This is a genomic window from Diaphorobacter ruginosibacter, from assembly GCF_040396215.1.
GTDB lineage: Bacteria > Pseudomonadota > Gammaproteobacteria > Burkholderiales > Burkholderiaceae_C > Diaphorobacter_A > Diaphorobacter_A ruginosibacter_A.
The window spans coordinates 1-96,311 of sequence record NZ_JBEBOW010000001.1 but is presented as its reverse complement, the minus strand read 5'-3'; the positions used below and the strand labels follow the sequence as shown (position 1 = coordinate 96,311).

General features: G+C 61.9%; 93 protein-coding genes, 1 tRNA gene, 1 other RNA gene and 1 riboswitch. Of the genes, 34 read left to right on the top strand and 61 right to left on the bottom strand.

All coding sequences use genetic code 11. From position 1 onward, the window contains the following. Positions 1–237 precede the first annotated feature (237 nt). On the top strand, positions 238–432 hold the full coding sequence (locus ABWP92_RS00465) for a hypothetical protein (RefSeq protein WP_353233368.1): 195 nt from the start codon (positions 238–240) through the stop codon (positions 430–432). A 183-nt stretch (positions 433–615) separates the two neighbouring features. Here the strand turns inward: ABWP92_RS00465 and ABWP92_RS17150 are convergent, their stop codons facing one another. Then, positions 616–765, bottom strand: a complete 150-nt coding sequence (locus tag ABWP92_RS17150; protein WP_502907422.1) for a hypothetical protein — start codon at positions 763–765, stop codon at positions 616–618. Positions 766–1,644: 879 nt separating this feature from the next. Here ABWP92_RS17150 and ABWP92_RS00460 point away from each other — a divergent pair. Next, positions 1,645–6,444, top strand: a complete 4,800-nt coding sequence (locus ABWP92_RS00460; protein WP_353233367.1) for an RHS repeat-associated core domain-containing protein — start codon at positions 1,645–1,647, stop codon at positions 6,442–6,444. Continuing rightward, positions 6,441–6,713 carry a hypothetical protein gene (locus tag ABWP92_RS00455; RefSeq protein ID WP_353233366.1) on the top strand — a complete coding sequence of 91 codons (273 nt, stop codon included), beginning with the start codon at positions 6,441–6,443 and terminating at the stop codon, positions 6,711–6,713. Before ABWP92_RS00460 ends, ABWP92_RS00455 begins: the two co-directional genes overlap by 4 nt. 125 nt (positions 6,714–6,838) lie before the next feature. Here the strand turns inward: ABWP92_RS00455 and ABWP92_RS00450 are convergent, their stop codons facing one another. From ABWP92_RS00450 to ABWP92_RS00405, 10 genes are all read right to left on the bottom strand, one after another. After that, positions 6,839–13,540 (bottom strand): PLxRFG domain-containing protein, encoded by a 6,702-nt coding sequence (locus tag ABWP92_RS00450; RefSeq protein WP_353233365.1) that lies wholly within the window; start codon positions 13,538–13,540, stop codon positions 6,839–6,841. A 2-nt stretch (positions 13,541–13,542) separates the two neighbouring features. Then, positions 13,543–15,591, bottom strand: coding sequence for a hypothetical protein (locus ABWP92_RS00445; RefSeq protein WP_353233364.1), 2,049 nt, complete (start codon positions 15,589–15,591; stop codon positions 13,543–13,545). A gap of 72 nt (positions 15,592–15,663) precedes the next feature. Next, positions 15,664–16,335 (bottom strand): phage adaptor protein, encoded by a 672-nt coding sequence (locus ABWP92_RS00440; RefSeq protein ID WP_353233363.1) that lies wholly within the window; start codon positions 16,333–16,335, stop codon positions 15,664–15,666. Beyond that, a complete protein-coding gene (locus tag ABWP92_RS00435) occupies positions 16,332–16,691 on the bottom strand; it encodes a hypothetical protein (protein ID WP_353233362.1) in 360 nt (119 codons plus the stop codon). Before ABWP92_RS00435 ends, ABWP92_RS00440 begins: the two co-directional genes overlap by 4 nt. Before the next feature lie 83 nt (positions 16,692–16,774). After that, positions 16,775–17,176: a hypothetical protein gene (locus ABWP92_RS00430; RefSeq protein WP_353233361.1), complete on the bottom strand. Its 402-nt coding sequence runs from the start codon at positions 17,174–17,176 to the stop codon at positions 16,775–16,777. A gap of 65 nt (positions 17,177–17,241) precedes the next feature. Further along, positions 17,242–18,342 (bottom strand): phage capsid family protein, encoded by a 1,101-nt coding sequence (locus ABWP92_RS00425; RefSeq protein WP_353233360.1) that lies wholly within the window; start codon positions 18,340–18,342, stop codon positions 17,242–17,244. A 161-nt stretch (positions 18,343–18,503) separates the two neighbouring features. Continuing rightward, a complete protein-coding gene (locus tag ABWP92_RS00420; protein WP_353233359.1) occupies positions 18,504–19,523 on the bottom strand; it encodes a hypothetical protein in 1,020 nt (339 codons plus the stop codon). Between the two features lie 18 nt (positions 19,524–19,541). Beyond that, positions 19,542–21,641: a portal protein gene (locus tag ABWP92_RS00415; RefSeq protein WP_353233358.1), complete on the bottom strand. Its 2,100-nt coding sequence runs from the start codon at positions 21,639–21,641 to the stop codon at positions 19,542–19,544. A gap of 2 nt (positions 21,642–21,643) precedes the next feature. Continuing rightward, a complete protein-coding gene (locus tag ABWP92_RS00410; protein ID WP_353233357.1) occupies positions 21,644–23,212 on the bottom strand; it encodes a terminase in 1,569 nt (522 codons plus the stop codon). After that, on the bottom strand, positions 23,212–24,180 hold the full coding sequence (locus tag ABWP92_RS00405) for a terminase small subunit (RefSeq protein ID WP_353233356.1): 969 nt from the start codon (positions 24,178–24,180) through the stop codon (positions 23,212–23,214). The genes ABWP92_RS00410 and ABWP92_RS00405 overlap by 1 nt, the downstream gene beginning before the upstream one ends. An 83-nt stretch (positions 24,181–24,263) precedes the next feature. Between ABWP92_RS00405 and ABWP92_RS00400 the strand changes: the two genes are divergently transcribed. Next, a complete protein-coding gene (locus ABWP92_RS00400) occupies positions 24,264–25,055 on the top strand; it encodes a hypothetical protein (protein WP_353233355.1) in 792 nt (263 codons plus the stop codon). On the opposite strand, the gene ABWP92_RS00395 is transcribed toward ABWP92_RS00400, so the two are convergent. From ABWP92_RS00395 to ABWP92_RS00370, 6 genes are all read right to left on the bottom strand, one after another. Beyond that, complete coding sequence (locus ABWP92_RS00395; RefSeq protein ID WP_353233354.1) at positions 25,045–25,632, bottom strand: hypothetical protein; 588 nt, start codon at positions 25,630–25,632, stop codon at positions 25,045–25,047. The two genes, ABWP92_RS00400 and ABWP92_RS00395, sit on opposite strands and share 11 nt — an antisense overlap. Before the next feature lies 1 nt (position 25,633). Beyond that, positions 25,634–26,140: a hypothetical protein gene (locus ABWP92_RS00390; protein ID WP_353233353.1), complete on the bottom strand. Its 507-nt coding sequence runs from the start codon at positions 26,138–26,140 to the stop codon at positions 25,634–25,636. A 31-nt stretch (positions 26,141–26,171) separates the two neighbouring features. Then, on the bottom strand, positions 26,172–27,023 hold the full coding sequence (locus tag ABWP92_RS00385) for an ATP-binding protein (RefSeq protein ID WP_353233352.1): 852 nt from the start codon (positions 27,021–27,023) through the stop codon (positions 26,172–26,174). Continuing rightward, a complete protein-coding gene (locus ABWP92_RS00380; RefSeq protein ID WP_353233351.1) occupies positions 27,007–27,942 on the bottom strand; it encodes a YdaU family protein in 936 nt (311 codons plus the stop codon). The genes ABWP92_RS00385 and ABWP92_RS00380 overlap by 17 nt, the downstream gene beginning before the upstream one ends. A gap of 148 nt (positions 27,943–28,090) precedes the next feature. Then, positions 28,091–28,321 carry a hypothetical protein gene (locus tag ABWP92_RS00375; protein WP_353233350.1) on the bottom strand — a complete coding sequence of 77 codons (231 nt, stop codon included), beginning with the start codon at positions 28,319–28,321 and terminating at the stop codon, positions 28,091–28,093. Positions 28,322–28,442: 121 nt separating this feature from the next. Next, the gene (locus ABWP92_RS00370; protein ID WP_353233349.1) at positions 28,443–28,889 is read right to left on the bottom strand and encodes a hypothetical protein; all 447 of its coding nucleotides are present in this window, start codon (positions 28,887–28,889) and stop codon (positions 28,443–28,445) included. A gap of 47 nt (positions 28,890–28,936) precedes the next feature. Here ABWP92_RS00370 and ABWP92_RS00365 point away from each other — a divergent pair, with 47 nt between their 5' ends. Further along, entirely contained in the window at positions 28,937–29,191 is a 255-nt protein-coding gene (locus ABWP92_RS00365) for a hypothetical protein (protein WP_353233348.1), read from the top strand. Between the two features lie 141 nt (positions 29,192–29,332). On the opposite strand, the gene ABWP92_RS00360 is transcribed toward ABWP92_RS00365, so the two are convergent. Further along, a complete protein-coding gene (locus tag ABWP92_RS00360; RefSeq protein WP_353233347.1) occupies positions 29,333–29,950 on the bottom strand; it encodes a hypothetical protein in 618 nt (205 codons plus the stop codon). Positions 29,951–30,198: 248 nt separating this feature from the next. Then, positions 30,199–30,504, bottom strand: coding sequence for a YdaS family helix-turn-helix protein (locus ABWP92_RS00355; protein ID WP_353233346.1), 306 nt, complete (start codon positions 30,502–30,504; stop codon positions 30,199–30,201). A gap of 71 nt (positions 30,505–30,575) precedes the next feature. Between ABWP92_RS00355 and ABWP92_RS00350 the strand changes: the two genes are divergently transcribed. The 6 genes from ABWP92_RS00350 to ABWP92_RS00325 all read left to right on the top strand — a co-directional run bounded on the left by ABWP92_RS00350 (position 30,576) and on the right by ABWP92_RS00325 (position 33,303). Next, entirely contained in the window at positions 30,576–30,998 is a 423-nt protein-coding gene (locus ABWP92_RS00350; RefSeq protein WP_353233345.1) for a helix-turn-helix domain-containing protein, read from the top strand. Positions 30,999–31,091: 93 nt separating this feature from the next. Then, positions 31,092–31,370: a hypothetical protein gene (locus ABWP92_RS00345; protein ID WP_353233344.1), complete on the top strand. Its 279-nt coding sequence runs from the start codon at positions 31,092–31,094 to the stop codon at positions 31,368–31,370. Then, positions 31,367–31,498, top strand: a complete 132-nt coding sequence (locus tag ABWP92_RS00340; RefSeq protein WP_353233343.1) for a hypothetical protein — start codon at positions 31,367–31,369, stop codon at positions 31,496–31,498. The genes ABWP92_RS00345 and ABWP92_RS00340 overlap by 4 nt, the downstream gene beginning before the upstream one ends. Before the next feature lie 41 nt (positions 31,499–31,539). Continuing rightward, a complete protein-coding gene (locus ABWP92_RS00335) occupies positions 31,540–32,001 on the top strand; it encodes a hypothetical protein (protein ID WP_353233342.1) in 462 nt (153 codons plus the stop codon). Next, positions 31,998–32,504 (top strand): hypothetical protein, encoded by a 507-nt coding sequence (locus ABWP92_RS00330; RefSeq protein ID WP_353233341.1) that lies wholly within the window; start codon positions 31,998–32,000, stop codon positions 32,502–32,504. The genes ABWP92_RS00335 and ABWP92_RS00330 overlap by 4 nt, the downstream gene beginning before the upstream one ends. A gap of 7 nt (positions 32,505–32,511) precedes the next feature. Then, positions 32,512–33,303, top strand: a complete 792-nt coding sequence (locus tag ABWP92_RS00325) for a hypothetical protein (protein WP_353233340.1) — start codon at positions 32,512–32,514, stop codon at positions 33,301–33,303. Positions 33,304–33,365: 62 nt separating this feature from the next. Here the strand turns inward: ABWP92_RS00325 and ABWP92_RS00320 are convergent, their stop codons facing one another. Together ABWP92_RS00320 and ABWP92_RS00315 are read right to left on the bottom strand one after the other, a co-directional pair. Continuing rightward, positions 33,366–33,674: an addiction module antidote protein gene (locus tag ABWP92_RS00320; protein WP_353233339.1), complete on the bottom strand. Its 309-nt coding sequence runs from the start codon at positions 33,672–33,674 to the stop codon at positions 33,366–33,368. 3 nt (positions 33,675–33,677) lie between these two features. Next, on the bottom strand, positions 33,678–33,995 hold the full coding sequence (locus ABWP92_RS00315; RefSeq protein WP_353233338.1) for a type II toxin-antitoxin system RelE/ParE family toxin: 318 nt from the start codon (positions 33,993–33,995) through the stop codon (positions 33,678–33,680). Positions 33,996–34,128: 133 nt separating this feature from the next. On the opposite strand from ABWP92_RS00315, the gene ABWP92_RS00310 reads away from it, so the two are divergent. The 5 genes from ABWP92_RS00310 to ABWP92_RS00290 are packed head-to-tail and all read left to right on the top strand — an operon-like array spanning position 34,129 to position 37,827. After that, positions 34,129–34,998, top strand: coding sequence for a hypothetical protein (locus ABWP92_RS00310; RefSeq protein WP_353233337.1), 870 nt, complete (start codon positions 34,129–34,131; stop codon positions 34,996–34,998). Continuing rightward, on the top strand, positions 34,995–35,861 hold the full coding sequence (locus ABWP92_RS00305; RefSeq protein WP_353233336.1) for a hypothetical protein: 867 nt from the start codon (positions 34,995–34,997) through the stop codon (positions 35,859–35,861). Before ABWP92_RS00310 ends, ABWP92_RS00305 begins: the two co-directional genes overlap by 4 nt. Then, positions 35,854–36,492, top strand: coding sequence for a hypothetical protein (locus tag ABWP92_RS00300; RefSeq protein ID WP_353233335.1), 639 nt, complete (start codon positions 35,854–35,856; stop codon positions 36,490–36,492). Before ABWP92_RS00305 ends, ABWP92_RS00300 begins: the two co-directional genes overlap by 8 nt. Then, the gene (gene xisR, locus ABWP92_RS00295) at positions 36,485–36,691 is read left to right on the top strand and encodes an excisionase family protein (protein WP_353233334.1); all 207 of its coding nucleotides are present in this window, start codon (positions 36,485–36,487) and stop codon (positions 36,689–36,691) included. Before ABWP92_RS00300 ends, xisR begins: the two co-directional genes overlap by 8 nt. A 23-nt stretch (positions 36,692–36,714) precedes the next feature. Beyond that, positions 36,715–37,827 carry a tyrosine-type recombinase/integrase gene (locus tag ABWP92_RS00290; protein ID WP_353233333.1) on the top strand — a complete coding sequence of 371 codons (1,113 nt, stop codon included), beginning with the start codon at positions 36,715–36,717 and terminating at the stop codon, positions 37,825–37,827. A 76-nt stretch (positions 37,828–37,903) separates the two neighbouring features. On the opposite strand, the gene ABWP92_RS00285 is transcribed toward ABWP92_RS00290, so the two are convergent. From ABWP92_RS00285 to ABWP92_RS00275, 3 genes are all read right to left on the bottom strand, one after another. Next, positions 37,904–37,980, bottom strand: a tRNA-Val gene (locus ABWP92_RS00285). Positions 37,981–38,128: 148 nt separating this feature from the next. Further along, positions 38,129–40,390, bottom strand: a complete 2,262-nt coding sequence (locus ABWP92_RS00280; protein ID WP_353233332.1) for a RelA/SpoT family protein — start codon at positions 40,388–40,390, stop codon at positions 38,129–38,131. Positions 40,391–40,430: 40 nt separating this feature from the next. Continuing rightward, positions 40,431–41,354 (bottom strand): alpha/beta fold hydrolase, encoded by a 924-nt coding sequence (locus tag ABWP92_RS00275; protein WP_353233331.1) that lies wholly within the window; start codon positions 41,352–41,354, stop codon positions 40,431–40,433. Between the two features lie 64 nt (positions 41,355–41,418). Between ABWP92_RS00275 and ABWP92_RS00270 the strand changes: the two genes are divergently transcribed. After that, complete coding sequence (locus tag ABWP92_RS00270; RefSeq protein WP_353233330.1) at positions 41,419–42,201, top strand: 3-hydroxybutyrate dehydrogenase; 783 nt, start codon at positions 41,419–41,421, stop codon at positions 42,199–42,201. Positions 42,202–42,541: 340 nt separating this feature from the next. Here the strand turns inward: ABWP92_RS00270 and ABWP92_RS00265 are convergent, their stop codons facing one another. Beyond that, on the bottom strand, positions 42,542–43,255 hold the full coding sequence (locus ABWP92_RS00265) for an SIMPL domain-containing protein (protein WP_353233329.1): 714 nt from the start codon (positions 43,253–43,255) through the stop codon (positions 42,542–42,544). A 216-nt stretch (positions 43,256–43,471) separates the two neighbouring features. Between ABWP92_RS00265 and ompR the strand changes: the two genes are divergently transcribed. After that, the gene (gene ompR / locus ABWP92_RS00260) at positions 43,472–44,203 is read left to right on the top strand and encodes an osmolarity response regulator transcription factor OmpR (protein ID WP_353233328.1); all 732 of its coding nucleotides are present in this window, start codon (positions 43,472–43,474) and stop codon (positions 44,201–44,203) included. A 210-nt stretch (positions 44,204–44,413) separates the two neighbouring features. After that, positions 44,414–45,949, top strand: a complete 1,536-nt coding sequence (locus tag ABWP92_RS00255) for a sensor histidine kinase family protein (protein WP_353233327.1) — start codon at positions 44,414–44,416, stop codon at positions 45,947–45,949. 54 nt (positions 45,950–46,003) lie between these two features. On the opposite strand, the gene ispF is transcribed toward ABWP92_RS00255, so the two are convergent. Both ispF and ispD read right to left on the bottom strand, forming a co-directional pair. Continuing rightward, positions 46,004–46,507, bottom strand: coding sequence for a 2-C-methyl-D-erythritol 2,4-cyclodiphosphate synthase (gene ispF, locus ABWP92_RS00250; protein WP_353233326.1), 504 nt, complete (start codon positions 46,505–46,507; stop codon positions 46,004–46,006). A 16-nt stretch (positions 46,508–46,523) separates the two neighbouring features. Next, entirely contained in the window at positions 46,524–47,264 is a 741-nt protein-coding gene (gene ispD / locus ABWP92_RS00245) for a 2-C-methyl-D-erythritol 4-phosphate cytidylyltransferase (protein ID WP_353233325.1), read from the bottom strand. 189 nt (positions 47,265–47,453) lie between these two features. Here ispD and mfd point away from each other — a divergent pair, with 189 nt between their 5' ends. From mfd to ABWP92_RS00220, 5 genes are all read left to right on the top strand, one after another. Next, positions 47,454–50,924 carry a transcription-repair coupling factor gene (gene mfd, locus ABWP92_RS00240; protein ID WP_353233324.1) on the top strand — a complete coding sequence of 1,157 codons (3,471 nt, stop codon included), beginning with the start codon at positions 47,454–47,456 and terminating at the stop codon, positions 50,922–50,924. Between the two features lie 17 nt (positions 50,925–50,941). Then, entirely contained in the window at positions 50,942–51,628 is a 687-nt protein-coding gene (locus tag ABWP92_RS00235; protein WP_353233323.1) for a hypothetical protein, read from the top strand. Positions 51,629–51,764: 136 nt separating this feature from the next. Beyond that, complete coding sequence (locus tag ABWP92_RS00230) at positions 51,765–51,899, top strand: DUF3149 domain-containing protein (RefSeq protein WP_353233322.1); 135 nt, start codon at positions 51,765–51,767, stop codon at positions 51,897–51,899. A 140-nt stretch (positions 51,900–52,039) separates the two neighbouring features. After that, entirely contained in the window at positions 52,040–52,753 is a 714-nt protein-coding gene (serB, locus tag ABWP92_RS00225; protein ID WP_353233321.1) for a phosphoserine phosphatase SerB, read from the top strand. Between the two features lie 304 nt (positions 52,754–53,057). Continuing rightward, positions 53,058–53,843 (top strand): MetQ/NlpA family ABC transporter substrate-binding protein, encoded by a 786-nt coding sequence (locus tag ABWP92_RS00220; RefSeq protein WP_353233320.1) that lies wholly within the window; start codon positions 53,058–53,060, stop codon positions 53,841–53,843. A 66-nt stretch (positions 53,844–53,909) separates the two neighbouring features. Here ABWP92_RS00220 and ABWP92_RS00215 read toward each other — a convergent pair whose 3' ends face one another. Next, positions 53,910–54,551 carry a LysE/ArgO family amino acid transporter gene (locus ABWP92_RS00215; RefSeq protein WP_353233319.1) on the bottom strand — a complete coding sequence of 214 codons (642 nt, stop codon included), beginning with the start codon at positions 54,549–54,551 and terminating at the stop codon, positions 53,910–53,912. A gap of 69 nt (positions 54,552–54,620) precedes the next feature. On the opposite strand from ABWP92_RS00215, the gene ABWP92_RS00210 reads away from it, so the two are divergent. Beyond that, positions 54,621–55,520: an HTH-type transcriptional regulator ArgP gene (locus tag ABWP92_RS00210; RefSeq protein ID WP_353233318.1), complete on the top strand. Its 900-nt coding sequence runs from the start codon at positions 54,621–54,623 to the stop codon at positions 55,518–55,520. Positions 55,521–55,814: 294 nt separating this feature from the next. On the opposite strand, the gene ABWP92_RS00205 is transcribed toward ABWP92_RS00210, so the two are convergent. After that, positions 55,815–57,389 (bottom strand): pyruvate formate lyase family protein, encoded by a 1,575-nt coding sequence (locus tag ABWP92_RS00205; RefSeq protein WP_353233317.1) that lies wholly within the window; start codon positions 57,387–57,389, stop codon positions 55,815–55,817. A gap of 478 nt (positions 57,390–57,867) precedes the next feature. On the opposite strand from ABWP92_RS00205, the gene ABWP92_RS00200 reads away from it, so the two are divergent. After that, positions 57,868–58,329: a group III truncated hemoglobin gene (locus ABWP92_RS00200; protein ID WP_353233316.1), complete on the top strand. Its 462-nt coding sequence runs from the start codon at positions 57,868–57,870 to the stop codon at positions 58,327–58,329. Here the strand turns inward: ABWP92_RS00200 and ABWP92_RS00195 are convergent. The 4 genes from ABWP92_RS00195 to ABWP92_RS00180 all read right to left on the bottom strand — a co-directional run bounded on the left by ABWP92_RS00195 (position 58,323) and on the right by ABWP92_RS00180 (position 61,074). Further along, complete coding sequence (locus tag ABWP92_RS00195; protein WP_353233315.1) at positions 58,323–58,532, bottom strand: DUF3820 family protein; 210 nt, start codon at positions 58,530–58,532, stop codon at positions 58,323–58,325. The genes ABWP92_RS00200 and ABWP92_RS00195 overlap by 7 nt on opposite strands. 47 nt (positions 58,533–58,579) lie before the next feature. Further along, positions 58,580–59,581, bottom strand: a complete 1,002-nt coding sequence (locus ABWP92_RS00190) for an aldo/keto reductase (protein ID WP_353233314.1) — start codon at positions 59,579–59,581, stop codon at positions 58,580–58,582. A 64-nt stretch (positions 59,582–59,645) separates the two neighbouring features. Next, a complete protein-coding gene (locus tag ABWP92_RS00185; protein ID WP_353233313.1) occupies positions 59,646–59,870 on the bottom strand; it encodes a SlyX family protein in 225 nt (74 codons plus the stop codon). A gap of 7 nt (positions 59,871–59,877) precedes the next feature. Further along, entirely contained in the window at positions 59,878–61,074 is a 1,197-nt protein-coding gene (locus ABWP92_RS00180) for an aminotransferase-like domain-containing protein (protein WP_353233312.1), read from the bottom strand. Positions 61,075–61,234: 160 nt separating this feature from the next. Here ABWP92_RS00180 and nth point away from each other — a divergent pair, with 160 nt between their 5' ends. Both nth and ABWP92_RS00170 read left to right on the top strand, forming a co-directional pair. Continuing rightward, positions 61,235–61,876 (top strand): endonuclease III, encoded by a 642-nt coding sequence (gene nth / locus ABWP92_RS00175; protein ID WP_353233311.1) that lies wholly within the window; start codon positions 61,235–61,237, stop codon positions 61,874–61,876. 225 nt (positions 61,877–62,101) lie between these two features. Further along, entirely contained in the window at positions 62,102–63,337 is a 1,236-nt protein-coding gene (locus ABWP92_RS00170; protein WP_502907421.1) for an MFS family transporter, read from the top strand. Between the two features lie 101 nt (positions 63,338–63,438). On the opposite strand, the gene cobT is transcribed toward ABWP92_RS00170, so the two are convergent. The 10 genes from cobT to ABWP92_RS00120 form a co-directional block, all read right to left on the bottom strand. After that, a complete protein-coding gene (gene cobT / locus ABWP92_RS00165; protein WP_353233309.1) occupies positions 63,439–64,494 on the bottom strand; it encodes a nicotinate-nucleotide--dimethylbenzimidazole phosphoribosyltransferase in 1,056 nt (351 codons plus the stop codon). Positions 64,495–64,576: 82 nt separating this feature from the next. Continuing rightward, positions 64,577–66,034, bottom strand: coding sequence for a cobyric acid synthase (locus ABWP92_RS00160; RefSeq protein ID WP_353233308.1), 1,458 nt, complete (start codon positions 66,032–66,034; stop codon positions 64,577–64,579). Beyond that, entirely contained in the window at positions 66,031–67,050 is a 1,020-nt protein-coding gene (locus ABWP92_RS00155) for an aminotransferase (RefSeq protein ID WP_353233307.1), read from the bottom strand. The genes ABWP92_RS00160 and ABWP92_RS00155 overlap by 4 nt, the downstream gene beginning before the upstream one ends. Then, positions 67,047–68,000, bottom strand: a complete 954-nt coding sequence (gene cbiB / locus ABWP92_RS00150; RefSeq protein ID WP_353233306.1) for an adenosylcobinamide-phosphate synthase CbiB — start codon at positions 67,998–68,000, stop codon at positions 67,047–67,049. Before cbiB ends, ABWP92_RS00155 begins: the two co-directional genes overlap by 4 nt. Positions 68,001–68,006: 6 nt before the next feature. Continuing rightward, entirely contained in the window at positions 68,007–68,576 is a 570-nt protein-coding gene (gene cobO, locus ABWP92_RS00145; RefSeq protein ID WP_353233305.1) for a cob(I)yrinic acid a,c-diamide adenosyltransferase, read from the bottom strand. A 27-nt stretch (positions 68,577–68,603) separates the two neighbouring features. Beyond that, on the bottom strand, positions 68,604–69,416 hold the full coding sequence (locus ABWP92_RS00140) for an ABC transporter ATP-binding protein (protein WP_353233304.1): 813 nt from the start codon (positions 69,414–69,416) through the stop codon (positions 68,604–68,606). Beyond that, complete coding sequence (locus tag ABWP92_RS00135) at positions 69,413–70,453, bottom strand: FecCD family ABC transporter permease (RefSeq protein ID WP_353233303.1); 1,041 nt, start codon at positions 70,451–70,453, stop codon at positions 69,413–69,415. The genes ABWP92_RS00140 and ABWP92_RS00135 overlap by 4 nt, the downstream gene beginning before the upstream one ends. Next, a complete protein-coding gene (locus ABWP92_RS00130) occupies positions 70,450–71,352 on the bottom strand; it encodes an ABC transporter substrate-binding protein (RefSeq protein WP_353233302.1) in 903 nt (300 codons plus the stop codon). Before ABWP92_RS00130 ends, ABWP92_RS00135 begins: the two co-directional genes overlap by 4 nt. Next, positions 71,349–71,936 carry a bifunctional adenosylcobinamide kinase/adenosylcobinamide-phosphate guanylyltransferase gene (locus tag ABWP92_RS00125; RefSeq protein WP_353233301.1) on the bottom strand — a complete coding sequence of 196 codons (588 nt, stop codon included), beginning with the start codon at positions 71,934–71,936 and terminating at the stop codon, positions 71,349–71,351. The genes ABWP92_RS00130 and ABWP92_RS00125 overlap by 4 nt, the downstream gene beginning before the upstream one ends. A gap of 44 nt (positions 71,937–71,980) precedes the next feature. Next, the gene (locus tag ABWP92_RS00120; protein WP_353233300.1) at positions 71,981–73,834 is read right to left on the bottom strand and encodes a TonB-dependent receptor domain-containing protein; all 1,854 of its coding nucleotides are present in this window, start codon (positions 73,832–73,834) and stop codon (positions 71,981–71,983) included. A gap of 120 nt (positions 73,835–73,954) precedes the next feature. Then, a riboswitch (cobalamin riboswitch) is annotated at positions 73,955–74,199 on the bottom strand. 34 nt (positions 74,200–74,233) lie between these two features. On the opposite strand from ABWP92_RS00120, the gene ABWP92_RS00115 reads away from it, so the two are divergent. The 3 genes from ABWP92_RS00115 (at position 74,234) to ssrS (ending at position 75,142) form a co-directional block, all read left to right on the top strand. Further along, entirely contained in the window at positions 74,234–74,458 is a 225-nt protein-coding gene (locus tag ABWP92_RS00115; RefSeq protein ID WP_353233299.1) for a DUF904 domain-containing protein, read from the top strand. Then, a complete protein-coding gene (locus ABWP92_RS00110; RefSeq protein WP_353233298.1) occupies positions 74,455–74,823 on the top strand; it encodes a cell division protein ZapA in 369 nt (122 codons plus the stop codon). The genes ABWP92_RS00115 and ABWP92_RS00110 overlap by 4 nt, the downstream gene beginning before the upstream one ends. 141 nt (positions 74,824–74,964) lie before the next feature. After that, a non-coding RNA gene (ssrS, locus tag ABWP92_RS17145) (6S RNA) lies at positions 74,965–75,142 on the top strand. A 51-nt stretch (positions 75,143–75,193) separates the two neighbouring features. Here the strand turns inward: ssrS and ABWP92_RS00105 are convergent. Together ABWP92_RS00105 and hemN are read right to left on the bottom strand one after the other, a co-directional pair. Then, the gene (locus tag ABWP92_RS00105; protein WP_353233297.1) at positions 75,194–75,940 is read right to left on the bottom strand and encodes a sulfite exporter TauE/SafE family protein; all 747 of its coding nucleotides are present in this window, start codon (positions 75,938–75,940) and stop codon (positions 75,194–75,196) included. 3 nt (positions 75,941–75,943) lie between these two features. Next, positions 75,944–77,326, bottom strand: a complete 1,383-nt coding sequence (hemN, locus tag ABWP92_RS00100; RefSeq protein ID WP_353233296.1) for an oxygen-independent coproporphyrinogen III oxidase — start codon at positions 77,324–77,326, stop codon at positions 75,944–75,946. Between the two features lie 183 nt (positions 77,327–77,509). Here hemN and fnr point away from each other — a divergent pair, with 183 nt between their 5' ends. Beyond that, on the top strand, positions 77,510–78,232 hold the full coding sequence (fnr, locus tag ABWP92_RS00095; protein WP_353233372.1) for a fumarate/nitrate reduction transcriptional regulator Fnr: 723 nt from the start codon (positions 77,510–77,512) through the stop codon (positions 78,230–78,232). Between the two features lie 60 nt (positions 78,233–78,292). On the opposite strand, the gene ABWP92_RS00090 is transcribed toward fnr, so the two are convergent. From ABWP92_RS00090 to ABWP92_RS00050, 9 genes are all read right to left on the bottom strand, one after another. After that, on the bottom strand, positions 78,293–78,580 hold the full coding sequence (locus tag ABWP92_RS00090; protein ID WP_353233295.1) for a hypothetical protein: 288 nt from the start codon (positions 78,578–78,580) through the stop codon (positions 78,293–78,295). A gap of 286 nt (positions 78,581–78,866) precedes the next feature. Continuing rightward, a complete protein-coding gene (locus tag ABWP92_RS00085; protein WP_353233371.1) occupies positions 78,867–79,175 on the bottom strand; it encodes a FixH family protein in 309 nt (102 codons plus the stop codon). A 71-nt stretch (positions 79,176–79,246) separates the two neighbouring features. Then, entirely contained in the window at positions 79,247–80,692 is a 1,446-nt protein-coding gene (gene ccoG / locus ABWP92_RS00080) for a cytochrome c oxidase accessory protein CcoG (protein WP_353233294.1), read from the bottom strand. 95 nt (positions 80,693–80,787) lie between these two features. Beyond that, positions 80,788–81,705 (bottom strand): cytochrome-c oxidase, cbb3-type subunit III, encoded by a 918-nt coding sequence (gene ccoP / locus ABWP92_RS00075; protein WP_353233293.1) that lies wholly within the window; start codon positions 81,703–81,705, stop codon positions 80,788–80,790. Positions 81,706–81,736: 31 nt separating this feature from the next. Then, positions 81,737–81,874 (bottom strand): cbb3-type cytochrome oxidase subunit 3, encoded by a 138-nt coding sequence (locus ABWP92_RS00070; protein ID WP_353233292.1) that lies wholly within the window; start codon positions 81,872–81,874, stop codon positions 81,737–81,739. Between the two features lie 21 nt (positions 81,875–81,895). Then, positions 81,896–82,528: a cytochrome-c oxidase, cbb3-type subunit II gene (gene ccoO, locus ABWP92_RS00065; RefSeq protein WP_353233291.1), complete on the bottom strand. Its 633-nt coding sequence runs from the start codon at positions 82,526–82,528 to the stop codon at positions 81,896–81,898. Positions 82,529–82,548: 20 nt separating this feature from the next. Then, the gene (gene ccoN, locus ABWP92_RS00060) at positions 82,549–83,991 is read right to left on the bottom strand and encodes a cytochrome-c oxidase, cbb3-type subunit I (RefSeq protein ID WP_353233290.1); all 1,443 of its coding nucleotides are present in this window, start codon (positions 83,989–83,991) and stop codon (positions 82,549–82,551) included. Positions 83,992–84,054: 63 nt separating this feature from the next. After that, the gene (ccoS, locus tag ABWP92_RS00055) at positions 84,055–84,192 is read right to left on the bottom strand and encodes a cbb3-type cytochrome oxidase assembly protein CcoS (RefSeq protein WP_353233289.1); all 138 of its coding nucleotides are present in this window, start codon (positions 84,190–84,192) and stop codon (positions 84,055–84,057) included. After that, entirely contained in the window at positions 84,192–86,666 is a 2,475-nt protein-coding gene (locus ABWP92_RS00050) for a heavy metal translocating P-type ATPase (RefSeq protein WP_353233288.1), read from the bottom strand. Before ABWP92_RS00050 ends, ccoS begins: the two co-directional genes overlap by 1 nt. A 170-nt stretch (positions 86,667–86,836) precedes the next feature. Here ABWP92_RS00050 and ABWP92_RS00045 point away from each other — a divergent pair, with 170 nt between their 5' ends. Then, positions 86,837–87,280, top strand: a complete 444-nt coding sequence (locus ABWP92_RS00045) for a universal stress protein (protein WP_353233287.1) — start codon at positions 86,837–86,839, stop codon at positions 87,278–87,280. Positions 87,281–87,377: 97 nt separating this feature from the next. Here the strand turns inward: ABWP92_RS00045 and ABWP92_RS00040 are convergent, their stop codons facing one another. From ABWP92_RS00040 to ABWP92_RS00025, 4 genes are all read right to left on the bottom strand, one after another. Continuing rightward, complete coding sequence (locus ABWP92_RS00040; RefSeq protein ID WP_353233286.1) at positions 87,378–88,931, bottom strand: malonate--CoA ligase; 1,554 nt, start codon at positions 88,929–88,931, stop codon at positions 87,378–87,380. 73 nt (positions 88,932–89,004) lie between these two features. Then, positions 89,005–90,159 carry a CaiB/BaiF CoA transferase family protein gene (locus tag ABWP92_RS00035; protein WP_353233285.1) on the bottom strand — a complete coding sequence of 385 codons (1,155 nt, stop codon included), beginning with the start codon at positions 90,157–90,159 and terminating at the stop codon, positions 89,005–89,007. 11 nt (positions 90,160–90,170) lie between these two features. Continuing rightward, entirely contained in the window at positions 90,171–91,148 is a 978-nt protein-coding gene (locus ABWP92_RS00030; protein ID WP_353233284.1) for a Bug family tripartite tricarboxylate transporter substrate binding protein, read from the bottom strand. 44 nt (positions 91,149–91,192) lie between these two features. Next, on the bottom strand, positions 91,193–91,942 hold the full coding sequence (locus tag ABWP92_RS00025) for an enoyl-CoA hydratase/isomerase family protein (RefSeq protein WP_353233283.1): 750 nt from the start codon (positions 91,940–91,942) through the stop codon (positions 91,193–91,195). An 87-nt stretch (positions 91,943–92,029) separates the two neighbouring features. Here ABWP92_RS00025 and ABWP92_RS00020 point away from each other — a divergent pair, with 87 nt between their 5' ends. After that, positions 92,030–92,713 carry a GntR family transcriptional regulator gene (locus ABWP92_RS00020; RefSeq protein WP_353233370.1) on the top strand — a complete coding sequence of 228 codons (684 nt, stop codon included), beginning with the start codon at positions 92,030–92,032 and terminating at the stop codon, positions 92,711–92,713. Positions 92,714–92,782: 69 nt separating this feature from the next. Here ABWP92_RS00020 and ABWP92_RS00015 read toward each other — a convergent pair whose 3' ends face one another. The 3 genes from ABWP92_RS00015 to ABWP92_RS00005 all read right to left on the bottom strand — a co-directional run bounded on the left by ABWP92_RS00015 (position 92,783) and on the right by ABWP92_RS00005 (position 96,125). Next, complete coding sequence (locus ABWP92_RS00015) at positions 92,783–93,790, bottom strand: Bug family tripartite tricarboxylate transporter substrate binding protein (RefSeq protein WP_353233369.1); 1,008 nt, start codon at positions 93,788–93,790, stop codon at positions 92,783–92,785. 209 nt (positions 93,791–93,999) lie between these two features. Then, positions 94,000–95,460, bottom strand: coding sequence for a malonyl-CoA decarboxylase (locus ABWP92_RS00010; protein WP_353233282.1), 1,461 nt, complete (start codon positions 95,458–95,460; stop codon positions 94,000–94,002). Beyond that, on the bottom strand, positions 95,457–96,125 hold the full coding sequence (locus tag ABWP92_RS00005; RefSeq protein WP_353233281.1) for a GntR family transcriptional regulator: 669 nt from the start codon (positions 96,123–96,125) through the stop codon (positions 95,457–95,459). Before ABWP92_RS00005 ends, ABWP92_RS00010 begins: the two co-directional genes overlap by 4 nt. Positions 96,126–96,311: the final 186 nt, after the last annotated feature.

Genomic DNA, 96,311 nt, shown 5'->3' with positions numbered 1-96,311 from the left:
ACCAAAGGTTTGCGATCGAGACGAGGCGCGAAGCCGCAGGCAGTACAAGCGTACGACAAGGCGAAGCAACGACGTATCGAGGGTTGGGTTAGCGGCTCTAAAGCTCTAGCTCGTTCGCTTTGCAGTTGTATGTAACTGATTTGAAAGCCGCCTTCGGGCCAATGCCAGTCAGTTAAGACGACAGCGTGTCATAGGCGGGTAAAAAGGGAGCATGTTCATCACGCTCCCTTTTTCGTTTTGACCTCCGTAGTGCAAAACTCCCTGGATGAGACCTTGGCGGCGTCGCCCGCCAACGCGATGAGTGAGCTGGGTGCACTGATCGATCCGCAATGGATTGAGCAAGCGCTGCATGCCTATGTGGCAGGTGGCGCAAGCCCCGCAAAAATATTCTTCCAAGCAACGGCCTCGAACGGGGTCTGGTGCTATCCATGATCAAGTACACACCGCCATCAACCAGCGACCTCGCCACGCTGAAACATGAACTCGGGTATACCGCGAGCAAATGGCCGACTTGGCGGCCGTCGCCGGCGATCAGCAGTGGAGCAAGTACACCGGTGGGCAGCAGCCCCGCACGCTCAGCATTCACATACTATTTTCATTGCTTGATGACTGCTTTCATAGCTTCACCTCACAGATCTCGCCATTCGCATCCCCGCGCGTCTGCAGTCCGGGCAGCATGGTCTTGACGCTGTTGACCGTCCCCATGTTCCAGCGCGGGTTCTCGCGGCGCACGCCCACCACGTCGCCTGCGTTTGCCTTGCGCAGCAGCGTGGACGTGCTCAGCGCGCCCTCGCCCTTGTTGTGGATGAAGTCGAGAACACCGCGCTCTGCCAGTCGTTGTACGAACCCCAGAAACGAAAAAGCCGCTTCGCAGCGGCTTCGGATTGGATGTAGCGGGCTTTCTCAGGCCGGAAGCAGTCACCCGGTGAATACCAGCGCCCAGCGATCACCTGCGGGCCGGTGCTGCCGTTGCACACCGTGAGCGGCTGGCGTGTCGCCACGTCTCTACGAGTCAAGATCGGAATACAAGCTGGATCGGCGCGTGAACAAGGCTACATCGTCATTCGAGTTGACGGCCCGCTTTACAGGGCTCACGTCCTGGCGTTCCTGTACATGACCGGGACGATGCCAGAATCGCCAATCGACCATCGGGATGGAAAAACGCACAACAATAACGGAGAGCGCAGCTGCGAGTGAATGGGCGAAAAATGCACCTGGGCACATTCGATGCGTTCGAGAAGCAAACTCGGTCTATTGGGAGGAAAAGGCGCGGCGGCATACTAGCTGGAGTGGTCGCTAGTACCCTGACGGTTCCCCGAAATCAGGAGCGGAAATAAAAAAGCCTTCTAGACCGTTGATCTAGAAGGCTTTTACCAATGGTTAGTTGGTAGGCGCGATTGGACTCGAACCAGTTCGGGATGCCTTGTAGATCAACGCTCTAGAGGGCACGAGCGGGAAAAGTGCCCCCAATTTCCCCGCCTATCCCCCCGATTTCTCCCACGGAAATCTCCCATGCGATGACATACAAAAGTGCACCCACCCCAAGCTAAGAAGTATCGACACAAAGCTTCGTGATCTCCGGGTTGCGACTGATGGACTCACCACGACCTTACAGGTAGCCTCTCTTGCAAGAAAGGGAGTTATATGTTATTCAAGCTGCGCATTTCAACTATTTATTTTTTCCTGAGCGCTTTACTCAGCATACTAATCCCCAGTACGTCCACAGCCCAATCGTACTACTTCAATCTCCTTTGCAAAGAGTCTGGGAAACCCAGTGCTCAAAACACTTGTCACCCCGCAATTGAAGGAACTTGGCTCTATTCTGGTGGCAGCTATAACTATCAACATAGCACCCCTCAATACAACAGCGAAGAAGAAGTATCGCGAGATATGGAACAACATATCGGGGACGGCTGCAAACCGACACAAGTTTATGGGGTGGGAGGGTGGATTTTACAAGCAGACTACAGCAACTCAACCTCATATCGCCAAGATATGTTAATCAGCGTTGGAACCAAATACGGTGATGAGTGTCGCGATATTTCCGGAACCTATGCAAACGACTACAAAAAGATAAAATACTACACCTGTGAACAGGGCGCACAGGGCCCATATTTTGACGACAACAACAATCGATTTTGTGCGGCGCCGACAAACATGTGCACCACCACCCCCAATCCAATCGATATAAAAACCGGCATTAAAATATTCCCAGCAATATTTGACGACCCAATATTATCAGAACTAAATCTTTACCGATCCTACTTAAGTATTCCAAGCAATTCTGGAAGCGGGCCCATAAACCCCAAAAGAACGAACACCAACACAGAAATAGCATCTATTGGCAACAAAACTATTGGCTGGAAATTAAGTTATGAAGCGCGCGCAACCATATACCATAATATTGACACGAATCAAGATATTTACACCATTGATATACCAGGATCATCCCCAGCTGTTTTTATAAAGAAATTAAATTCATTCCAGCCAATGGAGGCTAGGACTCACAGTTTAAGCGAGACCTTAGATGGTCATCTCATGTATAGAACCGGAGATGGGAAGTTCTGGTACTTCAATGAGACTGGCAACTTAGTTTCAACGGGAGACCATCAGGGAAAGATAATCACAATTCAATCATCTCCTACACAAATTATTGCATCAAGTAATCAAAACAAAAATGCGATCATCCAAATAGACCCAGATGGCATCTCAAGAAAAGCCATCTTGAGCAATGGAACTGAATTAATTTATCAATTTGATGCCAATCGTAGACTATCAAAAGTCATCAAAGCCAACGCAGCGGAGTTCACACCTGTAAGCCAATACTTCCACGAAGACAATAGATTTCCTTGGGCAATTACTGGAATTGGAGATGACAGCGGCCTCAAGACAACAACTTATCAATACGACTCAGTTGGCAGAGCGGTTCAGAGCAACAACGCAGTTCTATCAGATGTTAACAAGTACTCCATATCCTACCCTGGCTCCATAGTAACAGATCCACTAGGAAACAGTCGCACTTACAAATTTCAAGGCCCAGTATTAACTAGCGTCAGCTCATACGATGCGAACTCTCAATATAACCATCGATATATACTTGACTCCAATCTTCGCCCTTTTGTTGAATATTTTCCGGACTACTCTCAAAGCTGCATTTTCTATGATGAAATGCAAAACAGAGTCAAGACAAAAGTCGAAGGTATCCCGTATGTAAGCGTTTGTGGAGGATATGATAATCTAAACGTACCCCTCCCCAACCCCTCCAGACGAACCACTTACGAATGGCATCCTGACTGGCCGTTTATCACAAAAATAGCGCAGCCACGCAAAGTAACAACTTTTATCTACAATGGGCAATTTGATCCTCAAATCAATGCGGTAAATTACTGCGCACCGGAAGATGCCAGACTTCCAGATGACAAGCCGATTGCTGTACTTTGCAAAATTATCGAACAAGCCACGTCAGACTTGCAAGGCAAATCAGGATTTGCCGCAACAATCACGAAAACCATAAAAACACAATCCTTCTCATACAACCGCGTTGGCAAGGTTTTATTTAGCAAGGACGACCTTACCCTCCAACCCAAGACATATACCTACTACACTGACAACACCTCCACTCACTCTACCAGCGACTTATCGACATTCAAGAATGAGGCTGGGCACACCTGGGTGTTTCTAGCATACAACAAACAAGGCAAACCCACATCCATTATCCACCCCAATCAATCTACGACAAATTACGAATTTGACCCCAGAGATAGATTAATTAACTACGGAACAAACAATTTACACACATCAATTACCTACACCGCATTCAACAGAATTTCAACTATATCCTCGCCAGAGGGACTAGTCATTAATTTTTTATATGACGGTGCACTTCGCTCTATTGGTTGGACAGATAACCGAGGAAACACAGCTACATATTTACTCGACAACGCAGGCAATAGAACAAGCGAATCAATCCAAGGGAATCCCTCCAACACTTTGCTCCTGGTTTCCAGAACAATAAACCATCTCAACTTGGTAGGTAGTGAAACAAGGGGTGAAAGTCAAACATCCTATACATATGATGCAATAGGCAACCTCACTAGTGCAACAAATGGTTTATCTGAAACCACAAAATATACGCACGATGAGTTATTACGCAAAAACAAGATAATCAATGCTGCTGGTGCTAGTGCTTTTCTTAACTACGACAAATTAGATGCAATTGTTCAGGCAAAGGATTTCAAAGGAATCGCATCTGATTTCACTCGTGATGAGGCTGGCAACATGCTTTTGGAGTCGGCTCTCGATACTGGGTCAACTAACTCTATTTATGATGCCCTCGGCAATTTAACCTCCAAAACCGACGCCACAGGCCGTATTCTCGGCATTGAGTATGACGCCCTTGGCCGCACCACCAAGCTCAGCTACAACGACAGCACCGCCTCATTGCTGAAGTACGACCTCACCGGCACCACATACAACACCGCCGACGCGCCCAATGCCAGCATCGGCAGCCTGAGCGAAGTCCAAGACCCTGGCGTTACCACGCAATATCAGCGCGACGCCTTGAGCCGCGTTGTGCGCAAGACGCAGACCCTGACCGGTGGCGAGACGCGCTCCACCAGCTACACCTATGTGCCAGCAGGTCAAGGCGGCGCAGGCAGCCTGCAATCCATCACATACCCCAGCGGCAAGACCCTCGCATACAACTACGACTCCACGGGCCTGATCACTGGCATGACGTGGAACGGTGCGCCGCTGGTCTCCGCTCTCAAATGGAGCCCGCTGGGCGTGCCTACGGCCTGGACATGGCCGGGCATCAAGATGTCGCCCTCCGATCCTTCGCCGCTGCTGGAGAGCCGTGAATACAACACAGCCGGTCAGCTCATCCACAGCGGTCTGCTGGACCTCACCTGGAATGCCGCAGGTCGCGTGACCGCCATTGCGCAGAGTCACATGATTCCGGGCAGCGGCAGCGATCCTGCGCAACGTGGCATGGTCTCCAGCAGCTTCAACTACAACTCCACTGGCAACCTCACGGCAAGCGCCCATGCGTTGATGGCCGTGCCCTCCGTCACCCTCCCCGCTGGTGTCACCTTGCCTGATCTGGTTGGCTACACCAGCCTGGGGTACAGCTACGACGCCAACGGCAACCGCACCAGCGGCGTGTTCACCAAGGCCACGGGCGTGGGGACTCCCGTCAAGCTCACGCGAACCTACACGACCACGACCGGCACCAACCGGCTGGCCAGTGTCACCACAGCCAGCAGCGCTGGCGGAGCGATTCCCGCCAAGACCTATGCGTACGATGCCACCGGTTCGCTCACCGGCGCCGCAGGCCAGTACCTGCACTATGGCCCCAATGGCCGTGTCGCCAAGCTGACAGGCACCTCCAGCAGCACCGACCCGCTCGCCGTAAGCTACGTCTACAACAGTTCCAGCCAGCGCGTGCTCAAGACCGATGCGCGCACTGCAGGGGTAGCAGTGACCGAGCATGCCTTCTACTCGGATGATGACGGCACCAGTCCCCTCGGCTTCTACAGCAGCCAGCGCAGCAGCAACTCGGCAGCACCGGCTGGAGAGAATGACTCGACCGAGCTCCTGTACCTGCCCACCGCCAACGGCCTGATGCCCATTGCCGCGCAGATCAACGGACGGATGTATGCCATCGACACGGACCACCTGAACACGCCCCGCCGCCTGACCAACGCTGACGGTCAGGTCGCATGGCAATGGCTGATCACCGGCTTCGGTGAAGTCACGCCGACCACCGGAGCGACTGGTTACCTGCAGCCTGGCAGTACCGCTACCGCCCCGAGCTATGCGCCCGCCGTAACGTTCAACCTGCGGTATCCCGGACAGCAGTGGGATCAAGAGACAGGGCTCGCCTACAACATCAATCGGTACTACGATGCGAGCAGTGGGCGGTACATTCAGGCTGACCCGATTGGATTGGATGGGGGGTGGAATCGGTTTGCCTATGTGGGCGGCAATCCAGTCTCCTTTGTTGATCCAGAGGGATTGCAGTTTCTAGACCTGACCACTATTGCGGGATTGCGCCGAAACACAACTCTTGATGAGGCTGTTCAGGCAGGTACTTGGACTAGGCAAATTACGTTGCCAATGATTACGGCTGGCCTTACCCCGTCAGCCATAGGACTAGTTGGTTCCGCTTCGGCACCATTGTTTTGTGCAGCTCCTGAAACTATTACCGTATCTCGCTGGGGGCGCGAAGGTCTTGAGGCAGGCGACTGGGTTATGAAGGGTGGCCAAAACTGGTGGACATACGCACGCTCTTTCAAATGGCAACCAGGGATGGGAAATCAATTTTCTCCATATAGCACAGGTGCCACTTATCAAATACCTGCAAATGCAGTTAGATGGCCGACGGGGCTAGGAATTGATGGTGCATGGAAAGGGATATTTGGTCAAAGGATTTATCTGCCATGATTATTTCTTTTATTTGCACGCTATCTCTCCTGGTTGGTATTTGGATTGCGCTGCTTAATTGGCGTTGCTTTTATATTGGTCTTGTAAAAAAGGCGTATTCACCCTCATGGATTCCTTTGCTTGGCGGAATTTTTATGTTTTTGGGTTTTTATTTCTTCCCAAACAATCCTGTCAAGCACATGGCTTTTATTGCATTTTTATTGGATTGGGGCTCTCTTCCTGGTATTGGGCATGCCATCATTTACCATCAACTCCACAATAAAAAATAATCAGTTTTAAATAGAAAAAGCCACCTGCAACCCCATGTCCGCCGCTGCGGCTGGGGGTTCAGGTGGCTTTGTCGTTGGTGCCAGCGTTGTGTATTCGCTACGAATTGTGCTGCGCCAACATCGCCTCAATCGCCCGTAGCAAACCGCCCCTGCTCCAGCACATCACGCCGCTTCTTCGGCAGATACACGCCGTCTTCCGCCTCGCGGATCCGCTTCTGCCGGTTGTGCACGCTCTGCGCCAACTGCATCGGCAGGATCCGGCGGTTCGGGTTCTTCTCGTTGAACTTGGCAATGGCCGCACGTGCATCGGCCTTGCCTTCGTCGTCCTTGGACATGACCGCCATGGCGAATTGCTCCACGAGCGCGCTGCGCCGCGCCTGCAGCGCCTTGTCATGGCTGACGATGGCGGACTTGCCCTCGTAGGCGTTGCGCACGTCGGAGGGTGAGAACCCGGCGACTTGGCCAAGCAGTGACGCCGCATCCACCTCGTCCTGAATCACGATGCCGCTCTTGTCCTTCACGCCCTCGGTGCCGTAGCGGAACGCCTTGAGCGGCCCGCGCAGCACAGTCGGCGCCATGGTCTCGAGGCCTCGGGCGTAGCGCCCTTGGCTCATCTCCTGCAGGCCCTTGAGCGCATTCACACCGATGGCCGCCACCGGGCCGAGTGCCGCAGTCATCGCCGCTTCGCCCAAGCGCTGGCCTTCGAGCCCTTCCTGCACGTCCGGGAAGATCAGCTTGTCAAGACCCACGCGGCCGGAGATGTCCCATGGGGTCAGGCGCGACAGGCCATGGGCCAGCACCTCAGCGGGCTTCTGCCCGAAGGTGTCGGCCAGCAGGTTCTGCAGTGCCACCTGCGCGTCCCAGGGCTCGTCATCATCACCGCCGAGCATCGAGGCCGCAGCGAGCAGCGTGGTAACCATCGGCAGGCCCAGCACGCCGGCGGCCATGGCATGCGTCGTCAACAGGCCGGCCAGCGTCTTGCGCGCCACCGCACGCTCCTCCGGAGAGGCCCCCTTCAGCGCCTGGTGGGCGCTGCGCGCAAAGGTGTAGACCATGTTCTGGCTGTACTGCTTGAAGAGCAGCAGCACCTTCTGCCAGTTGCCCTGCATGAAGCGTGGGCGGTTGTTGGCGCTGTAGTCGAAATGACCGTCGTATGTGGCCTGCACTGCGTCGGCGTAGGCCTTCTTCGAGTCGGCACCAGCCTCCCGCGCCAGCCGGTACGCGGCCACGAAGGTCACCTGCCGGTTGAACTTCTCAGCGTGGTGGAACATCCAGCTTGCCGCGCGCATCACCGGCGCCAGCTTGTGCGACACGTTCCGGTCTTCGCCCTGCGCGATGCCGGCGAGGTCGTGCGCCATCGTCACGTCCACGACGCCGGAACGCACCGCCTCATCGAATGCCGCGCGCTCGTCCGGGGTCAGCGCGCTGGTGATGTCGTTCTTCCCGCGGGCCGCCTCCTGGCTGGCTTTCAGCAGCGCGGCGCTGGACTTGCCGAAACCCCAACGTGCGCCCATGACCGGATAGGCCACCAGCGCGGTCTGAGTCAGGTTGACCATCGCGGATGCTGGCGACAGACCCAGATGGAAGATGAAGCCGAGGCTGGTGAGGAAGGTCGATACCTTGCTTGACTTCGGGTTCATCGCCGCGTCGTGGCGTTTCACCATCTCGTCGACGATGTGCTGGCCCTTCACGGAATCAAATGACTCGTCGTGCGCGGAAGCATCCACGCGCTCCTGCATGTCGGAGAGCTGCTCCTGCAGTTGGTCACCGTAGCGCAGCTTGGCCAGATAGCTGGCGCCATGGAACACGTTTTGCGCAAAGGCGCGGCGCGCGTCCTGGCTGAAGCCGGGAGTGCCCTTGCGGTGGATGCCGTGCTTTGCCCAGGACAGGTCAGGCAGCGACGACAGGTAGAGCTGGCCCAGCGCATCCTCGAGCTCGGCGCGCTGCTTGCCATCCATGCCCTGCTTGTCGATCACACCGTAGAGCTGCTCCATGAAGCCACGGCCCACGGTGTCGCGGTCGGCCACGAAGTCCTTAGCCTTGAGCACCTTGCCGACGCTGAATCCTCGCCCATTGGGAAATGCCAGTAGCAATTGACGGCGCGCTGCATCCGCCTCTGCCATGGTCTCGGCGCGGCTCACGTTGGCCACCTTGCCCTCGGCATCCTTGACCACCACCAGGTACTGGCCGAAGCGCGCCAGCGGGAAATACACGCCCTTGATGTGCCCGAAAAACTCGTTGTCCATGCGCTTGAGCATCTCCGCCTTGCGTTCGCTGCTCATCTCGGCTCGCTCGATGCGCTCCTTGATGGCGTTGCGCACGTCGCGCATATGCTTGCGGTAGGTGTCACGCGCCCGGGTGTAGATGTCCTTGGCCTCGGGCGAGAGCGAGTCGAAGCGGCGACGCAGCTCACCGTAGCGCACGGCGTTGTCACCCTGCTGGTACTCGCGCGTAGGGTCCATCTGCGCAAGGGTGGAGTCGTGCATGAGCTCGGCCAGCGCGCGCTCGTCCTTGAGCTTGCCCCACTCGGTCGCGAGCTGATCAGCACCAGCGCCCGCCTCGTTCTTGTCCGCATCCATGCGGGCCATAAGGTCGCTGTAGGTGCGCAGCTCGGGCAGCATGTCGCCATACACGTCGACAAGCTGGCGGCGGCCCAGCATCTGCAGGCCGAGATGGCGCAGATCGGCGGCCTTGAATCCGGCCTGCTTCTTGATGTTGGTGACGGTGACCGACTTGAGCATGTCGCCCACGCGCCGAGCGGCGGGCGTGTCGTCGGCCGAGCGGCTGAACCTTACGTCGTCGCCGCCTGCTTGCTCTTGGCCAGAATGGCTTTGATCCTGGCGCTCGCGTCCGCGTCGTCCTTCTTCAGTGATTCGATCTCGGAGTCGCTGAGACGGTTCGTATCGCGCCAGATAGCGGGCCTCCGACTCGGTGAGCGCGTCGAAGCCGTAGCCGGTAGCGGCGCGGAATTCGTGTTCGAGGTCACCATGTTTTTGCCGAAGAGAGGAAAGGATTGCAGACGAGGGCTGAATTTTCGCACTGTACTGTTTGCCGGTCAACGCAACCACGCCGGTGACCGTGCCGCCGCCCTCACGGATGTGGCTGGCCAGCGCGGCGAATGTGCCGCCCTGAGTCAACGTGTCATCCACAAGCAGATAGTCCCCGGGCGCAACGGTGCCGGCGAAGTCGACGGGCGCGAAGATGCGATCCAGCCCATCCAGTCCCGTGCGGTGCGCGCGATTGGCCTGCACGATGCCGCTGGCTGTCTCGAGTCCCAGACGCTGTGCCAAGACCTCTGCCGCAGCACGCGGAATTTTGTTGCGGCCGGCGGACTCTTCCGCCGCCACCGGGACAACTCGTGGGCGCGCATCGCCGATCGCTGCCCTCACCTTTGCGACCAGATCGGGCGTGACCAGATCCTGCGCGAGGCGAACGGCCGCTTCGACGTCGCCCGCCTTCGCTGCCGCGTAGTCAGGATGCTTCGAGGCTGCGCCCAGTGCGTCGCCAATGATGGCGTCTGGAAATTCGGTGGGCATGGAGTCGGATCGACTGAATGAAGCCTCAAGACTACCATTTGCTCCAGCGCCACCTCGAATCACCCACTCGCGCGCCGGCAGGATGTAGCTGCGGATGATCTCGCCGTCGGTCAGCTCCAGGTTCTTGAAACCGGGAACGTTTTCGCGTAGCCAGGTGCGGATGGCGGCCACCGCGCGGCGCACGAATCCCATCTCCGGATGCGTCTCGGCGAGGTTGGCCAACACCTCCTCGGCGGCGGCCCGGCGGTCCAGCCTGCTCACGCCGCGCAGACCATACTCCTTGATCTTAGCGTCCACATCCGATTTGCGCATGTTGGCTACCTGGTTGAGGACGGTGTCCAACTCCTTGCCGAAGCGACCGCGCAGACCGTGGTGGCCGAGCACCTCGTGGAAGAGCACGCGCGCGGCGTCCTGCGGCGTGTTCAGGCGCGACGCCATCAGGTACGTCTTGCCGCGGTAGTAGAAGCCCTCCGGCGCACCGCGCGCGCCGCCGCTGCGCTGCTTCAAATCCGCACGGCGGGCGCTCTCCGGCACCACGGGATCCTGCATGTCGAACGCCACGACCACATCGGCATTGCCGCCCCACGCCGCGCGGATGGCGTTCACTGTCTGCTCCACCGAGCGGACGGCCTGCATGCGCGCCTCCGGAGAGAAAGTGCTGGTGCTGCTACCCGTGCGACGGAACGGCACGTCCTCGAAAAAATCATCAGCCTTGGTCCCGGCTGTGTTCTCGGCAGTGTTCCCAGGCGAGGGGTTGGATTTCAGATCCGACCCTTGGGCCACGGGCTGCACCTTTGCTCGTGATGCAGACGCTGCCGGAGCTACAGCGGCAGCGCGTTCGCCGGAGCCAGTTGCATCAGGTACACCTTCTCGCACAGCGGCGCCATGCTCAGCGGAATCGACCCGTTTTCGAGTGCCGACAGCAGGAGACGGGCTTGCATCCGTCCGACCTGTCCAGTCTTGCGCAGCACTGCCAGCGCCTTGCGAGCGTTCATCTCGCAACCGTAGATTTCGTGGGGTGACATCATCATTCTGACCTCGTACTGCTTCGGCCTGAGCCGCATCCACCGCGTCAATCTCGGCGACGATCTGCGACACGCGCTTGCCACGCGGATTCAAACCGAGATCACGCGCCACCATTCCAGCCTGCATGGCATTCGTGCGCCAGGTCCGATGGCGAGGTGCGGCCTCGTTGGGCACACCCACGAATCCCAACGACTCATCGCCCTGGCTTGGCACGACTTGGTGTGTGCGGTTCAATCCCTGGCGCTGCAACTCCTCCTCGGCAGCCTTCCGAACGGGAAACGGCCTGCCGTCGGCCATGGTGATCGTGCCTGAGGCCGGCGCTGGCACCACGCGCGCGGCGACATCAATGACGTCGGCGGGTTGAGCACCTCCTGCAGACGCTGGTTGATGCGGCCTCCCGGCAACCGGCGTGATGCGAGTATGAGTGTCCAGGCCCAGCGCCGCCCGTTGTGCGCGCGCTTCTTCGAGGGCAATGCGGCGATCTCGCTCGGCATTGATCACCTGCATTCCCTCCGCGCGTGTCTCGGCCCGGACGCCGTCACCACCAGCGACCATGCGGCCCGAAGGGCGGCCGTCATAGCTCAGCGCGGCGGGCGCGGTCTGCGGCGTCGCATTGAGCTGCTCGGCGCCCAGGCGCACGGTAGGCTGAACGTCATAACCTCGGCCACTCGGGTGCGGAACAACCGTGGCCGGAACACCGGCATCGATCGAGCGGTTGCGCAGCGCGTGAGCTTCGTTCAGTCGCAGGGCCTGGCCGGGCTCCTTTCCGTCGGCCACTGCCAGCGCAGCAATTCGGGCCGCATATGGATCAGCGGCAGGCGCCTCCGTTGTGAAATCGACCTCGTTGCCGAAGCGCCGCTGCTCAAGAGGTTGCAGGGCGAGTGAAGCATCTGGCCCTGTTCTCGTATCGCGGGCATCAAACCCGCGCAGCACACGACCGCTCTCCATATCCTCCACGCCCGGTGCTACCGGGGCGGCGGCAGACGCAAGCGCGCGCGCCTCCTGCTCCCGAAACGCCCGCACGCCCGCAGGCAATTCCCCATTGGACAAATCCGCCTGCAGCATCTGCGCTTCACGCTGCTGCTCCGGCGTCAGGCGATCAATGGCATCACCCAACACCGTGCGCGCATTGGGTGCCACCGGCGCGGGTGCTTTCGGCATCAGCGACAGCTCAGCAGCCTGCGACGCCACCTTGGAGATGGGACCGTCGTTGGGGTTGATCGCCGGTGTAGCTGCCGCACTGCTGGTGGCTCCGGGCATTGCGTTTTCCGCAACTACCGGTGCGACTGATGCATCAGCGACACTCTCAGGAACCACGGCTGCAGATTCAGCCGACGATGCCGCGGACACGCCATCAACTGCGGCCTGAGCGGTATCAGCAGGCACCGCATTGGCGGGCGGCTGCTCGGCAGACTGTTGACCTCGGCCACGCACACGATCGGCAACGCCCGAAGCACCCCCCATCACACCGCCACCGATGCCACCCATGGCAGCCGCAAGAGCCGTATCCTCGATGTTCTCGGCCTTGGTCGGATCCTTGAACGCGCCCCATTGCTCGATGACGTTCTGGGCACCTTCGGTCGCGCCTTCCTTGAGCACGCCCTTCCCGACCTCCTTGAGGACAGTTCCCGCCGCACCGCCGGGCACGCCCTTGAGCACGCTGAGCGCCTTGCCCATACCCACGCGCTCGAGCGCCGTTGCCGGAATGGCCGCAGCGAGTGCACGAGCCTTGTCCTCTTGGCCGGTCTCTTGCTGCTCCTGGCGAATGCCGCCATATTCCTGCGTGAAGATGGGCGCCAGTCCACCGACTGCGCCGCCAACAGCACCACCGACAGCGGCACCAGCAGGCCCCAGCAAACGCCCCATGGCGCTGCCCGCCTTCGCACCTGCGAGGCCTCCGGCACCGGCCGCAGCGATCTGCGGTGCAAACTGCCCGACCGACTCCTTCACTGCCAGCCAAGGACTGTTGACCAGATCACGCAAGCTGCGAATGCCTGCGGGATTGCGGTCGATGATGCCCTGCCCCGTTTCCTGCATGGCGCGCGTGACGGCATTCGGGCCGGTGACGTCTTCAGCCGTGGTCGCTGCCGTGGTGAGCATCTGCCCCGCCGTGCGTTTGACCGTGGGAATGAACCCCGACTTCGCCTCTTCGACCGGCTCGTACTGCGACCAATCAACAGCAGATGCTGGTGCTGGTACTGGTGCAGCCGGCTTACCAGACGAATCCTCGATTACCGTGTAGTCGTTCCAGTTCACATTGCTCATGCTCAGCCTCCCACTGGAACGGGCTGGCCGTTCTTGATCACATACACCTGACCATCCTTGCCACGCACCTTCGTGCCATCTGGTGGTGCAGCTTGCTGAGTCGGTTGCGTCTGCAGGCGGCGCATCTCGCCGGTACGACGATTGACTGCAGCGAGCACGCTGTCGGTCTTATTACCCTGGGCATCCATGCCGCCTTGAAGTGCCACGCCCTGCCAATGGTCATCGTCTGTCTTGCCCATCATGGCCAGCAGCCGTTGACGCGCGTTGTGCTGCTCATCTGGCGTCTTCGCGTTTTCGAGATCGATTTGCGCCTTTTCCTGACGCTGAGCCACACGATTCTGGAAAGCGGCTGCGCCCTGCTTGATCGCGAGTTCGCCGCGGGCGATGGCATTCGCATCGTCATAGTGACGTGCTCCGATTTGGGCTCGTTCAGTCGCGCCCGCCTGCTGCATCCCTTCGCGGCCCGTGGCGGCGTTCTCACGCATGCCCGCCTGATCCATACCCGGCTGCGCCTGCTTCAATGCCTGGTCGGTCTGGAGCATGGCCTGGTAGGCGGCGACCGCCGGTGGCGTGGTGGCCTGGCCGTTGTTGCTGAACCGGCCCATGCCGGTGCCCTGCCACGTTGGGCGGTTCATGATGCTTCCGGCAGCCGTCGCCGCGTTCTGCAGATCCTTGCGTGCCTGCCAGTCATTGCCGGAATGGGCCACGACAGGAGCGTCAACGCCACCGGATCCAACCGCCATCAGCCGAGCCTGAGCATCGCCACCACTGCCCCCTGCTGCGCCGTCGTTCGACGCGGGCGCGACGCCAGCCTGATTCAATCGCTGGTCATACGCAGGGTTGTAGTCCACAGGTGTCGGGCTGCTGATCAGCCCAGCCTGAAACGCTTGCTCAGGTGACATGCCCACGGGCGACTGCGTGCCAGCATTCAACAGCCGTGAAGCCGCGCTGCCACCATTGGCACCACCGCCGCTTGTCGCGAAAGCGTAGTTGCCGTTGTCATCCATGGACACACGCGAACCATTAGGCGCCACATCAACCCGCCCAAAGCCACGGCCATTCAGTCCGCCACCTGGCAATGCGTCACCTTTGGCATTGGTGTACGAGACCGGGCCGGAGACGTCACCGCCGCTGAAAGACATCGTGCCATTGGCCTGACGCTGCACGGCCACCTTGCCCTGAGGATTCATGGCGCCGACCTCGGCATTGGTCATGCCGGCTCGATCCCACGAAGGCTTCGCCGGAGCTGGTGCGGCCGCCGGCGATGTGGAGGTAGGATGAGGCTGGTTGGGATCTGCGAAGGCGGGATTGATCTGCCCACGTCCAGCACCCGCGCCCACAGCAACCGAACGGGGAGCGGGAGCATTCGAGGCGGCAGAGGCCAGGCTCGGAAGCGCAGCAGATGTGGCTGCAGTGGACATGCCTGCATCCATCAGCCGAGACGCAGCATTGATCCCCTTGGAGATCAATCCTCCCGTTTGCGCGACGGCGGGTAGCGCTCCCGAGACACCAGGCAGCGCCATGGCCGAGTTGTAGACATTGCGGCCAAGCTCCGTGTCAGTCCAACTGTCGCCGACTCTTCGCCCTGCCGTGATGGATGGCCCGTCATCCTTTGGAATCTGCGCAATCAACTCCTCGCGGGAAAAATCCTTGGCAGGAGCGGTGCCAGTCGATGCAGCAGGAGCAGACGCCGCAGCAGGTAACGGCTGCGTGACCGTTGTCCCGGGAGTGCTGGCACCTGCAGCAGCATCGCCAAAGCTGTTAGGTTTCTGCCGCTCTTCGTCCACCATGCCGCCGTCAGCAAAGCGCCGACGGTGGCGCGGCCTTCCGGTAGGCCTGTGCGTTGCAGACACCAGATCACGAAGAGATTTGATGCCCACCGCTCGCACGGTGTCTGCGGGCAGCACGAACTCATCGCGCGAGAGCTTTGCATCGACGGAGTCGGATGTTGGAGTTCCTGGACCTCGAACAAGGCCGCCATCACGGAATCGAGGAGCTGAGCGCGCGGCGCCCAGAAGCCGCTTCGCCGCGGCAGACAGTGGTTGAGACATGAGGATCCCTTCTGGATTGACCAGAAGAGTCTCAGGCTGGCCACCGAAATTGACTAACCCTAGAGGGGAGCGCTACCAGCTGCTGCGAACCAGTGGCGGCGCGCGGTCGCTGCGCTTGCGCTGCACGTTGGCGTCGGGTCGCTCACCAAAGACGCTGATGAACAAGGCCTCATACTCAAGCGCCTTGACCTTGTCAAAGCTGTCCGCGTCGCTCTTCAGGTATGCGCAGCGATAGACCCAATGGCGCAGATCTTCATGGAATCGCGCAGGGATCTCTGGTCGATCCGACTGGCGATCTTCGGAGAGCTGCTTGAGCGGGCCGCGATACACGATCAGCGAGAGCGTGTCGGCAACCGTTGGTGTGGGCACAACGCACATGCATGGTGCCTTCGCGCCGGTAGCCGGGATGAACACGAAGAAGCGTGGCTTCCCCGTGCGTGACTCCCAGCCGGGCGACTCGCGGTCCAGATCTTCGACGCTGGTTTCGTCAATAACCTGCCCGAGCACCGTCATGCGCTTCACCTCCAGCACGCTTGCATGCAGGTCATAGGTCGCCTGGCCTGGAACGAGCTGGATGCTGCACACGGCGGGCGTGAATCGATCCTCGATCAGCCTGGCTCGCTCGCACGCCTCCTGCACCGCGCTGTTCAGGTATCGCACCAGATCAGCATCGGACCAGAAATACGGCGTGACCTCATCATGGAGGTCAGAGCGGAATGCGGCGAGGAGCTGATCGACGGTCATTGCTTCAGTTCTGCGGCAACTTCATCGAACGCAGCATCGGCTTCTTCGCGCGTGACGGGGAAGCCGGTCTTGGCCTTCAGGCGCACCAGGTTGGGCTTGCCGTCCGCGGTGAAGTCATCCTTGTCGGCGCCCTTGATCATCGCTTCGAGCGTCTCGCGCAGCACGATCTGGCGATTGAGGGTCTGCGTGCGAACCTCGGCAGTACCTTCATCGGTCAGCACAGCGCCGCGCGCCATCGCTTCACGCTGAAAAATGACCGGGACTTCGATGCCCTTGTCGTCGGCGGTAATGACCATCGTATGGCCGGAGGTCAGTGCGACGTGCAAAGGTTCGTTGGTAGGAGAGCGGAATTTCACGATAAGGTCCTTGCAAAAAGTGCCCCGCAGCATGTAGCTGCGAGGGCAAAGCGGGCCGTGAGGGCCCGACCACTGAGAAACAGTCAGCCTTGCGTGAAGGCCGAGCGACCTTCAACGAAGTACTGGATGGTGATGCGCGCGCTGCCGGCGGTGGCCGCGGCGCCCGTCTGCGCGGCCAGCACATTCAGGGCTTCGGCCACGGTGTGCTTGTAGCCGGTCAGCGTCAGCGCCGTGCGCCCGGGCGTCTTCAAGTTGACGGCTGTCGAGGTGTAGCGGTCATCGTCGACTGCATCGCCGAGCTTGAGCGTGGCGGTGGTCTCGCTGTCCCATGCCGTGGTGACCACCACGTCGCCGCCGACCAGCACAGCGTTACCCGGCAGGTCGAAAGCGGCCTCGGCGGTGCCGTAGGCTGCGATGTCGGCAAAGCCGATGGTGAGGTGCGCCACGATCAACTCTTGGCGCGAGGGATTTTTCTTGATGGACATGATGTGCTCCGTTCAGCAACAGGGAGGAAAGGAAGGGGCAGGACAAGCGCCCTGCCCTGGCCTGCTTACTGCAGGTAGTGGTCAATAGCGACGAGACCAAAGTCCTCGACCGACTTGTCGTAGATCGAATAGAACTGAGGTTTCAGCAGTCCCAGCATCTTGTCGACGTTGATGCCCCAGCGGCTGTCGTACTGGAAGAGCTTCTCGGCCCACTCCGCCGTCTTGATGTCACCCATCGCCAGCGCCTGGGCACCGCACAGCAGCGTGCGCGTGCCGTTGACCAGACCACCCGCGCCCCACTTCGCACCAGCAGCCGCGCCTTTGGTGTTATAGACGAGGTTGAACTCGTGGATCACAGCACCATCGACGGTAACCGTGGCCCCGGTGAACCATGGCGAATCCATGCCCGCTTTGGTCGCGACCGCCACGACGGCTTCACGGTATGCCTGATCCTTCTTCAGCGCCGCGAGCGTGCCCGGTGCCACGAACATCACGTAGTACGGCTTTCCGCCGGCCATGAGCGGCTTCACGCGGTGTTCCTTGGCGTAGGCCACCGCGTCGACGATCATGTCGTACTTGGGCACAAACGCCGTCGTGATCGCCGAGGTGTCGGACAGATCCAGCGAGGAACCCGTCCACATCAGCGAACGCTTGGGCGACGGTGCCGTCACCAGCCCTGCGAAATCCAGCGACGGGAAAATCGAGTTCAGTCGCGGGGATCCGTCGTTGTTGAACGCGTAGCTGATGCCCGACATCGTGAGGAACGCAAGCTGATCGCCACGGTTGGCCAGCCAGTAGGACAGCTTGTCCTTGCCATGGGCGCGGGCGTCGATGGTCGAGCGTTGATCCGACAGCTTGCCCTTGTTTGTGATGCCGTGGCTGATCAGGTCGCACTCGATGATCTGCGAGTGCGACTCCATGGCTTCTTCGTTGCCCTCGCGCTCGTTGTCACCCTTGACGCCGTCGCCCACCAGATCCGCCACCAGTTGGATCACGCACTTCGTGCCCTTGTTGGTCTCGGTCAGTTCGGTCACGCGCTGGATGACGTTGTTGTCCCCCTTCCCCGTGAAGTTCTTGATGAACATCTGGTCGCGCGCCGCGCCCCAGACTTCTCGGCCCCAGTTGATCTTTTCAACCGGAGACAGTGCTGCAAAATTGGTTTCCATGTCCTGCTCCAAAGAGATGAATTGCTTCGGGACATGACGCCGCCCACTGCGAGAAACATGGCTTGGGCGGCCAAGAGCGCCAGATGCTTAACGCCTTCCCAGGCGACAACCCGTTGGAGTGACGGCCGGCTTGGTGGGTGAGACCAAACCGGCCCTGCGTGTCAGATCACATCGCCGCGCAGCTTCTTGCGCTCAGCTTCCGGAAGAGCCATGTACTCGTCGTCCGACAGCTTCGATGCATCGATCTTCTGAGGTGCTGCCCGATTTCCCATGCCGGCCTGCAAGGCAGCAGGTTGGAGCATCGAATCGGCGGCACCACGCTCATTGGCACGCTGTACCCGAATATCACCAGATGCACCACCATCGCGTCCAGCCCTAGAGGGGGAGCCCGCCGAAGCAAAGCGCGGAGCAATCAGGTTCACGGACTCGACCGTGGCCTGCTCGCGCGACATGCCGCGCTGCATGCGGATGAACACCGCCCCCTCGATCGCGTCGAGCGCTTCCTGCCCGTCAGCAGTATCGAGCCATGGGTATTGCTCGAGCAGTTGGCCCACCGTTGCCGCCATCTTCGACTGTTCCTGCTGGGCCGCGCTTTCCTGTGCAAACCGCGCATAGGCTTGGTCATGCAGGGCCTGGTTGATTTGAAGGCGCAGAGCCGACGCCGCTTTGCCATCGCCCTCCAGCATGAACTGCGTGTACTGCTCCTCTGCCTCGGCGATGTTGAACTCCTGCTGTTGAGGAGTCGAGGCTGAGGCTGGAGATTGGGCTGTCGCGCTACGCTCGGCAATCTGCGCGCGCAAGGCCTCATTCTCGGCTTCCAGTGCCTTGCGGCGGTCGTTGATCTCGTTGAAGCGGGCGCGCGGAATGCCGCCGCCCTTCTCCGCGCCCGTGTCGTCGGGGTCGGGCTCCGGCGTCGCCGCCGCGCCCGTCGTGGTGCCGGTATCCGCGGACGGTGCGGGTGCTGCAGCTGGTGCCGCTGGTGCCGCTGGTGCAGGTGTCGGCGATTCCTGGCCGCCGACCTGATCACCGCGCAGGCGAGCACGCTCTTCCTCCGGGAGGCTGAAATACGCGTCATCGTCGAGCACCGCCGTCTCGGTCGCGCCGGTGTCGGTGCCTGCGGCATCCGCGCCATCATCACCAGCAGGTGCCATGCAGCGGATCAGAAAGTTCTTGAGGTTCATGGTTGCTTCCTTCAGTGGTTACTCAGCCCGAACACCATCGGGCGCGAGGGTTTCAATTCCCGCCTCCTGGCCGCGTGCTGGGCTGGCCGGGGTGAACGGATCGGTGTTTTGTGGCAGCGCAACGGGCTGCATGGCGCCGGACGGCTGCGGCACGATCGGTGCGGCGTCGTGGTCGACAGCGCCAGCCGAGCGCAGCAGGCCGTCGGCCAGCGCTGCAGTGGCGGGCGTTTGCGCGATCACCTGCGCTGTCTGCACGCTGCTGTATTGGGTCTTCACCGCAATGTCCGTCGATTGGGTATCGGTCTTGCGTGTCTGCGCGTCGAGCAAGCGCACACGGGCATCGACCGTTGGATCGGCCGGCGGCTTGTTGCCCTCGATGGTCGACAGGATTTCTTCCTTGTCCGCGAGGTTGGAATAGCGGATGAGGATTGCGGGCGGGATCGGTGCGCCAGCCTTCAGCATCTCCAGCGCCTGCTGGAACTGGCTGTTCTGGAACGTCACCTGCATTGGCTGCTCGGTGATTACCACGTCATAGGTGCCCACGGTCACGTCGTTGAAGTAGCTGCCGGTGAGCGGATCGAGCCGGTTGATCTCGACGCGCTCCTCCTTCGGCTTGCCCGTCATTGCATCGGTCTCGGTGATCCGGAAAATGCGATAGCTGTCGTAGTAGCGCTGGATCAGCTTGAGGATGCGACGGGCCAGAAGCTGGCGCGTGTAGGCCAGGTTGTCGAGTGGCACGGCGAGCTGTTGCTGGCTTGCGAACTGCTTGGACTGGATGGCCACGCCCGAGATCTCCGGGCCCGCGCTGCCGCGCATGGCGTCGGGCACCGTCACATCCTTGAGTGCCTTGTCCACGCGGTCGATGAATCGGTCGACGCCGGTCGGAATCTGGTTGGGCTGGATCTTCTGCGGACGCTTTGCCATGTCCTTGACCTCGATGTGCAGGCCAGTCTGCGCACCGCGCTTCTCCAGTTCGCCCGAATCCATGTTGGTGATGGAGTTCTGATCCGTGATCCAGCCGCTGTTCGCGCTCGTGTTGACGATGTGCACGAACTGGCTCATGGCCTTGTTGAGCGCCTCCTGCGGGCCCATGGCGTCGTCGACCATCCCTGCCGTCTTGCCGCGACGGAAATAGGCGAAGTACGGCACGATGGTGAAGTGCTCGTACGGGCTGTAGGTGTCGTGCAGCGTGGCGGTGAACGTGGTGACCGTCCACTTCACGCGCCGCTGCATGCGCCTGGCGCGCACCGCGCCGTGGGCCAGCGCATCCGCGATGGAGTCCTGCGCCATCACTGCCTCAACCTGAATGTCGCCGGTGGTGGGCCAGACGATGCACGGGGTGAGCTCGTAGATGAAGCGCTGGCGGTCGATGATCCGGTAGCGCTCGAGCCCGTCATCCTTCTTGGCGTGGGCATCAAGCCACCCCGAACGGTTGCCAGCGGCGAACTTGCTGCGTTCCGGCTCGTCGTCCATGTCCCCAAAGTCCACGCCCGCGTCGTTGCTCTCGGCTGCCTTGTCGCGTGCCTTCTTGCCATAGACCTGCTCGATCTCGCCGAGCGTAAGCCAGCGGGTGATGATTACGTCACCCCACTGGTCCGGGTCGTAGGACTTCGAGTCCGGGTCCGGGATCACATCCATGGGATCGCGGTTGCTGACGTCGATTTCGCCCTGAATGTTGCAGTCGAAGTTCATGCGCACCTCGAAATACCCGCGCTGCTGGATCAGGCCATCGCTGAATACCTGGGTTTCATGCCAGTGCAGGTTGCAGAGATCCGCGACCTGCATGGCGACCTTGGAGAGGATGGTGGCCGTGTTCAGGTCCGAATCACCACCGCGCGGCTTGAACGCGATGTCCATCCGATTGTGGATCTGGTAGCCGATCGCGCTGTTGATCGACGGCTTGATCTCGTTGAACTCGTAGGCCGGGCGGCGTTCCTTGGCAAGCTGAGCCCGCTGCTCGGGTGTCCACTGCCGGCCACCGCCGAGGTACATGTCCTCGCAGCGCGCGGCATGCGGCATGTAGTCGAGGTGGCCACGATTCTTGCCGTATTCGTAGCGCGCCCAGTTCTCGCGCGCCGCGTCGTCGCCCGTGCCGGTGATGGGGGATGTGTTATTCATGATCATGCTGTGGCTTGGTCCCAGTGGCCGGAGTTGCCGCTGGAATAGCGGTCGCGCCAACTCGGTTTGCGGTGCGAGAGAACGGGAGGTGGAAGATCCGCGACGAAGGTCATGGCCACGCTGTCGCCCTTGTCTGGTGACCGCCCCAGCGTTTCCCGGATCTCGTCCTTGCTGTTGATCTGGATGGCGGCACCCTTGCCCATGGTCACCACCTTGTATCGGGGCGCCGTGAGGTCGCCGAGCAACTCCGTATCGGGCGGCAGCGCGATCGGATCGGGGTTCGTTGGATCGAGCGCCTCCCTCAGGTGCCAGTACATCTCCGCGCGCTTATTGCGAAAGTGAAGCTGTCCGGCTTTATCCATCAGGCTGCTCGCCTCCGAGCCGACCACCGGATGCACGTTGAGGCCCAGCCCGATGAGGAAATCCAGTGCGCTGGAGCCGATGCCGATGGCATCCACAGCGATGGTTGCGCCATCACGCACAAGGGGTGTGACGAATGCGGCAGCCGTAGGGCCATTGGTGGTGACGCTGCCAGGCACTGTTTCCAGTCTGTCGAACCAGTTGCTGTGGCGCCGGGCTGCTGACGACTTGTCCAGACCGCCGCGCGACGGGTCAAAGCCCAACGCGGTCATTGGCCCCTTCTGCTCGCGCGCTGTCCAGCGAGCCTGCGCAGCCTTCACCCAATCGGTAGGGATGAGCTGCCACACAGGATCAGCGGATCCCGCATTGAAGTCGCCGCGAAGCATCTGAGAGCGCAGAGGCTCGGGCAGCGACTGCAGCGTGGCCTTGTAGCCTGTCGCCATCAGGAACAGGTTGTCATCCACGCGTGATGGGATGAAGGTGCGGCTCTTCGGCTTCAGCCACTCTTCGCCCGCCTGCACCGGTTCGGGTCCCGGCACCTCTTGATCCTCACCCTTCTCGTTCGTGATGTACCAACGCAGCTCACCTGGCTTGGCCGGGTTCGGGTGGTGCGGATCAAGCCATGGTGCCCAGAACCGTTTTACCCATTCGCCTTCCGCGTCGGTGGGCGGGTTGCCTGCTGCAACGACGCGCTGACGCACTTCCGGATTGTCCGTGCGCATCCAGCCTATCAACGTGCGGAACTGCAACTCGGTGAAGTGGGTGATCTCGTCGAAGCCCTTGAGATCATGCGGGCGACCTTGGTACTTCACCCAGTCGCCGGGCTCGTTGACACTACCCAGTTCGAGCAGCTTCTCGCCTGGCAGGCGCCAGAGATGATCCTGACCGTTGTATCCGTCGCGAGAGCCGAGGATCTTCTCCATGCGCGTCTCAAGGCCCTTGAGCTGCACACCTTGGCGGCGGAAGATGATGCTGTTCTCCTGCTCTGTGAGGCTCAGGCCAAGCAGCAAATCTGTCTTGCCACCGCCCGCGCTCCCGCCATAGAACAGGATGTCGGCCGTGGAGTAGAACGCCACGCTCTGCGGCCCAGGCTGCGGCACCCAGATAGATGGATCGACCATGCGCAGGAACACATCCAGCTCGGCGCGCTGGCCTTCGGGCAGCTGCTTCAGGCGGCGCAGCAGCTCGGTGGATGTGGGTTTGGCGCGCATCACTCTGCACCTCCGCCCAGAATGCGCCCGAGTGTTTCCATCAGGGCGGGGTTGTCGTCGAGGACACGCTGCATGCGCACCACACGTTCGGCATCCGACATTGAGCGCAGCGCCAGCGGATCGGAGCGCTGCAGGTTGTCCTTGGCGTACAGCCCGAGATGCTTGGCCAGCTTCTCCCAAGCCTCCATCTGCGAGTGCATCTGGATCTCGATGCCGTACTTGGTCTGCTTGGCACCGGCATAGAGTGCGGCGGCCTGCGGGCTCAGATAGCGCGTGTCCTTGAGCACTGTGCGCGACTCACCGTCACCACCGCAGTTCGGGCACTCGGGATGAGGCTGCAGCAGAGGATTGAAGCCGATACCGCCAGCCTCGTCGAAGTCCTCGGGCGGCTTGCCCTTTGCAGCCCACTGCTCACGGTCAGTCGCCATCTCGCGCTGCGTGCGCTGGAATTTGTGGCCCTCGCCATGACAGCAACGGCAGCAACCGGTTTTGACCTCGACCAGTTCGCGCGGGTCGGCCGTTGCAATCAGGGCCAGAGACTTCACCACACGTTCGGCACTGATCTCCAGCTTGGATTGCAGCTTCTTCTGGCCTTCCTCGACCGCCAAACGCACCTTGCCGTTTGCTAACAATCGGCTTGCCTGTTCGTGCGCAGTCCTCACGCTGTACCCGGCGCGGATGGCCGCCTGGGTGCCATTCATGTCGACCAGGTATTCCTGAACGAAGAGCTGTTGCCGTGGTTCCAAAGCCGCGAGTTTCGCGGTTACCGGCTTTTCCTTCTCCGGCCGCACCCATCCCTGCCTCTTGGCGCGCTTGGTGATCGCGGCATGCGTCACACGCTGCTTCAGGCCGATTTCGCGCAGGGAGATGGTGGTCGTGGTGTAGGCGTGCTCAATCGCCACCCAGTCGATGGACCGTGGCGGCGATGGATTGGCATTTTGAGGAGGAGGGTTGTCATTGGTATCCACATCCCCGATGGTTCCCAGAACTCGGGTGCAATGGAAACCCTAGAGGGGGACTGGCACAATGTCCTCAAAGCAACTGCCATTCGTTGGAAATGATCAAAAAGGCAAATGATCCGTACCTTGATGCTCTCGGCTCCACTGAGGTCGCGAGCATGGCGAGAATGATTGGAGAGCTCAAGCTGGATGTCCGAGAATTGGCAGGGGACCTGTTCACCAGTCCCCTTGACGAACTGGAGAAGAATCAATTCAAGGCGGTTCAAGAGGCTCAAGTTCGCGCGCTTGGCATCCTGCCTGACCCAACGGATGAATGGAAGAAGTCATTGCAAGGCCCAGACCCAGCGTCCGCCGTGAATGATTACATCGGCGCAGCGCGAATCCTGGGTACTTCAGGACTCAACTCCTACACAATAAGTAGTGAACTTGCCAAAGAGCAGCACGACGCAATTTTGGGCATGAACCGAAGCACACTCGAAGCGCAGACACCCAACGACCAGTCACTGCTTCAATCCATCAAGGAGTCCAGCATAGGGGACTTTGATTTTGAGGCGGCAGAAGAAGAATGGAAGCGAAACGAGAATCGGAAACGTCTCGATGGGTCCATGGAGATTCATCAGCACATCCAACGACAACATGCGGAGCATACGCAGCGCCAGCGGGATACTGCCGAAAACACGCGACGTGCGGCTGAAGCCACTGAGCGCTCCATTGAAATAGCGCTCCAGAATGCCGACGAAGCAAAGCTTGCGGCATCTGATGCAAAGAGAGAATCGAGGTTCCAGCGACGTTTGGCTGTTGCCGGATTTATTGTCGCGGCAGTCAGCCTCGTTGTTGCTGTTGCTGCACTCTGGGTAAGCGTCATACCGCTCCTCAAGCAGTAGTCACTAGGGATGGGCGCATCCACCCCAACCTCTTGGCCCTCTTGAGCACCGAGGTGCAGCACACGCCATACTTCTCAGCGAGCGCTACAACCGAGACATCCGACGTTGAGTATTCGCGCTCCAGCTCTGCCCACTCGTCGCCGATCCCCAGATTGCACGGGATGCCCGGAATCTTCCGCTGCTGCCGGGCCCACCGCACGGCCGCCTTCCCTCGGTTGAGCTTCTTGGCCACCTCGGCATCCGTCATGGTGCCGAGCAGTGCCACCTCCTCCGGGGTCCATCGGCGCTGAGCTTCGAAGGCATCTATCCCAAAGCGCTGGCGCGCGGACGCAATCGCACCTTGGTGGATTCCGAGTCTTGCTCCGATTTCTGCATCTGATGCGGATCCCAATTGCGCAATTACTTCTGGCGTCCACTTCAACCAGCCTTCTCTGACTTGGGAAGCAGCAATGCCCAGCGTCTTGCGCTTGAAAAATACTTGCGCCACCGTCAAACCGAGCTGGTTCGCAAGCGTCTGATCGGCCATGGTCCCTAACAGGGCGATTTTTTCCGGCGTCCAACGAAATCGATGACTCACGTCACGCGCCTCCCAGATCGCGCTTGAGCTGGCGCAGCTCGCGTTGCACCTGGCTCACCTTGCCGTCCAGTTCCCGGCCGGCCTGCAGGTTGCTCACCTGGACAGCATCGCCGAGCAGCATGTTGGCCAAGGTGCGGCGCTCGTGCGGATACAGGTCAACGCAGAACTCCCCGACCTCGATCTTCGAGAGACCACCGGGCAGCACTGTGACGGAGATAGCACGCGGCTCATGCACGCTTTCGGAGACCTCGTAAACGCCGTCGACCACACGAGTCAGGTATCCCTCTTCGATCCATCTGCTGACGTGGTCGTCGATCTTCGTGTAGGTCAGGCCCGTCAACTCCCCAAGCCGCTGGCGGCTGATGGCCAGGCCGAGTGCGCGCATCTCCAAGATCGCCCCCCAGATGATGTGGCTTGTCGGGCTCTTGGAGGCCGGATTCCAGTTCGGCGGCGTGGCCATTGGAGACCGTCGGGCGATGGATTTTTCGATGTCGATGGGTTCGGTCATGGCCGTGTTCTCCTCGAGGTTGCGTGTCCGTTCACTGACGATGGCTTGCCCATGTGCACCGCAGGACCTGCGCACCTTCTCGCAAGCGATCAAACGATCGCTCTCCAAGCGCCGAGCGTATGCCCGAGGTATTCAGGTTGCTGATCAGGACCGTCGGCAGGCTGTGCTTGTAGCGCAGATCGATGATGTCGAAGAGCTGCGTGCGCTCGCCATCGCTGTTGAAGCTCGAGCCTATCTCATCAAGGACCAAAAGTCCTGCTGTGCCCAGATACTCGACCAGCTCGTCTTCCGTCTGTGACATCCACCAGCGTGCATCCTCCATGTCACCCTGCTTCCGCCCCCAGGACGCGCGCAGCATGCGAACCAACTCTCGGGCACTGTAAATGCAAGCCCGCTTACGCTCGACGTTGATGACATGGGAAACCATGGCACTGCCGAGATGCGTTTTGCCGGTGCCCGGCAGGCCCAGCAACCAGAGGCCGCCGCCGGTTTCAGACACGAGCGGCGTGACGAAGGATCGGCATGTGTCACGAACCAATCGATGCCCATCGGACTGCGCTTCGAAGTTGTCAAAGGTGTGGGCATGCATGCGGCCGACTAGGCCGCTGATCTCCATCCGATTGACCCGAATCCGCTCAGCTCTCTGCGTTTCCTCGTGCTGGCGCGCTGCGGCCTCGTCCGCGAGCTGCTGAGCAGTACGTTCTTCAGAACAGGTTGGGCAACCGGTCCAGTTCCTCGATCCCGGGTAGAACTCGGTGGCCGTGAAAGGACCATGGCGATCACAGTGCTTCTCGCGCTGTCTGGCGGGCGCATGACCTGCGGGGCGCTGTGACGTCGGCGAACCAGCGGGGATAGGTTGTTGGTCGTCAGATGATGCGTCCATTTTTGTCGACTCCTTCGCTGTAATCCATTTGGTCAAATCCTGAATGTCTCGATGCGCGGTTGCTACTCGGAGCGGTCCAGTCGCTCAGGTAGTGCTCGCTGGGGCCGAAGAAGGTCGCTGCGTGCTTGACGAACTGCGGATCTTTCTGGGAAGCCTTGATGTAGGCCGCATATCGCTTCACGCCCTCCAAAATCTGACTCGCTGGAACACCGGCTCGAATGCGTGCATTCCACGCCTTCCACGCTTCCTGCTTCGAATGGTTTGGACGATCGGGGTAGGCGCTCCACGCGGCTTCGAACTCCGCGCTGTACGCCGACTTGCCGGACCGCTGCTTCACCGCGACAGAACCAGGACTCGCATTTCCGTCGAGCAAAAAACCCGGCGCGTCAAAAGCTCCCTCCTCCCCCTCGGGGGGTAAGGGGGGTATTTCTTTATGGTGATTGGTGTCTGGTGATTGGAGTCTGGGGACGGGCGCGCGGTGCATACCGTTCGCATTGCGTTCGGAATGCGTTGGTTCATCATCCGTATATGCGGTCGGTATGCGTTCGCATTGCGTTCGCATATCACCGGCGGATGCGTCCGCATTGCCTTCGGATTGCGAAGGCTTTGCTCCCCATCGTGCGCTCGCACTACGTTTCGCCTTGGTCTGCTTGTCCAAATAGCGCTCAATTTCCCGTTCGCAGCGTTGCTGAACCCACCCTTGCTCAGATCGCGTGAAAAACTCTTCAAGTACGACTTGCAATGCTTCACGCTCCTCGATGGAGCGTGCGCCCACGAGCCGAGCCGCCTGATCGTCAGGAATGGCCGCCTCGCGCGTGTAGTACACATCCATGAGCCTCGTGTAGACGCCGTGCTCAAGCAGCGACAAGTGCGCCGTGTCTTTCAGATAGTCGCCAATATGGCGTTCGTAGTAGTTCACGAGATGCGCCTCCCTGCTCGGCACTCACCGATCAATCGGGGAAATTCAATACCCGCGCACGTAGACGCCATCAGCGCATCGACAATCACCGAGGTTTTCGGAGACCGACACAAATTCGCGTGGCTCTTGATCCAATCGCTCGCCATGTCTATTCCCAATTTTGACGAGCCAAACGCTTGAATTCGACAAGCATCTCGATCACTGCATCCACGTTCGTCACGTGGATACGAATGCGCTGCTCATCTTCATCCAAAGGGGAAGTGACAAGGTGCACATACCCGTGGCTTTCGGCGCTCACGTAAATCTCATCTTGGTGCCGAATCAGACCCACAAGGCCCGTTCCTGCTTGCACATTTTTGGGAGACTGAACTGAGTTCATACTTCCGCCTTTCTGGACAAACCATCACACTTTTGAGAGAAGAAACCACAGGCAGGCGGGAAAGGTGGAAACCGCTTTTCGGATTTGGGAGCTACCCGTAACCTAGCCGTGGCTGGAAACATCACGCGCCCCTGATCGGGGCCGGGCCGCCGCGCAAGATGGACTCGGCGTACTCGAGGCGCTTCATCAACTCGGCGTTGCGCTCGTTCGCCTCACGAAGCTGGCGTTCGTATTCCGATTCACGCTTGCGCAGATAGCCGAGGTCATACCCACGGCTGTGCAAGAGCCACAGCAGCGGCGCCTCGTTGCCAGCCTGATCCATGAAGCGGTTGAGCTGGTCCTGGGGGAAGTTGTGCTGGCCCGAGCTCATGATGCGGCTCCACTGCGCGGCATCCTTCACCACGCCGCCGGCGCCGATGAACGACTTGTCATCGCGCCCGCTGAGGGTCTGGCAAAGCTGCAGGGCCTTGGTCATGGACGGCTGTCGGGCAATCAATGCAGGGTCGATTGGTTGCATGTCGGGCCGCTCCAAAATTTCGAATTGAGTCATCGGATCAAAACGAGACAAATTTCTTGACTCGTGTTGTCTCGTTCTTTTGGAGATAGTCGATCCCCATGAACACACAACACACCACACCACCCAACGCTCTGGCCCGGCACATCACGTTCCACAGGAGCACGCGCACCTGGCTGAGCGAGTCGATCGAGGCCGCCATCAACTGGCAGACGAAGCGCCTGCACAACAGCACGCTCGAACTGAGTTGGCGCGACGGCATGCTGCACATTCGCTTCAAGGCGACGGAAGTGACTGTGCGCGGGCCGGTGGAGCTGATGCGGAACCGGCGCCCAATGCCGAGGAACATGCGATGAACCCGACCATCGAAGAACGGCGCCTTCGGCCGCGCCTGCAGGTGACGTTGCGCGCCAGCGCAAAAGGCGCCCACCGTCTCTCGGGGCAAAATGGCTGTTCCCCAACAACCGACCCTGAGAGAGGCAGACAAAATGGACCCATCACATCTCACCATTGCCGCGACCTCCTTGAGCGTCGCGAAGGACATGGTCACCGCAATGATGGGAGTCCGAGACTTCAATCTCGTCGCCGAAAAAACAGCCGCTATTCGCGACCAGGTTCTCCAAGCTCAGGACGCGCTCTTCGCTCACCAAACCCGTCTTTTCGAGCTCTTGAACGAGAATTTCAAAATGAGCGAGGAGATTCGAGCACTGAAGGAAGCCACGCGCGAGAGCAGTTGCTATCCGCTTGTCGACGTCGGGAATGGGCAATCGGCGTATTGGGTGAATGTCCCCCCAGAGGAGAGCGGGACCGAGAAGCCAAGCCCCTCGAAAGCGTCGTATTTCCTTTGCCAGTCGTGCTTGAGCAATGGAGTCAAGTCTGTGTTGCAGCCCAGATTCGAGCACGGGAACAATATCGGGTTGCAATGCAGAGGCTGCGGACACACCCTTCTCAACACCGAAGGAATCAAATACGCCGGAACCAAGCTCGTCGGCCCCAATGGAATCTCCCACTACCCCAAGATCTGAGCTGGAAGGAGTGCTCCTGGTGTGGTTAGACATCTCCGTAGCGCCACACCAGTTGTCACCACAAGGAATGAGGTGCGATTTCTTATCCATCGACGGCCTCCTTGAGTTGAGTTGCGGACGCGGATGTATGGCTTTTCTGCTGCAAACGCCACAGCGCAGCCTGTATGCGAACTACAAGACGAGGCGGCAACTTCAGCGCCTGCAGGGCATGAAAGTGTTCGAGAAAGGCTTGGTCAGCAGCAGAGTCAATTGGATTGAGTGCACCGGTATGCAGACGCAGGCCTACGTCAGCGGCTTCTCTGGCATGCTTCATGCTAAAACACAGAGCGAAACCAAAATTAGACATGACCGCCCCGGGAAATTGGTGAATTTGCGACATCGATTAGCGGGCGTCCTCCAGGATGAGGCCACAAGGGATCAGGTACACGGAGCCAAACCGTTTGAGGGCAAAGTTCTTCAACTGAAACCCCCGTTTCTTTTTCAATTGCTGGGGCATAGTCGCAAGGCAATCCATTGGCAAGCCAGTGCGAGACATGCCCTTGAGCCTTGTTCACAATCGACGCCAACTTCTTCTGGCTGCCCGATATCTGGATAGCCAAACGTAGGGACGGAAGTTGTTGAGGTGAAATTTTGGCTTTTTTCATACAAATTGCTTTGTACATAAAAACAAATCAATTTGCAACACCAATAACAAGTAAATTTGTAGGATTGAGGCATGTCAGATCAACCATCTTCAGGCTTCGCAGATCGACTCAGACTGGCCATGAAAACTGCCGGCGACATGAGTCAAAGCGAGCTCGCACGGGCTATCGGAGTTCGTCCCCAAGCCATTCAATACCTACTCAATCCCGCCAACCAAGCACAGGGAAGCAAGCACTTGGTTGCAATTGCAAATGCGTTGGATGTGTCTCCACAATGGCTGGCTGGCAGTTCCGCTGCGGCCATGCTGCTGGGCACACTTCCGGAACCACATTTTCTTTCGTCCCAACAGCTTGTAGAACAATTGGCAGAACTACTGCGTGACCGCCCGGAGCGAGAACTATCCGAGATTGCCAAGTTGCTCCATGCTCTATGCGTAGCTCCTGATAGCGAAATTGTCAAAAGGAGATTGGCTCGAAAACTCGATGGCGACAAGTAACAACAATCACGATCTACAAATTAATTTGTTGACAAGAAATACAAATTAACTTGTAATTACTCCACTGCCTCTCTTACGAGCAATGGAGTGAAGATGTTCCCTACCGCCTATTCCGCGAAACCAGAATGCCGACAGCACGACGCAGCCAACGACCTGCTGCCCGTCGGTGAACCCACCCTTCAATCCCTCGAAGCTGGATTGATCGCCCTGGCCCATGGCCTCGGCCGCGAACACGCCATGCGCGTGCGCCGCGCAATGAATTGCGTGCTTCTTCAGAGCACAGCGCCCACCACCAATCCCCTGCCACTCGAGGCCTCGCGCCTCGGCCATTCGCTCGACAGCGACAGCCTCGAACAGGCGGACGCAGCATGAGCACGCTCCGCACATTCATTCGCCTCACCAGCATGCGCCGCAAGGAAGGCTTGGTGCTTTCTGCGCGCTGGGCTGCTGGCCTCATCTGGAACAGCTACCAATCCAGCGCTCGCCAAGCGAAGCGCTGATCTCCCCTCGCCTGTCTTTTCATCAACCCTCAGGAGCTCATATGCCCTCGAACAAATACATCATCACCACCCGCACTGGCGATGGGCCGGTCATGGCCGTTGACCTGCGCACGCTGCCGCAAGAAGTCACGCTTTCCATCGTCAATGCGGCGGTTGGCGTGAGCACCTTGTTCCAAGGCGGTGGCATGGGAAGCCTGCCTGACGACGGCCCTGCCGAAGAGGTGCTGGTGGATCTGATGGTCGCAGCGGAAGCGATCGAGCCCTTCATGACGCCGACGACGCCTGGTATCCGTGCAATCCGCAGCAACGAGCTTCTGCACTCCTATTCCGTGATTCGCCACGGAGCGGAAGTGATCGTTCCTGTTCTCGAGATGACCGAGCTTGAGATTGAAGCCACGATCCTTCGCATACACAGTGAAGAGTTGGCGGCCAAGGACCGCATCGAAGCGCTCAAGAGCATCTTGGCGTCTGGCAAATCAGCCGCCGACAAGGTGACCGCATGACCGCGCAATGGCAATGCCTGCACTGCAAGCAGGAGATATCGAACGCCCACACCGGCGGCTGCTGTGATGACTGCTTTTTGGTTGTCATAGGAAAGGGGGATATCGCAATCTGTCAGATTGCCCTGAATCGGAAGCTAATCCTCAAAAACCCCGACCATGTCGCGTTGCAGCAAAAGCACGAGAAGTTCATGGCCGCAGCGAAGGCTCTCTTGGATCACCGTGAGAAGCATCCAAAGGACTATCGACACCGTCCAGAAGGCGCTGCGCTTTTCCTTGAATTCCTCAATCATGCCCCACCCGAGGTACTGAAGGAATTTCACGACAAGGCTGTCGAATGCGACTTCATGCCCGAGACCAAGTTCGTGAACGACGCCGGCGAGCCCGTGTATTCCGCTGAGCAGATTGCCGAGAAATTCGGTGTGCCTGTCGAGCAAGTCGAAAAAGACCTCAGCAGGCTGTTCGGCGAGCAACTCGAAAACAGCAACGTGCACCGCGTGCAGTGAGATCGGCATGACAACAGACAATCAAGCATTCCGCGCACTGTTCACGCTGCCACCGCTGCCGTTGAGTAGCAGCACCGCCCTTACTGTGCCAGAGACGCCAGCGCCCAAGACAGTGACTGGAGACCGCGAACTCGACGCGATTCTGTGGCTGCGTGACTGCATCGAGACCGGCCACCAGGCATTGATTACCCCGGCGCTGGAGGCGTTCAAGCGGGTCACAACCCCAGCCAAGGAGTTGAACGATCGCTACTGCGCGTGGCTGCGCGCAACCAGTGGCGACAACCCTTTCGCGGTCATCTTCGGAGGCTTTGGCTTCGCGGATCTGGAAGGTCTCGCCAAGGACTCCATCAAGAGCAAGGCTCGGCGCGATGAAGCAATGGCCCGCTTCGGTACCGAAGAAGAACTATTCAAGTTGACGCCCGCAGAAGACCTGTGCAAGAAGGCGCTGCGAGGCCTCAAGCGCTCAAAAGACTGGGACGAGTATGACGCCGAGGCGGCAGAAGAACGCTTCGCAAAGCGGCCCGTGCTGGTGCCCCACACACTCAGCGACTGCCTGCATGAGCAGGACTACTGGGACTCGCTCTACTGGCTGCGCAATGAGATAGACATGTACGCCAGCGATGCAGATCCAGCCGCCCGCGCCCATGATGACTACTGCTTCGCCATGCTGGCCAAGATCGCTCCGCGTTCGAAAGAAGAAGCGCTGCAGGTCTACCAGCACCTGAGGGATAAGGACGGACTCGACCGCACGGAGACGCCGGACATCCTGCGCAATCTGATCTCCGGAGGATGGCAATGATCTCCGCGCACATCAAACACACACCAGTGCACGCGCCGGCTGCGGTCGAGAAAATGATCTGCTCAGGCGTGCGCCGCGGGCTGTACGCTGATTTGCAGGCCAAGTGCGTGCATCACTTTCATGACGGTGGCAAAACTCGGATTGCCCTGGCCGCTGAGCGCCTTGTACAGCCCTTCGCGGGACAGGCCCGAATCGCGCGCGACTTGCGACATGCCCCGCGCCTTGGCCACATCACCCAACGCAGCGGCGAGCAGCTCAGGGTCACCATCCTCCAGCACCACGGAGAGGTACTCGGCGCAGTCCTGCTCCGACTTCAGGTAGTCGGTCGCGTCAAACACCGGCAGATCGGCGAGCTTGATTTTCTTGTCCATGGGTCACTCCTTCTTCCCGCCCTCTTCGGGCTCCAAAGTTGCGGCCAATGCTTTGGCGGCGTCGATGTCACGTTGCTGCGAGGACTTGTCGCCTCCGCCCAGCATCACGATCACAACAGCGCCACGCTGCACGTAATACATGCGCCAGCCCGGGCCGAAGAACTCGCGCATTTCGTACACGCCTTCGCCAACGGACTTCACATCGCCGAGATTGCCCAGAGATGCCTTGCGCAGTCTGGCAACCAATCGGCGCTGGGTCATGCCATCACGCAGGCTGCCAAACCATGCATCGAATTGCGGCATTCGGAGAATCGTGTACACGGACGAATTGTAATCCATAGTTCACAAATGCGCATCCGAAGACGAACGCCGGAAAAGGCGAAGCCGGTAAGCGATTGGTCCCGCAAACCGGCTTCTAGATCAAAAAACCATGTGCAATCAAGGAGTCAGATCCATGTCTGAGGTTATCACACGCCCCGCCGCGGGCAAAACGAAGAGCCCGAAAGCCGCACGCCCACACGTGCCGAAGGCACCAAACACCACTACGCAAAACAGTGCTGTCGACGCCGCACTGAAGGACCCTATCGTCATCCTTCAAACACTGCTGGTGCGCGCAACACAGAGCATTCAGGATACTGCGTTCCCGGCCATTCCTGAACTGGATGATGCTGACGCCGTTTTTTCCCATCTACAAGATCCTGCTGGTTATGACCCAATCAAGGGAACGCCAGGAGATATCACTGGCCAGTTGAGGGTGGGACACGGCTTGCTTGACGCGGCCATCTCGCGGATCAATGACTTCGCGGACAACGATGTGGGGGTCGCACTCCATCTCAACATCCTCGCGAGCCAAGCTCGAGCGCTGGCTCATCACGTTCTCGTCGCCTACGACGCCGGCGACATTCATGAATTGCAGCTGCTCACGGACTTCGTGTATCTGGTCGGCATGCACACCAACGCAGCGCGAGCAAAAGACACCACAACGAAACGTACCCCAGCCACGCGTACTGCAAAGCCCGTTGTTGCCCTTACAGCCGAAACACCAACATCGGCGGCGGGCGATGCCGGTACCAGCTTGATGATGGATGCCACGTATCTCATCGATGAAATGGCAAGCGAAATCATCTCCCTGGGAGCGGAGTGTCGAGCTGACAGCGATCACCGCCTGTGGGGGATGCTCAATTGCTATGGGCATAGGATCAGCGATCTGAACGGCATGGTCATGAACCATTTCGACAACGATGGCCTCCCCATGGTTCAAGCCCACAGCAAGATACACGGCTGCACCAAAGCATTCAATCTCGGCAAAGGAGTTCAAGCATGAGCGTCGTCATTCAACAGACGGCGCCAGCACGCCGCGCCACCCGCAAAGCAGCCCTTGTGATCAACGCTGAACCGGAGGTTCCGGAGCGCACTCCCTCCGCACTCAAAGCAGCGTTAGCACGCGTTGCAGACTCGCTCGAGAGAGCAGCAGGTATTGAAGAAGACCACGCCTGGAGCGGCGACTCAGATCGGATTCTGGCGATTGCCGCCTGGGACATCGAACGCCATGGACAAGAGGTCGAAACATCTACGGAGGCCCGACTCTATGGACTGGATGCCGTGGCGCTCATCAAAGCGGCCCGGCTGGTACCAGGCGATGTTGAATCTCCAGAGCGCACCGAGCTTCTCGAACAGGCTGCTCGCGAGCTTTGCTGGATTATCGGCAGTGAATCACCACATTCGGAGTTGATTGATCCCGGGGTCTCGCGCCTAAGCCCTCTCATCACACCCTCCAAGGCGCAGCCGAAAAACTGCCCGGCAGCATTTGCAGCCATGGAACGGATCGACTTTCTGGCCGGCAGCCTTGCTCACTCGAACTCGGTGCTTACGGTACTGGTCGACATGTTCAGCCGCTCTGTCCCAGTCAAAGATCCATTGCGGATTGCGGGCACATTGAAGTACCTGGCCGATTCCCTTGCGGGTGCAGAAGATGCGGTTGAGCAATTGCCTGCCAATATGCTGCCTTCTGCTGCTTGCACGGCCATCTCTCACGCCCGCTCCCTCTCCGAGTTGCTCCACAGTCTGCTGAATGAAGAGCACTTCGATTGCAACTATGCCAACGGCGTATACAGCGACTATTTCAACGCGATCGCTCACGCTGTGCGCTCCGCCATCCAACTCATGGAGGCAAGGAACCATGACTGAGGCACGCACAAAACTAAACCTGCCCACGCGCCGGCCGTCCAGGCAAGTCACTTCGCCCGACGTCACGGTGGAGCGGGTCGACTTTGCAGCATGGTACGAGCGCCACGAGCACTTCCTGAACAGCCTCCTGCACATGTCGGCCCGCGCGGTCCGCAATAGCCAAGCGGAATTCTCGGCGGTCGACGCGAAGCACATCGCCGAGGCATTCGATGCCCTGCGTGCGCATGCCAAGGTCCTGGCCAGGGACAACATACCAATCGTGCTCACGCGCGATGGCAAACGCACCATCCCGTTCGACCAGTTGACCAAGGTCCGGGCCGAGGTCCATGCCCTCCGGTTCGAGCTGAATGAGGCACGGGCCGCCGTCTCTCTGCAGGCAGACCCCATCCCCGCTGTTCGGTCGGGCACTGGCTCGGGCAACGCCCTCGCCGCGCTTCAGTCGCCAGCGGCCACCATACTGAGCTGGTCCCCGAGCCTTCACAACCGCGGGCTCACGCGCAGCTACAAGACGGAATGGCATCGACATGACATGGGGCCCGGCACCAAGCTGTTCACCGAGCAGCAACTGCGCACGGTGGTGGCACAGGCTTTAGGGGCATCGTCGGGAAATACGGAGTCAAAAAATGGCTGAACCAGCAGTTCTGATGGCGCCCGCCAGATTCGTCCGTATCAGGCTCGCGGCCGTGATCATGGGACTCACAGAGAAGGCCATCCGTCGCAAGATTGAGCGCGGCGTGTGGCTCGAGGGTAAGCATTGGCGCCGCGCAGATGGCGGCATCTACATCGACACGAAGGCGGTAGAAAAATGGGTCGAACTGGCACAGGGGTAGAAGCCCGAGATAAGTCCATCCGCGTGAATTTCACGCTTGATGGCGCATGGCAGCGTGTTCGCCTGGGCATCCCACCAACTCCGGTGAACATGCGGCACGCCGAGCGTCTGGTGAAGCAGGTCAATCAGGCCATTGCACGCGGCACCTTCACATGGGAGGAATACTTCCCCGATGCCCCGCAGGCGAAGAAGGCGAAGGCTGCTCACTCTTTCGGCGAATGGTGCGACTTGTGGCTCGCGACCAGAGGGCGCCTGGCCACCAAGACGCTTAATCAGTACCGGAATGCGCTGACGATCTGGAAGGAGATGTTCGGCGCCGAGTCGGCTATCGAGCAACTGACGCACGCCAAGGTGGCAGCCAAGATCGGGAGCACACCGTGGAAGTCTGCCAAGCTGCTCAACAACTACCTGATCACGCTGCGCGGCGTATTCGCCTTGGCCGGGCGCGACCTCAAGGTCGACGATCCCATGGATGGCATCGAGAACAGCAAGCACCAAAAGCCACAGCCGGATCCGCTCACCTTCGACGAGATGGAAGAGGTTCTCGCCCACATGCAAAAGCATTGCGATCCGCGGATGTGGGCCTACTTCGAAGTTGCGTTCTTCACCGGCATGCGACCGGAGGAGCTGATCGGACTGCGTTGGGGAGATGTGGATTGGAACAACCAGACGATCCGCGTTGAACGGGCTCGGACGGCCGGCGAATTGAAGCCGCTCAAAACGTACAACGCCCGGGACGTGGATCTGGTCAGCCGGGCATTGACCGCGCTTCACTCCATGAAGTCCTGGACGATGATGGGCGGCATGGAAGCCGAGATCTTCCAGAACGTGGAGACGAACAGACCGCTTCACGACGAACGCAGTCAGCGGGACCACTTCTGGACTCCGACATTGCGAAAATTGGGGATTCGCCACCGCCGGGCCTATCAGACCCGACACACCTACGCCACGAACTCGCTGGCGGCCGGAGCGAACCCTGCCTATATTGCCCGGCAAATGGGCCACAAGAACGCCAAGATGTTCTTCACGGTCTACGCGAAGTGGATCGACGGTGCTGATCGAGGGCGGGAGAAAGCGAAAGTGGAGGCGATGCTCGGGAATGAAAACAGCCGGAAGAAGGCCGGAAATCTCCCATAAATCTCCCGGACGATGAAGCCGGAAATAAGAAAGCCTTCCAGACCGTTGATCTAGAAGGCTTTTACCAATGGTTAGTTGGTAGGCGCGATTGGACTCGAACCAACGACCCCCACCATGTCAAGGTGGTGCTCTAACCAGCTGAGCTACGCGCCTGTTGTCTGTTCGAGAAGCTGGAATTGTAGCAGCAAAAATTTCCCATTTTCCGAATTTCGAGATTTTTTCAATCTTCCCGAAATTCCTGCCACTGGAAAAGCGTGCTGCAACGCCTTGCTTCTTCCAAGCCTTTGATTATGACATATTTTCAGCGCCTTCTTGCCGAGCGTACGCCATGCACGCAGGCAACCTGGCCGAGCACCTTGTTCAAACGGCCCGAGTCAGAGACTTCAACGGTGAAGGTCATCCAGGCCGTTCCCTTGACCGATTGGGTCTGGACTCCGATGACGTTGGTCTTTTCCCGCGCGAAGACTTCCGAGATGTCTCGTAGCAGGCCCTGGCGATCGTGCGCTTCCACGGCAACGTCCACTGGATAGACCGCGCTTTCCTTTTGCGGCTTGGGAGCGCCCCATTCGACTTCGATGACGCGTTCCGCGTTGCGCGCGGCCATTTCCCTGAAATTGCTGCAGTCGGAGCGGTGCACGCTCACGCCTTTGCCCCGGGTGACGAAGCCGCGGATTTCGTCTGGCGGCGCGGGCTTGCAGCATTTGGCCAGTTGCGTCATGAGCGAATCGATGCCGACCACCAGCACGCCGCCCTTCGAGCCTGCGTCGCTTGCGCGGCTGCGGCGGGTGCGGTTGAGGTCTTCCTCTGTGAGCTCGGCGGGGGCCGGAGCCGGCCTGAGCAGCATTTCGATGGAGCGCAGCGAGAGTTCGTCCTTGCCGACCACCTCGAACAATGCGTCCGCCGATTTCAGGCCCAGTTGCGCGGCCAGATCATCGTGCTTCATCGATGTCTTGCCTTCACGCTGCAGGAGTTTTTCTACCGCTTCCCTGCCCTTGGCAATCGTCTCGTGCGTGGCCTGCGCATTGAACCAGGCACGCACCTTTGCGCGTGCACGGTTGCTTGTGAGGTAGCCAAGCTCCGGGTTGAGCCAGTCGCGGGAGGGACGGCCTTCCTTCACCGTGGTGATCTCGACGGTCTGGCCGTTTTCAAGCGGCGTGTTCAACGTCACCATGTTGCCGTCCACCTTGGCGCCTCGGCAGCGATGCCCGACGTTGGTGTGCACGGCGTAGGCGAAGTCCACCGGGGTCGCTCCGCGCGGAAGTTCGATCACCGCGGCGTCCGGGGTCAGCACATAGATGCGGTCATCGAACAGGCCGCTGCGGCTGACCGCGCCGGTCATGTCGCGCTCCCATGCGAGCAATTGGCGCAGCACCGCGATCTTCGCGTCGTATTCGCTGCTCGCGGACACGCCCGCATAGCCCTTGGTGCCTGCCTCCTTGTACGCCCAGTGCGCAGCCACGCCGCTTTCCGCATGGTCATCCATGGCTTGTGTGCGGATCTGGATTTCGATGGCCTTGCCCGCCTCGTCGCGCACCACGGTGTGCAGGGACTGATAGCCGTTGGGCTTGGGGCGCGCGATGTAGTCGTCGAACTCCGCCTCTATCGGCTGGAAGTGCGAATGCACCCAGGACAGCGCGGCGTAGCAATCCTTCACGCTCGGCACGATGACACGCAGCGCGCGGATGTCGAATACCTGGTCGAAGTTGAGCGACTTGCCGCGCATCTTCTTGACGATGCTGTAGATGTGCTTGGGCCGGCCCTTGACCGTCGCGCTGATGCTTCGCGCGCGCAACTCGGATTCGAGCCGTCCCCGCAACTGCTCCATGTAGAGCTCGCGCTCCGCGCGTTTTTCGTCGAGCAGGCGGGCGATTTCCTTGTAGGTGTCCGGCTCCAAAAAGCGGAACGACAGGTCTTCCAGCTCCCACTTGATCTGCCAGATTCCCAGGCGGTTGGCCAGCGGCGCGAAGACCTGCAGCGCCTCGCGCGCCATCCCGGGCGACACGGGCCGCTTCGTGGCGGCGTAAAAGCGCAGCGTCTGAAGGCGCGAGGCAAGCCGCAGCAGCACCACCCGCAGATCCTTGGAGAACGCCAGCAGCATCTTGCGCACGTTCTCCGTCTGCGTGGCGACGTCATCCACCTGATGGCCCGCGACCTGGGCGGCGCGCGCCTGTTCCTGCACGCGCATGAGCTTGGTGGTTTCGCAGGCCAGATCGGCGAAGTTCTCACCGAAAGCCTTGGTGATGACCTCTTCCGGCTTGTTCAGATGGGTCGATGCATAGACCAGGTACACCGCGGCCTGAAGCGTCTCCGAGCTGCCGATGTGCTTGAGGATGGATGCCACCGCGTCGGCATGGGCGAGCGTGTTCTCGCCGGTCTCCAGCACTTCGCCCGTGAGCAATGGGATCGCGAAAGCCCGTACCTTCTCAAGCGATCCCACATGTTCTGGCGCAACCTCGGAGGTGGCCGAAATCAGTTGCGGAATGGCATCCGCGGAGGATGCGGCAGAGCCCGGCACTGCTCCTCCGCCTTCATTGAGGGACGTGCCGATTGCACTGGTTTTCATGGACTCTCCGATCAGTTCCGCTGTTTGCCGCTATTCGTTGCTAGTCACCGCACAGGAACCGCTCGACCACACTGCCCTGCTCCGGTGCCACCAATGTGGGGGCGTGTCCGACAAATTCAAACTCCCTGAGTTGCGCGCGCGGGCCTGTCTGCGTCATGCGCTGCGCCGTCTGTCTGGACAGCAGGTCGGATTGCGCGCCGCGCAGCAGCAGCACGCGCGCGGTGATCTGTTCATAGAGCTTCCACAGATAGCGCTCGCCGCCCTCGGCCGCCTCTTCTGTCATCTTGCGCATGGGCGCCGCGATGCCCGGGTCGTAATGCAGGCGCCAGCGTTCATGCGCCGCGCGGCTCACCATGGGCCGGGAGAGCTCAAGCCATTCTTCACTGGAATGCGGGCCGAAACCCTGCGAGATCCGGCGAAGTTCATCGGCCGCCGCCTGTATCGAATCGAATCGCAGCGGCCTGCCAAGATAGGAGCCGATGCGCCGCAGCGCATCCCATTGCACCGAGGGCCCCACGTCATTGAGCACCAGGGAATGCACCGGCACGGGCAACGGCAGTTCCTTCTGGCCCGCGACCACCATGCCGATGATGCCGCCCATGCTGGTGCCCACCCAGTCGAGCTGCGTGATCGGCGCCCGTGCATGCAGTTGCTCGATGAGCGCCAGCATGTCGCCCACGTAAGCGGGAATCTGATAGCCCCTGGGATCGGCCAGCCAGTCGCTCTGACCACGCCCCACGACATCGGGGCAGACCACGCGCGCATGGCGACTCATGCGCCGCGCGAATACATCGAAATCACGACCCTGGCGTGAAAGACCATGCACGCACATGAGCACGTGCGGATGCTGGGGATTTCCCGTATCGTTCCATTCCCAATAGGCCATGCGGTGTCCTGCGGCATCCATGGGGCTGGTGGCCGGCAGGCCGGGACAAGGTACGTAATTCAGCGTAGGTTCAATCATGGGAATCAGCTTTGTCTCTTGCCCTCGATAATGTTTGCATCGTAATTGATTTGGAGAGACTTTTATGCTCAATGACAAGACGGCGCTCGTCACCGGTTCCACCAGCGGCATTGGACTGGGCATCGCCAAGGCCCTGGCCCGCCAGGGCGCGAACATCGTGCTCAACGGCTTCGGGGATGTCGACGGTTCGCGCGCCGCGGTGCTCGAAGCAGGCAAGGCCCACAACGTCAAGGTGGCCTACCACGGCGCGGACATGAGCCGCCCCGCGGAAATCGAGGACATGATGAAGTACGCTGGCGGGCAGTTCGGCCATGTCGACATCCTGGTGAACAACGCCGGTATCCAGCACGTGGCGCCGGTGCAGGACTTCCCGGTCGAGAAATGGGATTCGATCATCGCCATCAACCTGTCGAGCGCGTTCCACACCACGCGCCTGGCGCTGCCGGCCATGCAGGCGGCCAAGTGGGGCCGCATCATCAACATCGCATCGGTGCACGGCCTCGTCGGGTCCGCGCAGAAGGCGGCCTATGTCGCGGCCAAGCACGGCATCGTCGGGCTGACCAAGGTGACCGCGCTGGAAAACGCCGCCATCGGCGTGACCTGCAACGCCATCTGTCCGGGCTGGGTGCTCACGCCGCTGGTGCAAAAACAGATCGATGCCAAGGCAGCGGAGCAAGGCATTTCGGTGGCCGAGGCCCAAAAGCAGCTGCTGAGCGAGAAAGAGCCATCGCTGCGCTTCACCACGCCCGAGGAGCTGGGCGAGCTGGCGGTGTTCTTCTGCTCGCCCGCGGGCAGCAATATCTGCGGCGTCGCCTGGAACATGGACGGCGGCTGGGCTGCGCAATAAGAGCTGCTAACACGACCCAGCAAACCGAAGGTTTGCGATCGAGACGAGGCGCGAAGCCGCAGGCAGTACAAGCGTACGACAAGGCGAAGCAACGACGTATCGAGGGTTGTGTTAACGGCTCTAAACAGGGCCGGCGCGGCGGCTCTCCCGAAGAATCCTCCGCGCCCTGAAAACAGGAAGTCCCCGTGCCACCTCAATGGCGGCCGGGGACTGCTATCGGATGACGGCCTATCTATTCATTCATAGGAGCCCGCATCCGATACTCGCCACGCCATTGTGACGCTTCCGCGCAGAAAAACAACCGTGCACGGCAACATGGCGGCTCTTCGGCTGCGGCCGGTCACCGCATTTGAACCGTTCCGGACACGACGACTTCGACGCGCGTCTTGCCCGCTTCCACCGGCAGGGGCGCGTCCGACTTCATCATGGAGACGCCCGCGTTGGCCATGCGCGGCATCGCAAAGGAATTCTGGTCATTCACCGCAACCTCGCGCAGGGTGTAGCCAGAGAACCCGAAACTCCTGGCGATCTCCAGGGCCCGGGTCTTGAACGCCTCGATCGCCTTGGCCTGCGCCTCGCCCTCGACGCGGCTGCGCGCTTCCTGCGACAGATCGAACTGCATCGACCCGACGCTCATGCTCTGCAGTTCCCCCACCGCCGAGCCGATGCGCGCGAAGTCACGGCCCTCGACGATGAGATCGGCCCGCCCCTGCCAGCCCGAGATCTTTCCGTCGCGGTTATGGCGCGGGAAAAGCGAGAAGTCGCCGGAGCGCACGTCCATCTGCCCGGGCTGGGCATTGCGCTTGGCCTGGGTGAGCGCGGCATCCAGCGCCTGCTTGAGCTGCGCCTGCACGGAAGCCGCATCCGCCGCCTCCTTGGTGGTGGAAAGGCGCACCACGAGAAGATCCTGCTGCACCTCCACCGAGCCCTTTGCAGAGAGTTGCAGCACGTTCTGCGCAGCGCCAGCGGTTGCACTCCCGTTTTGAGCAAGAACCGATCCGGCGCACAGCAATGCGGCGGTCGCCGCCATGGTTTTTACAGTCAGCTTTGGCATATCACCTTTCACGAATCAATGGGTACGCAATACATGACAAACCGTATTCAAACCTCCGTATGAACAAATGGAGTGTCTCTTGTGTAAAGGGCTGCGACGCGGTAGGCGTTTTCAAGCAATATTTGTAACATTGGGTCAGAACCGAGGAAAAAATCAAACATTCCCGGCGCAAGGTAGTCAGAATCGGCTCTGTTACAAATTGGACTGAGGAAAGTTATGGTCACAACAACCAATCGTACCGACAAAGTTCTCGTGGTTGATGACGACGCCCGCATCCGCGACCTGCTGCGCCGTTATCTTACTCAGGAAGGGTTCGAGGTGATGGTTGCCGAAGATGGCAAGGCTCTCAACCGCATCCTGCTTCGGGAGACAGTGGACCTGATCGTGCTCGACCTGATGATGCCCGGGGAAGACGGCCTGTCCATTTGCCGCCGCCTGCGCGCGGCCAACGACCGCACACCCATCATCATGCTCACCGCCAAGGGCGAGGATGTCGATCGCATCGTCGGACTGGAAGTCGGCGCGGACGACTACCTCGGCAAGCCTTTCAACCCACGCGAACTGCTGGCGCGCATTCACGCCGTGCTGCGCCGCCGCCCTCCGCAGGAAGCGCCTGGCGCACCCTCGGGCGACAATGAAGTCGTGACCTTCGGTCCCTTCACCTTCGACCTGGGCACGCGCGCCCTACAGAAGAATGGAGAAGAACTGCCGCTCACCACGGGCGAATTCGCCATGCTGAAGGCGCTGGTGCGTCATCCGCGCCAACCGCTGTCGCGTGAAAAGCTGGCGCTGCTGGCGCGTGGCCGCGAATTCGAGCCATTCGACCGCAGCCTGGACGTGCAGATCTCGCGCCTGCGCAAACTGGTGGAGGTGGACGCCGCAGCGCCCCGGTACATCCAGACCGTCTGGGGAGTGGGCTATGTGTTCGTTCCGGACGGGACGAGCTGAGCCGCCTGGCAAGCCGATGCCCGGGGCCGCAACCCGGCCGCGCCGGTTTCATCACCGTGCCCGGACAGAGCGATCCGCTCATGGCACGGCTTTCGCAGCCCCTGCATGCAGCGCATGAGGATATCCCTGCACGACAGGCGCGAATCAGGGCGCCGCGGCCTTTCCGTGCCGGCACCCTGCGCGTTCAACCCCTAGAGATTGCGGCCTTCAATGAGTGCCAATCGCCAAGAGCGCGTCTATCCCGACGCCACTAGCCCCGCGCCGCTGGAGGCGCCCAGCAAGCGCCCCGCGCCTCCGCGCCCAAGGGTGGGCCTGAATCTTTTCTGGCGCACCTTCTTCCTGCTGGCCCTGCTGCTGGTGGGGAGCATTCTCACGTGGCTGCAGACGCTGCGCGCGCTGGAGCTGGAGCCCCGTACGCTGCAAACCGCGCAGCAGATCGCCTCGCTGGTCAACCTGAGCCGTGCGGCGCTCGTGCATGCCGACGCCATCGCACGCGTCTCGCTGATCAAGACCATGGCCGACCAGGAGGGCGTGCGCATCCTGCCACGCGAGCCCGGCGACAAATTCGAGCATCTCCCCCAGTCGGCGCTGGGAGCGCGGCTGACCGAAGAGCTCACCCGCCGGCTGGGCCCCGGCACCATCCTGGCGAGCAGCGTCAACAACGAGGCGGGGCTCTGGGTCGGTTTCACCATCAACGGCGACCCCAACTGGCTGCTCATGGACCGCTCGCGCCTGTCAGCCGCCAGCGGCAAGACCTGGCTGATCTGGCTGATCACGGCGGGCGCGCTGTCGCTCGCGGGCGCCGCCGTGATAGCGCGGCTGATCAACCGGCCGCTCAAGCAGCTCTCGTATGCCGCCAACAGGGTCAAGGATGGCGACTTCGCCGCCAGCCAGCTCGACGAGGAGGCCGTGACCAGCGAAATCCGCGAGGTGAACATCGGCTTCAACCGCATGGCGCAAAAACTGGCCAAACTCGAACAGGACCGCGCCGTGATGCTCGCTGGAATTTCGCACGACCTGCGCACTCCGCTTGCCCGGCTACGCCTGGAAACCGAGATGAGCGTGAGCGACGATGTCGCCCGCGAGCACATGGTGGCCGACATCGTGCAGCTCGACGCCACGATCGACAAATTCCTCGACTATGCACGGCCCGACGCGGTGACCCTCACGCCGGTCAATCTCTACGGCGTGGTCTCATCCTGCGTGTATGCGGTGCAGGACCACAGGGAGCTGCAGATCAGCATGTCGGTTCCGGACAACCTGAACGTCCTGGTCGATGAAATCGAGCTGGCCCGCGTGATCTCCAACCTGCTGGAAAACGCACGCCGCTATGGCAAGAACAAGGAGACTGGCGTGACGAACGTGGATATCAGCGCCAAGCCCTGGGACAAATGGGTGCTGATCAAGCTACGCGACCATGGCAAGGGCGTGCCGCCCGAGCAGCTCGCCAATCTGACCAAGCCATTTTTCCGTAGCGACTCCGCGCGCACCGCTGCGGCTGGCGCGGGCCTGGGACTGGCCATCGTGGACAAGACCGTGCAGCGCATGGGCGGAATCTTCGCACTGGCCAACGCGGCCTCGGGCGGGCTGGTTGCGCACATCCAGCTGCAACGCGTGGCCGAGTTGCCTGACGGCGCGGATCACAAGCAGCGGCTGCAGCGCCCCCAGGTCAAAAGGCACCTGCCGCCCCGGCCTGGAGAGGAAGCCCGCAGCGATTCGCAGGCCGCGCCGCTGCGCAAGGACTGAGGCTCAGGCTGGCTGGAAGAAAGAAGGTCCCCGCCAGCCGCACCGGCAGCCGGGTCAGGCCCTGAACAGCAGCGCGGCAGCCCGCGCCTCGATGGCCAGCCCCTGCCCCACGGGCCCCATCCGCTCCGCCGTCTTGGCCTTCACGTTGACCTGCCCGGCGCTCAAACCCAAGGTCTGCGCTATGCACTCGCACATCGATGCGATGTGCGGGGCGAGCCGCGGAGCCTGGGCGATCACGGTGCTGTCCACATTCCCGATCTCATACCCTGCGTCGCGAACCCGCCTTGCGGCCTCGGCCAGGAGCGCCATCGAATTCGCGCCCTTGAACTGTGGATCGTGATCGGGGAAATGCCTGCCGATATCGCCCAGCGCGGCCGCGCCAAGCAGCGCATCGGTGATCGCATGCAGCAGCACGTCGGCATCGGAATGTCCGAGCAGGCCCGCCACATGCGGCACTTGCACGCCGCCGATGATCAGCTGGCGGCCCGGCACGAGCGCGTGAACATCCCAGCCTTCGCCGATGCGAAACGGGGGAAATCTGGAGTCGGTTGTCGCCATATCTTTTCTACGGGATTCAGGATGCGGAGCCGGATTGCCCGCGCTGCAGAAGAACCGCTTCCGCCAGCGCGAAATCCTCGGGATAGGTCACTTTGAAATTCTGCGCGCTGCCGGGAACGAGCAAGGGCTTCAGCCCCTGCGCCTCGATGGCGCTGGCTTCATCCGTGATTCCGGCGAAGCCGCTTTGCGCGTGTCTTGCAAGCGCCTCATGCAGAGCGCCGGCGCGAAACATCTGCGGTGTCTGCGCCAGCCATTTGTCGCCGCGCGCAATGGTCTGCGTCGCGCGGCCGTCGACCGACAGCTTCAGCGTGTCCGGCAGCGGCAGCGCAAGCAGACCGCCCACCGCGTCCTGCAGGCACGCGTCGATGAGTGCGTCGATCTGCGCGGGCGACACCAGGCAGCGCGCCGCGTCATGCACCAGAATCCAGTCGCCGGGCCGCACATCCCCAACGTCCAGCAGATGCGTGAGGCCGTTGAACACGGAGTCCGCCCGCGTCGCTCCGCCCTTTTCAATCACGTTCCAGTACGCGCCGGGCCGGCGCAGGGTCTCGTCGCCAGCGGCCACCACCACGTTCACGCTCGCGATGCGCGCCACGCCCGCAAAGGCCGCCAGCGTGTGCTCGACCAACAATCTGCCGGCCAGCGGCTGATATTGCTTGGGCTGCGCCGTGCCGGCTCGCGCGCCCACGCCCGCGCTCGGCAGCAGCGCATGGCAGCGCACGCCTGCGGCATCCGCCCGGATTTGTATTTCTTGCATGTTGGCGGCGATTGTAGAAGCTCTACCGACGCCGCCGCGCGTGGCGAACGTACCGCCGCGCCCAGAAGACACCACGCGCACGCGTGGCGCATGGCATCCGTAAAATATAGGGTTCCCCGCCGCACGCGCCGCGGGGTTTTGTCGTTTCTCCCTGTTTATCGCGCTGGCGCGCAAGATCGATCTGCCACCATGGATTTGCCCAAACTCACGCCCGGAAAACGCTTTGCCATGCCCCGCCCCGCCGGTTCGGCAGATGCGCTGCTGCTCGCGAAACTGGCCGAGCGCGAGAAAGCCGGCAAACGCATCGTCGCCATCGTCACGGCGGATGCGTCGGACGCCCGGCGGCTCATCGACGAGATGGCGTTCTTCGCTCCGGCCTTGCGCTGCTCGCTCTTTCCCGACTGGGAAACACTGCCCTACGACACCTTCTCCCCGCACCAGGACCTGATCAGCGAGCGCCTTGCCACGCTCTGGAGCATCTCCCAGGGCGAAGCCGATGTGGTGCTGGTGCCGGCCACCACGGCGCTGTATCGCGTTGCGCCGCCGGCGTTCCTGGCTGGCTACACCTTTCACTTCAAGACCGGCCAGAAGCTCGACGAATCCCGGCTGCGCGCGCAGCTCACGCTGGCGGGCTATTCGCACGTGTCACAGGTCGTCAGCCATGGCGAATACGCGGTGCGCGGAGGGCTGATCGACCTGTTTCCGATGGGCTCGCACGTTCCGTATCGCGTCGATCTGTTCGACGACGAGATCGATTCGATACGCACCTTCGACCCCGACACGCAGCGCAGCCTGTACCCGGTGCCGGAAGTGCGCCTGCTGCCGGGGCGCGAGTTCCCGATGGACGACGAGGCGCGCGCCAAGTTCCGCCACCGCTGGCGCGAGATGCTCGAGGGCGACCCCACCAAGAGCCGTATCTACAAGGACATGGGCAACGGCGTCGCCACCGCCGGCATCGAGTATTACCTGCCCCTGTTCTTCGACGAAACCGCCACGGTGTTCGACTATCTGGGAGGCGATTCGACCGTCGTGCTGCATGGCGATCTGGAGGCCTCGTTTCACCGTTTCTGGCAGGACACCAGGGAGCGCTTCCGGCTGGTGCAGGGCGATCCGGAACGCCCCGTGCTGCCGCCCGAGGCATTGTTCCTGAACGCCGAGCAGTTCTATACCTGCGCCAGGGAACATGCCCAGCTCGCGCTGCGCCCGGGTGTCGAGGACGTCGCGGACAATGCGCACTTCCAGAAGCTCGACGATCTCGGCGTCATCCGCGGCGCGGAGGACCCGCTGGCCAAGCTGCATGCGCACATACTGTCCACGCGGCATCGCGTTCTGCTGCTTGCCGAAAGCGATGGCCGCCGGGAAAGCCTGCTGGATTTCCTGCGCGCCTCGAGGCTCGACCCACCGGCTTTCGACTCGCTGCAGGAGTTCCAGGACGCCGCCGATGAAAAGGTCGGTATCGCCACGGCCAACCTGTTCAACGGCTTCAACTGGGTCGAGGGCGGCATCGATTTCGTCACCGAGACCGAGCTGTTCGCCGGTACGTCGACTTCGCGCAGGCGCCGCAAGCAGGAGCAGGTCAGCGACGTCGATGCGCTGATCAAGGATCTCTCCGAGCTCAAGGTGGGCGACCCGGTGGTGCACAGCGCGCACGGCATCGGCCGCTATCTCGGACTGATCAACATGGACATCGGCCAGAAGAACCCGGACGGCAGCCCCGCGATGCAGGAATTCCTGCACCTGGAATATGCCGACAAGGCCGCGCTCTACGTGCCCGTCAGCCAGTTGCACCTGATCAGCCGCTACACCGGTGTTTCCTCCGACGAGGCGCCGCTGCACAAGCTGGGCAGCGGACAGTGGGAAAAGGCCAAGCGCAAGGCCGCCGAACAGGTCCGCGACTCCGCCGCGGAGCTGCTCAACATCTACGCACGCCGCGCGGCGCGCCAGGGTTATGCATTCCGCTTCAATGCGCAGGATTACGAGCAGTTCGCCAATGATTTCGGATTCGAGGAAACAGCCGACCAGAAGGCCGCCATCCACGCCGTCATCCAGGACATGATCAGTCCCCGTCCCATGGACCGGCTGGTCTGCGGCGACGTGGGTTTCGGCAAGACCGAGGTGGCGTTGCGGGCCGCCTTCGTCGCGGCCATGGGCGGCAAGCAGGTGGCGCTTCTGGCGCCCACCACGCTGCTGGCGGAGCAGCATTTCCAGACCCTGGTGGACCGCTTTTCCAAGTGGCCCATCAAGGTGGCGGAAGTCTCGCGCTTTCGCTCCGGCAAGGAGATCACCGCGGCCGTCAAGGGTATCGCAGAAGGCACGATCGACATCGTGGTCGGCACGCACAAGCTGCTCTCGGAATCCACCCGCTTCAAGAATCTCGGGCTGCTCATCATCGATGAGGAGCACCGCTTCGGCGTGCGCCACAAGGAGGCGATGAAGGCCATGCGCGCCGAGGTGGATGTGCTGACCCTCACCGCCACGCCGATTCCGCGCACCATGGGCATGGCGCTGGAGGGGCTGCGCGATCTGTCGGTGATCGCCACAGCCCCGCAGCGGCGCCTGGCCATCAAGACCTTTGTGCGCAACGAGGGCACGGGCGTGATTCGCGAAGCCGTGCTGCGCGAGCTCAAGCGCGGCGGTCAGATCTACTTCCTGCACAACGAGGTCGAGACCATAGAGAACCGCAAGCAAAAGCTGGAGGAAATCCTGCCCGAGGCCCGCATCGCCGTGGCCCACGGCCAGATGCCCGAGCGCGAGCTCGAACGCGTGATGCGCGACTTCGTGGCCCAGCGCTACAACATCCTGCTGTGCTCGACCATCATCGAGACCGGCATCGACGTGCCGACCGCCAACACCATCCTCATCAGCCGTGCCGACAAGTTCGGCCTCGCGCAGTTGCACCAGTTGCGTGGGCGCGTGGGCCGCTCGCACCACCAGGCCTATGCCTACCTGATGGTGCCGGAGATCGACGGGCTCACCAAGCAGGCCGCGCAGCGCCTGGACGCCATCCAGCAGATGGAGGAACTCGGCTCGGGTTTCTATCTTGCGATGCACGACCTGGAGATCCGCGGCGCTGGCGAAGTGCTGGGCGAAAACCAGAGCGGCAACATGATGGAGATCGGCTTTCAGCTCTACAACGAGATGCTCTGCGAAGCCGTCGCTTCGCTCAAGGCGGGCAAGGAGCCCGACCTGCTGTCGCCGCTGTCCGTCACCACCGACATCAACCTGCATTCGCCCGCCTTGCTGCCCGACGACTATTGCGGCGACGTGCACCTGCGCCTGTCGTTCTACAAGAAACTGGCGACCGCCAAGACGACGGACCAAATCGATGCGCTGCTCGAAGAGATCGTGGACCGCTTTGGCAAACTGCCCGCGCAGACGCAGACGCTGATCGACGTGCACCGCCTGCGCGTGATGAGCCAGCCTTATGGCGTCATCAAGGTGGATGCCGCGCCGGGCATCATCAACATCACCTTCAAGCCGCAGCCGCCGGTCGATCCGATGAACATCATTCAGCTCGTCCAGAAGAACAAGCACGTCAAGCTGGCCGGCAACGACAAGCTGCGCATCGAGCGGGAATTGCCCGACCCCAAGGATCGCGCGCATCTGGTGCGCGACATCCTGCGCAGCCTCGGAAAACCGACCACGGCCGCCGTGGCCTGAGATAGAGTGGCGGCATCATGTTCGAATTGGAAACCGCCATCAGCCTGATCGCATTGGCCGTTGCGCTGTGGCTCAGGCCCTGGCGCATGCTGGCCTCCACGACACGGCGCACCGCGCAGGGGCCGCAGCGCAAGATCTCGCCGCTGATCACGCCGCTGCTGGCGGGCCTGGTGCTCCTGCCCTGGTTCTGGGCGCTGCCCACGCTGGTCCACATGCCCTTGCCGCTGCAGCTCTCGGGAGCCTGCCTGCTGGTACTTACCTTGGGCTGGCCGCTGGCCATCCCCTCGTTCTGGCTGATCGGACTGGCAGCCGCGCTGCTCTCCCCGGCCATGCGGTGGGAAGCCGCCATGAGCGCCATCACCTGGCTTGGCGTGGTGCCGGCGACACTGGCGCTGCTGCTGGGCGCGGCCATCCGCCGACTCACCGGCACGCGCATGTTTGTCTACGTGCTGGGCAGAGCCTTTCTCGGCACGGTGGCGTGCATGTTCATCTCGGGCGCACTGGCCCAGGTCACCGGCCACGCCATCGCCGCGCAGATCGACGAGGGCCTGTCCATGGTGGCCCGCTGGCTCATGGCCTGGAGCGATGGGCTGCTCACCGGCATGCTGACCGCCATATTCGTCGCCTTCAAGCCCGAATGGCTGGCGACATGGTCGGATCTGCTGTACCTGCCCAAGCCTCCGTCAGACAATCCATCGCGCTGACCGCGCCGCGCAGCCTGCGGCAGGCCCGACGCACCCTCTCCTCGCAGAGCCTGCCGTGGATTGATGCAGCGCAACATGTAATTCCCCTTCTGGAATCATAGTCTTTCATCCGATCCACCTGTAAAAGGAAATCCGTATGAAGGCACTAAGCGATTTGTTTTCCACCGACTACGGGCTCATGTCCATCATCGGCATCGGTTTCATGCTCTGCATGGCCGGGTTCTTTGCCTGGCTCTTCACTCGCAAGCCGCCGGAAGGCTCGTCCAGGTAAGCCATCCGCGACTTATCCCATCCATTGATCTTCGAGGGGCGGCCACCACCGGGCCGCCCCTCGTGCTTTTCGTCCGGGCCCGGCATTCGCACTTACCATTACGGCTTTCCAATATCTGCATTGCGCACCGGTACAAAGACATGCCCCAAGCCACAGAATTTGCCCCCGGCCTCGTCCTGCGCGGCATCACGGCCCCGCTCAGGCTCGCGGACTACAAGCTGATCGCGTTCGACATGGACTCCACGCTGATCAATATCGAATGCGTTGACGAAATCGCCGACGCCGTGGGGCGCAAGGCCGAAGTGGCCGCCATCACCGAGGCCGCCATGCAGGGCGTCATTGCCGACTACAAGGAAAGCCTGCGCCAGCGCGTGGCCCTGCTCAAAGGTGTGACCACGGACGACCTGGACCGCGTTTTCCGCGAGCGCCTGCAGTTCAACCCAGGAGCGAAGGAGCTGATCGCCGCCGCCAGGGCGGCCGGGCTCCGGACGCTGCTGGTCTCGGGCGGCTTCACTTATTTCTCGGACCGTGTGAAATCACATCTCGGCATCGACTTCGCGCGCTCGAACGTGCTCGAGATCGACAACGGCGTGTTGACCGGCCGCATGGTCGATCAGGCCTGGGGCGACATCTGCGACGGAGCGGAAAAGCGCCGCACGCTGCTCGAGATGGCATCGCTCCTGGGCATAGACCCTGCTGAAACCATCGCCGTCGGCGATGGCGCCAACGACCTGCCGATGATGGGCGAAGCCGGCCTGTCGGTCGCCTTTCACGCCAAGCCCGCCGTGCGCGCGCAGGCCAAGGTGGCAATCAACCAGGGTGGGCTTGATCGGCTGCTGGAGGTGCTTCGCTGAACGGCCGAAGATGGATTGTTATAAAACATCCACTTCTTATATGGATATGAAAATAAAAGAGATGCAAAGGACAGCGGGACGATTTACACTCGCGTTCTGCCATCGACCGCCCGCCGGGCCTGCAGCGGCCCCGGATTCCGGGCGCGATCAATAAGAGCCGCTAACCCAACCCTCGATACGTCGTTGCTTCGCCTTGTCGTACGCTTGTACTGCCTGCGGCTTCGCGCCTCGTCTCGATCGCAAACCTTCGGTTTGCTGGGTCGTGTTAGCAGCTCTAAGAACTTCTTTTGAGGATCATTTAGACATGTTGAAGAAATCTCTCACTGCCTTCGCCCTGGCCGCGTTTGCCCTGGGCGCCCATGCGGCCGACGTTCTCAAGGTCGGGGCGACGGCGGTGCCGCACGCTGAAATCCTTAACTTCGTGAAGCCCCAGCTCAAGGCCGAAGGCGTGGACCTGCAGATCAAGGAATTCAGCGACTACGTTCAGCCCAACGCCGCGGTCGAAGACAAGCAGCTCGACGCCAACTTCTTCCAGCACAAGCCCTACCTGGACAGCTACAACAAGGACCGCAAGAGCTCCCTGGTCGAAGTCCCCAACGGCAAGGTGCATGTGGAGCCCTTCGGCGCCTATTCCAGCAAGATCAAGAACATCAAGGATCTGAAGGACGGCGCAACCATTGCGATTCCGAACGACCCATCCAACGGCGGCCGCGCGCTGCTCCTGCTGGCCAAGCAAGGCCTCATCGGGCTGAAGGACCCTGCCAGCCTCACGCCCACGCCGCTCGACGTGGTGAAGAACCCCAAGAAGCTGAAGTTCAAGGAACTCGAAGCCCCCTTGCTGCCGCGCGCGCTTGCCGACGTGGATGTCGCCCTGATCAACACCAACTATGCGATCGAAGCCAAGCTCAACCCCACCAAGGATGCGCTGTTCATCGAAGGCGCCGATTCGCCCTACACCAACATCGTCGCGGCGCGCGCGGACCGTGCGAACGATCCCATCATCGCCAAGCTGATGAAGGCGCTGCACTCCGCCGAGGTGAAGAAGTTCATCGAGGAAAAGTACAAGGGCGCCGTGGTTCCCGCGTTCTGATTTCCGTGTGATGCGGCCATCGGCCCCAACGCAGAAAGCGCCGTCATCGAACGGCGCTTTCTGCTTTCAGTCTCCCATTCCTGTTCCTTGATAGACCCACCAGGCCAGCACGAACATCATCACGCCCGTGACTGCATCCAGCACACGCCATGCCCTTGGGTCGGCGAACACGCTTTGAAGCCTGCGGCCCGCAAACGCCAGCACCAGGAACCACGTGAGGCTGGCGCTGGCCGATCCGACCACGAAGAACCATCTGGCCAGGCCCTCCTGCTGGGCGCCGATGGAGCCGATCAGCACCACCGTGTCGAGGTACACATGCGGATTGGCAAGCGTGATCACCGCCAGCGCGCTCAAGACGGTCAACAGGCTGCGCTCTGCCTTTGCGCCCGATGTTTCCATTTTCCGGTCATCCGCGAACAATGCGCGATGCCACGAAAACAACCCATAGGCGAACAGGAAAAGCGCCCCGCCCAACGTCAGATAGTGCGCCAGCGCAGGCGAGCGCCCCAGGAGCCTGGCCATGCCCAGCACCCCGGCCGACACCAGCACCACATCGCTCAGCACGCACCATGCCACGCAGGCGCGTACGTGCCGTCCCTGCACCGCCTGCCGCAGAACGTACAGGTTCTGCGCGCCGATGGACACGATGAGGGACAGGCAGACGGTAAAGCCTGCGAGCCAGGATGAGGATGCGGCGGTATGGAACATGGGCTGATTTTCAGCCCCTCCAATATTTAAGTAAACTTAAAACGTCTTAATCATATTAAGGATTGCTAAATGCTGGACTACGCTGGACTGGAAGCCCTGGCCGCTGTCGTGCGCGAAGGCAGCTTCGAGCGCGCCGCGCGCAAGCTGCACGTCACCTCGTCAGCCGTTTCACAGCGTGTGAAGCAACTGGAGGAACGCGTCGGACAGGTGCTCATCCTGCGCGGCTCGCCCTGTACCGGAACCGACGCAGGCAAACGGCTGTGCCTGCACACGGAGCAGGTCGCACTGCTGGAAAACGAGCTTCGCCGCAGCAATCCGGAGCTTCTGATCGGCAGCCCCGTTCCCACGCTCAAGCTCGCCGTGAACGCCGATTCGCTGTCCACCTGGTTCATGGACGCCATGGCCGAATTCACCGCCGGCGGTAACGAGCTTCTGGACCTGCGCATCGACGATCAGGACCACACCGCGCAGCGGCTCAGGGAGGGCGAGGTGATCGGCGCGGTCACCGCCACCGGCACCCAGATCACGGGCTGCAATACCTGGCCCCTGGGCACGATGCGCTATGTCGCAGCCGCGAGCCCGCGTTTCACCGAACAGTACTTCGTGGACGGCGTGACGCCAGAATCCCTGGCGCTCGCGCCGATCATGACCTACGACCGCAACGACAGGCTGCAGGAGCAGTGGATGCACCGATACGATCTCGCCACGCCGCGCGCGGCGCCACCGCGGCACTTCATTCCGTCCAACCAGGGCTACGTGCGCGCCTGCGAAGCCGGCATGGGCTGGGGAATGCACCCCACCGTTTTGATCGAGCAGCAGCTCGCGCAGGGCACACTCGTTGAATTGCAGCACCGCAAGCCGCTGGACGTTCCGATGTATTGGGCGCACCCACGCTCGGCCCAGGCGTCTCTGGAACGGCTGACGCAATGCGTGATGGCGGCCGCCAAGCGATGGCTGGAGGCGGTATGAGGCGCTATTGAAGCGTCATTGAAGCGCACGAAAAAATGAAGCGGGGCCCCCGAAAAAAGCAACGGCCCCGCTTCCCTCTACCAAGGCTGTCCGCACCTTTCGGCGCATGAGCCTTTTCTTTCTGCTTCCCAACACTGCCCAGCGCTTTCTTGTTCGCTTGACCGACCGTTGAATGCCGATGTCCTCGCATTGCGCAGCCGTCTCGTGAACATGCTGCGGGGCCGTTGGAGTCTCACCACCCTCTTGTTGTATGCCTTGCCGGAGCGCGCCTGCGGAAACCGAAGGCTTGCTCCCTCAATCAGCCATGGCTGCCATTGGTTCAGCCATGGTCCGCGTCTCCACGAGCCGCATGTTTCCGGGGAAATGCCGCTGCTCCCGCAGCTTGCGCGCAACCGACTCACGCAGCCGTTCACCGATCCGCTCGCAGACGCCGTCCACATCCGCCAAGCCGCTGGCTTGCGGCTCCACGCGGAAATCGGTCACCAGACCATCGTCGTCACGGTCCACATGCACTGCCGACTGCTGCATGGCGGCCAATAGCTGCGCCACGCGCTGCAGGCCTGTCAACCCATAGGTGAGCACGTACTTTGGATCGGGATCCACGAGCGACAGCGAAGTGCGCTCCCTCTCATGCCTGGCATACATGAAGTGCGCTGCGTTCACTGCGCTCACCCAGCGTGATGCCAATGCGTCCAGCACGCCATCGAGACGCGCCATGACGTCTTCATAGACTGGCACGTCGCCAGTGAACGCCTCGCGATTCCTGATCACCAGATAGCCGCTGATCTCGTCCACGCCGCCATTGACGGACAACAGCAGCGCCTTGTTCAGGTTGATGTGGGCGCCGCCATGGGATACAGCAAGGTCCGGACATCCGCCGCCGGGCGCCCTCCCAACGGAACATCGGTGCTTTGCCGCAGATTCGCAGAATATCCTGAATCCCTGCGGCAGTACGTCACCATCCCGAACCATCGGCGCCAGTTCCGGCACCGGCCCGAGCTGATACAGGGCGTGGAGCAGCCTGAAGCTCGTACGGGTCACCCGTGTGCGTGAGCGCGCTTCTTCTTGCAGAACCGCATCGCCCATGCTCTCGGCGTCATCGAGATGCAAAGGCTGGACGCCCGCATCGGGTTGCGCGGCGATCAAGCGCACCACGCGGACCCGCGCCAGCAAACGCTCTACAAGCTCCTGCGCCTCTCCTTCCGTAAGCACGCCGCCTTCCATGTCTCTTTGAATGTAGATATCCAGGAATGCGCAAAGAGACCCCAACTGCACTGCCGCGCCGCCCTGCTCAGCTACGGCGGCAAGGTGGGCATGCAATATCCATTCGACGGCCTCGCGCGCGTTTGACGCAGGCCGGCTGAAATCCAGCCCCTGGCGCGCGCCCATGCGGGTAAAGTCCCTCAACGCATCCAACTGCGAGTGCAGTCTGTCGCGCTGCCGGATGACCTCATCGGTGAACTCGAGCGCATCCAGGGCCTTGATCTGACGAAGACGTTCTGCACGGAGAAATTCAGTGCCGTAGAGCGCCACGCGCCGGTAATCGCCCAGCACCTGGCGCGGGATGGAGTGGCCGTCCCGCGCACTGACGAACACCCCCGCATCAAAGGCGGACCTGATCTCCAGCGAGAACAGCCTGTCCTGGTGAACGCCCGGCGCAGGGCGCACGAAATAGCCGGACTCATTCAACCCCGTGGGTAATGTGCCGCCGACGGATGCCAATGCCTCTCGCAAGAGATGGAGGGGGTTGGTTCGTGGAACCTCGGCAACGCGCTCTCGCACAACCGAGAGCATTTTCCAGATTTTCCGGCTCCTCTCTCCGGAGGGTGCCAGAAAGACCGCATCGCCCGTATAGGGGCTGTAGTTCAACCCAACAAACTGATTGACATCACTTCTGTTCTTCCAGGTTCCCGATCTGAAAAGCCGCCATGGTTCGGTATGGGTTGGACAGTGTGCAGCCGTTAGCATCGAGATCTCGTTTTGGGAATGATGGATGGGAATAAAATCAAAGTTTGAAGAGGTTATTCGCCCAACCCATATAATCTCACAACATAAATCAATCAAAAAGTCGCATTAACACTGATTAACATTCATAATAAATTTAAAAGATAAATGTAATTATTAAAATATGAATATATTTACGATTAATTGATTGAATTTGAATGAACATGAAGACGCCGTAAACGCAAGCCTTCCGATCCAGAATACATTGCCATGACCAGCGGGCGATTAAACTGGGGCTGCTTGACTCATACACTTTGTCAAAATCCAGGCATTGCGGCGCTTTCATCCGCCATCCGACAAACATCACCTTCCCACGACGGCTCAGAGAGCCCGTTCCTCGACCATGCCACAAGCCTCCAGCATTGACGCTCCTGCGGAACCGGAAAATGACTCCGGCAGCCCGCCCGAGCCGCTGACCCCGGACAGCATTGCAAAGCTGGTTCGCAGCTTCTACGGCGACGTGCTGGCCCACCCGCTGCTCGGCCCGGTGTTCCGCGCGGAAATCGGCGAGCATTGGGACGCCCATCTGCAGCGCATGGTGGATTTCTGGATGACAGTGATGCTGGGCAGCAAATGCTTTCGCGGCAATCTCGTGCACAGGCACATGCAGCTGCGCGATGTGACTCCCGCGCATTTCAATGCCTGGATCCAGTTATGGACCCTGCATACTGCCGACCGCTTCGACAGCTCGACGACCTACAAGCTGCGGCGCGTGGCGCATGACATCGGGCGGCAGCTGTTTGCCAGCTATTTCGACAAGGAACGAAAGCCCGACGCCAGAGACCGAGACCTCGAGACTCATTGACGCAACGGCTTGAGCAGATCCTGCAAGCCGTTGTGATCGATCTCGAACATCAGCTCGAGCAACCGGCCAATACGCCCCTTGGGAAACCCCTCTTTGGCAAACCAGTGCAGATAATTGGCGGGCAGGTCCGCGATCATCGTTCCCTGATGCTTTCCGAAGGGCATGGGGGTGATGAGAAGTTGTTCGAGATCTTCAGGTTTCATGGGCCAGCGCTCCATCCAGCCCGGCGAGTCGCGGGCAGGTCGATTCTTCAGTGACGGCGCGGGTGCAGCGGATAGGCCGGGTCGGTGTACCCGGGCGTCGACGGGTGGCCCGGCGGCACCAGCGCATCAACCAGCCCATCATCCTCCGGCGTGACCACATAGTCGAGCGCGGGAAAGTAATCCTGCCACTGAGCCAGGGTACGCGGCCCGGCGATCACGGAACTCACCGCCCGATGCGCGAGCACCCATGCCGTCGCAAACTGCGCCAGCGAAACACCCGCCTCGGCCACATGCGCCTTGAGCTTCTGCGCTATGACGAGCGACTCTTCCCGGAACTCCGTTTCCGTGATCCGCCTGTCGCCGCGCGCCGCTCGCGTGCCTTCCTGCGGAGCCTGCCCCGGCAGATACTTGCCGGTCAGCACGCCGCGCGCGATCGGGCTGTAGGAAGTCACGCCGATTCCAAAAGATTCGCATGCCGGAAGAATTTCCACTTCCGGCATGCGGTTGAGCAGGTTGTAATAAGGCTGGCATACCACCGGCCCCGGCATGCCCAGCCGGCGCGCGCCATGCACCAGCTCGGCGATCCGCCAGGCACGGAAGTTCGACACGCCCCAGTAGCGGATCTTGCCCGAGCGCATCAGGCTCTCGAGCGCATACAGCGGCTCCTCCAGATCCATGCCGTTGAAGTCCCGATGCAGGTAGAGAATGTCGATGTGATCGGTCTTGAGCCGCGCGAGGCTTTCCTCCACCTCGCGCATCATCCACAAACGCGAGTAACGGCTGGTATTCTCCCGCTCCGACATCTTGTTGCCCAGCTTGGTCGCCAGCACCCAATCATGGCGCTGCCCGGCAAGAAGATCACCCAACATGCGCTCGGAAGCGCCGCGCGTATAGACGTCCGCGGTGTCGATGTAGTTCACGCCATGCTCGCGCGCATGGGAGACAATGGATCGCGCCTCAGCAAGCTCCGTCTGGTCGCCGAACATCATGGTGCCCAGGCACAGCGCGGACACCCTGAGCTGACTCTTGCCCAAATTTCGATATTGCATTCCCGTCTCCTGATTCTTGTATGGATTGGTTCAGGCGCTGCGCGCCCCGGACTCGTTCGAGCCGTCAATAATGCGGCGGCCGCTCGTCCACCGCAGCCTGTCCCGGTCCCTGGCTGCCGGCGGCGGGAAGCTGCTTGCGCAGTTCGGCCACCACGGCCAGGAGATCATCGATCTGCTGCTGTTGACGATAGATGGTCATGTTGAGCTGATCGAGCAAATCCTCGGCGAAGCTGGCCTTGATTTCCAGCTCGCTCAGCCGCCGCTCGGTCTGTTGTTCGGTATCCGGCATACCCCGCTCACGCAGCCAGCGCCTTCTTCAGGCGCGCAATGCCTTCACGGATCTTGTCCACGCCGGCCGTCGCAAACGACAGGCGCAGGGTGGAGACATCCGGGTTCTGGCTGAAGAACGGCGCGCCCGGGACAAAGGCCACGCCCTGCTCGATCGCACGCCTGGCCAGAGCATTCGCGTCGCGCTCCTGCCCGCGGGCACCCGTCAGGCGTACCCACATGAACAGGCCGCCTCGGGGTTGCACGAATTCAACGGCATCTCCCAGCTCGCTGCGCAGGGCATCGCCCATGGCCTGGGCGCGCTCGGCATACACGGAGCGCACTCTCGCCAGCGTCTGCGGCATCGCGCCCGAGCGCAGATACTGCGCGGCGGTTGCCTGCGCGAAGGTGCTGGTGTGCGCGTCGCTGAACTGCTTGCACATGGTGGCGCGCGCGAGCAGCTCGGGGTGCGCGATCAGCCAGCCGATGCGCAGCCCCGGGCACAGCACCTTGCTGAGCGAGCCGCAATGCGCGAGCCAGTCACGGCTTCCAGGCACCGATGGCGTGAGCGCGAGCAGGCTCGGCGGCGGCGCATCGGCGAAGAACAGGTCGCCGTAGGGGTCGTCCTCCACCACCAGCACTTCATGCTTGACGGCAAGCTCCAGCACCTTCCGGCGACGCTCCAACGACAGCGTCGCGCCGCTCGGATTGCCGAATGTGGGAATCAGATAGACCAGCCTGGGCCGGTGCTCGACGATCAGCCGCTCGAGTTCGTCGGGCTTCACGCCATCGCCATCGACAGGCGCGCTGATCACCTCGGCGCCGTACAGGCGAAAGCATTGAATGGTGGCCAGAAAGGTCGGACCTTCGACGATCACCCTGTCGCCAGGGCTGATCATGGTCTTGCCCAGCAGATCGAGCGCCTGCTGGCTGCCGGTCGTCACGATCATTTGATCAGGGGCCACATCCTTCGCGCCCTTGCTTGCCATGAATGCCGACAACTGCTCGCGCAGCGGCTGATAGCCTTCGGTCGCGCCATACTGCAGGGCCGCGCCAGGCTCGTCCTTGAGCACGCGCTCGGTCGCCGCCTCGATGCCCTTGACGTCGAACATCGCGCTGTCGGGGAATCCGCCTGCAAAGCTGATGATGCCGGGCTTGCCCAGCAACTTGAACAATTCACGAATCGCCGATGTCTCGACGTTGTTTAAACGGTCAGCAAATTTCATCCCAGAAATCCTTCAAATATTGCAGGCAACTTCCGCCATTGTCTTGCATTGCGGCGGTCCATGAACGTACCGGGTTTTTCGCCCATTCGTCCCACAATATGACATATCGAGGCAACCCCGTGCCTGAACGGCCGGGCCGGGGCTGCGACAATGCGGCATCATGAAACAAAGCGACATCGAGCCCTTCTTCGCCGCCCTCAGGGCAGCCAATCCGCAGCCCAATACCGAGCTGGAATACACCTCGGTGTTCGAACTGCTGACGGCCGTGCTGCTGTCCGCGCAGGCGACCGACGTGGGCGTGAACAAGGCCACGCGCAAACTCTTTGCGGTGGCGAACACGCCGCAGGCCATCCTGGACCTCGGCCTCGAAACACTGGAGAGCTACATCAAGACCATCGGCCTGTACCGCAGCAAGGCCAGGCACCTGATGGAGACCTGCCGCATCCTGGTGGAGCGCCACGGCGGCAAGGTACCCGCCACGCGCGAAGAATTGCAGGCGCTTCCCGGCGTGGGCCGCAAGACGGCGAACGTGGTGCTCAACGTCGCATTCGGGCAGCCCACGATGGCCGTCGATACGCACATCTTCCGCGTGAGCAATCGCACGGGGCTGGCTCCCGGCAAGGACCCGCTCGCGGTCGAGATGCAATTGCTCAAGCGCGTTCCCGAGCAGTATGCGGTGGACTCGCACCACTGGTTGATTCTCCTGGGCCGCTATGTCTGCCAGGCCCGCAAACCCCGCTGCTGGGAGTGCGTGGTGGCGCCGTATTGCGACTTCACGCCCAAGGCCTGCGCACCGCACTGAAGCGGCTGCATGCCCGCACCGCGCCCGTGCGCGGCGCGGTTCGGCGCGTCCGCTGACACGCGCCGAACCTATCCGGGAGCCATAATTCTCCTGGATATCATCAGTTCGCAAGAAAGGCTTTTTGCCATGGGAAAAAACATAACAGCCAATCCCAACGAAGGCAACGATCCCTCCCAGCCCGGCGTTTATTCAGCGCACGAAAAGCGCCATCGCATCTTCGCGATCATGGCCGCCTCATCGGGCAATCTGGTCGAGTGGTTCGACTTCTATGTGTATGCATTCTCCGCGCTTTATTTCGCAGGCGCGTTCTTTCCGAAATCCAATCCCACCGTTCAGCTGTTGAATACCGCCGGCGTGTTCGCCGCGGGCTTTCTGATGCGCCCCATCGGCGGATGGCTGTTCGGCCGCATCGCCGACAGGTACGGGCGCAAGCTTTCACTCCTGATCTCGGTTGCCATGATGTGCACCGGCTCGCTGGTCATCGCCTGTTTGCCGACCTACGCGCAGATCGGCGCGTGGGCGCCGTTCCTGCTGCTCATCTGCCGCCTGTTCCAGGGTCTTTCGGTGGGTGGTGAATATGGAACCACGGCCACCTACATGAGCGAGGTGGCGCTCAAGGGACAGCGCGGTTTTTATTCGTCGTTCCAGTATGTCACGCTGATCGGCGGGCAACTGCTCGCCGTGCTCGTGATCGTGATCCTCGAGTCCATTCTGTCGGAAGCCGAGCTGCGCGCCTGGGGCTGGCGCATCCCGTTCATCTGCGGCGCGGTCGCCGCCGTCGTCGCGCTGCTGCTGCGCCGCACGCTGCATGAAACCCAGACGGATGCCGCCAGGAGCAACGAGGAGGCCGGCACCATCCGCGGACTTTTCCGCCACCACACAGCGGCGTTCATCACCGTACTGGGCTATACGGCCGGCGGCTCGCTGATCTTCTACACGTTCACCACCTACATGCAGAAGTACCTGGTGAACACCGTGCAGTTGCCGATCAAGACGGCCAGCTACGTGATGACCGGCGCGCTGTTCGTCTACATGTGCATGCAGCCGCTGTTCGGCATGCTCTCCGACCGCATAGGGCGACGTAACAACATGCTGCTGTTCGGCGCGCTGGGGGCGCTGTTCACCGTGCCGATACTGACCGCGCTGCAGCATGTCACCAGCCCGGGAATGGCGCTGCTCCTGATCATCGTGGCCCTGGCCATCGTCAGCTTCTACACGTCGATCAGCGGTATCGTGAAGGCCGAAATGTTCCCGCCGGAAGTGCGCGCGCTGGGCGTGGGCCTGGCCTATGCCGTTGCCAACGCGATCTTCGGCGGCTCGGCGGAATACGTGGCCCTGGGCCTGAAGTCGCTTGGCCATGAATCCGCCTTCTTCTGGTATGTGACGGCGATGATGGTCGTGGCCTTCCTGTTCAGCCTGCGACTGCCCAAGCAGGGCAAGTACCTGCATCACGACCACTGATCCCGCAGCGCCGCAATTCCGTCATGAATATGAAAAAAGGGCGGCTCGCACGAACCGCCCTTTTCTCTTTTCAATCATCCGCGCCAGGAATCCCCGGCCCATTACCCGGCGTTGCTGCCGTCCACGCCCGCCGACTCGAAACTGGCCATCTCACGCAGGAACGCACAAGCGGATTCCAGCAACGGCCATGCCAGCGCGGCGCCCGAGCCCTCGCCCAGGCGCAGGCCCATGTCGAGCAACGCATCACCCTTGAGCAAGCCCAACATGTGCGCATGCCCCGGCTCGCCCGAGCGGTGCGCGAACACGCAGCGCTCCAGTACCGCGGGCTGCAACCGGCTGGCGACCAGGACCGCCGCGCTGGTGATGAAGCCGTCCACGACGATCACGCGCCGCTCGGCGGCCGCCTGCAGCACCGCGCCGGTGAGCGTCGCCACTTCGAAACCACCCAGGGCGGCCAATGCCTGCAAGGGCTCGGTGGCATCGGCGTTGGCCTCCAGCGCCGTGGCGAGGACCTGCAACTTGCGCGCCACGCCCACCGCGCTCAGCCCTGTCCCCGCCCCCGTGCAGTCCGCGAGCGGCACGCCGCCAAGCCGCGCCAGCAGCAGCGACGCCACCGACGTGTTGCCGATGCCCATCTCGCCCAGCAGCAACGCGTTGCCGGGCATGTCCCGCACCAGTTGCCTGCCGTTTTCAATGGCCTGCGCGCATTGCTCCATCGACATCGCCGGGCCCGCGCTCGCATCCCGCGTTCCTGCAGCCACACGGCATGAAACCAGGCGTGGCGCGCCCGGCTCCTGCACGCGCCGGGGAATCTCGCGCGCCACGCCGCAATCGGCCACGGTGAGCGCCAGCCCGTTCTGGCGCGCAAGCACGCTCACGGCCGCGCCGCCTGCCAGAAAGTTCTCCACCATCTGCCAGGTCACGTCGCTCGGATAGGCCGAGACACCCTTGGCCGCGAGCCCATGATCCGCCGCGCACACCAGCATCTGCGGCTCGCGCAGCACGGGCTCCTCCGACCCCAGGATGCAGCCGATGCGATGCGCCAGCGTCTCCAGGCGCCCCAACGCGCCCAGGGGCTTGGTCTTGGAATCAATGCGGGCCTGCAGGCGGGCGCTCAAATGCGCATCGGATAGAGAGGAAACTTCTGGAATCAACATGCTTGGGGCCAATCTTTCACTTATTTCTTGCTTGCTTCGCGCCGCCAGCGCTGCAGGGCAGGCGGCGGCAAAAAAGGTCTTTTCATTCGAGCGCGAGCGACGCGGGATCGAACCACTGCCCTACGCCGTGGGCCATGCGCTCGAACACCGCATCCAGCGTCAGCGCCTGTTCTCCGAACAGCGCCCGCAGCACGCGGGCATCCTCGAACATGCCGTGCAGGTAAAGCCCGAGCACGTTGCCCGCGCCGTTCTGCCAGGCAATGCCAGGGATCACCACCCTGGCCAGGTCGCCCGAGGCCGCCATCGCCGGATGCTGCGCGGTCTGTCCGTGATGGATTTCATAACCGCGCACCGGCACTCCTTCAAGCTGCCGCCAGACGCCATGCAATTCGCCGAATCGCACATCCGCCAGGCGAACAGTCTTGCCGGCCTCGAAGCTGGTGACCAGTGGCAGCAGCCCCAGGCCAGCGGCATTGCCATCCACGCCCACGGTATCGATCATGGCCTCGCCCAGCATCTGGAGGCCGCCGCAGATGCCCAGCACGCGGCGGCCCGCCGCAGCGTGCGCGGTGATCGCCGCATCCAGCCCCTGCGCGCGCAGCCACGCCATATCCGACGCCGTCGCCTTCGAGCCGGGAAGCACGATCCAGTCGGCGCCCTCCACATCCGCGGGACTGCGCGCCCAATTCAGGCGAACGCCGGCGATGTTCTTGAGCGGCTGGAATTCATCCAGGTTGCTGATGCGCGGATAGGCGATGACCGACACGCGCGTGTGCACCGCGCCCGGCGCGCCATGCGGGCGATCATCAAACACGCCATCTTCCTCGGGCAGGCCGTGGTTCCACTGCATCGGAATCGTCGCCACGACAGGGACACCCGTGCGCTCGCGCAGCCACTGCGGCGCGGGCGCGAGCAGCGCCGCATCGCCCCGGAACTTGTTGAGCACGAACCCTCGAATGAGGCGCTGCTCATCCTCGGGCAGCAGCGCCCAGGTACCGTACAAATGCGCGAACGCTCCACCCCGGTCAATGTCCGTCACGAGAAGGCAGCGCGCATTCGCATGCCTGGCCACGCGCATGTTCACCACGTCGCTTTCATGCAGATTGATCTCCGCGGGAGAGCCCGCGCCCTCGATCACCACGACGTCGTTTTCGGCGCGCAGCTCATCCAGCGCCGCTGCGATCTGCGGCCAGACCTCTAGGCTCCTGCCGCGCCAGGGCATGGCGCTGAGCCCGGCATGGGCCTGTCCGAGCAGGACGACCTGGCTGCGCGTATCGGCCTCGGGCTTGAGCAGCAGCGGGTTCATGCGCACGTCCGGCGCGGCCCGCGCCGCCAGCGCCTGGAAGTATTGCGCGCTGCCGATTTCACCAAAGCCATCACCCGCGGCAGCCACCACGCGCGCGTTGTTGCTCATGTTCTGCGCCTTGAAAGGCGCTACCCTCAAACCCTGATTGGCGTAATAGCGGCACAGCGCCGTGGCGAGCCAGCTTTTTCCCGCGCCGCTGGTCGTTCCCAGCACCATGATGCAGCGAGCACTCATGCAAAACCTCCAATGAACCAGCCATCCGCCAGCACCGCCTGCGACGCAGGCCCCAGCACGCCCAGCCGCACGTGCCTCGGCAAACCGAACGAGCCGCAATCACGCAGCTTGATGCCGCATGAACGCAATGCGGCATGCAGCCGCTGCGCGTCGCAATCCGGCGGCAGCCGCGCGGCAAAGTAATTCGCGAGACTGCCCGACACGACACTCCACCCCCACTCTTCACACAGCGCGATCTGGGCGGACTTCCAGCCACGCAAGGTATTCAGGGACGACTTCAGCCAGTCCTGCACGCCGCCATCCGGCCAATGCTCCAGCATGGCCACGCCATGCGCGCCCACGGGCCAGGACGCGGACATGCCGTGCAGCATGTTCAGATGAGCCAAGGATACATCGCTCGGCGCAACGGCATATGCCGCGCGTATGCCCGTCAAGGCCAATGCCTTGTTCGGCGTCCAGAGCTGCCATGCGCCAGCGGGCATGGGCAGGGATTGCGCATCCAGGCGCAGCGGCACGTAGGCGCAATCGAGCACGCGGATATCGCCAGTGCCGCTGCTCCCCGCCCAGTTGGCGGCAGCCTCGTCACGGGTTCCCAGCGGGCTCGCGGGCTCGCACGCCCAATGCAGTGCGGGGCCTGGAGGAATTTCATCGCCGTGGTGGATCTCGAGCCCCCAGATATCCGCGGCCCGGGAATAGTCTCCATATCCATGCAGCGGAACGCGCGCATGGCGCAGGCCCGCCCGCGCAGCCAGCGCGCTGATGCGCTGCATGAATTCGCTGGCGCTCGCGGCCATCACGATGCGCTCGGGATCGACGCCGTGAAATGCCGCCAGCCGCTCCCGCAAGCGGGTGTAATGGGGATCGGGGTAGCTCGATGCGTCCACCCCACGCAATGCATCGACGACGATGGGGCACGGCCCGCAGGCGTTCGCGTTGGTCGAGAAATCATGCGCCACCGCGCCGCCGGCATCGGGGCCTCCGTGTACCGGATGGTGAAGCCCCGCCCTCGCCCTCATGCCTTGACCACCACCATGGAAACCAGCCAGAGTACCGCGACGACAATGCAACACGCCAGCGCGCGCGAAGCCATCCGGGCCGCCTGTTCGACCGATGCGCGCGCGGCCTGGCCCCCACGGGCGTTGAGCACATACACACCGGGCTTGCCCAGCCGCACATTCAGGGCCAGTGCCATGGCTGCCATCGGCCATCCGCTATTGGGAGACGGGGTGAGCTTGGCATTGGCCGCCAGCGCGGACCAGTTCGGGCATCCCGCCACCAGCCACAAGGCCGCCGCCGTCAGGCGCGCCGGGATCCAGGACAGCACATCGTCGGCACGCGCCGCCCATTTGCCGGCCCATTGCCAGTAGCGTCCCGAGCGCATTCCGGGATAGCCCCACATGGCATCGGCGGTATTGGCGAAACGATACAGCGCCGCCCCGGGGAGCCCCGCGATCACGAACCAGAAAATGGGGGCCACCACCGAATCGTTGAGGTTCTCGGCCAGCGATTCGATCGCGCTCTCGCGTACCTGGGCCGCATCGAGCCCATGCACGTCGCGGCTGACCAGCCGCGCAAGCCGCTCCTGCCCATCTTGCAGGGATTGCTCCAGCGCGGATTCGACCGCCATCACTTCGGAGCAAAGCATCCGCCACGCCAGCAAGGGCTTGAGCAGCAGGCCGAGCAGCACACACGCAATCCACCACGGAGCATGCGCCATGATGAATGCCTGCAGCGCGGCGGCCAGGCACACGCACAGTGCCGCCAGCACACACCAGCACAGCGCGGCGCGCCAGAACGAAGTCATGTCACGGCCCGTGGGCTGCAACGGGGCCGTGGCCTCCCCCGCTCTTTGCAGCGCGCGGCCCATCCAGATAACGGGGTGCCAGCGCAAAGCAGGTTCGCCAAGCCAGCGGTCAACAGCCAGCGCAATCAGCAGCGCGCACGCAAGAATGCCCGGGATCTGCAAAATGGATCAGTCCTCGATACCGCGCTGCGCGGGAATGCCCGCCTGAAACGCATGCTTGATGAGCTTCATTTCAGTGACGGTATCCGCCACGTCGATGATTTCCTGCGGGCAGCGTCGGCCTGTCATGCACACATGCACCTCGCGCGGCCGCTGCGCCAGCGTCTCGAGCACCGGCTCCAGCGGCAGCCAGCCGTAGATCAGCGGATAGGTGATTTCGTCGAGCACGACCAGGAAATGATCGCCCGAGAGAATTGCCGCGCGCGCACGCTCCCAGCCATCGCGCGCCAACTGCGCGGACTGTTCCAGATCGCGGCTCTTCCAGCTGAAGCCATCGCCCAGTCCTTCAATCGGAATGCCCAGGCTCTCGAACATGCGGTGCTCGCCGAAGCGCGCCGACGGCACCTTCATGAACTGGAATATCCGCACGCTCTTGCCACGGCCATGCGCGCGCAGCGCCAGCCCGAATGCCGCCGTGCTCTTGCCCTTGCCGTCGCCGGTATTCACGAGCAAAAGGCCACGGCGTTCGCCGCTGGGTTTTTCGTAGGATTTATCTGTGGGGGCTGCTTCGATTTCCATCGCGATACAAGGTCTTCAGAGATTGATTCAATTATGGCGCTCGTCCATGGCCGCCCGCGAGCGCCAGTGCGGCAGGGCCACCCAGACGCCATCGACGTGCAGCACACGGATCCGATGCTCGAACACACGCTCGAGCGCCGCGTGGGTGCCGCGGTCCGAACACGCGCCATGATGCAGCACGCGGCCATCGGCCATGATCACCATGTCGTCGGCCTGCAGGGCGATCGACACCTCATGCAGAACGCTCACGACCGTATTCCCCGCCGCCACCAGATCGCGCACGATGTGCATCCAGTCGGTCTGATGCGGCGGATCCAGATTGGCCAGCGGCTCGTCCATCAAAAGCAATTGCGCCTGCACGCACAGCGCACGCGCGAGCAGGACACGCTGGCGCTCTCCGCCCGATAGCTGCGACAACGGACGCGCACGCCACTGCCACGCCTGCGTCATGCGCAAGGCCTGCTCGACCGCCTCGAAGTCCCTGGCGGACGGCGGCGCAAGCCATGCCTTGTGCGGCAGCCGGCCCAGCATCACGACGTCATGCACGAGCAGCTCCTCCATGGCCACCTCGTTCTGCCCGAGCCACGCCATGCGGCGGGCCCGCTCGCGCCCGGAAATGCCGTGAAGGGGCCGGCCCATCAGCTCGATGCGGGCCTGCGCGCCCACATGCCTGAGCAGGCCCGAAACGGCTTTCAGCAAAGTGGATTTGCCCGCGCCGTTCGGGCCGACGATGCTGGTCCAGCGCCCTGAGGGAATCTTCAGATCGACGCCGTGCAGTATTTCGCGCTCGCCGGCCTGCACACGCACGTTGCGGGCCTCCAGCGCCAGGGAGCCGCTCATGACAGCCCTCCCGCGTGCGCCATGCGCCGATGCATGAGCCACAGCAAGTAGCTGCCGCCCAGCGCCGCCGTCAGAACGCCGACGGGCAACTCCTGCGGCGCGATCAGCCAACGCGCCAGCACATCGGCGGCGAGCAGCAGCACCGCGCCCATGCATGCCGACAGCATGACATGCCACGGATGCGTGACGCGCACCATGGAGCGCACCAGGTGCGGCGCGGCCAGGCCGACAAAAGCGATCAGCCCCGTATGGGCGACGGCGGTACCCGTTGCCAGCGCCATGGCGGCAATCAGCCCGGCGCGCATGGGCGCCAGCGGCAGGCCCAGGCTCGCGGCCGTGGCCTCACCCAGAGTCAACCCGTCCAGGGCCCGCGCCAGAGCCAGCGCGGTGACCGAGCACAGCAGCCAGCTTGCCAGCATCATGCCGACGGCCGCCCAGCCGACGAAGGCCGTGGTGCCCAACGTGAACGCCTGCATGGCCTGGAGAATCTCCGGCGACCCGAGCTCGACCAGATCACGCGCCGCTCCAAGCACCACGCCGACGATCACACCCGCGAGCAGCAGGCGCAAGGTGTGCTGCGCGCCGCGTGCGAGCATCAGCGTCAGCAGCACGGCGCCGGAGGCTCCCGCAAACGCCACGCCCGTGATGCCCAGGCGGGCAAGCAGGCTGGCCGACGCGGGAGAGACGCCCATCCAGACCATGGCCAGGGCGCCGCCCAGCGTGGCGCCGGAGGCGCTGCCCAGCAAATAGGGGTCCGCCAGCGGGTTGCGAAAGAGCCCCTGCGCCACCGCGCCCGCGAGCCCCAGCAAGGCGCCCGCGAGCCACGCCCCCAGCGTTCGGGGCAGGCGGATCTGCATGACGATCTGGCGCGATACGGCATCGTCATTCAAATGCATCAGGCTCTCGAAGCCCGTGCTTCCCACCGCCGCGCCCAGCCACAGCAGCAACAGGCTGGCCAGCACCAGTCCGACCAGGATCGCCGAAGCCCTGCGCCGGTTGCCGGTGGCCAGCACGCCATCCATCGCCGCCGCGCTCATGGCGCCTTGTCTGCGAGACAGCGCGCCATGATGCGCGCGGCCTCGGCCATGCGCGGGCCGGGCCGCACGAGGATGTCGGACTCGGTGGAGTCGAACTTGCACACACGATTTTCGCGCACCGCTCTCAGCGTGTTCCAGCCGGGATAGTTGACGGCATCCTGCATGCTGCGGTTTCCGATCATGATGACATCGGGATCGGCGCGCACGATGAATTCAGGGTTGAGGCGGGGAAACGGCCCAAGCGATGCGGGCACCACGTTGCGCGCGCCAAGCCGGGTGAGAATCTCGCCCATGAACGATTGCTCGCCCGCGGCATAGGGGCCGCGGCTCACTTCAAAATAGACGCGCTTGCCGCGTACGTGCGCTGGAAGCGACTGGCGTGCGGCATCCACGCCGGCTTCGATCTCGCGCCACGCCCGCTCGGCGCCCTGTTCGGGAGGCACGTCCAGAAGAGTGCCGATGGCGCCCAGCACGCGCTTCGCATCGGACAGCCGGCGCGGCTCCAGGGCCGCGACCTTGTAGCCCAGCGCCTCCAGCCGATCACGGCCGCGCCCGCTGGTGGACATCAGGATCAGGTCGGGCTGGAGCGCGACGACCGCCTCGATATTGGGATCGATGCCGCCGCCCACCTTGGGCAGGTGGCTGACGAATTCAGGCCAGTTGGAATAGCGGTCCACCCCCACCAGGCGGTCACACTGCTGCAGCGCGCACACACTCTCGGTGAGCGATGGCAGAAGGCTGACGATGCGCCGGGGAGCGGCCGCCAGGTCGATGGTCGCACCCCGGTCATCCACGATCCGGCCTGCCATGGCGGCCGATGCGAAGACGCACCACCCCACCACGCAGGCCGATAGCAACAGCGCGCGGCGGCATGCCGCCAGGGAGCGCGACTCACTCATCTTTGTTCTTCCTTCAAACACATGGGCAGCCCGGCCACCATCAGCGTCACGCGGGAACATGCGGCGGCGGCCTGCTGGTTGAGCCCGCCGAGCGCATCCACGAACTCACGCACTTCACGCCCCATCGGAATCACACCCAGGCCAATCTCGTTTCCCACCAGGATGACGGGCCCGGACGCTTCATTCAATGCGCGTAAAAATATAGCCGATTGCGTCGGCCATGACGGCATGCCTGCAGTGGATTGCTCCACCGGCATGACCCAGTTGGTAAGCCAGAGCGTGAGGCAGTCGACGATGAGCAGCGTTCGCGCGTCGGAGTGCGCCTGGATCATCTCGGCCACCGCCAGCGGCTCCTCCAGCGTGCGCAAGCCGGGCACGCGCCGGGCGCGATCACACTGGTGACGGCTGATACGCTCGCGCATTTCCTCATCGTAGGGCATGCCTGTTGCGATCAGGCTCGCGCGGTGCGACGGATCGCTGGCCAGCCACTGGCGCGCCAGCAATTCCGCGCGGCGCGACTTGCCGCTCTTTTGCCCGCCAAGAATCAATTCACTTCTGGCAATGAAATCATGTGGAGCAGTCATGAATCCTTCCGGCAGGCATCAGGGTTTCAGCACATGCGGGCCGCTTACTGCGGCGCCCACTTCAGGCCGACATACAGCGTGCGGCCTGGGATCGCATAGCCTTTGGCGAGCTCGTAGTTCTTGTCGGCGAGATTGTCCAGGCGCGCCAGCAAGGTGAAATCGCGGCCGATGTTCTTGCTGGTATACAGGTTGAACGTCGTGTAGCCGCCCAGCATGTTGGTGCCGGAGGAGCTGTCATAACGGCGCGACGCAGCATTCATTTCCGCGCCCACGTTCCAGCCGCCGATCGCGGTGTCCGCGCCCAGCTTGGCATAGCGCTTGGAGCGGCGGGCCAGTTGGCGGCCCGTGTCCAGATCGTGCGGGTTCTGGAAATCGACGGAGCCATTGAGCGACACCATGCCGATCTTGTGCGCGGCGCTCAGCGTGATGCCCTCGTACTTCGCGCGTCCCACGCTCTGGTAGCAGCCCCACGCCGACGCGCAGCTTCCTGCCGCGCCATAGACGATCAGGTTGTTCACGCGGTTGCGGTAGGCCACGATGCCGGCGCTGCTGGAGCCACGCGTCCAGCGCGTGCCGATTTCCAGATTGCGGCCGGTTTCCGGCTTGAGCGAGGCGTCGCCATATTCGCTGAAGCGCTGATACAGCGTCGGCGCGCGAAACGAGGTCCCGCCCGATGCCGTCACGCGCCATTCGCTGTTGATGGCATAGCCGTAGGAAAGGCTTCCGGTGCTCTTGCCGCCGAATTCGCTGTCATCGTCATGGCGAACGTTCGCCTGCACCGTGTGCGCTCCCGCGTGCAGGCCATAGCCCAATGCGATGGCGTTCTGCGAGCGGTCGCGCTTGAGATCACCGACATATGAGGTCGCAGGATTGTGCAGCTCGTCCTCGCGGCGCTCCAGCGCGGCGGTGAAGCGATGCACGCCCAGGCGGTACTCGTTCTGGAACAGATAGCTGCGGACCGTCGTTTCGGTCATGTAGAAATTCGGCGTCGTGCTGTACTTGGAGTTCGACTGATTCACCTGCAGCCGCGTGCTGTAGCTGTCGCTCCACTTGCCTTCCCAGAGCAGATCGGCCGTGCGTAGTTGATGATGGTTCCGGTCGTCGTCGGTCAGGCTGGAATCATATTGCGAGTTCAGGTTGCTGGCGAGAAACGACGCCTGCAGCCGCTGGCCCGGGGCGAAACTCCAGCCCACGCGGGCGTTGCCCGAAGTGCGCTCGTAACCGTCATCATCCGGGTTCATGGTGGACACGGGACGGGAGTTGAAGCCGTCGCTGCGCTCGTGCGAGATGCCCAGCGAATAGTCGATTGCGCCGGAGCTTCCGCTGACGCCCGCCTCGGCCGTGCGCGTGCCGTGGGAGCCCAGTCCCACGCCGACGTAGGGCGCGGGCTTGCCTTCGCCCTTCTTGGTAAAGAGCTGGATCACCCCGGAAACGGCGTCCGAGCCGTAGACCGCCGCCGCCGGGCCGCGCAGCACCTCGATGCGGTCGATCTGCGAGAGCGGGATCTGCTCCCACATGGCACCGCCGACGGACTGCGAATCGAGCCGCACTCCATCGAGATAAACAGCGGTGAAACGGCTTTCGCCGCCGCGCACATAGACGCTGCTGGAGCTGCCCGGCCCGCCGTTGCGGGAAATCTCGATGCCGGGCACGCGGGCCAGCACATCCACCACGCCCACGGCGCCGCTTTTGCGGATGGTTTCCGAGTCGATGATGGAGACGTCCGCCACCAGATCGGACAGCGGCTGCTCCACACGCGTGGCGGTCACGACCATTTCGCGCAGCGAGGACTCCGTCGCGGCCTGGGCCAGCAGGGTCTGGGAAAACGAGGGAAAGACGGCAGACAGCGCCAGCGGCAAGGCGGCTGCGCGGGCCAATACAACAGTTCGAGTTGTCATCGTGGACAAAAAAGAAAGATATCGCCGCGTCCGACCTCCCCGTCGGCACATGGGCATCACAGTCCCGGCGTGCGAAGGAGCCGCTACGGATTCATTGCAGCAGAACACATCTCACCATATGCCGAAACCACCATGTTGGCCGGTATCCGGGCTGGCGGCGCACTCCTTGACCGCCTTCCCGCACGCTTGTTCAAGGCGCACAGTGGCTGTGATGGCAAGGAGAGAATCCCCTGGGGAATTCGGCCGCTGACCGTTGCGGGGGCAGCGCAGGCTGGAGGCGGCTCCATGGCGGAGACCCCTTCCTGCTTCCCGTTGAACTGCGGCGTGTGAACCACGCTGCGAGCACCAACCACGTAATTTTACGATTGTTTATGTGCCGATCCGTACAATATCCGTTGTATGGCACCCCCATCTCCTCAAGACCAGATCGCCGAGCGCGTTGAACGCCTGTTGGTTCGCTATGCTGAATTGCAGCGCACCAATGCATTGCTTTCCCAGCAGGTACTGACTTTGACGCAAGAGCGCGACTCCCTCAAATCCCGCCTGCAGACAGCCCGTCACCGCATGGACTCGCTTCTGGAGCGGCTTCCCGACATGCCCGAAACGAAGGACGATGCCTCATGAAGCAGATCGAGGTCAAGATCATGCAGCAAAGCTATCTGCTGAGCTGCCCCGAAGGCCACGAGGCGCGCATGCTGGAAGCGGTGGAGCGGGTGGACACCGCGATGACGCGTATCCGCGACGCCGGCAAGGTGAAAGCGCGCGAGCGCATCGCGGTGCTTGCCGCTCTGAACATGGCATTCGAGATCGCCGATCACCGGGCGGCCACATTGGCGGCTGAGACCCGGGCCGCGCAATTGGCTGAAACAGTCAGTGCGCAGCAAGCCCCGCCCCCTCGGGAAGAATCCAGCGGCGATGCAGATGAGCGGATGGCCGGCCTGATCCAGCGTCTGGACGCGGCACTGGGCGACGACGGCCGGTTGTTCTGATTCCTTGCGCGGCCGATCCGCAACCGGGGATGCATCTGGCACGTTTGCTCACAATCGATACAGCCTCAAGATCGGCCCTCGCAGGACGATTGCAAAATACCCTCATCAAGCAGCAAAGCGGCCCGCCTCCAATTACAATGGAGGCGTCTGCAATGTTCCGGGTTTTATATTTCCTTGAACCAATGCTCCCTGAGCACGGGCTTGATAAATCACCTGATGAGCGTGATCGTCTCGCGTCAGATGAACCCAACGTCAGGTTGCTCTTGCCCACCTGAACCCCCGGTTCAGGATGACGATCCGGTGGCATTGCAGACACCTTTGCCTGCCTCCTGGCGCCATCGGCAACACACCATACGCACACTCAGGTAGATCAGGTCGCGCACCATGGCGCCTGCTGCTGGTGCACCACGCCCCACCACAAGGCAATTGCGCCCAGTGTGACCAGCACGGCTCCGCTCAGGCGGGTTCCCCATGCCACCATATGCGGATGGCGCAGGCGTGCGCGGACATGCAACCAGGCCCAATGACCCGTCCACAGCCACAGGCCGCTTGCCACGGCAAACATGGCCATGGACAACGCGCCCGCCAGTGGGCCGCCGCTGAGCGCGGCCACCAGGAAGGCTGAATAGAGAAACCCGCACGGCATGACGGCCCAGCCGCAGCCCACGGCGAATGTGCCCCCGGGCTTTCCGATGAGGCCCCCCACCCGCGTCCAGAGCCTGCGCCCCGCCTGCTCCATCCAGGCGGGCTGCTGCAGTTGCATGAGCAGCATGAGCCCCCATCCGATGACCGCGATATGCATCACCGTCCAGACGGGGCGCAGCGCGCCCGTGCCCTGGCTGAACCATGCCAGCCGCTCCATCGCATAGGCAGCCAGCGCCCCGACCAGGGAATAGCCGATGATTCGCCCCAGATGAAAGAACACGGCGCGCGCTGGAAACCCGCGAGGCCGCCCTCGCATGAACTGGACGACCTGTTCGCTCCCCGCGACCTGCTCACTCCCCGGTTTGGTGGAGCCCGAGCCGAGCAGCGCGCCACAAGGCGCGGCGCACATCACCAGGCAATGCGCCCCCCCCAGAAGCCCCATCAGAAAAGCAGTCCAGGCAAGCGCCCACATGGATCAGATGATGCGCGAGAAGCGCTCGCGCGTGCGGCTTCCCTGCAAATAGCGGTCGAACACCATGGCAACACCGCGCACAAAGTACCAGCCCATGGCCGTCACTTCTATGCCGTCGTCGTGCAGTTCCACCAGCCCCTGATCCTGCATGGCGCGCAGTTGCTCGATTTCCGCCGCGAAATAGCTGTTGAAATCAATCAGCCACGCCTGCTCGACCGATTCGTAAAGAATCTTGCCCTGGCACATGACCGCCATGATGACCGAACGGCGCAGCAGATCATCGCGCGTCAGCGCCAGTCCACGTGCGATGGGGAGCTGCCCCCGGTTGATCGCGTCGTAATAATCGTCCAGCGTCTTGGCGTTCTGGCTGTAGGTGGCCCCGACCTTTCCGATGGAAGACACTCCCAGGCCGATCAGGTCGCAATCCGGCTGGGTGCTGTAGCCCTGGAAGTTCCTGTGCAGCCGCCCCTGGCGCTTGGCAATGGCCAGCGAGTCCTCGGGAAGCGCGAAATGATCCATGCCGACATATACGTAACCGGCTTCCTGGAATACGGCCAGGGAACGCGCCAGCATCGCCACCTTGGACGCCGGCAGGGGAAGCTCGTCGGCGAATATGCGGCGCTGCGGCTTGAACCGCTCGGGCAAATGAGCATACGCATAGAGGGCGATCCGGTCGGGGCGCAATTCGCACACCTGCGACAATGTGCGCTCGAACGACTCGGGCGTTTGACGCGGAAGACCGTAGATCAGATCCACGTTCACGGAATCAAAGCCGATGGAGCGAGCTTCGTTCACCAGCTTGAACACCTGCTCCGCCGGCTGCACCCGGTGCACGGCTTTCTGAACTTCGGGGTCGAAATCCTGCACGCCAAAGCTCAGCCGATTGAAGCCCAGCTGACGCAAAAACATCAAACGATCATTGTTAACAGTGCGGGGATCCACCTCGATCGAGTACTCGCCATCGGGCACAAGGTTGAAGCTGCGGCGGATCATCGACATTAAGTCATCCAACCCCTCATTGGAGAGAAAGGTCGGAGTGCCTCCTCCAATATGCAATTGGCTCACATGCTGATTGACGCCGCAGTGCTCAGTATGCAAATCAATTTCTCGACTTAGATAGCGAAGATAGGCTTCCGCCCTTTCAGGGTGTTTGGTGATAATCTTGTTGCAAGCACAGTAATAACAGAGGGATTCACAAAATGGGACGTGCACATAGAGGGACAGCGGCAACGCCTTGGCATTGGAGCCAATGCGGCGCTGTTGCAGGGCAAGGATATAGTCGTCCGGACCGAAGGCTTCAACGAAACGGTCTGCCGTAGGGTAGGACGTATAGCGCGGCCCCGATACGTCAAATTGACGAATGAGATCTGATGTGACAACAGTCATAGCGAATTCCAAAGGTTCGCCATGACTGTGCCGCAGCTTCCGAGGAATGTCCTTGACGCAGGTCAATCTAATTTTCATGATCACAGGGACAATCCATTCTGTTCTTTATAAATGCCAACGGCAGAGGAAGGCGGGCACCATCCGCATCCGAAAGCCGGTAACTGTTACAAGGCGCCATTGCAAATGACACCGCAAACAATCAAAGTCGCATGCTCCAATTGCAACCTGCGAGAACTTTGTATGCCCCTTGGGCTGTCAGAGGAACAACTGAAACGGCTCGACGAAGTCGTCGCCGTTCGCCGCAAGGTCAAACGGGGTGGAACGCTGTTCCGCAATGGTGAGCCTTTCACATCCCTGTTTGCCATTCGTACCGGATTCTTCAAGACCTGCGTGGCCACCGAGGATGGACGCGACCAGGTGACCGGTTTCCAGATGGCTGGCGAAATCATCGGCCTTGATGGAATCGTGAGCGATCGCCATACCTGTGACGCCGTCGCCCTGGAAGACGCGGAAGTCTGCGTCATGCCTTTCGACAACATCGAAGAGCTGTCACGCGAAGTCAAGGCGCTCCAGCACCATGTGCACAAGATCATGAGCCGCGAAATCGTGCGCGAACATGGTGTCATGTTGTTGCTGGGCAGCATGCGGGCGGAAGAGCGCCTGGCCGCATTCCTCCTGAACCTCGTTCAGCGCCTGCACGCGCGCGGTTTCTCGCAGTCGGAACTCGTTCTGCGCATGACGCGCGAGGAAATCGGCAGCTATCTTGGCCTCAAGCTCGAAACCGTGAGCCGCACATTCTCGAAGTTTGTTGAAGAAGGTATCGTGGAAGTCAAACAGCGGCACGTTCGCATCCTGGACGCCGGAGCACTGCGCAACATCGTCAACAGCCAGCAAGCCTGCCACTGATCACGAAAGTCCATTCACCCTCCCTCCGTGAGCTATCCCTCAAGATAGCTCACGCCCGGTTCAGACCAGGAACTTCGCACAGTCAGCGGGGCGATCCTCGCAGGGCACCGGGCAGCGATTCACCTCGAAGGGTGAAAGCGACAGCAAGGTCGTCAATCCACTGGCGGCCATGATGGCGATCCAGAACGCGAAGAAGGCGATGGTGTAGACGCCTTCTCTCGAAAGATTCAAGGGTTGGTCAAACCATTCCAGCGCCTGGGGATCCACGAATGCGAATACCAGCATTTCCAGAACCGCCGCCATCAGAAAGGCAGGCCAGGCAATCCACATGAGTCGTTGAGCTTTCACCGCTATCTCCATTGATGACTTATATCAATTACGAAATAGACGTTATCACTGGCTTCAAGAACTGTACATAGCGCAACCCCTGCTCGGATATCCAAGGCCGCGCCAGTCACTCGATCATCGAACCCGGCTCCATATTGACCCGCCGCGTTGACGCAAATGCCATGCAGGAGCGCCGCCTCGGAAGGCAGGATCGCCCCTCAGAGACGGAAGCGCTGTTTCCGGAGGAGAGTTGAAGAACAAGCGCCGCCGCTCCCAGCCACAGCCTCCGCCCCACCCAGTATCGATCTCAATGATCTTCAGCCGGGCGCATGGAATCGCTGTGCGTGGCGACGTGGTTCCGCCCCTTGACCGCGGGCATCATGCTGCGCTCGCCGCCTTGCTGGCGCAAGGTCTCGTTGATATGCAAGCCGCGCTGGTAATAGTCTTCCTCCACCACGGGATCCGGCGTGCTGATGGCAATCCATAGCGTCACGAAACCAGCGACCACGACGATGGCGGGGCCGGAAATGATCATCCAGACCAAGCCGAAGCGCCACCATGGCTTGGCCTCTGGAGATGTCTTTTTGATAGCGAGTTGTTCAGCAGTACTTTGCATTTTGAAATCTCCTTTTGTGCATGCCTGGCCGCCCTCCATCATGGGGCAATGCGGCATGCTAGACGGCTGCTTCACCGCGGAACAAGAAAGACGGATTTCTCGGCCACCTTGGCATTGTCCTCTTGCGCCACCACTTCGAACATGACCTTGTGCGAGCCCGGGGCTGCGCTTGCGTAGGGAATCTGCAGGCGCACGAGCACCCATTTGGCTTCGGCCGGTCCCACCTCGATGTGCGGGTCGGTGATGGCGATGATGCCATCGAGCCCCGTCGCTCCGATGCGATAGCTGCGGGATGCCTCGGTGGCATTCATGATCTGCAGGCGATAGACGTTCTCCAGCTTTCCTCCGGCAACGATGCGCGAGAGCGAAGCGCGGTCACGCACCACGTCCACCTTGAGTGGCGTACGCCCTATCAGGCTGAAGATCATGGCCGCGCACAATGCCAGCAACACAAAGCCATAGAGCAGCACGCGCGGCCGGAACACACGCTTGATCATCTGCGACTGGTCGAGTTGCTGGGCGATGCCGTTTTGCGTGCTCAGGCGTATCAGGCCGCGCGGATACTGCATCTTGTCCATGACATTGTTGCAGGCGTCGATGCACAGCCCACAACCGATGCACTCATATTGAAGGCCGTTGCGAATATCGATGCCGGTCGGGCAGACCTGCACGCAGAGGCTGCAGTCAATGCAGTCGCCAAGTCCCTTGGCCTTGTAGTCGATCTTCTTGTTGCGAGGTCCGCGCTGCTCGCCGCGCGCCGGATCGTAGCTGACGATGAGCGTGTCCTTGTCGAACATGGCGCTTTGAAAGCGGGCATAGGGGCACATGTACTTGCAAACCTGCTCGCGCATGTAGCCCGCATTGCCGTAGGTGGCGAAACCATAGAAGACCACCCAGAAAAGCTGCCATGTGCCATGAAAGGCCAGCAGTTCGGCGCCAAGCTCGCGGATGGGCACGAAGTAGCCCACGAACGTGAAGCCCGTCCAGATGGACAGGATGATCCAGAGCGCCTGCTTGGTGGTCTTTTTCCAGATTTTCTCGAATGTCCAGCCACTGCGGTCCAGGCGCATCCGGGCGCTGCGATCACCCTCGACCTTGTGCTCGATCCACATGAACAGCTCGGTATAGACCGTTTGTGGACAGGCGAATCCGCACCACAGGCGTCCGGCCACCGCGGTGAACAGGAACAGCGACAGCGCGGAGATGATCAGCAGACCGGTGAGGTAGATGAAATCCTGCGGATAGAGAACCAGTCCGAAGAGATAGAAACGGCGCGCGCCCAGGTCGAAGAGCACCATCTGGCGCTCGCCCCATTGAAACCAGGGTACGAGATAGAAGAACGCCTGCGTCAGAAACACCAGAAGCCAGCGCCATCGCGCGAACACGCCGCCGATGGAGCGCGTATAGATCTTCTTCTGGGCCTCGTAGAGGGAAATGCTTTCGGCTTGCTCCGGAGCGGGGACTGGAGTGATTGGAATCACCCGATCCGGTGGCTTGCTGCCGTCTTCTGACGCCATGATCTGTATTTTCTTCGAACTAAATGAACCAACTCTGAAAGCAACGATGCCGACCGCCTGCTTGTGCGCAGGCGAGCCGGCCATCAGCTACCGCATCAACGAGAATCCGCAGGCTTGTTGTTGGACAAGCCCCAGACGTAGGCGGTCAGCACCTTGATCTGATCATTGGTGAGCTTGGCGGACTGCGCCGGCATTTCGTTCATCTTTCCCTTGGTGACCATGGCGATGATGGCCTCTTCGCCGTAGCCGTGCAGCCACGTGTCGTCGGTCAGATTGGGAGCGCCCAGCGCCTGGTTGCCCTTGCCGTCCATACCGTGGCAGGCCGCGCAGACAGCGAACTTCTCCTTGCCCAGGGCAGCCTTGACCGAGTCATGCGGGCTGTTGGACAGGCTGAGCACATACTGCGCCACGTTGCGGACGTCTTCTGCGCTGCCCACCGCCGCCGCCACCGGAGCCATCACGCCGATCCGGCCATCATGGATGGTCTTGTAGATCTGATCGGGCGCGCCGCCGTGCAGCCAGTCGCCGTCGGTCAGGTTGGGAAACCCCTTGCTGCCGTGGGCGTCGGAGCCGTGGCACTGAGCGCAATTGTTCATGAAGAGGCGATCACCGATGGCCATCGCGGCCGGGTCCTTGGCAATATCCTCGACAGGCATGCTCTCGAAGCGGGCATACAGCGGCTGGAGCTGCTCATTGGCCTTGACCACTTCGGACTGGTACTCGCCGAGCTGGGTCCATTTCAACTGGCCGGAGTAGGAGCCAAGACCGGGGAAGATGGCCAGATAGCTCAGGCCGAAGACGATGGTGAGGACGAACAGCCACATCCACCAGCGCGGCATGGGGTTGTTCATCTCCGTCAAGTCGCCGTCCCAGACATGGCCGGTCGTGTTGTCGCTCGTTGCCTCCACCTTCTTCCTTGCGGTGAAGATGAGGAGCAACAGGCAGCCGAGGATACCGGCGAGGGTGATACCTGCCACGTAGATCGACCAGAAATTACTGGTGAAGTCACTCATGGGAACTCTCTTTGTGTTCTAGGCAAGGACCTCAGTCCTCAAGAAAGGGAAGTTGTGCTGCTTCGTCGAAGCGGGCTTTGTTGCTGCGGCGATATGCCCACACCCAAATACCCAGGAAGCAGACCAGCGACGCCACCGTGGCGATGCTGCGCATGGTCGAAATGTCCATGTTGACGCTCCTTCTTCTTTCTTACTTCAATGCTCGGCCCATGACCTGCAGGTATGCGATCAGCGCATCCAGCTCGGTCTTGTCCTTGAGTTGCTCGGCCGCGCCCTGGATGTCCTCATCCGTGTAGGGCACGCCCACCTTGCGCAGCGCGCTCATGCGCGGAGCCGCGACGGCTGGATCGACCGCGGTCTTCTCCAGCCACGGATAGGCGGGCATGTTGGACTCGGGCACGACATCGCGCGGGTTGTTCAGGTGAATGCGGTGCCATTCGTCGCTGTACTTTCCGCCCACGCGATGCAGGTCGGGGCCGGTACGCTTGGAGCCCCACTGGAATGGGTGGTCGTAGACGAATTCACCGGCGACCGAGTAGTGGCCGTAACGCAATGTCTCTGCCCGGAACGGACGGATCATCTGCGAGTGGCAGTTGTAGCAACCCTCGCGGAGGTAGACGTCACGGCCAATCAGTTGAACCGCGGTATAGGGCTTGACGCCCTCGACCGCCTCCGTCGTGGACTTCTGGAAGAACAGAGGCACGATTTCCACCAGCCCCCCGATGGCGATCACCACCAGGATCAGGACGATCATCAGGAAATTGTTGGTTTCGATCTTTTCGTGCGAGAAGCCCGACGATGCCTTGGTTTGTGTATCAGACATTCAATTTCTCCACTATCAGGTCAGGCGCGCGCAGTGTTGACTGCCGGAATGCTCACGTTGGTGGAGCGGCCTGAAATAGCCGTCATCCAGACGTTCCAGGCCATGACGATCATGCCGCCCAGATACAGCAGGCCACCCAGCAGACGAATCGCGTAGAACGGATAGGTTGCCTTGACGCTTTCCACGAAGGTGTATGTCAGTGTGCCGTCGGGATTGACTGCGCGCCACATCAGGCCCTGCATCACACCGGCGATCCACATCGCGGCGATGTACAGCACGATGCCGATGGTCGCCATCCAGAAGTGCAGTTCGATGGCCTTGGTGGAGTGCATCTTGTCGCCACGGCCGAACAGGCGCGGCACGAGGTAGTACAGCGAACCCATGGTGATCAGCCCCACCCAGCCGATGGCGCCCGCATGCACGTGGCCGACGGTCCAGTCGGTGTAGTGGCTCAGCGCATTCACGGTCTTGATGGACATCATCGGACCTTCGAAGGTCGACATGCCGTAGAACGACAGGGAAACGATCAGGAAGCGCAGCACCGGGTCTTCGCGCAGCTTGTGCCATGCGCCGGAGAGCGTCATCATGCCGTTGATCATGCCGCCCCAGCTTGGAGCCAGGAGGATCAGCGAGAACACCATGCCGACCGATTGGGTCCAGTCAGGCAGCGCGGTGTAGTGCAGGTGGTGAGGGCCGGCCCACATGTATGTGAAGATCAGCGCCCAGAAGTGCACGATGGAGAGTCGGTAGCTATAGACCGGGCGGCCCGCCTGCTTGGGCACGAAGTAATACATCATGCCCAGAAAGCCCGTGGTCAGGAAAAAGCCCACGGCGTTGTGGCCGTACCACCACTGCACCATGGCGTCCTGCACGCCGGCGTATGCCGAGTAGCTCTTCATCCAGCCCGCCGGAATGGCCGCGCTGTTGACGATGTGCAGCAGCGCCACCGCCAGGATGAAGGCCCCGAAGAACCAGTTGGCCACATAGATGTGCTTGACCTTGCGCATGCCGATGGTTCCAAAGAACACGATGGCATAGGCCACCCACACCAGGGCGATCAGGATGTCGATCGGCCATTCCAGCTCGGCATATTCCTTGCCGGATGTATAGCCGAGCGGCAACGAGATCGCGGCAGCCAGGATCACCAGTTGCCAGCCCCAGAACGTGAAGGCCGCCAGAGGGCCGCCGAACAGACGGGTCTGGCAAGTGCGCTGGACCACGTAGTAGCTGGTGGCGAACAAGCCGCATCCGCCAAACGCGAAAATCACCGCGTTGGTATGCAAGGGCCGTAGGCGCCCATAGCTCAGCCACGGAATGCCGAAATTGAGTTCCGGCCAGGTCAGCTGGGCGGCGATAAAGACGCCCACCAACATGCCCACCACCCCCCAAACGACGGCCATGATAGAAAACTGCCGCACTACAGTATCGTTGTAGTGTGAAACACCTGCTTTTTGCGATTCCATCGGATACCTCTTATATTGCCGTATCAGTTTGAAACACCACTCTCTATAAGGCATTGATAAGCATCAATCATTCTTCAAAATCCGTTCAGCTTCTTGATCTACATTCTCGAACTGTCCGCGATAAACAGCCCACCAAAGTCCGGCAAGCACGAACAGAACAAGCGCAACAGACAGCGGAATGAGTAAATAGAGGATGTCCATCAGACAGGCTCCGTAGTGAGGTTGGCCATCGCGGGGGATGGCAGGGTTTGATGGGACGCACGGACCTGCGCGCTGACACATGCAAGCCCGCCATCGCGCGCCAGCCGGGCTGCGTTCAGGACGACCAGCAACGAACTCGCCGCCATGCCGAGTCCCGCAAGCCAGGCGGGCATGTAGCCGGCAATCGCCAGGGGAACGCACAGCGCGTTGTAGAGCGCCGCCCACAGCAGGTTCTGGCGCACCACCCGCATGGTGCGACGCGCCAGCAGCAGCGTCTGCCATACGAGTTCGAGCTGATCGCCCATGACGACAAAATCGGCGCGCGACTGCGTGAGCGGCACCGAACGCCCGAAGGCAAACGAGACATGCGCCCCTGCCAGCACCGGGCCGTCATTCAGGCCATCGCCCACCATCGCCACATGCCGCCCCTGCGACTGCAGCGTCTTCAGGCGGGCGAGCTTGTCCTGGGGCGAGCAATCACCATGGGCATGCCCGATACGCGTCTGCGTTGCCACGCGCCGCACCACGTCGGAGTTGTCACCCGACAGCAGTTCGACCTGCAGTCCCTCCTTCATGAGCTCATCGACGACGGCACCGGACTCCTCGCGCACGTCCTCACAGAGTTCAAAGCGCAGCCACGCCATGGGCGCGGCCGGGCCTTGAACGGAAAACAGCACCTCCTGCCGGCCGTCGGCATGTGCGGGCAAGGCCGTAAATTGGGGTGACCCCAGCCTGGCGATCCATGTCTGCCCCGGCAGATAGGCGTGGCGCAGCACAGCCTCCATGCCCGAGCCGGAGACTTCGCGCACGGATTCCAGCACCCACCCGGCGTCTTGCCTGGCAGCGGCATCGCCGCCCGCGAATGCAACGACCGCCCTGGATACGGGATGCAGCGAACGCGCAGCCAGTGAGCCCGCCAGCGCCAGCAAGGTGTCGCGGCTCCAGCCCCCGGCTGCGGTGGTTTCGGCGCCATCCTCCAATCCGACGACGGACAACCCGTCGCGCGTGAGCGTGCCGGTCTTGTCGAACACCACGGTATCGACGCGCGCCAGCGACTCCAGCCCCTGAAGATTGCGCACCAGCACGCCGTGGCGCGCCAGCGTTCCCGCCGCCGTCAGCATGGAAACAGGCGTTGCCAGCGAAAGCGCGCAGGGGCAGGTCACGATCAGCACGGCCACTGCCACCATGGCGGCATGACTCGGACTGCTGGGCCACCACCAGAGCGCCGCCGCCAGCGCCGCGAGCATGACAGCAACCAGGAAGGGACGGGCGATCCTGTCGGCCAACTGCGCCAGCCTCGGCTTCTGCAGCGACGCGCTCTCCATCAGCGTAACCACCTGCGCGAAGCGGGTGGCTTCTCCGATCTGCTCCACCCGCATTTCGACCGCCGAGCGCAGGTTGTAGCTGCCCGCGGACACCGCCGCCCCCTCGGGCTTGTCCACCGGGCGGGACTCCCCCGTCAGGAGCGCTTCATCGGCCTGCGTGAAGCCGCGTGTGATCGTTCCATCCGCGGGGAAGGCCTCTCCGGGAAGCACACGCGCCACATCGCCCACGCGCAGGCGGCGGGTGGTGACGCGGACAAACGCCGACGCCGCCTCGTCCCAGCGCTCCACGCTATCGGGCAGGCGATTGGCCACGGCCTCCAGGGCGCCGGCGGTGCGGTCGCGCAGCCGCAATTCAAGCAGCCGCCCCGACAGCAGGAAGAACACGAACATGGTGAGCGAGTCGTAATAGACCTCCCGCCCGAACGGCCCGTCGGGCTCGAACGTGCCCAGCGTGCTGACGACAAAGGCGATCAGCATCCCGAGAGCCACCGGAAGATCCATGCTCACCCGCCGCTCGCGCACGTCCCGAAGCGCGCTGGAGAAGAACGGTCCGCATGCGAAGAACATCACCGGCAGGCAGATCACCCACGAGGCCCAGCGCAGCAATTGCTCCATCTCGGCCGTGAGATCGCCCGGCACGGCCTGGTAGGCAGGCCATGCATACATCATCACCTGCATCATGCAGAACCCCGCGACCAGCCAGCGCCAGAGCGCGCGGCGGCTCTCACGCTGCCGCTGCTCCCGCATCAGGGCATCCATGGCGGGCAGGGCGCGATAGCCCGCCTTGGCCACGGCAGCCATCCATTGCGACGGCAGCACCTGCGCCGGGTCCCACACGACGCGCGCGCGCCGCGTGGCCGCGCTCACATCCACGTCCCGCACGCCCCGAACCTGCTTGAGCGCATCCTCAATGGACAAGGCACAGGCCGCGCAGTGCATTCCGTCGAGTACGATGAAGGACTCCCATGCGGACGAAGCGGGTGCCCCCGTGGCCTGCGCTCCCGTCAGCGGCCGCCCGAACGCGGCCCATTCATCGGGATCATCCAGCAAGGTCGAGCGCGCATCTCCATCGGATCCCGCGCCTGCCGATTCGGCTGCAGACGAAAAATCTTGGACTATCGCCTGATTCCTGGATGTGCTGATTGACATGGAACGAAAGATAAGTCTTCAATCACTATAGCAAGTTGACGTGAATCAAGAGAACGAATCCCGCACGCCACTATGCTTGAAACAAAAATCGGTTACAGAACATTCATTTGCGTATATTCTTTTAATCAGGCTCAAATGGCTACGGGCTGAATTCACTAGAGGAGATTCATATGTACAAGCGTATTCTGGTTGCGACCGACGGCTCCCCCCTTTCCGACAAGGCGGTCGCATCAGGTTTGAGTCTTGCCGCGCTTTGCGGCGCATCGATCGTCGCGCTCAAGGTGGTGCCGCGCTATCCGCGCAGCTACTTTGAAGGCAGCGCGCCGCTCAATCGCGATGAAGTCAAGCAGGTGGAGCAACGCTGGTCCGAATCCGCCCTGAAGGAACTGAACACCGTCAAGCAACAGGGCTCGGATCAAGGCGTTTCCGTGAAATGCGTCGTTGCCAAGTCCGAGTTGATCGCGGAGTCCATCATCGCCACGGCAACCAAGAACAACTGCGACCTGATCGTGATGGCCTCCCATGGCCGCAAGGGGATCAAGCGCGTGCTGCTGGGAAGCGAAACGCAGCACGTGCTCACGCACTCGGAAATCCCGGTGCTGGTTCTGCGCTGATAGATAGCAAAGCCACGTAAAAAAAGCGGCCAGGTTTTCAGCCTGGCCGCTTTTTTCCATCTCGATGCGCAGCGAATCGATTGCGCCCGCGCCCCCGTCAGGCGAACAAGCCCTTGTATTGATCGCGCAGCAGGTTCTTCTGCACCTTGCCCATGGTGTTGCGCGGAAGTTCCGTTGCCACAAAACAACGCTTGGGAATCTTGAAATTCGCCAACTGTGACTTGAGCCCGGCGATGACGGCATCGCCGTCCACCCTTGCTCCGGGTTTGGGAATCACCACCGCCACGCCCACCTCGCCGAAATCGGGATGCGGCACGCCCACCAACGCGCTCTCGGCCACGCCGGGCATTTCGTTGACATAGCCCTCGATCTCCGCCGGATAGACGTTGTAGCCGCCGCTGATGATCAGGTCCTTGCTTCTGCCCACGATGCTGACGTAGCCGCGCTCGTCCACCTCGCCCACGTCGCCCGTCTTGAACCAGCCGTCGGAGCTGAACTCCTCCCGGGTCTTTTCGGGCATGCGCCAATAGCCCTTGAAGACGTTCGGCCCCCTGACCTGGATATTGCCGATTTCGCCGGTCGGCAGTTCCTTGCCCGCATCGTCCACCACGCGCAGGCCGACCTCCGGCAGGGGGAAGCCGACCGTGCCGCCACGGCGCTCGTCCTGGTTGCCGTAGCGTTCGTCGGCCGAATAGGGGTTGGACGTGAGCATGATGGTTTCACTCATTCCATAGCGCTCCAGAATGGTGGAGCCCGTGCGGTCCTGCCACTCCCTGAACGTCTCGATGAGCAGCGGCGCCGAGCCCGCGATGAACAGGCGCATGTTCCTCGCCTGCTCCCTGGTGAGCGACGGTTCGGCCAGCATGCGCACATAAAGCGTCGGCACGCCCATGAACACCGTCGCGCGCGGCATGGCCGCAATCACGGCCTTGGGATCGAACCTGGACATCCAGATCATCTTGCTGCCATTGATCAACGCGCCGTGGATCGCCACGAACAGGCCGTGCACATGGAAGATGGGCAGTGCATGGATCAGCACGTCGCCCTTCTTCCAGCCCCAGTAGTCCTTGAGCATGGCTGCGTTGGACAGCAGATTGCCATGCGACAGCATCGCGCCCTTGCTGCGGCCCGTGGTTCCGCTGGTGTAGAGGATCGCGGCGAGGTCGTCGGCCCGCCTTTGCGCCGCCTTGTGCTCATCACCAAAATGCGCCGCGCGCTCCAGCAGCGAGCCGTCGCGGTCCTCGCCCAGGGTAAAGACGTGCTGCGTGCCGGACGTGAAAGCGATCTTGGATACCCATCCGAAATTCCCGGGCGTGCACACCACCACGGCCGGCTCCGCATTGCCGATGAAGTATTCGATCTCCGCGCTCTGGTATGCGGTATTCAGCGGCAGGAACACGTAGCCCGCGCGCAGTGTGGCCAGGTACAGCAGCATGGCCTCCACCGACTTCTCGACCTGCACAGCCACCCGGCTGCCTTCGGGCAGGTTCAGCGAAGCCAGCATGTTGGCGATGCGCGCGCTTGCGCGGTCGATGTCGCGCCAGGTGTAGTGCAGCGCCTCGCCGCGCGGCGAGGCTGCCTCGATGGCGATATCGTCGAGTTGCTCAGGGAATGCCGCGCGCAGCGCGGAAAACAGGTTTTCGTTGGACATGGTCAAGGTCTCGTTGGATGGGTCGGCACGTGCGCGAGCTTCACTGGCATCGCCCGCCCCGTGCGATTTTCTTTCATGAAGCATTCACGAAATCATGGAGTATGCGTTCCCGGTCTCCATCGAGCACCGGGGGATTACGCCGAACCACGGGTTGCGCGGCGCCCGCCAGCAGCGGATTGGCCGCCACGCGCAAATCACCGCCGCCGGGAGTGCGCACGCTGGCGACCATCCCGCGCGCCGCGATCTGCGGGTGCTCCACCACCTCGGCCACGGAATGATATTCACCCGTCGGCACGCCGTTGTCCGAGAAAATGCGCAGCCAGTGCGCGCGCGGCTGCAGGCGCAGCCTGTCTTCAAGCAACCCCTTGAGTTCGGCCTGGTGCCGGCAGCGATCCGCATTGGTCGCAAAGCGCGGGTCCTGCGCCAGTTCCGGCAACTGCAGCAAGGCGCACAGGCGCTTGAACAAGGCATCGCGGCCCACCGCGATCACGAACCAGCCGTCCTGGGCCGCATAGACATCGAACGGCGCCATCGACGGATGCCGCGACCCGATGGGCCCCGGAACACTGCCCGTGGCGCTCAGGCGCGCGATCGGGTTTTCCAGCAGCGCGACCTGGCAATCCAGCATGGACACGTCCACACGCTCGCCCCTGCCCGTTCGCGCCCGGCGCAGCAGAGCCGATTGCGTGCCGATCACGGCATACAGGCCCGCTCCCAGGTCGCCGATGGACACGCCGACACGGCACGGCCCCGAATCGGCGCTGCCGGTCACGCTCATCATGCCGCTCATCGCCTGCACCACCATGTCGTAGGCGGGCTTCTCGCGGTACGGACCGGTTTGCCCGAAGCCCGAAATGGAGACCATGATGAGCCGGGGAAAACGCGCATGCAGCTCGTCCCAGCCGTAGCCCAGCTTTTCCATGGTGCCCGGGCGGTAGTTCTCCACGAGCACATCGGCCTTCGACAGAAGGCTCTCGAAGATGTCCCGCTCGCCCGGCGCCTTGAGATCCAGCGCGATCGATTCCTTGTTCCGGTTCACCGACAGGAAGTACGCCGACGCGCCATCCACGAACGGCCCGATGGCGCGCGAATCATCCCCCGCCCCAGGCTGCTCCACCTTGATGACGCGCGCGCCCAGGTCGCCCAGGGTCTGCGTGCACATCGGCCCGGCCAGCACACGCGTGAGATCGACCACCGTCACGCCCGACAGCGGAAGCTCGCCGTTCATTGCCTGCTCCTTCACTTGTCCGCACCTGCGGCCGCACCCGAACGCTCGGTGATGGCCTTGTACTGCCTGCCGTCCTCTACCGCCCAACTGGAAAATTCCGCAGGCGACGCGATCGGCCACGCCACGTTACCCTGCTTCTCCAGCCTGGCCTTCACTTCGGGGTCGTTGAGCACCTGGGCGCTGGCCTCAAACAGCTTCTTCGTGACGTCCGCGGGCAAGTTGGCCGGCCCATACAGCCCGAACCAGATGCTGAAGTCGTAGTCATCGATACCCGATTCCTTCATGCTCGGCAGATCGGGAAAGAGCGGCGAGCGCTCGGCCGTCGTCACCGCAACCAGGCGCAGCTTGCCGCCCTGCGCCATCGGCAGCACCGACGGAGGCGTGCCGAACGTCATATCCACATCCCCCGCCCCGACCGCCTGGATCGAGGGCGCGCCCCCCTTGAACGGCACGTGCAACATATTCACGCCCGCGGCATGCGCGAACGAAGCGCCCGCCAGATGCGTCACCACGCCGGTGCCGGAGGACGAGTAGGTCAGCCTGCCCGGCTCCTTGCGCGCCAGCTCGATCAGGCCCTTGACGCTCTTTTCAGGAAAATCCTTCTTCACCGCAAGCAGCATGGGCGACTTGGCCCAACGCGCCACCGGAGTGAAGCTCTTGACCCCGTCGTAGCGGGCGCTCTTGTAGAGCAGCTGATCGGAACCATAAAGATTGGCGCTGCCCAGCAGCAGCGTGTAGCCGTCGGCGGCCGCGCGAGCCACCATGTCCGACGCGATCGTCGTGCCGGCGCCAGGCCGGTTGTCCACGACGATGGATTGGTTGAGCACACGCCCCAGCTTCTCGCTGACGATGCGCGCCACCGCATCCGCGCCGCCGCCGGGTGGAAAACCGACGATCAGGGTGATCGCCCGGTTCGGGTAATTCTGGGCCAGCGCGGCGGTGCAGGCCAAGGCGGCAACGCCTGCCAGCAAGGCTTTCTTCAACTTCATGGTTTGTCTCCGGTTTTCAGAATGGTTTTTTTGTGGATGAAAGTTCAGCGCCCCTTGAAGACGGGCTTGCGCTTTTCGCGCCAGGCTGCGCCGCCCTCCTTCAGGTCGTCCGAATGCACGGTCTGGAAAACGTCGCGCGCGATGGCCTCGCCGTCGTGAAGCCCACGGGCGATCAGGTTCAGGTGCTTTTTCATGCCGAACAGGGGTAGCGGGGCCATCGCGCCGAGGGTGTCCGTCAGCGCACTCACCGCCCCCGGCAGCGCCTGCGGCTCCACTAGGTGCGTGAGGAATCCGCAGGACTTCATCTCGGCGCTGTCCAGGCGCTCGCACGTCAGGAAAAGCCGCTTGGCGGTATCCAGCCCCAGGCGGGACACATAGCGTTCCAGGCCCGCCTGATAGAAATGCAGCCCCAGGCGCGCGGCCGGCATGAACATCTCGGCGGGCGTCGCGCCAATGCGAAAGTCGCAGGCCAGGGCCAGATCCGTCGCGCCGCCGTACACGCCGCCGTGGATCACGGCGATCGTCACCGCCCGACACTGCTCGATGGCATCGACCATCTCGCCAAAACTGCTGCCTTGCGTCTGACTGTTCTTTACCTCTGATATATCATATCCACTGCAAAAGTATTTGCCTTCGCTGCGAATCACCAGAACACGGACATCATCCATCTGGTTGACTGCCTGCACATGCGCGATGAGCACAGGAAGATCCTCTGGAGCCAGGCGATTGGCCACCTCCGGGCGTCTCAGGCTGATGGTGGCGACATGATTCTGCACTTGCAATTCGGGAGTCATGTGTATCATTAATTAAATTAGATATATCAATTATAGAAAATGAGCCAGCATACTGCACATACAGAGAAATCCCTAGGTCTGCCCAGCATGCAGGACCGGATCCGCCTGGCTCTGGAGCAGGACCTCAGGAGCGGCGCTCTGCAACCCGGTTCATCCATCGACGAGCATGCATTGTGCGAGCGCTTCCAGGCATCGCGCACGCCCGTGCGGGAAGCGCTCCTGCTGCTGTCGGCCAAGGGCATGATCAGTATTCTTCCACGCGCCGGCATCTATGTCCGGCAACTGGATACGCGCGAACTCATTGCAATGATGGAGGGTCTGGCCGAACTCGAAGGCGTGGTCGCACGCCTGGCCGCCCACCGCATCAACGGCGAGCAGAAGGGCCTGCTGCTCGCCGCTTTGCAGCAGACCGGACGGCATGCCGCCAACGCCGACTCCGTGGAGTATGAAAAGGCGAATGCCGGTTTGCATGATTTGATATATCAATCCAGCGGAAATGCCTATATCGTAGAACAGACCCGCGAAGCCCGCCTGCGCGTGGCGCCCTATCGGGGCAAGATGTTCGAAAAGCCCGAGCGCCTGCTGAAATCACAGGCTGAACACGAAGCCGTCGTCCAGGCCATTCTGGATGGCGACAGCGAACGCGCGGCCGAAGCCATGCGCAACCATATTTCAGCAGGGGGAAGAGCGCTGGCAGACATGGTGCTGACAGCGCCCGCGCCGCAAATCATTCAGCCGCGCAGAAAAAAGCGCAAGGCGCCAGGGCGGTAGCACAAGGCTGCATCGTTGAATCCAGCCGGAAGTATTCAGCGATGCCCGCTCCGGCCTCCTCGGCGGATCTCACTCCAGCTTCGCCCCCGAGAGCTTCACCACCTCGGCCCAGCGGCTGACCTCGCCGCTCACCATTTTTGCGAAATCCGGCGGTGAAAGCCTGCCGAATTCCGCGCCATTGCTGGCCCAGACGGCCCTGATCTCCTCGGACTGCTCCAGCTTGCTGAACTCATCGGCGATGCGCGCGGCCAGCTCCGGGGATATGCCCTTGGGAGCCCACAGCCCATACCATGTGGAAACGGTGTAGTCGGGCAACCCCACCTCGGCGGCGCAAGGCACGTCCGGCAGCGCCGGATTGCGCCTGGCGCCCGAAACCATCATCGGCTTGATACGCCCGGCCTTGATGTGCGCGGCGGACGAGCCCAGCCCGTCGAACATCATGTCCACGTTGCCCGCGATCAGATCCTGCAGCGCCGGCCCAGCGCCCCGGTAGGGAATATGCGTGATGAAGGTGTTGGTCTGGATCTTGAACAGCTCGCCCGCCAGATGATGCGAGGTGCCGGAGCCCGCGGACGCGTAGTTGTAGCTGCCGGGCCTGGCCTTCACCATATCGAGGAACTGCCTGAAGTCCCTGGCGCCCACCTTGCGCGGATTGACCACCACCACCTGCGGAACGTTCGCCAGCAATGCGAGCGGCACGAAATCCTTCTCGATGTCATAGTCCAGCTTGGGATACATCGACGGGGCAATCGCATGGTGCACCGCGCCCATGAACAGGAAATGGCCGTCGTGCGGCTGCTTCGCGGCAATGCTCGCTCCCACGGTGCCGCCCGCGCCGCCACGGTTATCGATCACCAGCGTCTTGCCTGTCGCCTTGGAAAACTGCGCCGCCAGCGGGCGGGCGAATGCATCGGTTCCGCCGCCAGCCGGAAAAGGCACGATCACCGTCACCGGCTTGCCGGGCCAGGCGGCCACGCCGGCATCCGCCGCGAAACCGCGGCTCGCGCCCGCCCACATCAATCCCGCCGCACCCGCGGCGCGCAATACATCGCGCCGCTGCACGGCCATCTTGTTCATCGTCATGCATGTCTCCTGAGTATTTTTTGAGGACGAATAAAGGAATCGAGGACTTCAATACATCACATCTGGATCAACCTCCTTTGGATATCCACGGGGCCGTGCTCCACCGGCCTGACCGCCGGTGGCTCATCGCTTTCGCCGTTGGCATGCAGGCCGCGCCCGCGCCAGCCGGCAGGCCAGTCAATCAATTAATCAACTATTTGGCCTCAGTCGCGGCACAGCGCATCGATATCGCTCGATGCCGGTATGCGTCCGTCGCCCAGCATCGCGCGATGCTTGTCGATCCGCTTGAGGTCATACAGGTAGTTCACCATCATTCCGAAAGACTGCTTGAGACCCTTGGACGACGGATCGCCCGCCCAGTTCAGGCGCTCCACCCGCGCCCCATTACCCAGGTGAAAGCGCGCCACCGGGTCCACGGGCTTGTCATCCACCATCTCGCGCGCCAGATAGCGCGCGGCGCATTCCATGATGAACTGGCGCACGGGCGACTTGGCGTCCTCGGGCTCCCGCGCCAGGGACTCGGCCGTAGCCATCACCTGGGCAGCCTGCGGCGGCTCGGCGCCCACGGCCCGGCCCAGTTCGGCCAGGCGCTTTTCGTCCAGCAGTTCCAACTGCCGCGCGCAATGCTTGCCGAGCCACGAGCGGAATCCCGGAATCGGCGACAGCGTTGCAAACCGCTTGAGGCGGGGGAACTCTTCGTTCAGCGTCTCCACCACATGCTTGATCAGCGAGTCGCCGAAGCTCACGCCGCGCAGCCCTGTCTGCGTGTTGCTGATGGAGTAGAAGATCGCCGTGGTCGCCTTGCTCAGATCGGACGGCGCGGCGGACTCGTCGAGCAGCGGCGTGATCGACGCGGATATCTCGGTGACCAGCGCCACCTCCACGAAGATCAGCGGCTCGCCGGGCAGGCTCGGATGGAAAAAGCCGTAGCAGCGGCGGTCACTGTCGAGGCGGTTCTTCAGATCCGCCCAACTGCGGATGTCATGCACCGCCTCGTACTTGATGAGCTTCTCGATCAGCGACGCGGGCGAATCCCATGACAGGCGGCGAAGATCGAGAAACGCCACATCGAACCAGGTGGCGAAAAGCTGCTCGAGCTCCGCCTCCAGCGGCATCAGGCGCTTGTCGGTCTTCAAGTGCGGCAAGAATTCCGCGCGCAGATCCACCAGAAAGCGCATACCCTGCGCGAATGCGGCGAAGCGTTGCAGCAGGCGGGTGCGCGGCGAGGTCAGCACCCGGCGCAGCGCCGCCTCCGCCTGGGGCGCATCCGGAGTGCCCATGGCGGCCTCGTATTTCTGCTGCGCATTCTTCACGCGGGCGGCATCGGGAGTGAACTGCTCGCACATGAGCAGCCACAGATCATGGCGCTCCGCCTCGGACGCCCCGGCATACCACTGGGCGATGGCCGCGGCGCGGCGGCCACCCTCCACCTCGCTCACACGCGGCGCGATGACCTGCTGGAGATCGGTCAGCAAACGCCTGAGCACACGCGGCGAGAGGGCCTCGCCATTGCGGCGCAGCGTGGCTTCGAGCCGCTCATGCGTGGAACGCGGCGCGGCGTCCCTGGCGGCACCATCGCTGCCCACGGCCGCGTCGGCGCTCCTGGAGTCGCCCCCCATCAGGCGGGCAACGTTGCGGGTCAACCAGGTGGTGGCGGTATTCATGGTGCAATCCGGGAAGAATGAAGAAACTCGAGTTCGCGCAGCGCCTCGCGCTGCGCGAAAAGATGATGGCGCATGGCCTGCTCCGCCGCCTGCGCATCACGCGATTTCAGCGCGGCAAAAACAGCCAGATGCTCGGCCAGGCTTTGCTGGAGTCGCCCCGGCGCATGCAGTTGCTGCAGCCGGGCAAGCCTCAGTATCTTGCGCAGATCGCCAATGCTCTGAGCGAGCCAGCGGTTGTCCGCCAGCGTGATGAAGGCCTCGTGTATGGTCAGGTTCACCGCGTAGTACTCGTTGATGTCGCCGGCCCCCGCATGGTGCGCCAGGCGCTCGTGCAGCAATTCCAGCGCCTGGATATCGGCCGGCCGCGCCTTGAGCGTCGCCTCGAAGGCAGCCCGGCCCTCGAGCAGTTCAATGATGGGAAAGATGTCGTCCACGTCGCGCTCGGTGATCTGCGCCACGAAGCAGCCGCGCCGCGGTTCGTGCCGTGCCAGCCCTTCGGCCACCAGCACCTTCAATGCCTCGCGCAGGGGCGTACGCGAAATCGCAAGCCGCTCGCACAGCTTCAACTCATCCAGGAAACTGCCCGGCGCAAACGTTCCGTCAAAGATCAACTCCCGCAGTCTTTGCGCGACCTGATCGTGCATGGAGTTGACAATGGCCCGCATGGCAGTTCCAGAGATTGATGGACGGACACCCTATCGAATCGGGACAAATCCAGCCGCATCCTGCCGCCAATGGACGCCATCAGCCACCAAAGATCAGCCATCTGCAGCAAGATTCGTAATTTCTCATAATTATGAGCGAATAAAACGATAAATTCGTCCGGGGTTACTACCAAGTGCAACAGATTC

Bases quoted from the DNA above. Each gene is read 5' to 3' on its own strand.
- ABWP92_RS00460 (WP_353233367.1), top strand. From the start codon at position 1,645: ATGTTATTCAAGCTGCGCATTTCAACTATTTATTTTTTCCTGAGCGCT.
- ABWP92_RS00455 (WP_353233366.1), top strand. From the start codon at position 6,441: ATGATTATTTCTTTTATTTGCACGCTATCTCTCCTGGTTGGTATTTGG.
- ABWP92_RS00450 (WP_353233365.1), bottom strand. From the start codon at position 13,540: ATGAGCAATGTGAACTGGAACGACTACACGGTAATCGAGGATTCGTCT.
- ABWP92_RS00445 (WP_353233364.1), bottom strand. From the start codon at position 15,591: ATGTCTCAACCACTGTCTGCCGCGGCGAAGCGGCTTCTGGGCGCCGCG.
- ABWP92_RS00440 (WP_353233363.1), bottom strand. From the start codon at position 16,335: ATGACCGTCGATCAGCTCCTCGCCGCATTCCGCTCTGACCTCCATGAT.
- ABWP92_RS00430 (WP_353233361.1), bottom strand. From the start codon at position 17,176: ATGTCCATCAAGAAAAATCCCTCGCGCCAAGAGTTGATCGTGGCGCAC.
- ABWP92_RS00425 (WP_353233360.1), bottom strand. From the start codon at position 18,342: ATGGAAACCAATTTTGCAGCACTGTCTCCGGTTGAAAAGATCAACTGG.
- ABWP92_RS00420 (WP_353233359.1), bottom strand. From the start codon at position 19,523: ATGAACCTCAAGAACTTTCTGATCCGCTGCATGGCACCTGCTGGTGAT.
- ABWP92_RS00415 (WP_353233358.1), bottom strand. From the start codon at position 21,641: ATGAATAACACATCCCCCATCACCGGCACGGGCGACGACGCGGCGCGC.
- ABWP92_RS00410 (WP_353233357.1), bottom strand. From the start codon at position 23,212: ATGCGCGCCAAACCCACATCCACCGAGCTGCTGCGCCGCCTGAAGCAG.
- ABWP92_RS00390 (WP_353233353.1), bottom strand. From the start codon at position 26,140: ATGACCGAACCCATCGACATCGAAAAATCCATCGCCCGACGGTCTCCA.
- ABWP92_RS00385 (WP_353233352.1), bottom strand. From the start codon at position 27,023: ATGGACGCATCATCTGACGACCAACAACCTATCCCCGCTGGTTCGCCG.
- ABWP92_RS00375 (WP_353233350.1), bottom strand. From the start codon at position 28,321: ATGAACTCAGTTCAGTCTCCCAAAAATGTGCAAGCAGGAACGGGCCTT.
- ABWP92_RS00365 (WP_353233348.1), top strand. From the start codon at position 28,937: ATGAACACACAACACACCACACCACCCAACGCTCTGGCCCGGCACATC.
- ABWP92_RS00360 (WP_353233347.1), bottom strand. From the start codon at position 29,950: ATGGATAAGAAATCGCACCTCATTCCTTGTGGTGACAACTGGTGTGGC.
- ABWP92_RS00355 (WP_353233346.1), bottom strand. From the start codon at position 30,504: ATGAAAAAAGCCAAAATTTCACCTCAACAACTTCCGTCCCTACGTTTG.
- ABWP92_RS00350 (WP_353233345.1), top strand. From the start codon at position 30,576: ATGTCAGATCAACCATCTTCAGGCTTCGCAGATCGACTCAGACTGGCC.
- ABWP92_RS00345 (WP_353233344.1), top strand. From the start codon at position 31,092: ATGTTCCCTACCGCCTATTCCGCGAAACCAGAATGCCGACAGCACGAC.
- ABWP92_RS00340 (WP_353233343.1), top strand. From the start codon at position 31,367: ATGAGCACGCTCCGCACATTCATTCGCCTCACCAGCATGCGCCGCAAG.
- ABWP92_RS00335 (WP_353233342.1), top strand. From the start codon at position 31,540: ATGCCCTCGAACAAATACATCATCACCACCCGCACTGGCGATGGGCCG.
- ABWP92_RS00330 (WP_353233341.1), top strand. From the start codon at position 31,998: ATGACCGCGCAATGGCAATGCCTGCACTGCAAGCAGGAGATATCGAAC.
- ABWP92_RS00325 (WP_353233340.1), top strand. From the start codon at position 32,512: ATGACAACAGACAATCAAGCATTCCGCGCACTGTTCACGCTGCCACCG.
- ABWP92_RS00320 (WP_353233339.1), bottom strand. From the start codon at position 33,674: ATGGACAAGAAAATCAAGCTCGCCGATCTGCCGGTGTTTGACGCGACC.
- ABWP92_RS00310 (WP_353233337.1), top strand. From the start codon at position 34,129: ATGTCTGAGGTTATCACACGCCCCGCCGCGGGCAAAACGAAGAGCCCG.
- ABWP92_RS00305 (WP_353233336.1), top strand. From the start codon at position 34,995: ATGAGCGTCGTCATTCAACAGACGGCGCCAGCACGCCGCGCCACCCGC.
- ABWP92_RS00300 (WP_353233335.1), top strand. From the start codon at position 35,854: ATGACTGAGGCACGCACAAAACTAAACCTGCCCACGCGCCGGCCGTCC.
- xisR (WP_353233334.1), top strand. From the start codon at position 36,485: ATGGCTGAACCAGCAGTTCTGATGGCGCCCGCCAGATTCGTCCGTATC.
- ABWP92_RS00280 (WP_353233332.1), bottom strand. From the start codon at position 40,390: ATGAAAACCAGTGCAATCGGCACGTCCCTCAATGAAGGCGGAGGAGCA.
- ABWP92_RS00275 (WP_353233331.1), bottom strand. From the start codon at position 41,354: ATGATTGAACCTACGCTGAATTACGTACCTTGTCCCGGCCTGCCGGCC.
- ABWP92_RS00270 (WP_353233330.1), top strand. From the start codon at position 41,419: ATGCTCAATGACAAGACGGCGCTCGTCACCGGTTCCACCAGCGGCATT.
- ABWP92_RS00265 (WP_353233329.1), bottom strand. From the start codon at position 43,255: ATGCCAAAGCTGACTGTAAAAACCATGGCGGCGACCGCCGCATTGCTG.
- ompR (WP_353233328.1), top strand. From the start codon at position 43,472: ATGGTCACAACAACCAATCGTACCGACAAAGTTCTCGTGGTTGATGAC.
- ABWP92_RS00255 (WP_353233327.1), top strand. From the start codon at position 44,414: ATGAGTGCCAATCGCCAAGAGCGCGTCTATCCCGACGCCACTAGCCCC.
- ispF (WP_353233326.1), bottom strand. From the start codon at position 46,507: ATGGCGACAACCGACTCCAGATTTCCCCCGTTTCGCATCGGCGAAGGC.
- ispD (WP_353233325.1), bottom strand. From the start codon at position 47,264: ATGCAAGAAATACAAATCCGGGCGGATGCCGCAGGCGTGCGCTGCCAT.
- mfd (WP_353233324.1), top strand. From the start codon at position 47,454: ATGGATTTGCCCAAACTCACGCCCGGAAAACGCTTTGCCATGCCCCGC.
- ABWP92_RS00235 (WP_353233323.1), top strand. From the start codon at position 50,942: ATGTTCGAATTGGAAACCGCCATCAGCCTGATCGCATTGGCCGTTGCG.
- ABWP92_RS00230 (WP_353233322.1), top strand. From the start codon at position 51,765: ATGAAGGCACTAAGCGATTTGTTTTCCACCGACTACGGGCTCATGTCC.
- serB (WP_353233321.1), top strand. From the start codon at position 52,040: ATGCCCCAAGCCACAGAATTTGCCCCCGGCCTCGTCCTGCGCGGCATC.
- ABWP92_RS00220 (WP_353233320.1), top strand. From the start codon at position 53,058: ATGTTGAAGAAATCTCTCACTGCCTTCGCCCTGGCCGCGTTTGCCCTG.
- ABWP92_RS00215 (WP_353233319.1), bottom strand. From the start codon at position 54,551: ATGTTCCATACCGCCGCATCCTCATCCTGGCTCGCAGGCTTTACCGTC.
- ABWP92_RS00210 (WP_353233318.1), top strand. From the start codon at position 54,621: ATGCTGGACTACGCTGGACTGGAAGCCCTGGCCGCTGTCGTGCGCGAA.
- ABWP92_RS00200 (WP_353233316.1), top strand. From the start codon at position 57,868: ATGCCACAAGCCTCCAGCATTGACGCTCCTGCGGAACCGGAAAATGAC.
- ABWP92_RS00195 (WP_353233315.1), bottom strand. From the start codon at position 58,532: ATGAAACCTGAAGATCTCGAACAACTTCTCATCACCCCCATGCCCTTC.
- ABWP92_RS00190 (WP_353233314.1), bottom strand. From the start codon at position 59,581: ATGCAATATCGAAATTTGGGCAAGAGTCAGCTCAGGGTGTCCGCGCTG.
- ABWP92_RS00185 (WP_353233313.1), bottom strand. From the start codon at position 59,870: ATGCCGGATACCGAACAACAGACCGAGCGGCGGCTGAGCGAGCTGGAA.
- ABWP92_RS00180 (WP_353233312.1), bottom strand. From the start codon at position 61,074: ATGAAATTTGCTGACCGTTTAAACAACGTCGAGACATCGGCGATTCGT.
- nth (WP_353233311.1), top strand. From the start codon at position 61,235: ATGAAACAAAGCGACATCGAGCCCTTCTTCGCCGCCCTCAGGGCAGCC.
- ABWP92_RS00170 (WP_502907421.1), top strand. From the start codon at position 62,102: ATGGCCGCCTCATCGGGCAATCTGGTCGAGTGGTTCGACTTCTATGTG.
- cobT (WP_353233309.1), bottom strand. From the start codon at position 64,494: ATGTTGATTCCAGAAGTTTCCTCTCTATCCGATGCGCATTTGAGCGCC.
- ABWP92_RS00160 (WP_353233308.1), bottom strand. From the start codon at position 66,034: ATGAGTGCTCGCTGCATCATGGTGCTGGGAACGACCAGCGGCGCGGGA.
- ABWP92_RS00155 (WP_353233307.1), bottom strand. From the start codon at position 67,050: ATGAGGGCGAGGGCGGGGCTTCACCATCCGGTACACGGAGGCCCCGAT.
- cobO (WP_353233305.1), bottom strand. From the start codon at position 68,576: ATGGAAATCGAAGCAGCCCCCACAGATAAATCCTACGAAAAACCCAGC.
- ABWP92_RS00140 (WP_353233304.1), bottom strand. From the start codon at position 69,416: ATGAGCGGCTCCCTGGCGCTGGAGGCCCGCAACGTGCGTGTGCAGGCC.
- ABWP92_RS00135 (WP_353233303.1), bottom strand. From the start codon at position 70,453: ATGAGCGCGGCGGCGATGGATGGCGTGCTGGCCACCGGCAACCGGCGC.
- ABWP92_RS00130 (WP_353233302.1), bottom strand. From the start codon at position 71,352: ATGAGTGAGTCGCGCTCCCTGGCGGCATGCCGCCGCGCGCTGTTGCTA.
- ABWP92_RS00125 (WP_353233301.1), bottom strand. From the start codon at position 71,936: ATGACTGCTCCACATGATTTCATTGCCAGAAGTGAATTGATTCTTGGC.
- ABWP92_RS00120 (WP_353233300.1), bottom strand. From the start codon at position 73,834: ATGACAACTCGAACTGTTGTATTGGCCCGCGCAGCCGCCTTGCCGCTG.
- ABWP92_RS00115 (WP_353233299.1), top strand. From the start codon at position 74,234: ATGGCACCCCCATCTCCTCAAGACCAGATCGCCGAGCGCGTTGAACGC.
- ABWP92_RS00110 (WP_353233298.1), top strand. From the start codon at position 74,455: ATGAAGCAGATCGAGGTCAAGATCATGCAGCAAAGCTATCTGCTGAGC.
- ABWP92_RS00105 (WP_353233297.1), bottom strand. From the start codon at position 75,940: ATGTGGGCGCTTGCCTGGACTGCTTTTCTGATGGGGCTTCTGGGGGGG.
- hemN (WP_353233296.1), bottom strand. From the start codon at position 77,326: ATGACTGTTGTCACATCAGATCTCATTCGTCAATTTGACGTATCGGGG.
- fnr (WP_353233372.1), top strand. From the start codon at position 77,510: ATGACACCGCAAACAATCAAAGTCGCATGCTCCAATTGCAACCTGCGA.
- ABWP92_RS00085 (WP_353233371.1), bottom strand. From the start codon at position 79,175: ATGCAAAGTACTGCTGAACAACTCGCTATCAAAAAGACATCTCCAGAG.
- ccoG (WP_353233294.1), bottom strand. From the start codon at position 80,692: ATGGCGTCAGAAGACGGCAGCAAGCCACCGGATCGGGTGATTCCAATC.
- ccoP (WP_353233293.1), bottom strand. From the start codon at position 81,705: ATGAGTGACTTCACCAGTAATTTCTGGTCGATCTACGTGGCAGGTATC.
- ABWP92_RS00070 (WP_353233292.1), bottom strand. From the start codon at position 81,874: ATGGACATTTCGACCATGCGCAGCATCGCCACGGTGGCGTCGCTGGTC.
- ccoO (WP_353233291.1), bottom strand. From the start codon at position 82,528: ATGTCTGATACACAAACCAAGGCATCGTCGGGCTTCTCGCACGAAAAG.
- ccoN (WP_353233290.1), bottom strand. From the start codon at position 83,991: ATGGAATCGCAAAAAGCAGGTGTTTCACACTACAACGATACTGTAGTG.
- ccoS (WP_353233289.1), bottom strand. From the start codon at position 84,192: ATGGACATCCTCTATTTACTCATTCCGCTGTCTGTTGCGCTTGTTCTG.
- ABWP92_RS00050 (WP_353233288.1), bottom strand. From the start codon at position 86,666: ATGTCAATCAGCACATCCAGGAATCAGGCGATAGTCCAAGATTTTTCG.
- ABWP92_RS00045 (WP_353233287.1), top strand. From the start codon at position 86,837: ATGTACAAGCGTATTCTGGTTGCGACCGACGGCTCCCCCCTTTCCGAC.
- ABWP92_RS00040 (WP_353233286.1), bottom strand. From the start codon at position 88,931: ATGTCCAACGAAAACCTGTTTTCCGCGCTGCGCGCGGCATTCCCTGAG.
- ABWP92_RS00035 (WP_353233285.1), bottom strand. From the start codon at position 90,159: ATGAACGGCGAGCTTCCGCTGTCGGGCGTGACGGTGGTCGATCTCACG.
- ABWP92_RS00030 (WP_353233284.1), bottom strand. From the start codon at position 91,148: ATGAAGTTGAAGAAAGCCTTGCTGGCAGGCGTTGCCGCCTTGGCCTGC.
- ABWP92_RS00025 (WP_353233283.1), bottom strand. From the start codon at position 91,942: ATGACTCCCGAATTGCAAGTGCAGAATCATGTCGCCACCATCAGCCTG.
- ABWP92_RS00020 (WP_353233370.1), top strand. From the start codon at position 92,030: ATGCAGGACCGGATCCGCCTGGCTCTGGAGCAGGACCTCAGGAGCGGC.
- ABWP92_RS00015 (WP_353233369.1), bottom strand. From the start codon at position 93,790: ATGAACAAGATGGCCGTGCAGCGGCGCGATGTATTGCGCGCCGCGGGT.
- ABWP92_RS00010 (WP_353233282.1), bottom strand. From the start codon at position 95,460: ATGAATACCGCCACCACCTGGTTGACCCGCAACGTTGCCCGCCTGATG.
- ABWP92_RS00005 (WP_353233281.1), bottom strand. From the start codon at position 96,125: ATGCGGGCCATTGTCAACTCCATGCACGATCAGGTCGCGCAAAGACTG.